The following is a 96,530-nucleotide window of genomic DNA, read 5'->3' as shown; positions in this document are numbered from 1 at the left end:
CGCCGGGATGGGTGGCGGGGGTGCCAGCGCCGGCGGCGGTGGAGCGGGCGAAGCTCAACGCGCGCGCCAAGCCCCACAGGCGATCATCAAGACCGGCCGCGTCCAGCTCGGGGTCGAGAACTTCAGCGCGGCCCAGCGGAACCTGACGCGGGCGACTCGGGCGGCCGGTGGCTACGTCAGCGCGTCGAGCGAGAGCACCTACGTCGAATCCAGCGAGAACGTCACCCGCGGCGAGCTCGTGCTCCGCGTTCCCAGTCGAAACTTCTCGGCGCTGTTCTCGCGGGTTAAGGCGGTCGGCTCAGTGGAGAACGCGAACAGCAACAGTACCGACGTCTCCGGAAAGCTAGTCGACCTCCGAGCCCGGCTCAACAACTCGCGCGCCCAGCGCGACCGGCTCCGCGCGCTCTACGACAACGCCAGCGACACCGAGGCGACCCTCGCGGTCCAGAAACGCCTCTCGACCGTGCAGTCGCGGATCGAACGGCTCGAAGGCCGGCTGGCCTCGCTCAACGACCGGGTCGCCTACTCGACGATCACGGTGACGTACGCCGAATCCAGCCCGAGCGCACCCCCAGAGCAGTGGTACGACGTCGGGGTGGTCAGCGCGCTTGTCTCGTCGATGGAGGGCGTGGTCACCGCGATCCGGGCGCTCGTCGTCGGGCTCGCGTACGCCGCGCCGTACCTCATGGTCTTCGGGGTCCCCATCGCCATCGTTGGCTACCTCGTTCACCGCCATCGAAGCGCACCCTGACCGGCGCGGATTTTTGCACCGGGACGGTCAACGGTGAGTATGAACTTCGACGTCGTCCAGGGTGACATCGCGGCCCAGCAGGCCGACGCGCTCGTCAACGCCGCCAACACGGGGCTGGCGATGGGGTCGGGCGTCGCGGGCGCGCTCCGGCGCGGGGCCGGTACGGGCATCGACGACGAGGCGGTTTCGAAAGGACCAGTGGATCTCGGCGGAGTAGCGGTCACCGACGCCTACGACCTCGACGCCGAGTGGGTGATCCACGCCGCCGCGATGCCGCAAGGCGGGCGCGCGACCGCCGAGAGCATCCGCGACGCGACCCGAAACAGCCTCGAACGCGCCGACGAACTCGGGTGTACCTCGCTCGTGCTCCCGGCGCTCGGCTGTGGGATCGCGGGCTTCGACCTCCGTGAAGGAGCGCGGATCATCGGCGAGGTGATCGCCGAGTACGAACCTACGTCGCTCGCCGACGTCCGACTGATCGGCTACGACGAGGACGAGGTCGCGACCATCCGCGAAGTCACGCACGAGAACTGACGAATCGGATCGGTGGCCGAGCGGAGCCGTGACCGGTCACTCGACCTCGACTGCGAGACCGTCGCGGGCGAACCGGACGTCGCCATCGTAGTGCGCCCCGATGGACTCCAACATCTCCTCGTGGCGGCCCTCGGTGTGGGGGTAGAGGTGGGTGAGGTAGAGCCGCCCGACCTCGACCCCCGATCCGGCGAGCGTCTCGCCCAGCTGGCTCGGCGTGGGGTGATTCGAGACGTCGACGTCGTCGGGGAACGAGCAGTCGTGGGCCAGCACGGCCGAGCCGTCGGCGAAGTTCGCCAGCCCCGCGAACGCCTCGCTGTCGGCGCTGAAGGTGAACGCCGGCCCGTCGTCGTGGGTGAAGCGGTAGGCGAGACAGTACATCGAGTGACGGGTCTCGCGGGCGTCGACGTCGAACCCCGCGAGCGAGAACGACTCCGCGACGACCTCGCGAACCCGGAGGTCGATCCGGCCGTCGAGGTACTCGTGGACGTCGAGGAGACCGTCGATCAGCTCCTTCGTGCCCTGCGGCCCGACGATTTCGAGATGCTCCGCACCCGCGAGCCACCGGGCCTTCACCAGCGGGAGGAGGTCCGCGACGTGGTCGAGGTGGTGGTGGGTCAGGAGGACCGTCGAGACGCCCTCGTACCCCGTCTCGGTTCGCGCGAGCGCGTTCAGCACGCCGCTGCCGCAGTCGACGAGGAGCGAATCGTCGTCGGCATCGAGGAGGAGTCCGGTCTGGGATCGCCGGCCGCTCGGCATCGCGGCTCCCGTCCCGAGAAAGGTTACGCGCATGACGAATCGGGGGACGGGGCGGGCAAAAGCGTTGCTCGCCGGCGTCGTGCTCAAGCCGAAGGCTCATGGGCCTCAGTCGTGCACAACGGGCAATGACAGCCGCCGAGAGCGAACGCCGGGGCTTCTTCGCGTACTACCGCGAGTACGCCAAATCGGGTGTTCACGCGGCGAGCGCGGCAGCGCTGACGGCACTGATCGGGATCGCGAGTTTCACGGGTGTTCGATGGTTCGTTCTGGTCGCGATCGCGGTCTACGTTCTCCCGCCGGTGTTCCTCTACTTCACCGGCGAGGGCGAGCGGGTGCCGTCGGTCGTCGGCGAAGGCGGTGAGTCCAACGATGGACGGGGTTCGGGACGTGGCGAGGGAGACCGACGAGACAACCGGAGTTCCGATGCCGCGGAATCCAGAGTCTCCCAGCGAGAACAGAGGCTGGACGGCGACGACCACGACCGGGAAACGAAAGCGGACGTCGGCTCCAACGACGTGGGATCGGCGGCGACGGCCGGACCGACGAACGAACGCGGATCCGAGACCACGGGAGCCGACGACGAGTCGGAATCGGAGTCGGAGGACGAGGACGAACCGACCGACGAAGACGAAACGGCTCCCGACGTCGAACCCGGCTGGAAGACGGCGAACGCACCGACCGAGGAGTCGTTGCTCGACGTGGTCGCGACCGCCGACGGCGCGTACGCGGTCGGGGAGAACGGGGTCGTCCTCGCTCGGGAGGACGACGGCTGGGCGATCGCGGTCGAGGGCGGTCCGACGGCGAACGGAAACCCGCTCCGGGGCGTCGATGCGACCGCCGACGGCGGAGCGGTCTGGTTCGCGGGCGACAGCGGCGTGCTCGGGCGCTACAGGGATGGCGAACTCACCGACCACTCCGCGCCGGAGGACCGGACGAGCACCTGGACCGACGTCGCGGTCACGGGGACGGCGGGCGACGAACGGGTCCACCTCGTGAACGGCTCCGGCGAACTTCTCCGGGGGCGATACGACGACGGCCGCGTCTCGTGGGGCGGGGTCGAAAAACCCGGCAGCGGGTCGAGCATCTCGGCCGTCTCGTTCGTGGACGACGACCGTGGCCACCTCTGTGATACCAGCCAAGGCGTCTACGGGACCACCGACGGCGGCGAAAGCTACGAACGGGTCGGCATCGACGACGCGAACGCCGCCTTCACCGGGGTCGACGCGGCCGGGTCGACGGTCGTCGTGTCGTGCGACGACGGTGCGGTGTTCCGGTACGACGGTTCGGTCTGGACGCGGTTGCACGCCGCCGAAACGGAGCTCTCGGCGATCGACCTCGCTGGCGAGTCGGGGCTCGCGGCGGGCGACGCCGGGACGGTCGTCGAACTCGTGGACGGAGGTTGGGAGACGGTCGAGGCTCCGGTCGATGCCGACCTGTCTGGGGTCACCATCGGGCAGAGCGGGTCGGACGGGTCGGATATCGCCGTCGGGACGGACGGGACGGTCATCGAACGGTAACGAGACGGTTCGGGGTCGGACGAGGAACTGTTCGGTCGTCACGCCGGAACGCGTACACCCTCGTGGGGAACCACCGACGCGAAAACGGCGAGGTCGTACCCTCTCCTTCGTTTCGGACGGTGTGCCGGGTCAGTTCTCGTCGGCGTCGCCCGACGTGGCGGAGCTGACGAACGGCCGAAGGAGCGCGTAGACCGAGTGGAGAGCGACGAGCACGGCGACGAGCGAGAGCACCGAAGCGACGACCACGACGACGGCTTCCTGCTCTTCGGCCGTCGCGATCCCCTGTGTGGCGAGCGCGATACCACCGGATCCGAGGAGGACGAGGAGCCGTTTGGCCGCCGAGAGCGCGCTGATCCACTGGCGGAGGTCGCGGACCGTCCCGAAGAGCTCGCTACGCATCCGTGCGGTCAGCTCCCCGGTGCTGCTCGACGAACCCGTCGGGTCTCGTGGTCGCCACCATCGCCGATAAGTCAGTCACTCGTAACTCCACGCCAGCAGTGTGCTCCCCGCGTTCGTCACGCGTTCCTCCGTGCCGAGGTGGGGGGCGCGAGTGGTCCACCCGTTCGAGCGAGAACACGGTCGTGTCGTCGCATGTCGAGCGTTCGTTTTCCGGCGGTCCGTTTAAACGTGATCCCGTCGGGGAGATCGTACGATAGTTACGCCGAGCCGGTCGGTCGTGCGCCCCGGTCGGGTCAGTCGGCCCACTCGACCATCCGGGCGTAGCGCTCGTCGGACGTGAGCGCCGTGCGGTCGCCGACGAGCACGAGCGCCTTCTTCGCCCGCGTGAGCGCGACGTTCACCCGGCGTGGGTCCTCGAAGACCGGCGAGTCCAGCGTGCCGGTCGCGACGAACGAGACGACGATGACCTCCTTCGCCGAGCCCTGAAATCGGTCGACGGTGTCCACGGTCACGTCGGGCACCCGCCGGCGGATCGCCGCGGCCTGGGCGCGGAACGGCGCGATGACGCCGATGTCGTCGGGCGCGAGCCCCGCCGCGACGAAATCATCGACCGTCTCGCCCACCGCCTCGACTTCCGTGGGATTGGTGTTGCCCCGCGCCGTCCCGCCGGGGTCGACGAACGCCACGCGGTCGCGGAGGTGGTCGGGGAGCGCGTCGCCGTCCACACCCGGCAGGTCCGTGAGGTGCTGAGCGGCCACGTCCGGCGAGGCGGGTCGGAGCGCGCCGTCGTAGAACTCGCTCGACGGGAAGGCCTGGATCCGCTGGGCCATCCGATACTGGGTGTCGAGCAGTACCGACGCGTCGGGATGGGCGTCGACCAGCCGCTCGAACAGCGACCGCGAGAGGTCGGCTGCATCGGTCATACCGCCGTCCGACCGCGCGGCGGCCGGGTCGGTCGTCGACTCGACCTCGACATCGCCTTCGTCGACTGCATCCGCCGCCTGGACCACGGGGGGAAGCTGCTGGTGGTCCCCGACGAGCACGAACCGGTCGGCGAGCGTGGTCGCCGCGAGCGTCGCGGGTTCGGTGAGCTGGCCCGCCTCGTCGACCAGCGCGACGTCGAACGACTCCTCGCGCATGACCCGCGAGCCACAGCTCGCGGTCGTCGCCGCTACCACGGGTGCGTCCTCCAGCTCCCGCGCTCGCGCCTCGGGGTCGCCGCGGGTTTCGAGTCTGAAGCCCTGCATGTCTGCACGGACGCCGTGTTCGGTTCCGACACGAACGAACTCCTCGAACCCCTGGTCGCGGAGCGCCTCCAGGGCGTTGTCGACCGCACGGTTCGTGAACCCCGAGAGGAGTACTCGGTCCCCGCGCTCGACCAGCGCCTGGATGGTGCGCGCGATGGTGTAGGTCTTGCCCGTGCCCGGCGGGCCATGGACCAGCGCACAGTCCTCCGCGCCGACCGCGAGCCGCACGGCCCGATCCTGGGAATTGTTGTTCGGGATGAACTCCTCGTCCACTTCCCGGAACTCGGGCTCGCGCCGCCCGAAGAGCACGTCCTTCCGGTCCGGGTCGCCGGCCAGCACCGCGTTGTGGAGCGCCGTCAGCATCCCGTCGACACCCATCTCCGAGGGGTAGACGTCGAGCCGCCGGAGGTCGACCGGTTCCTCGGTGTTCACCACGACCTCGTCGTCGAGTTCGAGCACCCGACCCATCTCGGCGGTGCCGTAGACCGGGTCGCCGTCGCTCGCGAGCACCACGTCGCCCTCGCGGATCTTCGAGACCGGGTCGTCACACCGCGCTCGGAGCTCCCAGCCGTCGTCGACCTCGGTTCTTCCGAGCGGTTCGAGATCGATGAGCGCGCGGTCGGCGTCGGCGCGCTCCTCGGGGGTCTGGGTCCAGAGCTTCGCGTACTCTCGATGGACGGCACGGCGCTCGGCCTCGATGGCGCGGTAAAACCGTGCGAAGTACGCGCGCTCCTCGGCGGGGAGCGCGCTCCCGATCTGCCCTGCCTTCGACTCCTGGTCGAGCCGGCCCGAGACCACCATGCAGGTGTCCTGCTCGAAGCAGTACTCACACCGCGCGTTGGCCTCGTAGCCCGTCGGCACAGTTTTTTCGAGCGCCATCGACACGAGCTGGTTGCGCTGGCGGACGACGTACCCGAGTAAACCGTCGTTGAGCGAGAAGTCCTTCGCCGGCGAGAGGTCGCCGTCCTCCTCGTTCCGGTCGAGTGCGGCGTTCTTCGTGTAGATGAGGGTGCCAGTATCGGGTGACGGACCGCGTTCACCCAATAGGAGCGCATAGCAAGCGACCTGGATCTTGTCCTGAAATCGGGGCTCGCTCTTGGTGTTCTTCCCCGTCTTGAGTTCGACCGGCGCGCCCCGGCGGACCGCGTCGGCTCGACCCTTCAGGCCGTACCGTTCACTGATGAGTGTCTGCTCGGAGCGCCACTCGTCCTCGTCGTCGAGCGTGCCCTGGCGGAGCCAGCCGTCGATCGCGCGGGCGTGGTCGGCGACGTCCGCGCGCACTTCCTCGGGGTCGCGCCCGAGGAGGCCGAGGTCGAGGCCCGCCTCCTCGACCCGGTCGTCGATCGAGGCCTCGACCTCGCTTCCCCGAAGCAGGTCGGAGAAGATCTCGTGGACGATGGTCCCCTTCACCACCGGGTAATTCAGGGGGATCCCCGACATCGAGTTGAGGTACTCCAACCTGGGACACTGGACCCACGAGCGAACGTCGGTGACGTTCACGAGGTAGTCGGGCTGGAGCACCACCCGCGAGTCGCCGGTCGTCGCGTACCCACCGTCGCCGTCGTAGTCGTTCTCCTCGACGTCGACGGCCAAAACGTCCATTCCGGGTCGGGCGTGGTCCGCGGTTTCGGCCCACTTCCCCCAGCAGGTCAGCGTCACGGGGTCGGCGCGACCCCCGTCCGGTCGGAGGGTGAGTTCGGCGAGGTCGCGCTCGCCGTACCGGGTTTCGACGGTGGTCCCGTCGCCGACCTCGACCAGTACGCCCCGGAGTTCGGTCACATCGGAGACGGGGTAGGGAGGCGAAAAACGCTATCGATCACCGACATCGCGAGCGGCTCAGCCACCGTAGATCGGAAAGAGACTGAAGAGAACGTACGAGGCGGCCGCCGACAGGGAGGGGGTGAGGATCCAGAGCATCACGACCCGGCCCGTCGCCGACGGGTCGAAGAGTTCCTGTGAGGTGAAGTCCGCGGGGTCCTCGTCGCCGATCCGCGGGACGTCGGGCTCCGGGACGTCACCGCCGTCGGGGGTACCGTCGGCGTCGATCGCTTCGGGCGAGTCGGCGGCGAGCGCGCCGGTGGTGAGGGTCGCGCTCTCCTCGCCGCGGTAGGCCGCCGACGCCGCGTCCGCGATGGTGGTCGTTCGGGTAGCCCGACCCCAGCCGAGGCCCACGATACACATCGTGGCGCTCACGGCCAGGCTCGCCGGGATCCCGAGCCGCGAGAGCACCGTGATGATGGTGGCGCTCACGCTCGCGACGATCAGCGAGGCCAGGAGGGGGAGGTCGGTGAGGTCGTTGCCGATGGTGTCGAGGGTCCGCCGGGCGATCGTGAACGCGCCGAGACCGATCGCGGCGGCCGCGAGCAGCACCCCTTGGTCGGCCGTGACCGTGCCGCCACCGACGAGGGGGGCGACCGCGTTGGCGACGTTCGACGCGCCCGCGGAGAACGCCATGTAGCAGCTGATCGCGAGCACGACGGCGCTCCAGAAGACTTCCTTCGGGGTCGTCCCCGGTGCGGGTCTCGGGACGGGAACCGGGCCGGTCCGGTCGATCGTCAGGAGGTCGCTGTCGGACTGGTCGAGCGCGAACCACGCGTCGAGGTAGGGGTAGAGGTAGCGACCGATCACCGCACACACCCAGAAGGCGACCACGGGGGCGACGAGCCACCACGAGACGATCCCGCCCATCACGCCCCAGTCGAGGGTGTGACTCGCGAGACCGAGCCCCGCGATCGCGCCGACCGCCGTCATCGAGGTCGAGGCGGGCACGCCGAAGAGGTTCGAGATGAGGAGCGCGAGCCCGACGAAGAACAGCACCGCGACGCTCGCCCCGAGGGTGAACTGGCTCGACGGGACGATATCGCCACCCATCGTCTTCACGACCTCTCGACCGTAGGTCCAGCCACCGATCAGCGCGAAGAGGGTGAACAGCGCCGCCGCGCCGTTCTTCGAGACCAGCCGGCTCCCCACCGCCGGGCCGAACGCGACGCCGGTCGAGGAACCACCGATGTTGAAACCGACGAAGACCGCGACGCCGACCCCAACGAGAAGGAGTATCGAAATCACATGTAACTTATACGAACGAGGTGGGTAAATCTATCGTTCCGCCCGACGTCGGCCGCTCGACGAGGTATCGGGCCGACTCGGCCCCGCCGAGGGTTTTTATTCGATGAGGAGGCCAGGCTCGCCAATGTCGGAGTCCGACGGTTCGTCCGCTCGCGATCCGCCCACGAACGCTGGCGTCGCGGCCCGTATCGCCGCCGCGGCCGGGATGGCCGGTGGGCTCGCCCGCGCCGTCGATGCCCGAACGGTGACGGTGGACGACGCGGTCGACGGGGACGACTTCTTCACGGCGGCCGACGGGCGGACCACGGTCGCGAACCGCTACGACCTCGAGAAGGCGGTACCGCTCGACCGAAAACCCTACTTTCGGGAGGTCGCGCGCTACTGTTCTCCTTAGAATACTATTCTTGTAGCACTAAGTTAGAATATCAACGGCTTATTCTATCTACTTGCTGCCCACTAATCAGGATAAACTGTCCCGATACTGGTTGAAGCACTGTTCACAAATTTCCACATCTTCTTGGATATCTTCTAAACTTCTGTTGTCCGAACTGAGAGTAAGATAGTAATGAGGTGGTCCTTCCGAAATTGACTCACCACAGAGGGGACAATCCATTGACCTCGGAATGGGAAGGTAGATTGTATATACCTTTCTTATAGATATTCAGATTTATATACGACTTTACGAGAGCTTGCTTCTGAAGTCTTCCCAACAGTCCCTACAAACTTGATTTTTCTTAGTAGCTTGACTGTCGCGGACTGTAGATAGACGACCCTTGTCTACAGCATGAAGTGCTATCCGATATTTAGGACGGTCATCGGTGAGTGGGGTGCCACAGAGAGGGCAGTTCATGCTACGATGCTATCGGAGTCAGTGTAAATAAATCATATTAAACAGAAATGTGATGAGTGAGGTATCTTGGTGCTACCATTAGATGAAGATGATTTGATGTGGCTTCACAATAACTATGTGGAAGGCATATGTACGTCTCGTACTGGTCAGTGGACCAGTCTGGGAAACTCGAAAGCAGGGTGATGCCACGCAACGGGGCTTCCGCTTTTTGCGAACCCTACTTCCAAGCACTGAGAGTAGGACACACTACGGTATGAGTCTTATGGTAGTAACTAACATAGTAGGAGTAACGGTTAGCTACACCGTTCGTTGATTTAGGGGAAAATTCTGATGCTCGGCTCAGAGAACTCATCAGAAGCTCACTATGGAGTGATAGTGACCTCTGACTTCTCATGGCCGAACGTTAATCACAAAGGGAGTGAGAGTGAAGGCGGTTTTGACTGGATCAGCGAGAGTCTCACTTCCCCGTGGAACGTTCATTGTCGTACATAATAAACGCCTCGAAGTAGTGTAAACGATTCTGGACTTAGAAAGGTGGTGCCGCGCAAGAACCACCTTAGGGAACGAGGTTCCCACCTCACCGCTTGTGGGTCACGCTAAATGCTTTGTGTAATAGCGTCACAACGATAGAGACAACTGATCATAAATAACAGGTCTGAGGGGCACAACTATGATATGCGTCGAGTTCTTCTCATGAAATGGGGAGCGAAATGATGCCAGGACAACTCTCCGTAGGGAACATTGACATTCCCTATTTGAGGACGAATGGCTTCTGGTAAGTGCTTTGTGGAGGGTTGTCATTAACAATTCAATCATAATCGACATGCAAGGACCATCATAACAAGCAATTGCCCAACCTACTCAGTCATAATACGGATGAACTTCGCTGCATCACGACACTCTTCTTTCGAGGATTTCGACCCAGAGAAGTGGTATGTGCGTCCATAGGTCTGCACTGTTAGCCTCTTGTGTATTAGACCCGTGTCGAAGTCAACTCCATTCACTGAGTCATATGGGACATTGCGCTCATCATCACCGAGAGTCTGAGGAATGTGAGCTACAATGCGCTTGTCAGTAAGGATAGTATGTACGTGGCCTTCAGTTCCATTCTTCCGACTACGATCATTACCCCAGTATCCTGTGCTGTCTCCACCGCCTTCGACGTCAATAGTACGCCCCTTTAGAATGTAATGTGGCTGCTCTCCATCATCGAGGAATTCTACTAAAAGATTATCCTTATTGTCGAATCTCATTCCTTCTAAGAGAGCTTCTCGCGTCACTGATTCCCCCATAGCGCTCTCTACAAGTTCATCAACATGCTCTTCGTGCTCTCTCCATTCCTTTGAACGACTTTTCGTAGAGACTCTCTCATTGTACGAATAATCATATCCACAGTCATCACACTTCATCTCACCAGCAATCATGCCTTTAGCAGACTGATTAGAGGAAGCACACTGGGGACACTCAAGATCTTCTTCTACGGCTTCTATCCATGCAGAACGGAATCTATCTGATAGTCCCATAGATATGTGTCTTGAATAGTAGTTGTTTTCATACTACAAATAAATTCCCCCACACAACACACTTTGGTATGTAAGAGATGGACAAGAAGACAGTTGGCTGAGACTATTGGGTTCGCACGAGAATCATATTCCCGTGGTCCAGTAGGATACAGCTACTGTGTCCGAGGTTCGATTAGGTCTTCGTGGATGCAATGCTTATCCTTCCCTTCCCAGTGAGCGCGGATAGTGTATTCCCAATGGTTCGGAAAGTGATCTATCGCCTCATCAAGCTCCATCGTTCGAAGTCTCATACAGTCTCGAAGCTTTATTTGGCTCTTTCCAAGATGGTCACAGTCACATCTGTGATTGAGGTGGAACATGACATCAAGCTCGTTAACCTCTGCATCTATCGATGAATCACTCTCTTTTCTACGCTCGTTGATTTCACTAACGACGTCTTCAGGATCGTCAGTGTCGTTCTTCATTCGCCAGCGTGCGAGGAAGCATTCATCGGCAGTGAGTGCCTCTTCACGTCGTTTCTCGTGAAGGGTGCTTATTCGCTCTACATTCTCAAAGAAGGCCGAGATGAGGTCGCCGTGAAGTATCATTCGCGAACCTCCGAAGCAGCCTGCAGTACTGCAGGTTTGTTCTCAACGGCAAGCATGTGCTTACACCCGTTATCAGGGTTGTTGTACTGCCACGAAGGACACGTACAGTCAAACGGGATCTCACTCTCTACGGAGACGACATAGACATGCTCATCGCTCTCTTCTCCATATGAGGTATTCTCGACACGAACACTCCCGTGAACAGGAACGCGGTACTCCATGCCTTCCCACTCTGCTCGCTTTGCAGCAGTGGTGTTCTCAGAGGTGACGCTCATAGACGGACCTCCGAGTGAGGACAGTCCTCGTCGTGAAGGATATGATTAGGACCACTAATTGACTCGACGCCACAGCCTTCACACCGAGCATAGGTCTCTCCACCGTATTCAGGTGCCTCAACGTGGCGAGTTATCTCAGGGAGGTCATCACCGTCGTCAGTACTCTCCAGCAGCTCGATAGCGTCATCCAACTCGTCAACGCGATCGTCGTACCAATGGAAGTTTTCTGCCCACTCCCCCTCCTGGTGGATCTTCCTCTTGGTGGACTGCAGTTGCTCAATTGCATTCTCGATACGTCCGTTCGTGGCGTCACCTTCATGTGACGCAGAGGCGTTGTATGCCATGTCGGTCTTGTCCGACACCGAGGTGAGTGCTCTAACACTCGCCTCACTTTCCTCGTGAGACAGTACCTCAGTGCTTACTTCATCCAAAGAGTGCATGCCACTTAACTCTTTGCTTCATAGCAAAGACTAAATGAGGTGGTACAGTACAGTCAGTATGAGCGACGGAAAACAGAGTCACCGTTATTCAGAAGAAGATATACTCAGCGCTATTCGGGAAGCCGATCCTGCGACGACAACCAATGTAGGGAATGAACTAGGATGTTCTCGACAGGCTGCTGATTTCCGACTCAGACGACTAAGCGAGGAAGAGATAGTTGACTCGCAGAAAATAGGGAACTCACTGATATGGTCAGTGTCTGAGTAAGCTGTCTGAGCGTGCATGCCCCAGTGGGATGAGAAGGTAGACAGATACTCTATCAGCATACAATGCCTCTGTCTTACTCAGGAATTGGAGTGAACAGTAGATAGGTGTCTTACCCCTCACAGTGTACTTCGGTGCTCAGCACTCAGAGATACAACCTCAATGGCGCCACCATATGTCTGTTCGCTAACACTCCCCCATCAAGATTAGAGCACTCAATAGGTTCCCTTCGCCTACATATTGGGGTGGATGCACGCCCCCTCCACACGGAACTTCGCTCTCTCAGTAGTATAGACCCCCTCCATCAAGATCTCTATACTATTTCGACGTCTATCTCAATTTGTAGATTTAGAATAATTTTGCGCTAAGAACATGGAATATTGCGCGGGAGGGAGAGTGCCTACGATTAATGGAGCAGTGTCACTAACAGAGAATAAGCTCTCATGGACAAGGATGATGAGGAGAAACTGAAGAAAGAACGGTTTCGGCAATTCAATCGGCTCGCAAGGGACCACATTTGGAGCGAAGAGGACTGGAATCTGCTACAAGGCCACTTATCTCTGAGCGATAAGCGCGATATACTTTCAAGAGATGACCTTCAGCAATTTCTGCAGACTAATCGACAAGAGATGAAGATTACTGCACCTTGGGGGCCAAAGCAACCCCAAGAGGACACAATAATTCGAAGGTATAGAACATTTGAGAGTCTTGAAACGATTCTTCAATCAGAGGAGTTCTGGTTCAGTACTGTTGAAGCATTTGACGATCGATTCGAGGGGATGTTTCCACAGCCGAATATCGATTATTTGGCGAAATTGAACCAACAACAGCAGGAAATTTTTGGTCAAGAAGCCGCTAAGGAAATGCATAAAGCTGAGCGAGAGGCAAGAGAAGACTTCATCAATTTTGTGAACAAGAAAGTATACATCAATTGCTGGCGTGAGGGTGAGTCCGAGTCAGCCGTTTTCTGGAATGCATATATTGGAGGTGATCTGGGTGTTGCAATTGAAACTACGGTTGGACAATTCAAGAAGAGTATTGAGAAGGATGTCTCCGATAACCTTCTTGAGAGCATTCTCAAGAGTGATAACGCGAAAGTGGATGCATTTTTGAATAGAGATAATCCTGACAGTGATGCTGTTCAGAATTATGAAGCTGCAGTGCAAGACATGAAGGCGGAACACGAGAAAATGCAGGTTGGTTCAGTTGAATATATCGATTTTCAGAATGAAGCAATGCCTCAGTCGCAATACGCTCGATTCTTCCACAAACGAGACGAGTTTAGCAGTGAAAGAGAGTTTAGAGCGGTATTTGAGGATCCAATGACAGGTACAGGATCAATAGAACAAACAAAGGAGGGTCAAGCAGTCCGATTCGACCCAAATGAGTTGATAAATAGAGTGATCCTCAGTCCAAACCCTCCAGATGGATACAAAGAGATAGTCGAAGATCTGCTTGATTACCACGAGATAGAGGCACCAGTAGTATATTCGGATCTGGACAGAAGCTATCCCGATTACGGGAGAACTCTATTCATGGGAAGAAGGTGGAGTGGCATATCGATAGACCCTGCTGACATATAGCCTCATTAGAGCAGATGTCAAAACGGCACACAATATCTGAGACGAGTTGCGTTTGAGTTGCCCTGACCGACAATTTATAAGTCAACTTGCTGGAGCCTGTCATAGAGGCCTATGCAAGGCTACGAGCATAATGTAGAGAGAAGGTCGCTATACAGGTCTCTGTGATCAAGAATGTCTGCAGAAGCACAAAGCGCAACAAGCACAGAACTCCCACAAGATAGACCATCGAGTTGGATAGAGTATCATAATCGTGAGAATGCGCTCGCGGTACTCAGGACACTTAGAGCAGATGATGATATTGAATGCCAATGCTCAGACTGTATCTTCGGTGGGAGAGAGCTATCACTTGATGAAGAGTCGTTAGACAGTGACGAATTAGGGAAAACTCGGGATCACCTGAAGGATACTACGGGTCACGAAGTGCCAATCGGCAAAAGAAGTGTACTCCAGCACCGAGAGTATCAGACTGAATGGCGAAAAAAGGATACCAGTCCTACAATTGCCATTGACCGTGCTCGATGGAGGTCAATGTGGCTCTTTCAGACGAATGCTATGGGGGAAGCACCTGTTGAAGGGAGAGGGGCATCCGATGAAGAATCTGCTCGTGAGACTGCGGACAAGCTCACTATCACCGAAATCATCTCTAAGCAGCTCGGGTGCATTCAGCCTCAACGTGAAGAAGCAAAGTCAATGATGAAGAAGATCGACGTAGATACTCTCGGAGCGCACTCAAATAATAAGAAAGCAGCTATCGCGGTATTGAGCCTTGTTACTAGGGAAGATCGAGCCTACGGTGAAATGGCACTGAGCGACCGTATGGAGAGAACAAATCTCCATCACAATCCTACTCTCATAGAGAACGATTCTCGGTTCAAAGATGTCTGTGAACAATTTGGCTTCGATCCAAGCTTTCTGAGTACGACACGGGATAGCATCAAAGAGCAACTATAACTTATGGATGCAAGTAAAGTGCATGTAATCGTCTTATTTATAAGGGAAATCGGCGTTGCGAGCACAGGACATACTCTATGAGAAGGAGAATGAAATAGGATGGCTCTTCATCAATAGTTTACTGAATGAGAGTGGTTTGTCAATAGAATCATTCAGACACGCAGCCTGCTCTCAGTGAATGATTGTGAGCCTAATACCTATTCATCCCGACAAGCGCCTGTCCCACAGCGAGAAGGGAGTCCTTGACTCCCATCGCAGAGAGGAGACAGGCGCGCATGCTGAAAATGAACTAGTCTTTGAATACATCGTCTCAGACGGTTTCGATAGAAGACTACTGCTTTAGAGATATGTCTATTGCTGCTAACAATACTGAATCAGTTGAATCGCTTACGAATAACGAAACTCCCTGGAGAGATAGGTCTCTACTCTCCGACCTGTACTGGAAGGACGAATTGACTCAGCGACAGATTGCTGATAGATTAGGGTGCGGTCGAACTACTATTGTGAGATGGATGGATCGTCTCGATGTTCCAACCACGCATGACATCGGAGTTTCACACAGCATCGAAAAGTGGAATGAGAGGCCTGAACGTGAGAAGTGGATGGAGAGCGGTTCGAGGACTTCAGTTCTGGTTCATCGGCTTCTCGCTGTTGCCGAATACGGATTTGACGCGGTTGCAGGCAACGAAGTGAATCATCGGAACAAACATCAATTTGATAACAGACCCGCAAATTTGGAACCTCTCTCGCAGTCGGATCACCATGCTCTACATACGAATGAAGTATGGGGTGAAGAAGACGGATTCCCTGTTTTGCTGAACTAAATGGCGGAAATTACTAATGAAAATGATAGCGATTAACGGATCTACTCAATCAGCGGTGAACGAGGCTCGTTTCCAACTACCCAATTGCTCGGCGGGAGCTACCTTTGAGGATACGCTTTTGTCGCTGATTGAATCGCACCAGAGTATAGACTTAGAAGACGACGAATCAGTTTACAACAATGAATAAACAAGAAGAGAACTACCGAGAGAATCTAGCTGATAGAGTTAGATCCCCTGAAACGCATAAAATCTACGTTCGAGACGATGAGGGGCCTGAAGGCTACGCGAAGGTGACTACCTCCAAGCCCTCTATCGTGGAGAGTTTACTGCTCCACGAGGAGTTCTACATCGAACGTACTCTCATCAAGTGTGAGGGAGATATGCCTCAATGGATAGATCTTCTTGACGACGGAAACGGAAATAGAAGTCTCCCGATGCAGTTTGATGATGCTGACATTTTTGCGGTAAGAGGCATTTTTGATGCAGACTCGCTTTCTGACCTGTTCTAGATTTTACTGTTTTTCGACATGGCGACTGAAGAATTAGACATAGTTATAGAGATTGTTGATGAGTTTTCTGACGAGCTAGACGAGCTTGCTGCTGATCTTGAGGGGATTGACACCCTCAAGGAAGACGTTGAAGACATTACCATTGATGTTGATGTCGATGGTGTCGATGAAGCGATTTCTCAGATAGAGTCTGTTCATGCTGTTGCAGAGGACTTTGAAGACACCTATACGGCAGATTTGGATGTTGATGAGAATGGAGAAGTTAGCTCTGCGCTAAGAGACATACGGGGAGACGTCGCTGAGTTTGAAGACGACTTTAGCGAAATGTCTCTTGATTTGGGAGACATAGATGCTGAACTGGTTGAATTTGCATCCCCTGAACTCGATGAGGATGCGCTACTTGGCGTTGAGCTTGAAGACATTCCTATCGAGAGTATAGACGACATCGATGAGCGAACCTCTACAGCACTCAACAGTGAGGGCTATAAGAGCCTCAGAGACATCCGAGAGGCTCCAGAATCTGAGCTAACGGACATAAATGGTATAGAGGATTCGAGAGCGCAGATACAGTCCCTAAAGGCTCTCGCAGAGAACTTCGAGGATACGTACACGGCTGAGCTACAGGTCGATGAGGACGGTAAGATTCACTCCGTTCTCAGAGACATGCGGTCGGAGGTCGCTGACTTTGAAACGGATGTCAACGACATCTCTCTCGATATTGGTGACATCGATAGTAATCTGAGCGAGATAGAGCCGCCTGAGTTCGGTGAGGATGCATTACTGGGTGTTGAGCTTGAGGATATACCTCTTGAAGAAGTCAAAGGCATTGGAGAGCACACTTCTACAGCACTCAATAACCAGGGGTATGAGAACCTCAGCGACATCCAGCAAGCAGAGGAATCCGACCTAACCAATGTCGATGGGGTCGGAGAGAAGCGTGCATCCCAGTTTAAGGAAGCAGCGAGAACTCTCCAAGTCACTGCTGAACTGGAGGACGATTCTCTCCCAATACGCACAGAGGGTGGTGTTGACGAATCGGGCTTTCTCGGAGACACTCTTGCAGACGTCGCTGAGATTCAGAACGAGCTTGCAGATTTAGACTTCGATGAGACCCTCTCTAACCTCGATGATCTTGATATCGGACAGGGAATCAGCGTCAATGAATCGCTCTCTGACGGCATTGATGTTGACCCTGAATCAGTACAAGACACCCTCACGGACCTTCGAGGGTCGATTGAGGGCGTTGATCGGTCTGAAGTTGATGAAGAGTTCGTCCGTGAGCAAGCTGGCAAAGCAACCTTAGCTGAGAGAGGGCTGACGGACCTTAGCACTAATCTGGATACCAGCGAGCTACGCTCTGAAATTCTCGATGTCCGTGAAGACATCTTAGGGTTGGCTGACGATGATCTACAAAGCGAAATTCGCTCTCAGTTGACTGCTACCGAGAATGAGTCTACAGTACTCACGGAGATACCCGAGCTACTCTCAGATAGGTCTGCTACACTGAATGCCGATGTAGATGTCTCTGAGGCGAGAGAGCAGTTGGATACCCTGGAGAGCAGACTTGACACTCTCCCCGACGAGACTGACGAATCTACAATACATGTTGTGCGTGAGCAGATTGAGCGTACTCGCACGGAACTGGATGAGGAAATAGACACTGCTGATCTGGATACGGATTCGCTTTCTCAGTCAGTGCGGTTGATGCGGAGTCAGCTATCTGAGTTGGACGAGAAGGCCGCTGAGACGGCCACGAATCTGGATGAAGCACTATTCGACAGGGAGGCTACTCTCCATGCAGACATCGACACAGAGCGGGCTATAGACGAGATAGATGCTCTTGAAAGCCGTCTTCGTTCACAAGAGACGTTCAGTGTTGAACCAGAGTTCGATAATGAGGCTCTGCTCAGTGACCTAGATGACCTGAGAACTCAACTGCAAATTGAGTCTTCTGATTCGAGTGACATACTGAACGAAGACCTCTCTGACCTTCGAGAATCGCTCTCTACGGTTGAATCACCCTCGGAAGGGGTTGAACAGGTGGAGCGATTTGAAGAGCGGGTAGAGCAGAGTGAGACACTCTTAGAGAGCAGTGGGCTGGATACAGACTCCATCTATCAAGATATCTCTGATTTGCGTAGAGCTATCGGAGAGGGAGATACAATCGACGTTGACCTCTCTTCAGACGTTGAGAGTGGTGAAATACAAGACACAATCGGCAGGCTCGAAGAGCAATTTGAGAGCGTAGATGAGACTTCACTCACACCAGAGTTCGACAACGTTCAGCATGAGCGACTGAATACGCTGATTGAGTCAGAGAGTGCTCTCCAGGCACCATTCTCTGAGTTAGATGCTGGCTTCCGCGAATTAGACAGGGACATCCTCAGCGGGATGAGTGGAGAAGACTTCGATGCAGATGCACTCCCTGAATTGAAGGGAGAGTTAGATTCACTCGAAGAAGCCTCTACTACGGCAGATACGGATACTGACCATGCATCTTCGAAGGTCACTGCCCTCCGTGAGAAACTCACTCAGTTGGATGAGTTGGTTGCAACTCCATCTATCGATGCAGAGGATAGGAGCAATGTAGCCAACCTATATACCGATATCAAGGGAGATTACTCTGAATTGCGGTCAGACGTCCAGAGTGATCTTTCCATCGGAAGTAGAGGGGTAGATACTGGTCTCGAAAGAGAGTCATTTGACGATAGCTTTTCTCTGAGAGAGCAGTTCAAGCAAGAATTGGCTAGGTTCTTCGGTTCAGGCTCTGATAGAGATGTAGACGTCCCTGATCGTGCAGAGGCATTTGGAGTCGATCCTCTTGATATGAGTCAGAATAGTCCGAAGAAGCCACTGAAGAAGACGAAGATGACGATGAGCGGCCTGTACGGTGTGGTCGCGTCACTCATCCCGATGCTGATGGTCTTCATTGGTGCTATCCCTGCAGCAGTAGCAGGCTTAGTCACGCTCGCTGGTGCTGCAGTAGGTGCAGCAGGGGCAATTGGTGGACTAACCCTTCTTGGTGGGTTGGGAGCAGCAGCCGAACGGGGAGGAGGATATGACACTGAGTCCTTACAACAAGGATTCTCATCGATCAAAGACGACTTGCGTGAAGACTTTTTGCAGGCGTTCGCACCAATCGCTGATGACCTCCAACCTCTCTTTGAAGACGGGGTTGAGGGTCTCGGATCACTCTTTGATCGGATTGCTGCTCGTGATGATGTCTTCTTGCAGCTAGAAGATGAAGCACGAGCATTCGGCGGCTTCGTCCTCAATTACGTCCCAGGACTATTGGCCTCACTCGCAGAACTCGGTGAGGCAATGTCACCTCTCTTCGCCATGTTTGGTGAGTGGCTTGAGGGGGCAGACATCATCGAAGGATTTGCTCACGTTGCTGCAGAAGTCTTGCCTGCTCTTCTCCCGTTGATAGATGCATTCCTTGAGATGTTGCCGACACTGCTTGCGCTCTCGACAGGCTTCATGCAGGTGAGTGCAATAGTATTCCAGTTTATCGCCGCTATCGGCAGTGTCATCGAGATACTAGGGCCATTTGGCGAATTCATCGGCATGGGTGTCGCAGCCCTCTTGATGCTCGTAACGGCCCTATCTCTCGCTACGACGGTTACAAGCGCGTTCTCTGGAACCTTAGTGGCAACAGGATTCGCCGCATTGATGACCTTTGTGCAGGGGTTAGCCGTCTCTGTTGGGGGTCTCTTAGGATTCAGTGAGGCAACTATCATGGCGAGCACTGGGGTTGGAGTCCTAACGACTGCGATTACAGCACTCTTAGCAGTCACTGGGATTGGAATCTTAGTGGCATTAGCAGGTGCAGTGGTCGGAGTTGGATCGGGATTTATGAGTGCTTCAAGTGACATTGACGAAGCAACAAAGTCTCTCAAGCGATTCAATGCGGAAGCAGATGGCTTCGACGGCCCGAATCCGTATGCTCCGATGTCTGTCGGTGAGAACGTCTCTCAGAAGGGCTCTGCTGAAGAGCAGGCAATTGAAGATGAGAACAAGCAGTCTTCGAGTTCGACTTCATCGACATCCTCAAAGAGTCTCTCTAGCTTGATGGGTGGTTCTGGTTCGAGCGGTGGAACGACCATCAATAACAATCAGACCATCAATGCGAAGGACACTGAGGATGCAGGCCGCGAACTCTCAAAGCAGGAGTGGCTCAATCGGAATCACTCTGATCGGCCTGTCTAATGTAGTATCCTATAGCTAACTTGTAAGAGACACGTTTCTTCTATTGTATGTAGTATCTCGGTTTCTCAATGGCTTCATCGCACTGTGAGATGAATACCTCTCGCTGAAGAGTGAGAAGGATACTGAGGGGAATGTTGGGGTTACATGCGGAGAGGAGTCGCTGAAGGTTGTTCTATGACAGGAAGCAATAGTTATGCTTCCTCTCTTCTTTCTACAATCTCTGGTTCGAGGATACCATACTCTTCTCTGAAGTCGCTACGTGCGGAACCCAAACTTTCCCTGAGATCCTTGTTCTTGGCTTTCAGTTGCTTACCAAGCGCGTAGATATCTTCGAACTGATCTGAATACTGCGGATCATCTTGTATAGTGAGAGATGCCTGTCTCACGGATTGCCAACTGTCTTCTATCCATATTTTAGACCCCTGATTCCTTCCAGAATACAATTCACGACCCCCGAAAGCACCATGCACAATCGACTCCGTCACATTTGACAGCACTAGAGGGGCTCTATGTTTGTTCGTGTCACCGTTTTCAGCGGCGACCTGGATTAGTGCGGAGCGTTGTTCCTCACTGAGACCGTCAGGAATCGCTTCAGTTAAGTTAGATTCCAGAAGATTTGATTTTCTAACATATTCTTCCCGTATCTCTTCATACTGCTCCACTTCACTAGTGATTTCTGGATAGTGTTGCTCAATATCGGATAGGATTCGGTCTGATGGTCGTTGGAATGTCTGTGCCAATTTAGGAAGGATAGCCTTGTTATTCTCTTTGGAAATTTCTTCCAGTATTTTTGCATCACTGCCGAATCGACCATTCAGATCATCAATTCCAGCGTCAATTAACTGTATGACTGCGTCTTTCTGCTGCTCTCTGAGTAGATCTCTGCTGACTTTACGTTCCTCGGAAGCATTTTTGATGAGCTGACTATTTTGAAATACCGTAGCTAACGTCACAACTACTAAGAAGAGCGTTCCGTATTCAACAATTGTGTCTGGAAGCCGATATCCGAGGATTGCAGAGACCCCCATTGCTGCCGCAGCAATGAGGAAGAATAGGGCAGACCAATAGGCACCAAGATACGTGCCTATGTCTTTAGCATTCATCTTCCACAGTTGTTATACAGCAGAAGGCTCTGCTCTCCCCTCTGAGTCAAAGTCAAGCAGATCCACATGGACATCAATCCTGTCGTACCATACGACAGGCTTCTTCGAACGACCATGTGACTCAAACTCGACTACCTTCAACTGCTCAAGTTCCTTGAGATTGCGATGAACCTCTTTCACATCCCGCTCGACAAGCCGCGCAGCTTCACGAATGCTTTCAGGTTCCTGCTTCGCAATTACCTGGAGCAGTTGGATATTCTTCTCAGAGAAGACTCTATCCAATTCCTTGAGATTTGAAAGACTAAGGGTGAATTTGTCTTCGATAGGCTCACCCTTTTCAATCTTTTTCAGATTTTCCAAACCTCTCTCGTGGAAATCCTCAGTAGACTCTACATACACGTTCAGTGTTTTCACTGTTTTATCCTTGCTTTCCTGTCCGCCGCCTCGTTTTTCGAATGGCATTTTGTTTTGCCTCCACGGATGACCATTTGCAGACAATACGAGGGCTACGTGCCCTCTATCTTGTTAGCGAACTGCTCGTACAGTTCGACTATACCTGGGTACTCAATTTTTTCAACACTGTCTCCGATGTGCTTCTCATGCTGTCCATGAGCATTGTCGTATCGCAGCAGCGTTTCACCGTCCAAAGTTCCGTGATGGAACTCATATTTCACTCCATCAGGGAACTTAGAGGACTCTGGAACTAGGATCACCTTCCGATGGATCACCCTATTGCCCTCTTTTCGGGTTTCATCGAGTACAGTATCGATGTCTGATTCTGCTTTTGTCATCCGCGACTGTTGGTATGCACCCCATCAATAAGTATGTTGGGCATGGACCCAACAACTGATTGCTCTGTATCGGAGCACCTACACCTGTGATCTCAGCATCATACTCTCCAAAGCTCCCTACGGGGCTGACCGTTGCTGCAGTAATTCTCTGCAGTTGTATGCCGTCAGCTAGATTTCTGAGTGGCTCTAACCATCATCAAAAGGTATTCATCCTATTCTGCTGCGGAACGTCTCACAGAGGAAGATGACACACTCAGTGCTATTGGCATACGCTCCGTGCATAGTGCGGTGAGCATGTCTCTGCTTCAACTACCATCGTATAACATTTTCTCGGGGATCAGAGCCCCGTCTAAGGTGCATGGAACGATACGGCCATGCTATGCGCGTGCGCACGAGTATGCCGAAAATTCACCAGAAGGGGTGGCATTTGAGTCTGCCATCCAAGAAAAATGCCTCACAGAGATCTATGCCTATTAGTTGGGATTCACTGGATTCGAGCTTTCTGATACAAAGTGGAATGCTTATCTAACGGTAATAAGGAAAGCACAGTCATTCAATGAAAGGGGGATTACCCCCACTTCACTCGAATGGACATGCCCCCAACACACCCCTCTTAACGAGCGGCAAGCGGGGGTGGGGTAGAACCCCACCCTCCGCAGCCGCTCTGCTGAATAAAACTTCCATTCATACCATCTAACCCACGTCTGAGCAGAAAGTTGATGATATAATGACTGAGTAATAGGATATGATACTATTGGCAGGAGTCCATCCTCATCCACCTGGAGGTTCGAATGTTGCTGAGTTTGTCTTCATTCTAATCGTTATCATTGTAGTCTACGATCTCTCAAAGGCAGCATACAACTAGATACAGAGCGACTGATAGCTCCTACTTGAGTGCTTTTTTAAGCGGATTAGAGGTATTCGCTATATAAGTGGCATTACGGTCGTGGTGAGTTTATAAACTATGCTGTGGATTTACACTGATTCGAATGGAGGTATCTGCAGTCGATAAGAGTATAATAGCACTCCATTCCTACGCAAAATCAGTGTGATGCGGGGGTTGAGGGCTACATTTTCGCTAATGATGAGATTTGTGGGCTTGAGCAGCTTCATCTATCAAATGTGATTCTGTACGTAGTAGGATGAAGAAAGTCTCAACCACTATTCCCGAAGATGCTACTGAACACATCAGTAGGATGATTGGCGACGATAGCATACCTGTGGAGAATATCTCAGAAGCGTTGCGCCTACTAATCGAGAATGGGATCGAATACCCTGAATTGAGAGAGCAAAATGAGCAACTACAGGAACAGATTCAGATGACAAATCATGCTATCGTGAAGATGCTGATGCGTACTTTGGATGAAGACGAGATCGAAGATCATTGACTCTACGGAGGGTGGTTTTCCTGCCTTGAATCAGGGGTATTTGTGGTTGGATGTCCGTTCAACGAGGCTGTATATCCTACCAATTAGACTGCTGATGCCGTGAGCTTTCTACACCCATTGGTTGCTGCCGTTTCCGAACTGATTGTTCATCAGGACTAGAATGCCGTCCACTGGATGTAGCTCTTTGATAGGCATTGAGAGCAACATCGTTCTTGATATTGAGATATACAGCAGTCGTCTTGAGTTCACTGTGACCCATTAGCTCCTGAAGAGAGCGAAGATCCATTTCGTAGTTAAAGAGCATATCAACGGCAAATGAGTGCCTGAGTACGTGGGCAGTTACCTTCGCCCGCTTGTTTCCACCGTGTTCTCTATAATGAGTAGCCTGTAATCCAGCAGCCTCGGCAGTTTGCTTCACAATCCGATTCACATACCGCTCATCGATCCTTTCGCTCCTATCAGACGGGAATAGGTATGGGGAGTCTTCTGCTGTTGGAAGCGAGGGCCTTCTAACGTCTATCCATTCTCTGAGAAGCAAATCAGTATTCGGTCGGTACATCACTGTTCTCGATCCACCCACCTTAGCATTCTCAACAGTTATCCGACGGCTCTGAAGATCGACAGCATCTAGCTTAATCGAACAGAACTCAGATCGTCTCAATCCAGTCTGGAACAGTAGTTTGATGATGAGTTCATTGCGAAGTGCAGAGCCGTGGGCTTCCTTCGCATGGTCATACATCTTACTGACCTCATCAGGTTCCAGATAGATGATTTCGCCATTGCTATTGGCTTTCTGTGCCTTCTTGGATCTGGTGGTTGCGAAGCTATAATTTCTGCTGGTCAGTTCAATCTCAGAGAGGGGATTGCTCTCTACAACGTCTTCTTCGATAAGGAACTCATACATCGAATTGACGGAGTAGTAGTTCCCTCTGACGGTGCTGAAGGCGTAATCCTCAGCATTCATCCAGAATAGATATTCCTCATATCCATCCTTATCAAGCTCCAGTGGGTCGTATTCCTGTTCATCAGCCCACCGTAGAAATCGTTTGATGTGAGTTACATCCCCGTCAGCAGTCACATCCTCCTTTCGCATGTATCGACGTCGAAGGTATTTCTCAGCATGTATCTCTATTCCCGTGCCAGTAGAGAGTTCCTCGAAGGGTCTTCGAGTAGATTTAGCAGTCCCCATCAGTCTTCTCTCCAGTATCGGAGTTCTCCTTCGATACTATCACTGTTAATGAGAGAGGTATCTTTCTGGAGCTGATTGAGTGCGCTCTCTACACGATCCTTCTGAGAGTGAACAGGGCTAGAACTCTCTCTGATTCGACCATCTTCATCGGGATAGGTGCGATATTCACGAGTCATGCCCAACTTTTCAGCTACTGCATCGACTGTCCCTTCCCAAGCGATAGTACTATCATCGTTAGTATGCTGCATCAAATCCCACTCCTCTGTATAGGGCTTCTCTGTCGGGAGAACGTGGAGAACTTGCGTTGAAAGCTCTGTTCTCTCAGGCGGGTTGGTTACTTCCTCTTCTACCACACTCAAGCGCTGCTGAACATCCTGTAATTGACCAGAGAGACCTCCTACAGCATCGAGTACCTGAGAGGTCTGTTCCTCGATTGCTTGGCCCTGAGCAGGCTGTGAGGGGGATGAGGTGGAGCGCTCTTCTTGTATGTAGCTCTCTGCTGCAGCACGAAGGAACTCAGACATCGAATTGACCTCATAAGATTCCTCGATGTAATCCTCCCATCGTCGTTTCTGTGCGCAATCTACGTAGGCGTGAATCTGACCCCGCTCTGAATCACTCATACTTCGGCCTACAGTGTCTTGTAGCATAAATGTAGTGGTTGCTGAACAGGTCGCGCGCTACTGGGTCAACGAACCCTACTCGTTCGTGGTCATCTTCCACTCGACGCGCGAAAACGAGGCGAAGTACTACCTCGTCGAGCCCCACCTCACCCGGATCGAAGCCGACCTGAAGGCGTTCCTGACCCGGAAGCTCAAGACCGGGATCACCTACTCGGACGACGAGGCCGTGGCCGATGGCGACGAATCCGAGCGCGCGGCCGTCATCGAGACCGAGACGAGCCGACTGCTCGAACGCTACGACCTCTACGAGGGTCCCACCGCGGACACGGGGCGTTCAGGCGTTCTCGGCAGGCTGAAAGGGATCGTTCGACGGAGATCGAGCGGGACGGCTGGAACGGCCGACGGACCGGGCGACTACGAGGGAGTCTCAACCCGGCCCGAACCCGCGGTGCTCGACGAGGACGCGGAGACGCTCTCGGCCTACCAGGTCGAGAAGCTCGGCTACTACCTCCGGCGAGACTTCATCGGCTACGAACGTATCGACGGCATCAAACACGACGTCAACGTCGAGGACGTCTCGTGTGACGGCTACGACTCCCCGGTGTTCGTCTACCACACCGACCGCGAACAGCTGATCACCAACGTCCGCCACGGCGAGAGCGACCTCGACGACTTCGTCGTGAAACTCGCCCAGCGCTCGGGGAAGGGGATCTCGAAACGCCAGCCTCAGGTCGACGCCACCCTCCCCGACGGCTCGCGCGCCCAGCTCACCCTCGGCCGCGAGGTCTCCGACCACGGCACCAACTACACCATCCGCCAGTTCAAAGACGTCCCCTACACCCCGGTCGACCTCATCAACTGGCACACGTTCAGCATCGAGGAGATGGCCTTCGTCTGGCTCTGCATCGAGAACGGTAGGTCGATGCTGTTCGCCGGCGGGACGGCCTCGGGCAAGACGACGAGCCTCAACGCGGTCTCGCTGTTCATCCCGAGCAACGCCAAGATCGTCTCGATCGAGGACACCAGGGAGCTCGAGATCCCGCAACGAAACTGGGTCGCCTCGGTGACGCGACCCTCCTTCAGCGCCGACGACGTCGGCGACGTCGACGAGTTCGCGCTCCTCGAAGCCGCGCTCCGCCAGCGCCCCGACTACATCGTGATGGGTGAGGTTCGGGGGGAGGAGGGTCGAACCCTCTTTCAGGTGATGAGCACAGGTCACACCTCACTCACGACCTTCCACGCCGACAACGTCGGCGAGGTCATCAAGCGGTTCACGACCGACCCGATCAACGTCTCGAAGACGCTGTTCACAGCGCTCGACCTCGTGAGCGTCCAGACCGCGACGCGGGTTCGCGGGAAGAAGGTCCGCCGAAATCGGGCGCTCACCGAGATCAACTACTACGACGCCGAGCACGACGAGATCAACGTCAAGGACGTCTACCAGTGGCAGGCCGAGACCGACGACTACCTCCGTCTCGGGAGCTCGAACACCCTCGAATCGATCCGTTTCGACCGGGGCTGGTCCGAAGACCGGCTCTCCGCGGAGCTCTTCAAGCGAAAGGTCGTGTTGGCCTACCTCGTCGACCGGGGGCTCAACACCTACACCCAGGCCGCCGCCACGCTCCAGGCGTTCATCAACGACCCCGAGACGATCCTCTCGCTGATCGCGACCGACCGGCTCGAAGCCAGCCTCGACGACCTGCGCGGGATGGAGAGCGTGCGGATCGACACCGATCCCGCGACGGAGGCGATGGTCCCCCGCCCCGACCCCTCCGACGAGCTGCGACGGCTCACCGGGTCGATACTCGAAACGGCCGAAGCCGAGCTCTTCGAGGCGTACGACGACCGGTCCACGCCGAGCGTCGCCGCCGCGATCGCCGACGGTGGCCGCGCGGACGACGGCTCGGAAGCACCGACGGGGGCGGAGGACGGGCCGTGAGCCACGAGACCGGCGGGGGCTACGTGGGTGGGAGGCGGACGTTCGGCGACCGGTTCTACGGCCTCTACCGACGGCTGTTCGACGACGACGGCGACTTCGTCGACGACATGGAACGGAAGCTGGCGGCGGCGCGGATGCCTGACACCGTCGAGATCTACCTCTCGCGTGCGATCGGCGTCGGGGTCACGGTCGGCGCGTTGCTGTGGGTGCTCACCACGGTCGTCGGCTTCCTCCTCGTCGAGCGCTTCGTGGACGGCGTCCCGAAACTTACCGACCTCCGGGTGCTCCACGGCGTGATACTGGAGCTCTTCGAGGCCGCGAAGCTCCCGCTGTTGGTCGGAGCGTCGGGGCTCGTCTGTGGGTTCGTGGGGTTCACGGTCGGGTTCGGCACGCTCGTCACGATCCCCTACGTCCGGGCGAACGCCAGGAAACGCGAGATAAACGTGCTGCTCGCGGACTCGGTCTCGTTCATGTACGCCCTCTCGATCGGCGGGCTGAACCAGCTCGAGATCGTCGAGGCGATGGCGGGGGCCGACGACACCTACGGCGCGGTCGCGAGGGAGTTCGAGTCGATCCACCTCGAAACCGAGTTCTTCGACACCGACTACCGGACCGCGATCCGGCGGCAGTCGATCCGAACCCCGAGCGAGGAGCTGAGCCAGTTCCTGACCGACATGCTCTCGGTCGTCGACTCCGGCGGGAGCATGACGGCGTTCCTCCGGGACAAGAAGGACAAGCACCTCCGCACCTCGAAACAGGAGCAGTCGCTGGTGCTCGAAACGCTCGAACTGTTCGGCGAGCTGTACATCACGCTCTCGGTGTTTCCCCTCCTCCTGGTCGTGGTCCTCGTCGTGATGAGCATGGTCGGCGGCCCGCAGACGTTGCTGCTCTATCTGACGGTCTACGGGCTGGTCCCCCTGATCGGTATCGGCTTCGCGGTGCTGGTCTCGACGGTGAAACAGGACGAGGTCGGCGACGGCTACCTCCGACCCGACGGGGTCGAGGGCGCACCGACCTCGACGACGGGTCGGTCTCGGCTCGCCGACCTCGGGCTAGTCGAGGAGTACACCGGTCGACACGCGGTGTTCGACCGGATCCGCGACCGCGAGGGGACCCATCGGACCGCGGAACTCCTCGCGCGACCACATCGCTTCTTCCGGGACCGACCGCTCGCCGTGCTCGCGCTCACGGTGCCCGCCTCGGTGGTGTTGCTGGCCTTCGCAGTAGCTTCGGGACGCGCCCCCACGTCGCTCAACGGGTTCGTCGATCGCTCGGTGGTCGGCACCTTCCTCTGGGTCTACGTGCCGTTGTACGTCAACGGGCTGCCGCTCGCGGTGTTCTACGAGTGGAACGTCAGGTCGCGCCGTCGGATAACGGGCAAGCTCTCGGAGACGCTCCGGAAGCTATCGAGCGCCAACAGTACGGGGCTGACCCTCCTCGAATCGCTCCGGGTCGTCGCCGAGACCTCCTCGGGACGGCTCGCGAGCGAGCTCCGGACGGTCGCCGCGAAGGTCGACTACGGGACGAACCTGACGAGGGCGCTCGTCGAGTTCAACAACGAGTATCACGTCCCGCGACTCGCACGGACGGTGAACGTCATCAGCGAGGCGCAGGAGGCCTCCTCGGAGATAACGGAGGTGCTCTCGACGGCGGCGCGCGCGAGCGAGAACCAGGACGCGGTCGAGCGTGAACAGCGCTCCCAGGCCAGAATGCAGGTCGTGATCGTCGTGATGACCTTCCTCACCCTGCTCGCGGTGATGGCGGTCCTGAAGGTGAACTTCCTCGATACGGTGGCCGGGCTCGACACCGGAACGAGCGGGGCGGCCGCGGCGGGACTCGGCGCGAGCATCGACGTCGACCTGATGGGGATGCTGTTCTTCCACGCCGTGACGATCCAGGCGGTCACGTCGGGGTTCATCGCGGGCTACATCCGGAGCGGCACCCTCCTCACCGGGACGAAGTTCGCGGTGGCACTCCCGACCGTCGCGCTCGCGGTCTTCGCGGTGATCTAAGCCATGAGACGATTCACACAGCGGCCGGGATCCGGCGACGACCGCGCGGTCTCGCCCGTGGTGGGGTTCGTCCTGATCTTCGCGTTGGTGATGATCGTCTTCACGATCTACCAATCGAGCGTCGTCCCCGCCCAGAACAGGGCGGTGGAGTTCGAACACAGCCGGACGGTCGAGAGCCAACTGGAGCAGTTGAGTGCGGCGGTGGTGAACACCGCGACCGCCCCGGCGGGAGCCAGCACGACTCGACGCACGACCGTGGAGTTGGGGGTTCGGTATCCGACTCGTCCGTTCGCGGTCGACCCCGGTACCCCGGTCGGGTCGCTCGAATCGACGGCACCACGGCCGGTCGTCATCTCGGGTCTCGACACCGAGCGGGGTGACGGGACGCAGACCTTCAACACGACGTTCGTCACCTACCGTCCGACCTACAACCAGCTCGGCGAGCGACGGGAGATCTCGCTCGAATACAGCATGTTGCTCGAACGGTACTCGGGGACCGACACCGTGCTGGCCGACACTACGGACGGTACGTTCGGCGACGACGCGGTTCGGCTGGTCCTCCTGAGCGGCGACCTCGACGAGCGGGCGGTCTCGACCACGGTCACGACCGAACGGACGGGTCACTGGAACACGACCGTGCCGTCCGGCGGCGCGACCGTCAGCCTCCCGACCAGGCTCCCACGCTCACAGTGGCAGGATCTCCTCGACGAGCGCGGCTACGCCCGGCTCCTCGACTACGACGACTCGCCGGGGACGAGCAGGGTCAGGGTCCACATCGACGGCGGGACCCGGCTCGCGGCGGCGAAGGTGTCCGTCGGCGAGGGGACCGACGACGGGTTCGATCTCGAACCGTCCCTCACGAACGTCACCTCGCACGCCCCGGCGGTGGATCCCGACGGCGAGCGGACCGTCGTCGTTCGGGCGGTCGACGAGTTCGGCGGGCCGCTCCGGGATGTCGGTCTCGAAGCGACCACCAACGGCTCCGGAACGCTGGAACCGGCCAGCACCGAATCCGGTGACGACGGGAAGGCGTCGTTCGTCTACACGCCGGGGGGCGACGACGACGGACGGACGGTCGGCGTGACGGTCGCGCTCGCGGACGAGCGAAACCGATCGGAGACGTTCGGCCTGAACTACCCCGCGGACGATGGTAATTCGACCAACGAGACGTCCGCGAACCGTGCGCCGCTCGATGCGAACCTGACGAGCACGGGCACGGTGAACCGGCTCGCGCTCGAGGTACGACCCCCCTCGCTCGCCGTCGCCGGGTTCTCGGTCGTCACGAAGGGCGACGCCGCCGCGCTGAACGGAACGAGCGGGCCGAATCGGTTTCGGATCGCCGACTCGACGGCCATCGAGGACGTCTCCGGCGACGGTCCGCTCCGGTACGCATCGCGGGAGCCGATCCGGTTCGACGGGCAGGCGTACGTCTTCGAGAACGGCCCCCGACGGGTCGACTCCTCGACCGTCTCCCTCTCGGCGTGGTCGACCACGAACGGCATCGAGGTGTCCGGAGTCGTCGATTCCTACGACGAGGCCGATATCGTCGTCTACCTCGTGCTCGCGGACGGCAGTAGACGGCCGGTGTACATCGATGCGACGGCACCCGAGAGGGCGACGGCCACGACCGAACCCCTCACTCCGGCACGTACCGCCAGACGGCCGTCCCGGGTCCGGGTGCCGAGACGCCCGGCAGCTCGCGAAGCAGGGGCGAGACCAGCGCCTCGTACCACTCGGTCGGCCCGAGTCCGGCGTCGCGTCGCGGGTGGACGTTCGCCACGAGGCCGAGCCGCGAGGCGGTCCGGTGGGTGATGAGGTGTTTGTAGGCCGCGAGGAGGGCGTCGTCGCGGGCGGGTGTGCGGTCGAGCGGGCTCGACTCGTAGGAGAGGGCTTCGACGACCGCCCGGGTGTTCGGCGTCCCGGCGGCGGAGGTGGACATAGTATCACGTATCGAGAGCCACAAGAAAAGGGTTCGTCAGACGGTCGTCCGACGGGTCTCAGCAGCGCTGCTCACAGATCCGGTCGATGATCCGACCGGTCGAGAGGAGTTCGTCGTCGTAGGAGGGGGTTCGACCCGCCGCGCGTGCGACCGAACAGTCGATGCCACGCTCGTCCAGCGCCCCCTCGATCGCGTGCTCGTCGTGGTGTTGGTCGTGGCCGAGCACGATCACGTCGGGGTCGATCCGCTCGATGGGTACGAAGATGTCCTCGCGGTCGCCGAGCACCGCGCTGTCGACGGGGTCGAGCGCGTCGACCATGTCGCGGCGTTGGCGGTCGGCGAGCACGGGCGTTCGTTTGTGGGAGACGTTCTCGCGACGTGCGATGATGACGTGGAGTTCGTCACCCATCGCCGCCGCCTCCTCCAGATACTGGAGGTGGCCCGGGTGGAGGATGTCGAAGGTCCCCTGGGCGACGACCGTCGTCATCGAAGCTCCTCGTCGATGTCGGCCTGAGTGAAGTCGAAGAACGCCTCGTCGTCGGGCAGCGAGACGTCGAGCACTTCTAGACTACGTGGTTCACCCTCGTTGTCGAACGCGCGCCAGTCGTCGGGTCCGTAGGGTGCGCCCAGGATGACGTGAGCCTGTCCGCGACCGAAGGTGGCGCGGTCGGCGGCGCTCGGGCGGAGCACGCCGTTCGGGTGAGAATGTATCGAGCCCGCGGCCCGCATGTCGTTCGGCACGAGGCTGGTCTTCACGGTGGCGCTCACGGGGTTCGATTTCGTGCCGGGGATGACGAGCACGTCGGTGATCACGATACCGGACTCGTCGAGACCGAGCTCGCTCGCGTCCTGACTTCTGAGGAGGCCCATGTACTCGTCAGGGTGGGTCTCGGCGGCCGCCGACCGCGCGAAATCCAGCGTCTCGGCGGCGATCCCGAGGAGAGTCGGTGAACCGAACAGCCCCATACGTGGGATCCGGCTGGCGTCCATCTAAGGGTTCCGAACGCCGGAGCACCGAAAGCCCGTTTGCCAAGCGTTAAAGTCGGCCGCGGCAAACGCCGCACAAGAATGTCTTCACCATCCGAATCTGCGGCCCCCGGTGATGCGGTCTACGACCTCGCGCCCGAGTGTACGACCGAGGACGTCGAGGTTGGCAAGCGCTACGTCGCCACCGTCAACGGTGTCGTGGAGTACGGCGTGTTCGTCGACCTCTCGGCCACCGTCTCCGGGCTGGTTCACGAATCGAACCTCGACGACGACTACGAAGTGGACGACGAGATCACCGTGCGTCTCATCGAGGTTCGCGAAAACGGCGACCTCGGGTTCGAGGCAGCCGACGGGAGCGGTGAAACGCTCCGGGTCGAGTACGAACCCGACATCACGGCGGCCGACGACCTCCGGAACCACGTTGGCGAGGAGGTCACGATCGACGGCGAGGTCGTCCAGATCAACCAGACCGGCGGCCCGACCGTGTTCACCCTCCGCGCCCCCACCGGGCTCGTGGCGTGTGCGGCCTTCGAGGCCGCGGGGGTCCGAGCCTACCCCGCAGTCGAGGTCGGCGATGCGGTACGGGTCGCTGGCGTCGTCGAGGAACGCGACGGTTCGCTCCAGATCGAGGTCGAGTCGCTCGACGCCCACGACGATCCTGAAGAACTCCACGAGGCGGTCGAGGCGGGGCTGGCGGAGCAGGCGACCGCCAACGAGATCGACCCGATGGTCGAGTGGCCGGCGCTCGCCGACCTCGTGCCCGACCTCGAAGGCGTCGCCACCCGCCTCCGGCGTGCGGTGCTCGAAAACCGCCCGATCCGCATCCGCCACCACGCCGACGGCGACGGGATGTGTGCGTCGATCCCCGTCGCGCTCGCGCTCGAACGCTTCGCCGAGGAGGTCCACGACGACCCCGACGCGGGTCGCCACCTCGTGAAGCGCCTCCCGAGCAAGGCACCCTACTACGAGATGGAGGACGTGACCCGTGATCTGAACTTCGCGCTCGGCGACCGCGAGCGCCACGGCCAGAAGCTCCCGCTCGTGGTGATGCTCGACAACGGCAGTACGGAGGAGGACGTGCCGGCCTACGAGGCGCTCGCCGAGTACGACATCCCCGTTCTCGTCGTCGACCACCACCACCCGGACCCCGAGGCGGTCGGGGACCTCCTCGCCGCCCACGTCAACCCCTACCTCCACGGCGAGGACTACCGGATCACGACCGGGATGCTCTGTGTCGAGCTCGCCCGGATGATCGACCCGTCGCTCACCGACGAGCTCGCCCACGTCCCCGCGGTCGCGGGTCTCACCGACCGCTCGGAGGCCGACGCGATGAACGACTACCTCGCACTCGCTCGGGAGAAGGGCTACGACGAGGCGGACCTCCAGGCGGTCGGCGACGCGCTGGATTACGCCGCCCACTGGCTCCGCTACAGCGCGGGCGAGTCGCTGCTCGCGGACGTCCTCGACGTCGGCACGGGCGCGGACTCACCGCACGCGGAGCTGGTCGAGTTCCTCGCCGAGCGCGCCGAGCACGAGACCGAAAAACAGCTCGACGCCGCCATGCCCCACGTCGAGGAGCGCGAGCTCGACAACGGAGCCCACCTCTACCGACTCGACGTCGAGCGTCACGCCCACCGCTTCACCTACCCCGCACCGGGCAAGACGACGGGCGCGATCCACGACGCGAAGGTCGAAGAAACCGGCGACCCCGTCATCACTGTGGGCTACGGCCCGGACTTCGCCGTCCTCCGAAGCGACGGCGTCCGGCTCGACATCCCACGGATGGTCGAGGAACTCGAAACGGAGGTCGACGGCGGCGGTGTGAGCGGCGGCGGCCACCTCGTCGTCGGTTCGATCAAGTTCGTGAAGGGGATGCGCGAGGCGGTCCTCGACGCGCTCGAGACCAAGATGGGCGAGGCCGAGATCGACGAGGAGCTCGGCAGCGCCAGTGTCGCTGGCTTCGAGGACTGAGAGCGGGCGTTCGGGGTTTACTCGAACTCGATACGGCGCGCGACGACGATTCCGAGGAGGAGTACTCCGACGACGGCAACGAGAACACCGATGGGAAGCGGCGAATCGAACCCGAGGTCGAGCCCCGACCCGCCGTCTTCCGTCCAGTCGGCCTCGAACACCCGACCGTAGTACGCACCCGCCGCCTCGCCGTCCAGCACCACCGTAACCTCCCGGTTCTCGTTGGCGGAGTTGTTATTCCAGTTCATGCTCCCAACGACCGCGGTGTCGTTGTCGATCACGACGCCCTTGGCGTGGATGTCCTCGAACGTCGACTCCGGGTCGACCACTTTGGCTTCGAGCGGCAGGTCCTCCGTCTCCCCCCGCGCGTTTATCCACTCGGCCATCGCCTCGTTCTCGTCCTCGGAGTACCACGCGTTGCTGAGGAGGACCCGGACCCGCACGCCGCGCCTGGCCGCGCGTATCGCCGCTTCGAGAAACGACTGGTGTCGGCTCCCGATGGCGGGCTGGATCACGTCGACGGATCGGGTGGCGTTGTCTATTCGAGCGATCAGCGCGCGCTCGGCGTTGTCGGGGGCGACGAGCACCTGCACCCCGTCGACGTCGACCGTCTTCGGCTCGAAGTTCGAGGAATAGGTCTCGTTCGCCACGTCGTCGGGTTCGAACGTGTGATTCGCCCGGTAGGAGCACCACGGGACGGTATCGCGCCAGCCGTCGTCGGCGCGGAAGACCGCGGCGAGCGCCTCGGCGGCCTCGCCCCCGACCACCGCACCCCAGCCCCGATTCGAGTGGCCACCGACCCCGGACGGCTTCCAGTTCTCGGTCGTGACGAGGGCGCGGTGGTCGACGACGGCGTACTTCGCGTGGTGGTAGTCGTACCGTGCCCAGTCCCCGCCGATGATGTCGACCGGGATCCCGGCCGCGACGAGTTCGTTCAGCGCCGCGGCCTGACGTTCGCTCATCCCACCGACCGGCGCGTCGTCGACGAGCACGCGAACTCGAACCCCTCGTTCTTTCGCCCGCTTCAGCGCCCGTGCGACCCGTTCCGAGCTGAAAGTGTAGCCCGCGAGCAGGACCCGCTGGTCGGCGGCCTCGATGGTCTCGACCGCCACCTCCGGGTCGTCGGGGAGCACGAACACCCGCGCGCTCGTGGTGTCGGTCCGTGCCGCCGCGAAGTCCGTCGCGCCGAGGTGTTCCCACCCCCAGCCGTCGGCGCTCCGGTTCCACACCTCGGCGTCGGGGGCGTCCTCGTAGGTCGTGTTGTCGACCTCGTGGCCGTCGTGAACCAGCGCCACCGCGTCGCCGGAGTTGGCGAGGCTCACCGAATCATCGAGCGCGAGCAACGGCGCGTCGGTCGCGTTGCGCGCCGCCTCCGGCTCCGCGGTGACCGCGACCCGTCCCGAGACGGTACCGTTCGAGAGCGAGACGTCACTCTCGCCGTCGGTCAGCGTCCAGGTCGAGAGGTTCGTCGGGCGGGGAAAGTCGAGGACCACGTACTCGCCGGCGTCCTCGTCGGCGAGCGGGTTCGGGTACACCGACTCGATGTGGGGGCCGGCAGTCGCCGACCCGTTCGTCGTCGATGTATCGCTCCCCGGTCCGGCCGCCGCCACCGGTCCCGCGACCAGTGCGACCGCGAGAACGGCGACGACCCAGACGAGACGAGCGGACACGCCCGTCGGTGGTCGTCTTCCAGTATGTAAACCCTCGCCCGCTCAGGCCGGCGTTTCGGCTCTGTCCTCGTCGGTCATCGCACCCTCGGCCTTCTCGGCCTCGGTCTGGACGAGGAACGAGCGGTCGTCGGCGTGCTCGCGGGCGGCATCGAGCGCCTCCGCCGTCCCGATCTGGTTCAGCGCCCACGCCGCACTCGCCCGCACGGGGTTGGAGTCGTCGTCGGCGAGCACGTCGGCGAGGGGGTCGATGGCGCGGGTGTCGCCGATCAGCCCGAGCGCACGCGCGGCGTTCGAGCGCACGGTGTCGTTCTCGGCGACCAACCTGTCCGCGACCGCCTGCGTCGAGTCGGTCGAACCGATCTCGCCGATCGCCTTGATCGTGACCGTCTGGAGTGCGGGGTCGCTGTCGCCCTCGATGTAGTCGTGGAGGGTGTCGAGCGCGCGCTCGTCGCCGATCTTCCCGAGCACCTCGATGGGTGGCTTGTTGCGCTTCTGGGCGCGCTGCTCCATCGCGTCGTAGGCCTCGGGCGAGCCCATTCGTTTCAGCGATTCGATACAGTGGCCCTGCATGTACTCGGAGCCGAACATCTCCAGCCCGTGGAGGATCGACTCGGGGTCGTTCTGTTTCTCGTAGACCTTGATCGCGTTCCACTCCGGCGGGAAGTCCTTCCGGTTCTCGGGGGTGAGCACGTCGTAGAACCCCTCGGCATCGAGCTTTTCGCGAACCGAGAGGTCGTCCCACTCCTCGGCGTCGGCGAGGTCGGCTTCGAGCTCGTCGGCCACCTCACACAGGTCGGCGACCGTCCCGGCGTCGTCGTCGGGGTCGAGGTCGCGCGCCTCGACCGTCTCGATCACGTCGTCGAGCGCCGCCGTGAGGTCCGCCATCGTCTCGCCGTCGGTGGAAAAGGACTCGTCGAGCACCTCGCCAACCGAGTCGAGGAACGACTCGACCGCCGCGACGACCTCGGGCTCGCCGTCCTCGGTCCAGCGGGTGTCCTCGATGGTCGCCTTCGCGCTCTCGATCGTCTCGACCGCGTCCTCGGCGTACGGCCCGCGCTCGGTCTCGATGGCGTCGCGGAGCCCCGTCACGGTGGTTTCGAGTTCGTCGCGCGGGTCCGCCACGTCCTCCTCGTCCTCTTCGTCCTCTTCGTCCTCGTCGGGTTCGGGGAGGTCCGCGGCCTCGATGTCCGCCTCGACCTCGTCGAGCTTCGCCTCCGCCTCGTCGAGGTCGGCCTCGGTCTCGGCCTCGTCGACCATCCCCTCGACCTCGTCGAGCCGCGAGTCCAGCGATTCGGGTGTCGTGTCCGGGAGGGACTCCGACTCGTCGTCCGCGTCGCCGTCCTCGTCCGTCTCACCGTTCTCGTCGGCGGTTTCGGTCTCCGTCTCCTGGTCCGCCTCCGTCCCCTTGCCGTCCTCCGCGTCCGCCTCTTCCTCCGTGTCCCCTTCGTCGTCCGAATCCGCCTTGTCTTCGGTCGCGTCCTCGTCAGCCGCATCCGCATCCGGGTCTCCCTCGTCTTCCGTCCCCTCGCCGTCGTCTTCGGCTGCTTCGCCCTCCGAGTCGGCCTCTGCATCCGCTTCGTCTTCGTCAGTCTCGTCGCTATCGTCGGGTTCCTCGCTCTCCACCGCGTCCTCCGGCTCCGCCTCCGTCGTTTCGTCCGCATCGCTCTCCTCGGTCGCTTCGTCCGCCGTTTCGGCCGACGTCTCCTCGTCGACCGGCTCGCCGTCGGTGCCCTCGGCGGGCGTGTCGGCGTCGTCGTCGGCCGGAGGCTCGTCACCGTCGCTCATGAATCCGATTTCGGGTGAATCGCCTAAGTGCGTTTCCCTTCCACGAGCAAGGGATAGTATCGCGGCCCGAGCACGAGGTACGCGAGCGCGAACCCACAGAGCAGGCGCGGGAAGACCCGGAAGAAGAGGGCCGGTGCGAGGATGGCACCCGCCTGGACGACCCCCATCGCGAGCGCGTCGCGCATCCGGAGGTCCGGGTAACCCACCGGTGCGACCATCAGCGCGACGAACGCCGCCAGGCCGAGGAGCACGACGACGGGGTCGCGAACCCCGGCGAGGAACGCCGCCGCGAGCACCGTCGCCGCGAGGGTGGTCGGGACTCCCTCGGTGGTTCCGCGGTCGATGTCGTAGGCGGTGTAGAGCCCGAGTCGAACCACCCCGACGACGACGAACGCGGCGGGAACGACGAGCGCGAGCGCGAGCGCCGGTGTCGGGGCGACGAAGGAGAGCTCCCACGCCCTCCGCATTACACCGAAGACGAGCAGCGCGGGCGCGACGGTGAAGGAGGCGACGTCGGCGAGCGAGTCGAGGAACTCCCCGAGCGGGGTGCCGCCGGTGTGTGCCGCGAGCACCCCGTCGAGGCCGTCGGCGACCGCCGCCAGAAGGATCAATCGCGCGGCGAGCGCGGGGGCGAACGGGGCGGCGGCCGCCGCGAGGAACCCGAGCCCGGCGTTCGTCGCCGTCACCGCGTCGGCGAGCCCGAGCCGAGCGACGAACCGGGGACGGGGCGGCATATGCCGGGGTTGCCGGCGGGCGATTTAGGTGTTCATACTCGTCGGCGACGGCCGGAACCCCGGCGCGTACCGCGGCGGCTATACCGCTCCGGACGGTACGTCGAACTATGGACCGTCGCGCGTTTCTGGCTGCGAGCACGGGCGTCGCCGTCGGCCTCGCGGGCTGTCTCGGGGCCGCGGAGGGGGAGTCCGACTACGACATCGGGATGGCCGCGAGCGCGTTCCTCCCGGAGGACGACTTCGAGCCGCGGGTCGGCGAGCCCGTCGTCTGGCGTAACACCGGCGCACGCGCGCACACCGTGACCGCCTACGGGTCGGGGATCCCCGACGGAGCGGATTTCTTCGCCTCCGGTGGGTTCGAGACCACGGCTGCGGCCCGCGAGGCGTGGAACCAGAACGGCGGCGGGGCTATCCACGGTGGCGAGGTGTACGAACACACCTTCGAGGTTCCAGGTACCTACAACTACTTCTGCATTCCACACGAGCCAGGCGGGATGGTCGGCTCGTTCGACGTCGTCGAGTAAAAGTAGTCTCTCGCGGGTGAGATTAAACTTCGACGTCGGATTCGTCGACGTCGACCGCGGTCTCTTCCTCTTCGGCGATCTCCTCGGGGTGGGCATCGAGGGCGAGCTTCGCGATCTCGACCCGGCGGAGCGGGTAGATGGTGCGTGCCTCGCCGTAGATCGCGCTCGACAGCCGGCCCTGGGTCACGCTGTCGACGAGCTCCTGGAAGCTCCGGTCGCGCGCGGCCTCGCGGACGAGTTCGACCATTCGGGCGCGGATGGCCTTCTCCTGGCTGTCGTTGGCCTTCTGGGTGGTGAACGCCACCGGCTGGATGCGAACCCGGTAGTTGTCGTTGGTTCGCACCGTGAGGTAGGCGTCGACCTTCGAGGCCCCGCGCCGCACGAGGCTGTTGAGGTAGTCCCGCGTGAGTTCGTGTTTCTCGAACTGGGTGTAGGCCGTGTCGCTCCCGACGTCGTTGATCCGGAAGGTGAGTTTGACGTTGTTGGCCCCGGCGTCGTCCGTGAGGTCGCCGAGGGTCGCTTCGATGGTGCGTTCGAGCACCGCGTTCGGTTCGTTCGCGGGAGTCGTGCCGAGTTCGGCCCGGTCGAATGACTCGGGCGCGACCACGGTGTACCACCGCTTCTGTCGCTGCTGTCGTGAAACTGATCGTTCGCTCATGAGTGTGTCTGGTTCGTGTCGTTCGTTCCGTCCTGTGCTGCTTGCACGACCCGCTCGGCGACCGAGAGGTTCACCGTGTAGTCGTCGAGCGTCGCGCGAAGCCCGCCGACCGTCTCGCGTTCGAGGGTCGTCGCGACCACCTCGCCATCGACCCCGGTGTGCATCTCCGGGGTGTTGTCGGGGACGAGCGCCGCCGCGACGGTCTCGGGCGCGACCGATCGCGTCCGGACGCGGGCGCGCTTCACGCGACCGCCTCCCGGAACGCGGTGACGAAGCCGTCCGCGTCCGAAAACCGCGCCCAAGCGCGTTGGTCGTCGCCCGCACCGTCGCCGCCCGCCGCGGTGGCCGCCTCGGCCATCCGCTCGCCGAGGTGCGCCTCGTGGTGGGCCGCTCCCGCCGCGCGTCCGTCGTCGACGACCACCGCGATCGACTCCGGCGACCGAAAGTCACACAGGAGTCGGGCGGCGGTCGGCAGCGACGCGCCCGCGTCGGTTCGGGCGACGAAGACGTTGCGATGGCGCTCGGTCGTCGCCTCCCGCAACGCGCGGTGGGCGCGGTCGGCGTGGCTCCGCCACGCGTCGAGCGCCGTCTCGCGGATGTCGTGGCCGAGCGCGAGCGCGAGCGCGATACCGGGCCGCTCGTGGGCGGCCGCACAGAGGACGTCCGCGAGGCCCCCGACCGTCTCGAACCGTCCGCTCACCGTGGTCGCCTCCCGTCCGCGCTCGGTGACCACGTAGGGGTTGAGCGCACAGCCGAGGGCCGACGCACCGCGCGGCGTCGCGTCGGCACACGTCGACAGCGCGACCATCGAGGCCGTCCGTCGACCATCGTCGTCGCAGCCGGCGAGTGCCGTCGCCGTCGCGTCGGGGTCACCCGAGAAGTCTGTGTGGACGAGCGTGCTGTGCGCGAGCCCGTCGTCGAGGTCGGCCACCGGAACCGCGACGCCGGGCCGTCGTTCGACCAGGTCGCGCTCGGTGGCCGTCTCGAAGGCGTCGCTTCCGTCGAGGTCGCCCGTCTCGTCGCCGACCACGAACCGCCCCGCGAGCGCGAGCAGCGGGTCGGGGTCGGCCTCGAGCGCACGTGCCGCCGCGAAGGCGGTCTCGCTCGCCGGCCGCTCGCTCGCGTCGAGCGAGCAGTCGGCGGATCCCTCGATACCGATCCGTATCGTCGTCGTGTCGTCGGCCGTCTCCACACCGGGGCGCTCGGCGTGGACGCTCGCCTGGAACGGCACGCCACGCTGGGCGAGCGCGTTCGCGAGCAGTCCGGCGGCCGCGAGTGCGTCGGCGTCGGCGGCCACGAGGAGTCGGGCGAACCCGGCCTCGCGGAGCGTCGACGCGACGCCCTCGGCCCCGGTGGAACGACCGGCGACGGCCATCTCAGACGAGGTCCCGTGCGTTCTGGTAGGTGTACTTGAAGTTCTCGTCGAGCGCGTCGCCGCGGTAGTAGTCGACGAGCCGGCGCACCTTCGCCTCCGTGTTCTGGAGGGCGCGTTTGTTCTGGGCGTCGTTCGGGTTCGCGGCCATGTGCTCGCGAAGCCGGACGGCCCGCTCCATCAGGTTCCGGAGGTCCTCCGGAAGCGTCGGTTCGGCGTCGTTGTCCGCGAGGATCTCGGTGATCTTCTTGTCGGTCGCGAGTTGGACGTTCGGGACCGCGGTGCCCTGGACGCCCTCGTCGCGGAGCTTGAGCCCGATCTCGCTCGGGCTGTGGCCCTGCTCTGCCAGTTCGACGACGCGGCTCTCGACCGCGTCCGCGTCGACGTCGCTCCACTCCGGTGGTTCGTCTGCCACGGGCTTGTCGGAATCCGACGAGCCGCGGCGTCGTGTATGCATCCGTGCCATTGTTGAGGATAGGAATCACACGAATCGCTACCGAACACTACCACGATCTCGGAGTCCACCGCCGGACGAGTCGGATTCGTGGCCGTGCTGTTCCCATCGACGGGAGCCGTGCGCGGGGTTAAACCGTTTCGACTTCGGGAGGGTTCGATGGGTTTAACCGAGGGACCGAACAAGTCGGGAATGCGGGCTCATAGATCAGTGGTAGATCGTTCCCTTGGCAGGGGAAAGGCCCCGGGTTCAAATCCCGGTGAGTCCAGTTCTGAACGACGTGAAGAACTGGCGAGCCGAGCGTTCGCGAAGCGAACGCGTGGGACCCCGTTTCGCGACGTCGCTTTTCGCCGTTGATTCGCGACGACCACGGAGTCGTGCCTCCGTTGGTATGTGACGTGAGGGCGCACAGACCGTTTGTAGAACTCGGAATCCGTCGATGGCCCATCGGACCGTTCGCGTCGCTCGCGGTCTCAGAGTATGCCGCCTCCCGAATTTGAACCATTATTTCAGACGCCGAAAGGGCTTCCAGCAAGTGGCCAAAGGGCTGTCGCTGTGATTCCATGGAACGACACAGATGACTGAGGAACTCAAACCTCTCTCGCCTACTCAAAGCAACGGAGATATTCATCGAACAACGGCGAAACGAAGTCGCAGAGATGACGTAGGTCTCTTTCGCGACTTTAAGGTTCCACTCGAATAACCCGAATACCCGATTGTTGGCTTGGCCTCTGGCCAGTATCCCAACCTGCTTCTGAATAGTGAAGATATTTGAAGCAGCGAAACACGAAATGTATCTGAATGGAGGCTTTTTAAGGATAGAAAAGAACAGATGGAGTAATGGCACGATATGACGCAAAGCAAGTCTGTCTAAACGGCCACCACATCACCGATAGGGCAAAGACGGGAAGTCGAGCTAAGAAACACTGCGACAAGTGCGGCGCAGAAACAATTACTGAATGTCCCAAATGTGGCGGGATGATGAAAGGAAAAAACTTGGATTCTAACGTTGCCGCTGTAGGGTTTGAACCCTCAATTCCTTCCCACTGCGAGTACTGTGGCGAGCCTTTCCCGTGGACCGGCGATGAAGATGACAAAACGGAGCAAGAAAACGTAACTTGGGACCTCGAAGCAGAGCAGGCAATTGACCGTATCTGTAACCGTTTCTCGAACGTTGCGTACCATCTGAATGACCGATATAACGGGCGTAACACTATCGAGATCGAGGACGAGTACGACGTACAAGATGTTCTAAATGCTCTCCTAAGGATACACTTCGATGATGTTAGGCCTGAGGAAGGAACACCAAGCCACGCAGGTTCGTCTTCACGCATCGACTTTCTCTTGAAGGAAGAGAAGATTGGAATCGAAGTCAAGAAAACTCGAGAGGGGCTGGATGAAGGAGAACTCGGCTCGGAACTCTCGACAGATAAAGAACGCTATGAGGCACATCCAGACTGTGACCGACTCATCTGCTTCATCTACGACCCTGAGCGCCGATTGCGGAATCCTCAGGTACTTAGCGACTTGGATGCAGAGGATGACGACTTCAGCGTAAAGGTAATCGTCACTCCGAAGCGGTAGTTCAGAGTAAAATTCTCACATGTCGAGAAGACATTAGTTTTCGATGGATAATATGGTAAAATTCGTTCTCAACAAGCGTTGGAGTTGGAATTTTTCCCACAAAAACACGATTCGCCTGACTCGGGCCATCTACTGATCGAATCTCGGCCTTGTAAAAGTCGTATTCTGCTCGCGCAAGATTCGACCATCACAGAACGGCAGACGGGGGCAGGTGCGTCAACTCGCCCATTGAAATCGAACAAGGAGAGTTCCAATCATAGGAGGGTACAGATACTCTCGATTGCAAAACATGTGGTAAAAGCATGCCGCCTCCCGGATTTGAACCGGGGACAGCTCGATCTTCAGTCGAGTGCTCTCCCAGTCTGAGCTAAGGCGGCCCGCTCGGACCGAGGCCGACCGACGGAAAAAGGATTTCGAAAGCCCGCGCCGCCGGGTCGGGTCGTCGTCGAGGCTCCAGCGGGACGGCGCGGCCGGGAAATCCACGTTTCTGGCTGGGTAACGCGGGTTTTTCCGCTTCGGACCCCCAGAAGCCCACATGACGACCGAGCAGCTCATGGGGATCCTCGCACTGATCGCGCTCCTCGTCTTCACCCTGACGTTCGTCGTCATCGCCCTCGCGAGCTAACGCGCTCGTCGGGTTCCGGTTCGCGGGCGGGACCACGACCACCGTTCGACCCGTCGGCAGCGGGGACGGTATCGGCGGTCGGGGTTACTGACGAGCGGTGGTCGGGAGGTCGTCTATCAGGACCACGGCTTCGCCGGCGATGATCACCTCGTCGTCCTCGTTGTGGAGCGTCGTCTCGATCCGGTAGCGGTCGCCCCCGAGGGCCTCGATGACCTCGCAGTTCCCGGTGACGGTCTCGCCGATCCGAACCGGGTGGCGGAACTCGAGCTCCTGGGAGAGGTAGATCGTCAACCCGGGCAGGCGCGCGAGCGCGGCGCTGATGAGGCCCGAGAGAAGCGTTCCGTGGGCGATCCGGCCCTCGAAACGGGTGTCCTCGGCGAACCCCTCGTCGAGGTGGAGCCGGCTCGTGTCGCCGCTGATCCGGGCGAACGCCCGGACCTCCTCGTCCGCGATCCGCTTCGTGAACCGAACCCAGTCGCCGACCGCGAGGTCGGCGGCCGAGTCGACCGACCGCTCGACCTCCCAGTCGGGCTCCCGATAGGCCACCTCGGGGACCGCCGGGTCGAGCCGTGGCGCGGCCGCCGTGCTCCGCTCGAACGCGCCGATGGCCGCACGGTTGGCTTCGAGCGTGGAGGTGAACAGGTCGGACCAGAGGCGAAACCACGCGTCGCTGACGGCGGGGAAGTTGGTACCCGATGCGGAGCCCATGATACACGAGGTAGGCCCGGCGAGGAGATAGCCCTTGCCACGAATCCGGGTGCAGCGGCGTCGTGACGCCTCAGACCGGGTCTTCGTCGGTGTCCCAGTCGTGGACCGTCGGTCCGTCCTCGTCGGCGAGTTCGTCGAGGCAGTCGTGGATCGTGTGCGTCAGTACGTCGTTCGACCACGGGGCGACACACCGAAGCTCGCCGTTCTCGCGGGTTGCGAGACACATGAGCGGGAACCCGATCACCCGCTGGCAATCGTCGCCGGCGATCGAGGTGCACTCGCGTTCCTCGAACGCCGACGGAAACCGGAGGTCGTTCGCCGACGCCCAGCGTGTGAACTCCTCGACCGCTTCGAGGATGGTTCGGCCGGGTTCGGTGCCGGCGAACGCCGACCCTGGGGCGATACCCCCGCCCCAGACGGTGACGGTCGAGGCGGCGATGCGTCCCGCTCGCTGGAGCCCCTCGATCCGGTCGACCACCCCCTCCTGCTCCGGCCGAGCGCCCGCCGGTGCCAACGAACGGACGAACAACTCGACGGTGTAGTCCCGCCGGTGCTCGTCGGTCGGTGCCTCGGCCGGTGTTCGTGTCACTGCCATCGTGTGTCACCCCGTCTCCGCGGGATACGCCTCCGTAGGGGGCTGACGGGATTGTAGTTATCGGCCGTTCGGCCGTGTCGGTGAACGGACAGCGAGGAGCCGGAACGACGACCGGGGTCAGCGGACGGCGGAGGCGTCGTCACGGGCGGTATCGTTATGCGGGTCGCCCCGTGGGTTTCGAACGATGACCACGACCGTTCCCGACCGGTTCGGTGGCGCGCTGTGTCCGACGATCACCCCGTTCACCGACGGCGAGGTGAGCACCTCCGGCCTCGAAACCCTCGTCGAGCACGTGATCGAGGGCGGCATCGACGGACTGGTTCCGTGCGGGACGACCGGTGAGTTCGCCAGCCTCTCGACGGCGGAGTACCGGACCGTGATCGAGACGACGGTCGACGTCGCGGACGGACGGGTCCCCGTGATGGCGGGGACGGCGGGGACGAGCGTCGCCGGGACGGTCGAGAACGTCGCGTTCGCCGCGGAGGCGGGGGCGGACGCGGCGCTGATCACGCTACCGTACTTCCACACCGCGAACGACGAGGCGGGCAACGAGGCCTTCCTCACCGCCGTCGCCGACGAAGCCGCCCTCCCCTGTTACCTCTACAACATCCCGTCGTGTACGGGCGCGCCGATCGCCCCCGAGACCGTCTCGACGGCCGCGGACCACGACTCGGTCGTCGGCCTGAAGGATTCGGGCGGCGACTTCACCTACTTCCAGGACGTCGTCGAGCGGACGCCGGGGGATTTTCAGGTCTATCCGGGCTCCGACAGCCTCCTCGAGTGGGGGCTGCTCGCGGGCGCTGCCGGCGGGGTCTGTGCGCTCTCGAACGTCGTCCCCGAGGCGTTCGCGGCGCTCGTCGCCGCCGTCGAGCGCGGCGACGTCGAGACGGCGACCGCCCTCCAGACGGGGATCACCTCGTTGTTTCAGGCCTGTGTCGCCCACGGGTTCGCCCCGACGGCGAAGGCCGGTCTCGTCGTTCGAGGGGTACTCCCCGAGGCGACCCTCCGACCGCCGCTCGTCGAACTCGACGCGGACGCACGCGAGGCCGTCGAGACCGCGGTCGACGACGTTCTCGCGACCGTCGAAGCGAGCACCTGAGCGAGTTCCCGAACGTTCCCGCAGTCACGATCGTACTTCGAATTCCGTGTCGGACGGTCCTGTGTGACCGAACCCCAACGCTTCGGGGACGCGTGTCGACCCACAGTCACGTCTCGAACCGTTCGGCGCGGGCAGTCCGTCGAACGGACGGGCCAACCGACCCGAACGGCCCGTAGCTGCAAGCAGTTCCCTTTCCCCCGTCGGGAGCCGAGGGAGTGAGACGATGACCGGTGTCACACCCGAGACGAAGGTGCTCGCGGTCAGCGACGAGACCGTGGGACCGAAGCCGGTCGGTAGGGGAGCGATGTCGTCGCCATGAGTGATACCGGCCCCGCGACCACCATGCGCGAGCGGACCGGTAACAATCGCGTTCGCCTCTGGGTGTTGCTCACCGCGAACCGAGCCCTCGTCGCGGGGTTGTTGACGGTCGGTCTCTTCGTCGTGCTGGTCGCCGTCGGCGTCGTCAACGTCTACCCGATACGAACCACGGTCCGCAACGGGACCCACATCGAGCGCCTCTTCCAGGCGTTCATCATGTCGATCATCACCGGGATCACGCTCGTCGTCACGCTCAATCAGCTCGTGCTCTCGCGCGAGCTGGGGCCGCTCGGCGAGAAACGCGACGAGATGGCCGACGCGACGGAGTTCCGCCAGCACATCGAGGAGCTCACCGGGTCGGTCGCCCCGCCCGAACCCGCTTCGTTCATGCGGACGTTCATGCAGCTGAGCACGGACCGGGCGGACGACCTCAAGCAGGCGGTGGCGGACGATGGCGACGCGGAGCTCCGTGACAGCGTGAACGCGCTCGGCGAACGGATCCGAACCCAGGCGGACGACATCGAGGGGCAGCTCTCCGAGGCGGAGTTCGGCGATTTCGAGGTCATCCCGGCGGTGCTGAACTACGACTACTCCTGGAAGATATACACCGCACGGCGGCTTCGGTCCGAGCACAGCGAGTCGCTCTCCGAGGACCAACGAACCGCCTTCGACGGTCTGATCCAGGCGCTGAGCCTCTTCGCGCCCGCTCGCGAACACTTCAAAACCCTCTATTTCCGGCGGGAACTGGTCGACTTCTCCCGGAAGATGCTCTACGCCGGCGTCCCGGCGCTCGCGATATCGATCCTCGGGCTGGTCTATCTCGACCCCAACTCGTTCGTGGGGTCGACCCTGGGGATGGCGAACCTCGTCTTCGCCATCAGTGCGGCGGTGGCCATCGCGTCGATGCCGTTCTTCGTGCTCGTGTCGTACATCCTCCGTCTCGGAACGATCGCCCAGCGAACCCTCGCGGTCGGCCCGTTCATCCTCCGGGACTCACAGCGCTCCGACGACATCGGGGCGGGGGAGGACCAGTGACCCGCCCACCCGAGACCGAGTCACGCCGATTCAGCCGACGGCAGGTCCTCGCTCTCCTCGGTGCGAGCGGGTCGGTCGGGCTCGCCGGCTGTGGATCCGGGAGCGGGGACGTCCGATACGGCGACGAGCGGGACGTCGACCTCCCGACGACCGCCGACACGAACGCGTCGAACGCGAGCGCGGCGAGCGCCGCGGCGGCGCGCGCCCAACTCGAGGGCGACACCTACGCCGTGCGGCTCGACGCGCTGGCCCTCCGGGATCACGGGATGGTCGTCCGGGACGACTACCGGGGCGCGGTAGTCCGGGGAAGCATCGAGAACACGGGCCGCCAACGGATCGAGTTGGTCGAAGTCCGGGCACGGGTCTACAACAGCGATGGCGAGCAATTGGGCCGGTACCTCGACAGCACTCACGACCTCGCCGCGGGGTCGACGTGGAGCTTCGAGGCCGTGGTTCTCGAAGACCCGGCGGACATCGCCTCGTACGACGTGGCGGTGCTCGGCTCGTTGGGGTGACTTTCGAGGATGCTGTCGAACGCGGGAACGACGAAGGAGGCATCTACCAGTCAACTGTCATTCCGTCGTCGCATCCGACGATGCTCGCGAGGCAATACAACTCTCGACCGGACGGAGAGGAATATATCGATGGGTTGGGTTTCGTGTTCAGCAAGCGAGTTGGCTCGCGAGAGCTGCCGTGTCTGGAAGGCACTTCGCTCCGTGTCGGATAGGATCACCGTAGCTGTTCGATCTGCTCGGAGAGATACTGCTGGAGATCTGTGACAGTTTCCGTCGAGACGGTCGACGCGCCGAAATCGCTTCGGTAACCGTGCTTGAGCTCCTCGCTCTCTACGATCTCTATCCCGTGTTCGAGCTGTGTCCGGAGCTCATCCTTCTCCCCTCGGTGTAGGTGAGGCGTTACTGTGTCCAAGTCGATCTCTTCTGCAATCGCCAGAACGTCCCGGAGGTCGGTTTCACGTCCACTGTGAAGCTTCGCCGCCACGAGGACTGCACCATCGATAACTCTCGCGTTCGCCGCTGTCGTTGCACCACCCACCGCTCGTTCATGGCTGTGGTCGTACAGATAGTCGAACGACCACTGGGCTTCGGTTTGGCGACAGCCGAGCCCATTTACCAACAGATCGAACCCGATCGGTTGTTGTGGTGCGAGTCGTTTCTCGTACTCAATGACAGCCGTATCGTAGAACCATTCCTTGGCGTGGCTGTCCGTTTGTTCGAACCCGTGGGCTTCGAGGAATTCGGCGAATTCGTCTTCGGCATCCGGTGCAACCACGATATCGAGATCGGTCGAAAAGCGTGTGTTGAATGCCGAGACGGCGTAGCCACCGACGAGGACGTACTGGTGACCGTTCTCGGAAAGCTCTCCGAGGAGTTCGATGAGTGCGTCGCTTCGGTCGTTGAAGCTCATGGACTGACTCGCTCGTCTTCCCGATAGTCAACACCGAGGTCAAGGTCATCGTACATCCGATCGAGCATCGCAAGTGCTGACTGGAACTGTGCGTAATGCTCACGCATATACTCGATCGTCTGTACACGGGGAATCACCGGATATCCCTCTACATCGTCGATCTCAAGCGAAGGCTGAGGATCGAGAACGACCTGCAGTGGTCCAGCATGCTCTTCGCTAGGTTGACGTTCGAAGGCAGTGGGAAGGCCGAATGCGTCAAAGAATCGTTCCCAGGCGTCGACGTCCTGCTCACGGACGGCGAGAAACAACGGATAATCCGTGGCATCGCGACTGATCCGATAGCCTCCCTGAGTCCAGATATAGACGGCGTCGATACGAGTAAACGCGAAGGGCCAATCACCGAACTGTGGGATGACGTATGCTTCCTCTATCGATGGTGGACTGACGTTGGCACTTGCAGCCACCAGCTCGCGTGCTGCGTCCCGGACGCGATCATCAACGACGGAGAGGCCGTCTTCATATTGGAGGTATCCCGCCCCTTCAAGTCGGTTGACGGCCTGTCTGACTGTCTCGTAGGGTGTCTGGAGATGCTGGGCGACACGACGGATCGAGTCACCGCTCTCGGTGACGAGAATGACTCGTGCTGCCGTGTCGTCAAGCACCTCGTACATGTGGTAATTACCAATAATCGGGTAACGGCTAAAGGCTTACTGGAGCACACGAGTGGTGGCCACGAGCACTCGGCTCGGTACCGTGTTGGCCAGATCGGGTCCCTCCCGGTCGCAGAGATCGGTTTAGATCGTCCTCTAGAGCTTCTATCGGGCGTCGAAGAAGTAGAGATGGGCCCTGTCGGGGACCGTTCCCGGTGGTCACGGCCCTTTCCGCCCCGCCACAGCACGCAGATTCATCAACTGACGTTCACCGATGAGTATGACAGCGTGGATTCTCATTGCCCTCCAGAGGCGTCACATGGCACTCTCCAACAGCAGTTCAAAGTCATGTCAGACAGTAGTCTCACCCCGGTAGATCCACAAACAGCCGTGGAACTCTACCTTGAAAGTCGCTCAGAAGCATCGGAAAACACCCTGCGTTCGCACAAATACCGTCTTCGCCATTTCATTCGGTGGTGTGAGGACGGTGATGAAGGCAACATTCAGAACCTCAATTCTCTGACTGGCAGGGATCTCCACGAATATCGTGTCTGGAGAAAGCAAGAAGGTGATTTGAACGTCGTTTCGGTGAAGACCCAACTCAGCACCATCAGGGTCTTCATGAAGTTCTGTGAGTCGATTGACGGCGTTGAGGACGGCCTCTCAGAGAAGATGCTGGTCCCAACCATCCATGGGGGTGAAGGTAGCCGTGACGCTCTCATGGAAGTTCCACACGCCGAGACGCTACTGGAACACCTACGGAAATACGACTATGCCAGCCGACGCCACATCACTATCCTCTTGCTCTGGCACACTGGGATGCGAATTGGAGCCCTTCATTCACTTGATGTGAAAGACTTCGATGAAGAGGACGAACGTCTATCGCTCAACCATCGACCTGAGACAGGCACCCGACTGAAGAACAAATCCAATGGTGAACGGTATGTGGCTCTCTCGGAGAACGTCTGTGAAGTCCTCAAAGACTACCTGAGTGAAGTCAGACCGCCCACAGAAGACGATAGTGGCCGACAGCCCTTACTCACAAGCCAAAAAGGCCGTCCCAGTAGAGGCACACTTAGAGGCGTCATCTACCGGGCGACACAACCCTGTGTGATAGGGGAGTGTCCGTTGGGCAACGAGCAAGATGCCTGTGAATACTACGGCAGTGGGTCGCCAAAGTGTCCTGAAAGCGTCTCACCCCATAGTATTCGCCGTGGGAGCATCACCCACTTTCTCTCCAAAGACGTTCCTGAAAAGGTGGTGTCAGATAGGATGAACGTCGATCAAAAGACGCTCTCAAAGCATTACGATAGACGGACGGAAGAACAACAGGCTGAGCAACGTCGTCAGTACCTTGGGAACGTGGAGTAGTCTGATGGACGACAGCAAACGAACTAACGGCGACAAGGAACGTGTCCCAGAGGAACCTGGATACGATGTTAGCGAAGAACAGTTAGAATCACTCCGATTCCTTCGTGATGAGACTGACCACGACATTTCAGAAGTTGCTCGGGCACTGCTTGAAGTGATTAACGATGAGTGACGAAAACCCTGACATCGAAGAAAAATGGGCTAACGTGGTGGCCAAATATGATTGCACACCTGAACAAATGGAGAAGATTGAACAGTTGGCACAGACAGATACGAAATCCGGTGAATACGCTCGACAATTGCTTAGGGCCATCCGGTAGGTCAGTAGTTCGCTAACATAGCGATACGGACCTTCACCGTCCCCACTTAGGATAGTGGGAGAGACATGGGGGCTTAGGCCCGTGATTCATGTGACCATCGGCTAACACTATTCTAATGCCAGCAAAGAGAACCTACCATCCACGCCAGTTTGAAGACAATCTTGCTGTGAGTGTGAACGGGGATTTGGAGCGGCGAAAGAACGTCTACTTTACCGACCAGTCTCCCACGTTTGAGATCGTCATTGAGAATACGGGAGAGGTATCTGTCGAAGTAGATACCTTCATTCGACTGAGTTTCGAGGAGTCCAGAAACAAATCAGAGTGGACAGATACGGTTGATGTGAACACGACAGTAGATCCTGGCGATACTGAAACGTACCAGATGAACCCAGAAATGTTGCCCTATCAAGGAAGTGGGGCCGTTTCACTGGAGAGTCTATCCCTCTATCAAAGTGACAGTGGGAGGATAGGATGTCGCCGCTCAAGTTCTAAACGACCGTTCCGACTCTATACGTTCATGGTCTACGACAGGGATTACTACCGGGTTGAATATCTTCGTCCACGTTTATCCCAGTATGCTTCCATGGTTCTCTCAATTCTCATTGTGGCTCTGGCAGTCATCCAGTTGTGGCTCGCTTAGTAACGTGAATCACTGAGACATTTCCGAGTATGCTTACGTCTATTATTCAAACGGCATCGGCCTTACCGTCTTACCAAACATTGGAAGCAATTCGTCTAACGAGCGTTGGTAAGAATCACTTAGGAAACTGACCATACCTTCGCCGCCCCCACCTTCATCGAAGACACCCTACCTTCGTCTTCTAAGAGATTGAGACGGTAGAGAGCTGCCTGTGACGTGCATCCAACAGTTCTGGCGATATCGCCCGTCGTTGGGTTCTCAGCCTCTTGAATGGCCTCTAAGAACTCTTGGTCCCCATACTTCCGTCGTCCATCCTCATGATCTTCAGGCATTGCCACTCACATCGCTAATTCTATTTCTACCACTGTGAGTCTGTTGCTTTTTAGATAACCAAAGCAATTAAGTAGTTCCTGATTCAACATGGTGGTAAGCACTGAGGGCATTGGCCTTTCATCGGAAGGAAAGGTGGGTGGTCATAAGCACCCACCCCAGTGCTGCCGGAAAGCAGCAATGACAGATATAGAGACAGGCAACATAGAAGTTGCCCATGACAGCGGAAGCATAGTCGTTCGATCAAACATCAGTAGCGACAGCGTTCAGGATTCTCACAGCCCCATAGAGGTCGCTCGATGATCCCTGACTGGTTGGTTCAGGGATTCGATGGCCCTGTCTACGATGAAGATGAGCTGGAAGACAGTGACCTGTTCGATGACGACACCCCACTGACTCCGCCCGAAGACCTCTCGCCAGAGGCATACCATGCTACGATGAGTCGATGGGACTCAAGGGGAGAGGAACGGGTTTCAGTCGGTGACGGTCTGTTCACAGGACTCTGCTGTGAGTATTGGAATGGTCCTCGCCAAGGCGCAGAACACTTCATCGAAGTTCGGTGTGTCGAAGAAGACACTTCGGGCGTTCGGACCTACCTGCTGTGTCTCACGAGATGGGTAGCGAACGACCACGGTATTGTCGATGACACTGGTTGGCAACAGTACTTCATGGTCCGAACGGAGGACGTTCGTGACCTACTTAGAGACTTGTTCCTGTCGTTCGGGGAGGTGAAGCCGTATGAGCATCCAGCTCAGTAGAGGTCCGAAGAAGATAGAGGAGTTACCGGGCAACCGTCTGTTCGACACCGTAGAGGATCGTGTGGACCCCAGGGGTTTGGACGACACCGAAGAACGGTGGGCGATCTGTCAATGGGATGGTGGGCCGACCAGCCCCACCACCATGAACTTCGAAAACCCCCTGACCTACTACGAAGTTGATGTTGAACGACTCTCAGAGAATAGCGACGAGAGTTCTGATTACGAAGTAACGCTTGTCTCACTCAACGCTCCGAAAGACGGTCATCGGGACGGGAAGCTCACAGTGGACTGGAAGCGAAGACAGCGGGTTCGTCTATGGTTAGACGTAGATGGGTTGTTGGCAGAGTTGCTAATCCGTCTTAGTGACATAGCGAACTGACTACTGTCTCAAACCCCTCTCTCGTCGCCACTCAAGATTCACACCAGCCATGAAAATGAATGGAGGGCATAACATTTATACTCTGAATCTCTTAGAATAAGATAGCTGTGGACAAGAATTCTAATCCCGATGATGAGACTGAATCCGAATCAGATGAAGAAGGTAACTCTACCACCTACGCAGGGCCGTAGATCGGGAGATGATAGGATCCCTTAGAACCACCTCAAACCCTTGTGTTTGCTCAGAGTGATTTATGACGGCTGACGTTCCTTAAAATGCAAAACAAGACCAAATAATCATTGTTTCTTACTCTTCAGATAGAGTCCATAAAACTCATGATGAGGCATTACATACCTCTGGTTGCTCGGAAATAGGTTCGCAAAAAGGGGAGAACCCGTTGCGCTGGCATCACCCTGCTTTCGAGTTTCCCAGACTGATCCGTTGACCAGTATCAACGACAGTAGAGCCACTTTTATAGGCCTTGTGAAACGGCACCTAATTGTCCTATTCTAACAGACCATCTTGGCAGTAGAGATTATCGTTGGTCATTTCGGAGAGTAAGGGTACTCTCCGGGCCGAAAGGCCATATTGACATCTGTGCAGGTAGGATCGTCAAATTTCACACACTCATGGATGAACGTTTACAATAGCACTATAAATAATCGCCATGATTGTCAAGGTGGGTGATGGCAGTGAAGGGAAACTATGGGGCCGGTCAGAATGGAAGTATGGAAACGTGTCAGCGTTGTGGGAAGGGTATGTCAGATCCATATATTGACAATGGAACCTGCTATCACTGTCGTATAGACGGCTGGTAGCCACAGCTCTCTGTGAGTTAAAACGGGTGGGGAGGTGGACCATGTGGGGAAGTGTTACAAGGTGATGCCGGGCAACGGAGTCCCCTTCTGGTCCTATCAAAACCTCCCTGCCATCTTGTAATAAGCTTTGTGTGGGGAGGCAAATTTGACGTTTAGCAGAGCCACAACTTGCTGATGCTTGCTCAACTATGTTGCTGACAGAAGTCAAACAACAGTGTGCGATGGCACGAGATTTCACTGACGACGACAGGAGAAGTGGTGTGTTCGATAATGCCGGTAATCGGGTTGGGACCGTCAACGACGTTCGGGATGGTAACGCCTACGTCGATACCAGTAGTAGCGATACGGATTCTGGTATCTTGGACAGCATCATGTCGGCGCTTGGCTGGAACGATAGTGATGATACCCACGAGCTTCGGAACGACGATGTGGATCACTACGATGACGATGGTGTCCACCTTCGCCAGCTCTAAGTCGGTTCCAACTTACGCCGTTTCTTTCAGAAAGAGAGTCGCTCATGGTGACTTACGTGTACGTCTCAGAACGCCGTGAAAGTCGCATATACGACGCTCAGTGTGGTTCACCTACTGACGAGACTCATACTACTCATGAACATTCCACGCTACTCTCACGTCCATCTGATGGACATACGTCACCAAAGGATTCTACTTCTCAGTAACGGCAGTCGGGACAGAGATCATCCATCATATCCATTGTCGCCTCACCACAGACTTTGCAGAAGCCGATAACACCATTAGAACTACTTTTACCTTCCACAGGTAAGTATCGTCACACTAATACTTATAGATATACTTTTTCTATTGTGATAACAGATATTAGTAATGACACTCCGGATAGGAGGTTTGAGGAAGTTCCAACTGCCGTGACCAACGGAAGGAGGTTCCTGCTTTCCCCTTTCTCACGCTTGTGAGAGAACGCTACTACTCAGTGTCGTCTATCCGATTTCGATAGGCGTAGACTAAATCATCAACAGTCGCCTCTCTGTGTTCATCATCGATGTCTGCCTCAACCAGGGCTATTGCCATTTCGTCGGCAGAAATAGATGTGCCATACTCATCACCGTCAACTAATTCATCTACCAGCTTACTCTCTTGTTCGCTCAGCGTAACGTTAGCCCTGTCGATTAGGGGCACATAGTCTTTCTCCGAAGGATCAGCATCATCATCCGTCATAACTTGAGTCGTAAGGGCTTGCTCGGTAGGAACCTTACGGCCATTCGTAGCTATGTGGTTCAGGTCCGTTTCATCCCATAGAAGACAAACCGTGCAAAATAATTTGACAGAAGAACTCTTGTCTCCGTTTAGACATGGATATTGTTTCAGTAGTAGGAGTCGTCGGAACTGGCGTCGGTATCCTTGGATTGGCAGGTACTCTTTACCAGATTCATAGACGACGAGAATCCGAACAAGAGGCTGAGCAACGTCGAGAGGAAATGCGAGAGCGACTTGATCGAAAAGAAGAATTGGAGGGACTTTCCGATGAACTTCGGAGTCTCAATACCCGTATCCAATCGCTTACTCACACGGTACTCAATCCGAGAGCACACGAAGATATGGAACTCTTTCTACACAGTATGGGAAGGGATATGCTTGCCTACCATCATGCTACTGGTCAAAATCCAACTGTAAAAGTACTGGAAGTAGGTACTGGAATAGACGAATCAACCACGGTGTTCAACACCTCTTCAGAGATGGTTGAATATTATCGTCAGACAGACAACTCGGCTCGTGTTCGAGCAACCACATGGGTTAGGGATGACGAAAAGGTCCTTGAACACGTTCGACGTAGCGATATAGCGCAGGCACTCAACGGAGTTACTTGGGTCCGTCTCTATATTGAGGATATTCGTAGCGACTATGGTGATCTCCTTCACCAATTTGATGGCTCAATTTTAGATGAGATAGATGGGACCCTTGATAGGCTCGTTGACGCCTGCTATAGCGAAATATTTGAGCACGCCGAAGGAGTCGAGTTCATTCCCGACGAATATGGGAATCCAGTAGAGATGGAAGATGCTGTCTATGAGACGTTCATGCTATCAGATGAGGTCCGTGGGATAGTTAAGGATCTTGAGAAATTGGGTGAGCGAGTTAGCGACACACAGACCGATGTCGTTCAGACCAGCTTCTCATGAGAAGTCATCAGGGGCTTCAGCAGCAACAGAGAGATACTGGATAGGTTTAGAGAGAGACACCTCTCCAGAAGATATAGGCCTGTTGCCAATTAATGGCGTTTATGCCGTGTTCAGAATGTGGCTCTCTCTATGTGGTTCACTATGAATCAAAAGAACTATTCTGTCCACATTGTTCGGATAATCACTGTGTTGAGGATGCAGATATAATTGATCTGAAAACAGAGTGGCTACTGGAAGATTGGTTCACAAACGCAAATATTCTCCGTGAGGTGAAGAAGTACGACAAGGGGGATCTGGTGTTAGCATTCGCCAGCAAACTGAACAACCGAGCCAACTACTTTTTCGAACATAATGGAATACCAATCCCTGACTTTGGATACCTTCCCTACTTGGTCAAGATAGTTCAAGATGGGTTTGGATTTCGTGACGAACGGATTGATGACCCTTCTGAGCGAGAGAAAGTTGTTGAAGAGTTGCGAGACGGATATGCGGTGGTAATCAAGAGAGTAGAAGAGATCAGGAGCGGGATGGTCGTGTGCTTGAAGGAGGGGGATGTAAGTCCGAATCCCCGAAACTGGATTGAAGACTATAAACAAGCTGACACAGAATATCGTTTGTGCTTTGACAGATGTGCCAAAAGTATGATTATTGCGGAAAAAGAGAATTTAGGTGATTTTGATTATATAGACCGCAACTTTCGTGACTTTGGCTTCATTGACGGTGATAACGCAGACACTCTTACCGGATATGCGAAGAAGTACTATAAGATAATGATCCCACTCAGCTTTGTTGCTTCATTGGACAGAAAAATAGGCGACCCCTATACGACACATCTCCCAAAAAATATCTCTGTTTTTCAGCTTCAGGAATTCATTGATACACTTCACTTACTCGTTAAAGAGATCGCAAATGACGGGGCAGAGATTGATCCATATTTGTTCGCTATCGAAGAAGAAATCGTAGATGAGTGTGGGAAGGAGATATTCAAAGAACAGTGGGGAGAAATCAAACGAAATATCGTTGTTTCAGAGGATAGTGTGGATGCTCATCCCTTTCTCTTTCAAACAGAGGTCACCGAAGAACGAATGATGAGGGGTGGTCGGACTCCGAGAAAACTCTCACGTTCTGTTATACTGTTCCCTAAGCAGTATGATCGTCTACTTCTCTTTCAGATATTCCCGCTCCTCCAGAACGGCGATGAGCCGGCAGGCGGTAGAATCTTAGAGAGTATTAACTCAGACATTGGACCGATGTTTGAGAGGGGGATATACGAATATCTGGATGAGAAAGGCATAGAAGCCTATCACAGCGCCACGCTCACCAAAAACGAACCCACTGAAATAGATGTCATCTACGTCCACAATAACACGCTTTGGTTTGTCGAAATCAAATGGACCCTTCCCCCGTTGCGAATGAATTCAGTAGAGGGAATAGAGAAATTGGATGATAAATTCGACAATAAAATATTCAAAACACACTCTGGGGAACTCCAAGACGAATCTGGGAAGCCCTTTCCTGAGAAGGTAGACAAGTGGCTGTCACTCCCAACAGGGAGTTCATTTTCCTCCCAAGAAGGCACAGACAGCTCTGAGCAAAGTGAGAACACAGTTAAAGACGAATGGGACGATATGGACGTTCAAAAGTTGGTTGTCTCCAATCTTGCTCCTTCGTATGTCGAGAAAGAGAGTGTCCGGTTTCTCACCGACTTAGAGTTCTATCAGATGATAGAACACGGCGAAGACCCGTTCTATCGGATTGATTCTGAGCCATCTGATTAGGGTCGAGACGGCAAAACCGAGTTGCTGTCGGGCATAGCCACATCCACACATAATCAGTAAAATTTCGAGAAACAGGTCGAATCTGGCTTATACGACCCTTTCTCAGCGACCAGATTCATCGTCTTCACCAGCATCCTCATCGTCTCTCGTCACAGGAACCTGAGCCGAGTCCAAGTCGTTGAACGATTCCGGCTGAACCTCATCTGAGGACAGTGGGTCATCGACCAGCCCCATATCGATCTCCACTACGGAGTCTACTTCTTCAACGTCGTCGGTCGCCCCCCACGAAACTCCTCCACGCTTAAGGAGATGTTTTTGCTCCCCGATCAAACGGTGGTACGGCAAGCAAAGGTGATGTTCTACCTCCTCAGTTACCGTCTTCCATTCAGGTTCATCCAAATCGTTGTTTGGTGAAGGCTTTAGCAACCTGCTGCCCACCACTTTTTCTTTTGTGAGGTTGTTGACAGCAATCTCGACATTGATCTCAGTCATAATCACGTCGTTCACTGCTGCCCGCCACAATGGCATGGCCCTGATTCGATGGTTCGATGGTGCTCTCACATCCAAGACGAGCTTCCCATCGTCGTCAGCAACGTCGGGTATTTCATCGTCGTAATCGTCCCTGGAGAAGTCAATCGTCTTCTCTGTCATTGTGTTGTCAAAATCGTAGATAGAACTCTGAAGATATTCTCCCCAGAGGACCAGCACCCTCACCTGTTGGTCCGGGGTAAGGTTGTCGTAGGCATGGAGAATCGTCTTAGAGTAAAGTCCGTGCTCAGTGTTGTTCTTTAGATTGTCACGACCTTTGTGCGTTTTACACCTATCAGATTTCTCACTGTTGAAGTAGCTCAGTGGTAATTGTGCGCAATAACGTCGTTCACCGTATCGACTACGCCAATGGCGAAGCACCGCACCACACCGATCGTCTTGTGGCTCAGCTGTGCCAGCGTCAAGTTCGTATTCGCCCCATTCGTCTTCCGCCGTTTCGCCATCAATGTCTTTCATATTGAAAACTCTGTTACTTTGACCGCATATTCAGAAATCTATGCTACTGAACCGCCGACGAAAATCTCAAGCCAAAACGATAGTATTCGGGGGTGTGTTAGTGTCAGTTAATTTACTCCAGAGCGAATGTCCCGTAATAGGGTACTCTATTACGATGCGTTCGTTCTGATTATTAGAATTTGACATAAACTCCTGCCCAACCCCGAACGCTCATGATTGGCATGAGATTTGGGGGTGGTAGCCAATTTACTCTGCTATGGTCAGCACTTCCGAGCGAAGTTTCGTTTCGCCAGTTGGCTCGATAATGCCCATGTCGATGAGAGAGGATACCCAGTTCTCAACGGTTCGCCCACCGACTTCGCTCCGATCCTTCAGGTCGTTACGTGTAAATGTCTCACTGGGATCCAACGACTCCACCAAATCCTTTGCTCCATCTGGGACATCCAGTTGAGTGACCGTCTCACTACGGCCCTTTGCTTGTCCGACCAGAGTATCCAACTCACTCACCTCATCAACAGGGAGATCGGTGACGACGTTCGTGAGTAGATAGACATCGATAGGGGTGTCCGATGTGATTGGCCGGGTTCGGTGAACAAGTTGCTCTAACTCGTTCTCACGCTTTTCGTAGAACAAATCTCCAACCAGCCCAGAGAACTCTTTGACCGGAAACTCCAGTCCACGTTCGTCGTCATCAACGTACTGGAGTCGTCGGTAGGTCGGTGGGTTGGCAACCAATTCACCATTCTCCCGCCGGAGAGAGTATTCGACACCCCCAACTTCTAACCCGTTATCAATGGCTATGCCACCAGAGAGTAGTTCGGCGTCTCGTTCAAGATCATCGATGTGCCAATGGGGTGCGCCCAAAGCGATTACGACATCACAATCATCGTGATTTAGGCCACGGAGTCCACCATAGTGCTCAGTGACGGCGTTGTCAGCGAACTCAAAGCGTTTCAGTATATCCTTCTTCGCTCCGAATAGCGGGTTGTCATATTCTTTACAAACCCAGTCAATGAACGTCTGGAATCGCTTGATGAGGTTCGGGTTATCGAAGGCACTTCCATGATATGCCCCATCAGTGATTTGCGTCACTCTCATATTCATCTGGACGTTGTGATCGTCGCCAACGACAGTGGGTTCACGACCATATAACCCCTCAACCTTCTTCGGGGTGGCTGTGGCATCCAAGATGAGTGGGCTATTGGGGAGATCACTGAGGTTCGGAATCGTGATGACAGCGGCTTCGGACTGTCCACTCACCCCATTCCGTTTGATGGCGATGAAACGTGCTTTCTCAGCATCAGGAGGGAGGTAGGTATCAGTACCTTCAACCCACCCACAGTCCTCGTTGACGCAGACTCGTCTTCCGTTCTGGTTGGAGAGACGTGAGTCACACCAGGGACATGAGCCAAGTGCTTTTGCGCCACCCAGTGCTTTCGCACAGGCGTCAGTATCCAATCCACATTGGGCGGCGAATCCTATGATCACGTCGATAACCCCCGGTTTGACGGGCGAATCATGCCCCTTCTCAACTTGGCTACGGAGGTGTTCGTTGAACTTGATTCGAATTGCCGCCAACGTCTCTGCTTTCATCACGTCAGTTTCGCTGGTCCATTCAATCGATGGTGGTTCTACGTCGGACCCATCACCGACTCGGATGCCTTCGGCTAATCGGCGTGCGAAGGTCGCCAGTTCACCGTAGTTTCGATCAACTCCGTTGATAGCCTCAAGCACATCTGCGCCATTCAGAAGTTCTTCAACAGAAGCACCCTCTTTGTGCTTCATCAGACGACTGCTTTCGTCAATCAAGATGTCTCTGTCTTCACGGAGTTTTTTGAGAGTTTGATGTTCTTGAACACAAGCAACATGAGTTTGTGAAGCCAGTTCATCAAATTGTGTGGACCACTCGCACTGTTCACCGTTGTGTGGGTCAAAATGATAGTGCGCTGAAACAGCTCCATATATCTCCTTCAGCCGCTCAAACTCTTGCCGGAGCGGGTCATCAGCATCCCGTTCAAAAAGCGAACACATCAATGGACACTGCTCATCACCGTGCTCGGGACACTGACGGTTGTTGGCCTTTGCCTCCAGGCAAGTGAGATTCTTGGGCCACGTTGGTCCTTTCAGGTGAAAGATGTCATCAGGTGTGTTCGGGTCCGTAATGGATTCGTGAGCTTTCTTGTGGGTGGGAAAGGCTGTTCCTGCTCGTCGGTCACGTTTGTCAGCGCCACGGATACTGCTCGTCGTTTTCCCCCATCCACAGGGTTGTGTCCACACAACAGGACCAGTGGCGTCAATGAACGCCCCATATTCTTCGTCTTCTAACTGCTGACGTTCCTTCTCGGCGTCGAAGGGAACACGCTCTTTCAGTTCTGGTGGGTCACACTGACGTGGTTCGGGAATAGGATTTGTGCTGTCGTCACCGCCGTCAGGAAAATCTACCAACTCTGGGATTTCGAAGCCGAGATCACGAAGGTGGTCAACGCCTTTGAACCACAGACTACCACGGACTTCCGACTGAGTGATGTTCTTCGGGTCGACTTCCCCCATATCGAGAAGTGCCATCGTGACGGCACCACCGTAGCTTCGCCCGCCAGTATAGTCCCATCCAGTATCAGTAATGATGTTCGCCGTTCCGTTGTTGTTTGGACTCCAAGTGGGGTGAAACGCTCTCGCTCCTTCTGAGGTCGAAGCACTGTCGTTCCACGAATCGACAATCGTTCTCTCGGCAACGTGCTGGTAGTTCAGTTGATTAACAGCCGCAAACACGTCGTGAATATCGTCGGTTTCACCACTCCCAGCAACGTCCGGTTCATAGTCATCAACGTCGAAATCATCGTATTTCTCGGAGGGAGTCGAAACGGTGTCTGGGAACTGATCATGATCTTCTAAAAGCTCACGAAGACCACTGTCATCCCATGAACGGACTGCTGCTGGTGTGCCACGAACGTGTTCGCCGGTGACAAGCAATTGTCGCTTCCCATCATAGATTTCTATTGAGGGAAGATCATCGTTCGCACCAAAGGGTTCGTCATCCAGATCCCATTCAGCTTGTTTGACCCCATCTGGTAGCACGCCGTAGTAAGAGGCATGAATCCCATTTCCTGATTGGGAGACTTCTACGAATGTGAATCCTAACTGGTTCAAAATCTTCGAGACAGCAGGGTGAGTCTCACCAATCTCCGGGTCAACAACATCATCAAAGTCAACGTGAGCGTGGGGATCATCTTCCTGCTGAATGAACGCCAGATCCTGAATTTCAGAGGATCGTTCTAATTCGTCTTCGACTTTCGTTCCACTAACGTAGTTGTCACTAATCCCCCACTGGAATCGAGAATCGGTATCATCGTCGCCATCGGGGTGATCACGGTCGCCCCACGGAGCAAACGGTAGTTTGTGGCCATCATCACCCACTATAGCACCCATCCACTGCTGTCGCTCGCTTAGTGAGCTTGGTATCCGACCACCAGCAGTTTTCGACCAGTCAATATCTTCGTGGCTGTCTGCTACTGGAATTGCCGTAGCGTCACGACATTCTTTACAGCGGCCATCACTCACATACTTGTTCGAACACCCAATCGTCGAACAGCGATCGGAGGTTGATTCTGAAGTCGGTGCTGCTACCGAAGATAGGTCAATATCAGTACTGGTTGTGACACTCATTTATCAATTATTCATGGTTCTGATTGTCTCTACTAATATCGGTCCCACAATGGGGACACAGGCCGCTATCTCGCAAGTTTTCTTCAAAGGTGATTTGGACCGTTGTCATGTCCATCAATTCTGAGCTGAGTTACATAAAGCTCGAAATATTGTCAAACGCACAAAGCGCACCGAGCCAACTGGCTCTGGAAAGAACTGTTTGGCTACCGTTCTGAAGGTGACTATCGTTGAACGATTCTCCTTCCAATCAGGGAGAAGTTCGTCCCTACTCCGTATCAGACTTGCTTACGTTACCACTGAGTGTCCCACCAACGTCTTCGTCGGCGGGTAGCGTCGTGAAGCCCTTCGATGGATCATCTTCGGCTCCAATATCCTTGAAGCGGAACGTGCCTGAGAGTTCGAAGATGCAGTTCGAATCCAGTGGGATCACCCGATTGCAGAGGTTAGCAATTTCGTCGGCAGTAAACGGGCTTTGCTCAATAAGAGTTCCATCTACCCGAATTCTCACCAACGGTTCGTGCTCTACGGGGCGGAGTGTGACGTTAGTCACATCTGTGTCCAAAACGTAGGCTGTGAAGCGTGCTACTTCGTCAAAGGTTGCTCCCGACAGTGACGCCCATACGGTTGCGATAATGCGGATACGATACTTCTCATCGGGCTCATTCGTCTTCCGATGGACGTTCGCCAGATAACCGATGTTATCCAGGGAACTTCCGTCAGCCTCCACAACGTTCGTCTGTGTTTTCAGATAGGCAGCTCGCTGGTCGAAGTAATCTAAGGCTGTTCCGATGGACCGCAACAGCCTCTTGATGTTGCTATCGGCGTCTAACGGGACTCCATCGTTCGACCACTGATTCTGAAGTCGGTAGATGTTGGTCTGATCGATGAAATCCAACGTACCATAGGGGCCTTCGTTATATGGATTCTCTGAGTATTCGTATGAAGTAGCTGACATTGGGCTGTTAATCACCCGCCTCTGCGAACGCAGTCACAACATATGCGCTAATATCGAAGGTCGCTTCGTCTTCCACGTCTCTCATCTGTTGATAGCATTGTTTGGCGTACTGTTCGTTCGAAATGTCGTTAGTGTCGTCGCTCATAGTAGGTAAGTAGGTTCTAAAAGCCGCTATTCAATCGCTATTCAACTGTCAGAGGCAAGTAGGCACGAAGTGGGAAGCGGTGTTAGGCTACTCTGACTGGATCAGGCCACTTCCCAAATAAAGAACCATGTACGAACATCATAGTTCTTCTGGCTCTTGGCCATATTGACAATCAATCTCACAAAATGATAAAGCGGGTATGGATAGACAATTGTTTTGGCTGGATCAGCCACTTCCGCTTACCCGCTTATAGCCGCCCAACAACCCAATGTGCTTCTTAGCGTACTCCCGTCCAAGAGGGTGCTTGAGGAACCCCCATCGAACGAGAATACGGTGGAGACGAAGGGTGAACTTCACTGTCGTACGAAACTGATAGTAGTATAGATTGATAAACATCATTACTATCCATTTAGATTACACTCTCCACATTCCCGAATGACGCTTCGCCATAGGAACCACTGTCAAATTTCGTATCGGATTCGTCGTTAGAGTCGTTAGGATCGTCAGTTGTCGTAGACATCTTCGAAAAGAGGTCGTTCAATAGTCTTTCCAGTCCTTTCCCCAACGGTCATCTTCTGCCGTCCGTGTTTCAGCATATCCACTTTGGTCCATGAGAACAATATGCTCAACACCATCGTCATCTTCCAGAATCCCGGCGTGTTCGACTATTGTTGGTCGCTCGTGACTATTCTGTTTGGTCGCAACGTCGTTAGTGTCGTCTGTCATCATATTGATATAGGTCGCTCGAAATCCGTTTGGTTGAAAACTATTCAGTCGCCAGCAGTAGCGTACTTCGTCACATCACCGTATTCAGGCATCTGAAGTTCAGGAAACCCGTCTTCGTTCGTTTCCCAGACCCCATTGTTATGAAGTTGGGAGTGCTCCGAGTAGGTCAGCGTCTCAAAGTTCTCGGGTCGATTGTCACACTTCGCTCCTGATTGGTGGTGGACCACATTCCCATCACCAAACACATCCTCTACGGAGTTCTCAACCAAGGCACCGATTTGGTGTTCGTAAAGGAAAATGGAATCGCCGTTAGTGAGTCGAAAATACTGTTCGTCGCCAAGCTCGCCAAAATGAAAGTCAGCCATTTGCAAAAGTCGAAAATCGATAGCCGCAGTGAGATTCAGACAATCTCAAAACAGTCAGTCGTCGTCCGATTCATCAGAAAACGTAGCCGTCAATAAGATTCAGTTCTCTATATCAGTATCACCAGTTGGAGAAAGTTGCTCGGATACGTCGATGTCAGTTGCTTCAGAGATAAGTTGCTGAATGGCGATTCCGTATGGTAATTTGGTCGTGTGAAATCGCAGCTCCGAATACTCATCAAGTAGATCCTGTTCGCCTTGGCTCACCGCTATAGAATTTTCTCGTCTCATTGTTTACTCACTTCGCTCGCTGCACAATTTCAGCACGACTGTCGCCAGCACCGCATAAGATAGCCACTGCTACACAGTGCTTTCCACTGCTCCTATCTATACACTATTATTACCGGGATATTTATAAATGGCCATTCAGAACCAGTCTGCTTTGCGTGTTCGACATAATTATGAGATTTATATCTATAGCAATTCCATAAGAAATCGAACGGACACAGAAACAAAACTATGAGCGATAACAATCCCTCCCCGACGACAATTCAGATCTATCCGGGTACGAAAGGTTCCTTGGACGACGTGAAAAGCCGTTCTACTGAGAGCTACGATGTTACGGTACGCCGGTTGGTAGAGTTCTATAAAACAAACACCGATTCGTGAGCTATCGATGAGTGCTGCTGGATACGACGTTTCTGATAGGTCAGGCGAGAATCCTCATGCGTCACCGGATTTGGAGGTCGGGCCAACACCATCGGTTGCTGTTGAAAGCCATGACAATTTGAGCCGTGGCGAAACAGATGGGTCACTAACCAGTGAGGAGCACTTTAATCGGCGGGATCGTGAATATCGCTCGACTGAGCGCAATCCCGATCGGAGAACGTGGTTCAACCCACGTTGGTCCCCTGACAACGGTGAAGTTCCATACGTTCGTCGGCATGAAGGGAGACAACGAAAGTGGGACTATCTCAACCAACTTGATAGTGGCCGCTATGACCGTGATTACCGACGTTACCACCAGATGCACGGCCAGCAAAGCGATATTGAAACCTTTGGGAATATCCTCGGCTGTTCGGATTACCAAATTGAACGAGCCAAATGGATGTGGAAGCAGGTAGACGGAGTTTCACTATCAGGAAACTTCTCTATCGAAGAAATCGCTTTGGCGTTTCTCTCATTAGCACAAGGAACCGACGTTCACCCACGGTTTCCAGAGAATCCATCCGACGATATTTTGAAAGAGATGGCCGATGTTCGGCAACAAGAGATCTGGGATGAGCTAATCGAAGTCAACGATATTGATACCGAGGGTGCGAAGCCGATCCGGAAGCTCAGAGGCAAATACCACGGCATGGTGTAAGTTCTGTTTGGCTGATGGCTGTGGTCGTCATTGTCCTTTGAAGGCGCTCACAGTGGCATAGTGGTGACTCAAAGAGTTGTGAGTGGTAAGATCGTATTCAGGCCACAATCGAGTGTGAGGCATTTGATGGGTTTCTATACGGACGTGAGTTACCACCATCCTATCATTTTTGTTCTGATGGTATATCAGATTCTTGTTCCATCTCCGAACGCACCTTCCCCACCGTAGGGTCACTTACGTCAGTGCGTTCGGCAATAGTGACGTTCGACGCATCAGGATCGTCTTCGATAGCCTGACGAACGTCGTCACGCTTACTGGAATTGTCTCTAAATTCCGCACCAATGCGGTTCTTAGAGTTTAGTGAATGTCTTGTGTCACGTACCCACGTTTCACCAACCCCAAGAAATTCAGCTATCTCAGAGTCGGTTTGATGTTCACCACGTCCGTCCAATATCAAGAAGCGTTCTTCGATGAGGTCACGCTTACGGGATTCACCCATATTCCTCCGATGAGTGTTCTCGGTAAACTGCCAATCCTCCTTCTCAGCGTCGGAGAGGTCTGAATACCGTTTGATGGATATTTCATCGAACCCCAGTTCCTTCGCTGCTTGAAGTCGGTGGTGGCCGTCAAGGACAGTGGTGGGAATCACAGCCATTTGTGGGCGTTCACAGGCCCATGACAGTGACTCAAAGAGCTATGGATGGTACCGAGTCCTCTTCTCTTGGAGACTGTCGTGAAGCGATTGTGGACGCTCTAAAAGAATTGATAAGTTCATGAATACGCACTCATAGATATGGTTCGGCCAACTATGCTGGATTGAGTATTTTTAATAACATTAAGGTCATACGTACCTGACTGACTGGTTAATACCGCTCACAAACTATGCCTCCTGAATGTCCAATCTGTGGCGACACGGTAGCTGACCCACAACCGGCCCGTCATAGAATGATCCTCCAAGACGAAGGCGGAAGTGAATCGAACAAGCGAACTGAAGCCCAGCTATGTGGGTCATGTTGGACAACGCTCCACAGGAACCCATCATCGGTCCATGTTCCATAGAAGCAGATACCTCGATTAAATTTCTATCTCCGTCTGATGGATTTCAGATTCAACCGATGAGTGTAACCACAGGGACTATTTCCGTGTAGAATAGTTATTATTGTTTGTTGAAGTCCAATGGACACCAGTGAGAGAAACCCTTTGACCGATGAACAGCATCGATTCCTTCGGACAGCTCTGGAAGAGGGGTACTTCAGAGTTCCAAGGGAAACCACCCTGGTAGCGTTGGGCGAAGAGCATGGGATCTCAAGCCAAGAAGCATCCGAGTTGGTTCGGGAGGGAATAGAGGTCGTACTGAGAAATCAGTTTGATGACCAACCGCCCTAAGAGGACAATCTGAATCAGCCACAATAATGATTAGTTAGGTTTATTGAAATAGCTACGTATGGTATCTCATGACCTGCCCAATCTGCGATAAACCCATTTCAGCCGAACGTCCTCGATACTATGTTGATCTCCGTATTGTGGATAAGAAACGTTCGTCAGCAGCTCTTGACATTCAAGCGAATGATAAAACTCAATTATGTAACGACTGTTGGGAAGATATTAAACAACGATTGTCGTAGTGTCGTTATGACATTTAGGAACAACAGAAAGTACATGAAACTCCTTTCACATTCATCGAACAATGCGCTGTTCACTCTGTGGAGATTCACTTTCTGATAATCCACCACACTACTATCTGGCACTTGGCGTAGAAGGCAACACCACTGATGCTCAAGAAGAAGAGTCACAGGTCTGTGAACAATGTTGGGAGCAGTATCGGAACGAATTGGTGTGATATTACTGTCAATGGCGGCCAATAATCTGGTGTCAAATCCAAATTTTATATAAATTTGAAAATAGGGGTTGATGGGATTCCATATACTAATGTTTTGGAGGGAGGGGGTTCCCACCATTGTCTGAAATATATAATCTACACGCACATCCCTTTCATCCACCCCCAGTTAGATTTCCTTGGGACTCCTAACTATTCTGATATATTTCGACGCCCATCTTCGCCATTACTCAGGTCAGAGGGATCAGGATCGTCGTCAGCCATCAATGAGATCTCCGTGGCTACCACCAAAGTATTTTGCTTTGTTATACGACCAAACAACTAAGTAGATGCGAGTACTACCCTGAGGTAGCGACTGGATGCTCATTCTTCGAAGGAATGGGCGAGGTGTTCAAGCACCTCACCCGGTCGCTGGAGCAAACCAGCATGGAAGCCAACGAAAGTCATAGTGAAAGCAGTGTCGCCTTAGAAACAACCGTCTGCGCCAACGGCGTCATCAACGTTCGTCGGCCCGGCCACGACGCTCATAGTGTGTTCGTAGATGGTGGTGAGCCGGTCAGATGTTCCTGTCTCGGATTCAAGCATCATAGCCACTGTGTCCACGTCGATAGGCTTCAGGATAGACCGCTGGTCCTCTCAGCGGCCTCTGCGATAGCTCAGAGCAACGTGGCAACTGACGGTGGGACGAAGGTCACTGATACGACCGACGAGAGTCTCCCCGAAATCACTCACCACGTTGAGGCACCTGAGTACGGTGGTGAGACGTACGCACGATGTTCGTTCTGTGAAGTAGAGTCGATCGGTGGGGCGGGACACATTCTTCACGACGACGATTGTCCTCACGCCGATTCATACGATTCTGAGTCCGAAGACGATGGTCGAACGCCCAAGGACTATTCGGATGTGGAAGATCGTGGCCGTACGGAACGGGCCGACTTTGGTGGGGGTGAGGGTGGTATTGACGAACTATAAGGTGAAACGAGTGTGAATCGAAGAGAATCTTTTATTATTATTGACCATCATGTAATGAGTATGGCTGATGGAGAGGTAACAGGCGATCTACGAGAACTTGTTTACTTAGACGACAACAGCGTGAATGGATATCTCTCCTCATTAGGCGAGGGTCTGGAAGTAGAACGGGGCGAATCAGAAGATACGAGTGACCAAGTTCGTGGCCGTACTTTTGGTGGGTTTACGCTCCCAGGAATGTTCGGAGGTGGTGAAGTGGAAGCAAGCGAAATGAGTACGGAAAGCCTTGAAAAACAGGTTGAGATTACTATGCCCTACCGACTCCAAACACTCCGTGAGGTGATTCGAGAGAGTGGTAGGGAAATCAAGGACCCATCAGATAATAATGTAAGCCTATCGGGAGGTGATATTATAGAAGTGAGAGGTGTGGTTGAGCCGATGTCGTTTTTCCGTTTCGAATTGGCTCAGTCAGTTCCAATAACCATCAACAAAGCCAATGAGAAGTTAATGAGAGTAGCAGATGAGGTGAGTAATGATGATTCGAATGATATCGATCTGAATCTTGGTCAAAATATAGATGATACCACTGACACACGAATAAATGAAGCATTTGTCGAAGTTTCTAAGATTCTAAACAATGATAGGGTTCCGGTCAAACTTGAATCAGATGAAACTGGGACATACGGTGCTCTCCTCGACAGAGATCAGATACTGATTCCTGAATCTCGTGCGTTTTCTCAACCACGGAAATATCGTTTATTTGGTCGGATTGATTATATTGTGTCTATGAATTCGGCGTGGGAACCCACAGATACCCTCCGTCTTGCAAAAAGCTATTCTATATCTGATAACGAGATCGAGGAACTTTCGAATATACTCCTGAAGGTAGCAAATGAGAACAATATGGACATGAGCGATGAGCATATGCGGATCAAAGGACCGACAAAAGTCATTCACCCTATCGCAATGTACTGGTAACTCCGAACTCACAAGACCCCTGACCAGAGAAGGGTAATTGATAGTCAAAAGTAACTAAATCATAAATAGAGCTACGACTGTTGCTCTAAGAAGTCATGTTTCGCACCACACTCTGGACACCTCTTGTAACCTTTTGTCCAGGGATCGAAAGATTCACCACACGATTGACATTTATATCGTGTGATTTTGAATCCGGAAGAACCTCCTTTATCTGGCATATACTCTCTCCGAGCATGGTGCGAGGGGAGTCTTTTTGTGGGCTTTTTCCCAGAATATTCTTCATACGTCCTACCAAGTTCTTTTTCTAATATTTTCGACAAGGCATAGATTCCTCTTGGGTAGGCTTCCTTCACTGACTCAGAAATGTCATCTTCAATATATACACGCCATTCATGAGCATAGTTACACCGAACGTCCCACACATCCTGAAGACAGTGATAAACCTCACTGTCGAATAGCTTTTCGCCCCGATAAGCACATTTGAGAGACTGCCACCAGCCGAGCTTTTCAACCCATTTCCCACTTTGAATACCCGTTTTCATTCTAAAATACGTATGAGATAGTGCTATCTGACGAATGAGCGCCGTAGCGTAGTTTCCATCCTTGTTTAATCTTCTTTGGATCAATCGCTCATACCGGAACATGGGTATATATGGGCCACCAACTACGTCGCTGTGTTCTGAGAGAATCACAAAAGCCGCATAATCCATCTTTAGCGACTTATCCAATGAGTAATGATTAGTAGCACCTCCTGGTGGGTACTTTTGGATCTCAATTCTGTTTTCAGGAGTGAGTGAGATATTACCGATTGCCGACCTCATCATCAACTCTATGGCTCTATCCTTTTCCTCCGAAGTCGGTTTTCGGCAGCCAATAGAGATTTCAAATAACTCTCTGCATCTATCCACAAGTTCATCTATGTTACCGATTTCGCTTTCAATCGAGCAGGATAGGTATTGATCGGGGTGCTTCTCATGTTGTGAGTCTCATATCATTTGTGAACGGATCGATCTACTTTAATCACGTAGGACGTGCTCTATAATGATATCCAACTCTTGTAGCAGTTCTACCTCCTCAAACCAATTAGAAACATAAAACCCAGACTATCTCTGCTTACAGATACCAGAATTGACAAGTACCGAAGTGAGATTGAGAGATACTGTGGGGAGGCAATTAAGGATGGGAAGGAGAAGCCTGTCGTGTTCTCCCACTCACGTCAGTGGTCTATGAACGCAAAACCCCAATTTGAGACGCCAGATTAGTGTTCGAACCGAATACCGTCAGAACACAAAGCACTTGCCGACACACACAAGCCGCTGTTAGCGGGGAAACCAGTTCCCCCAAAGGGAGACTCCTGGCATCACTCACGACTCCCTTTGAGAGACGAACGTTCTCGGTCCCGCATCATGGTAGTCGGACTCATGACAGAAGATAGTTGGGAGTCAGACAGAATTGATCAGGGACGAACACATGGTTCCAGTAGAAACCATACCCTTTCACCTCATCTCATTTTCGTGATGTCGTGCGATTTTGTTGGTTAGTCCACCAAACATTCATATCTTCATGAGTGTTCGGCAATCATAGAGTGCCATACGACGCCCAGGGCAGTGCGAAAACAACTGGACTCTCCGTCAGTAGTACCATATCAGAAATGGTAGTATCCCGTTTTGTGGCGGTAACAGCCCTGAGAATTGTGGAGCGGTGTGGCCACGGAGTGCCAACGGAGTGGATGGGCCCTGTCGGATTCGAACCAACGACCACTCGGTTATGAGCCGAGCGCTCTCACCACTGAGCTAAGGGCCCGTTCACGAACCACTCGTCAGTGAATCCATAAAATCGCTTCTGTTGTGGCGCGCCACGCTCCGCTGGCCGTCGTGTTCGCTGGAGAAAGCGCCGCCGCCAGGGCTCGAACCTGGGACAACCTGGGTAACAACCAGGTGCTCTACCAGCTGAGCTACGGCGGCCCTGTTTGTGGGAAGCGGGAGTTCGTTCATAGCCGTTTCGCTTTCGACCGACACGTTTTCGCCCGCGGGTGGGGTAGCCGGGCCATGAGCGACGCCCTCGACGCCGTGCTCGCGCGGGTTCGCGACCGCGTCACGCCCGACGACGACGAGCGCGCGCGTCTCGACGGGGCCGTCGCCCGGCTCACCGAACACACCGCTGCGGCGCTCGACGGTCTCCCCGTCGCGGCCGACCCCCTCCACGTCGGTTCCACGGCCCGAGGAACCTGGCTCCCCGGCGACCGCGATATCGACCTGTTCGTTCGATTCCCGCCCGACCTCCCGCGGACGGACCTCGAACGCTACGGGCTCGCGGTGGGTCACGAGGTCCTCCCCGACGCCCACGAGGAGTACGCCGAGCACCCCTACGTCGTCGGCGAGTTCGACGGGTTCGCGGTCGACCTCGTGCCCTGCTACCGCGTCGAACGCGCGAGTGATATCCGGTCGGCGGTCGACCGCACGCCGTTTCACACCCGCTACCTCGAAGCGCGTCTCGACGACGCGCTCGCCGGCGAGGTCAGGCTCGCGAAGCGCTTCCTCGACGCCATCGGCGTCTACGGGAGCGACCTCCGCACGCGGGGGTTCTCGGGCTACCTCACGGAGCTCCTCGTCGTCGAGCACGGCGATTTCCGCTCGCTGGTGACCGCCGCGGCCGACTGGCACCCGCCCCTCGAGTTCGACCCCGAATCCCACGGGAGCCGTTCGTTCGCCGACCCGTTGACGATGGTCGACCCCACCGACCCCGGGCGCAACGTCGCGGCGGTGCTCTCGGCCACGAACCTCGCACGTTTCCAGCACTACGCCCGCGACCTCCTGGCCGACCCGCGTGAGGCGCTCTTCACGGCCGAATCACCAGTTCCGCTCTCGGCCGACGGCGTGCAGCGGGCGGTCGAGCGCCGCGGCACCACCCCGCTCGCGGTGCGGTTCGACGCACCCGACATCGTCGACGACCAGCTCTACCCCCAGCTCGAAAAGTCGGTGTCGGGCATCGTGACCGCGCTGGACGGGCAGGGGTTCGACGTGCTCCGGAGGGCCGCGTTCGCCGACGACACGGCGGTGCTGTTCCTCGAACTCGCCGTCGCCCGCCGACCCGCGATCGAACGCCACGAGGGCCCGCCGGTGGCCGCACGCGAGCACGCCGCGCGGTTCTACGAGACCTACGCCGACCGGGACTGCGACGGCCCGTTCGTCGACGGCGAGCGGTACGTCGTCGAGCGCGAGCGCGAGTATCGCACCGCCCGCGCGTTCCTCGACGCCGGGGTGTTCGAGGACGTCGCGCTCGGAGCGGACATCGAGACCGCGCTCGGCGAGGGTTACGAAGTTCTGGAGGGTGACGAGATCGGCGCGCTGGCCGAGGAGTTCGGAACGGAGCTCGCGGCCTACTTCTCGCCGAGTCCGTGAGCCGCGCGGGCGTCGTCGATCACGCTCTGGGCCTCGTCGTCGACCTCGTCGTCGGGCTCGACCGGTTCGTAGCCGTCGAAGACCTCGTTGGTCATCTCGACACCGTCGGCGATCGTTTCGAGACCGTAGCCGCCTTCGAGCACGAACCCAAGCGCAGCATCGAGCCGGTCGGCGAGCGAGCGGGCGCGCGCCGCCAGCACGCCGTAGCCCTCCGTCGAGACCGACATCCGCGAGATCGGGTCGTTCACGTGGGCGTCGAAGCCCGCGCTGATGAGGAGCAGGTCGGGGTCGAAGCCCGCGAGCACGGGCGCGAACGCGGTTTCGATCGCTTCGACGTAGGCCGCGTCGCCGCTACCCGCCCGGAAGGGGATGTTGACCGTCGTGCCCGTCCCCTCGCCGGTCCCGGTCTCGTCGACGGTGCCGGTGCCGGGGTAGAGGCCGTGTTCGTGGATCGAACAGTAACAGACGTCGTCACGGTCGTAGAAGATGTCCTGGGTGCCGTTGCCGTGGTGGACGTCCCAGTCGATCACCGCGACGCGGTCGAGGCCGTCGTCGAGGACGGCCTGAGCGGCGACCGCGGCGTTGTTGAAGAAGCAAAAGCCCATCGCGTCGTCGGCGACGGCGTGGTGGCCCGGCGGGCGACCGAGCGAGAACGGCGTGTCACGTCCCGTCGCGCCCGCTACGGCTTCCTCGGCGGCCCACACCGCGAGGCCAGCGCTCTTGCATGCCGCCTCCCAGGTCGCCTCGACCGCGACGGTGTCGGGGTCCCACTGGCCACCGCCCGAGTCGCAGAACTCCCTGAACTCCTGGACGTAGTCGTCGTCGTGGACTCGACGGGCGGTCTCGGGGGTGATCGGGTCGGCGTCGATGTACTCGACGCCGTGGCGGTGCGCGAGGCCGCGCCGGATCGCCCGGAGCCGGTCGGGGCTCTCGGGGTGGCGCGGGCCGGGGTCGTGTCGGAGGCAGTCGGTGGAGTAGCCGAATCTCATCCGGTGTGGTGGGGGGTGTAGTACGGTTCGAGTTCGAAGTAGGTCTCGACGTCGGCGAGCGTGATGGTGCGCCGGCCGGCGTGGTGTGCGAGCACCGCCGCCGCGGCCGCGACCCGCTCGGCGTACCGTTCGAGGAGCGCCGCGAGGACGACCCGGGCGTCCATCGAGACGCGATAGCGGTCGTCGATATCGAGACGGGCGATGCGGTCGACCGGTGCGACCGGGAGTTCGGGGTCGTCCTCGGGCGGTTCGGCGTCGAAGTCGTCGGTTCGTAGCGTCTTGCGCCCGTCCGCAGTCGCCCGGTCGGCGGCCTCGCGGGCGAGCCCCGCGCCGTGGCGCTGGATCCGGCGGGCGAGGGCTTCGGTGGCCTCGCTGCTGACCCGAAGCGAGCCCGCCCGTCGCCGGATCACGGCATCGACGGGCGCGAACGGGAGCTCGACGCTCATAGCAGTACGGGCGACTGTTTCACTCATAAGCGTTCCGTGACGCTACACGATATCGTCGGCATCGAGCCGACCGTCCGACGCCGGCCCGCGAGCGGTGACCTCCTCGCCGAGGTGGACGTCGACGCTGGTCTCGACCCGCATCGTCTCCGTGCCGTTGTCGAGCACCACGGGGTCGCCGGCCTGGACGACGGTCCCCGTGAACTCGATCGGTTCACCCGGTGCGGCGTCGTCGGCGGGCTGGTCGTCGGTGGCCGCCGGTTCGTCGCCTTCGGACGAGGGGTCCCCGTCCCCCGAGAACGCGTCGAGGCCCGTGCTCCCCGACGCCTCCGCCGCGTCGGTCTCGGCCGTGCGGGTCGTCGACTCGGAGCCGAGCGCGATGATGCTCGCCTGCCAGCCCGCCGAGGCTTCGAGGTCGTCCTGCCAGCCGTCCTGGATCTCGACGTCGGTGAACTGGACCTCGTCACCGGGGCCGAGATCCCGGTCGGCCTTCTCGCCCCAGAGCGCGACCCGGATGTCGCCGGAGTCGTCCTGTATCCGGAGGTTTCTGACCTGCCCCTCGGAGCCGTCGTCCCGGTCGAAGGTCCGCTTCGGGTCCGCCGAGCGAACCACGCCGCCGATGTCGGCGGTGGTGTCGATCTCCAGCGCCGCGATCGGGATCGTCTCGGCGACGTACTCGACGTCGGCCTCGACCTCGTCGAGCGAACTCCGGTCGTTCAGGTGGAGTTCGAGGTCGCCGTTTCGCTCCCTGACGTAGGCGTCGACGAGTTCGACGGTGGTACCGGGCGAGAGCTCCTCGACCAGTTCGGTTTGGTCGTCCCAGAGCGTGACCCGGACGCGCCCGGTCTCGTCGCCGAGCGTGAGATTCGAGACCCGGCCCTCCGAGCCGTCGTCCCGGTCGAACGTGCGGACGGAGTCGGTGTCGAGCACGATGCCGGTGAGCGAGACGTCCGATTGGCCGAGCGAGAGCCCGCCGATCGAGTCGGCCTCGTCGAGGTCGACGTCGATATCGATGTCGGCGGGCTGGGCGTCCGACGCGCTGACCTCGAGCCCGTTGTAGCCCTCGCGGGGCTGGCCCGCGATCTTGAGGACGTCGCCGGCTTCGAGCTCCTCGACGGCGGCCTCGGCGTGGTCGTCCCAGAACGCCACCCGGATGTGGCCCGTCTCGTCGGCGACGTCGAGATTGACCACTCGGCCCTCCCGGTCCTCGTCGTCGCGCTCGAACGTACGGAGTTCGCCGATCCGGAGGACCTTCGCCGCGAAGGCCGCCTCCTCCATGCCGGGTTCGATGTCGGCGACGCCCTCGATCTCGTCGTCCGAGAGCTCGTGAGCGATCAACATCGCGGCGGTCTCCTCGTCGGCGAGGCCCCCCATCTCCTCGACCTTCCGCTCGACGGCCTCCCGGAACTCGGGTTCGGGCACGTCGGCATCGAGATCCGCGTAGATATCCTCTATCGCACCCATTGGCGAATCCAGAGCCGGTGTGCGCTTAAGCGTTGTCGTCACCGCCGAGACCGCCTCCCTCCGGCGGTTTCGCGGTGTCGTCGGATCCCCGTCCGGGCCGGGTTTCGGGGCCCGAACGGATCAGCCGGTCCGGTCGGTCGTCGCGACGGTCCGTCGGTCGCCAGCGCCGTCGTGGACCACTCGCACCGAGTCGGGCAGGTCGTCGGGGGTGACGGCGAACCGGTACTCGACGGGCGTGAGCGCCTGGGTGCACATCACGTCCGTGCCGGCATCGCGCTCGGTACCCACCGAGACCACGAGGGTCCCGCCGTCCGACTGGACCGAGTCGAGCACCGCCCGCCGGCAGCCGTCCTGGGCCATGATCGTCCCGGTGACGACGACCCGTGACCCACCCTCCTCGAAGGTGATGGCTGCCCCCTCTCCCAACTGGGTCGATTGTGGATCGGGAGGCGGTGTCGCCGTCCCATCGCTCCCGGTCGTCACGGTCGCCGACGCGTCGGTGGTCTCGGGCTGGGTGGTCGCAGATGTGGTCGTCGCGGGTTCGGTCGTTGGCTCACCGTCGGTCGTGACGGGTCGGCCGGTCCCCGTCGATTCGCGGGCCGACGTTTCGCTCCCGCTCGTCGCCCCGGTCGTGGGTCGGGCGCTCGTGCCGTCCGGTCCGTCGGTTCCGGTCGAGCCAGCCGTCGCTTCGGAGCCGTTCGCACCCGTCCCGTCGTCGCCGCTACAGCCGCCGAGGATCCCGAGGAGGGCGACGCCCGCGCTCGCGAGCACGCGTCGACGGTTCATGCCCTCGGGTTGGGTGGTGGGGGCATGGCTCTTGTGGCGGGTGGATCGTAACGCGTTTAACCGGAACTCCTGTAGTGAGGGTGAGTCCTGGTTGGGTAGTGGACTATCCTACTGGCCTGCGGAGCCGGTGACCGGAGTTCAAATCTCCGCCAGGACGTTCACTCACTTCGTTCGTTCACGACCTGGCGTGCCCTGCGCTCACTCCGTTCGCGCAGGACTCCGCCAGGACGTTTTCGTGCCACAACTCGGTGAGCAGGGCGAGCTATTTGCGTGGAAAAGAATTCACAGATATAGCGATTCATCGCCGTACGGCTCGTTACGCACGTTGACGACGCCGTTTCGGCACACGGTGGACGCGAAGGTCTCACATCGTGTGCGCTTCTCTACCGAGCTTATAGTGCCATCGCTGCTGTGTAGTTCCATGGGCTTTCAGTTCCATGAGAAAGCCGCGTTCGGGCGGTGCAACGCCCGGACTTTTCAGCGTCTATGACTTTCTCGTGTATAGATATACAAAGCAGGAATATATAGATTTCTAGTCATGAATTCGCGGGTTATCATGTGTTTTCACCCACATCCTCCCCATCGTCGATAGCTCTGTTTCCAGTCGGTTTCCGACCCACTCACGATCCACATATCCCTTTTCGTCAAGCTTTGATACGTTGTACTGCACTCGGCTCCGGAATGATTCGTTGTATTCCTCGTTGAGAACCTGCGCTAGTTCTTCAGCAAGCGCCGATGTTGATGCGACTGTATCCCCTTCAAACAGGAAATCCAAAATGGTTCTCTCGAAATCATCTACGCTACTGCGCGGGGACGAGGGAAACTCAACATACATCTGACCGTTTAGGCTTCGGGCACCTTCGGTGACTCCTCTCTTATTGATTCGGTCAAGAAGCTGTTGAATATCACTAATTATGTTGTGTGCGCGCAAATCCTCATACTGTTTTAGAAATTCGCTAGTGTCCTCGAGAACTTCCATCATTTCTTGGACCAGATAGTTTTCCGGGGAAACATAGTAGGTGTGTAATGAATCCCGAATCTCCTCGATCTCCTCTTGATACTCGGTAATAATGGAATCTGCTGCAGTAGCGAATGCGAAGGCGACCGTTCTTGGCATAGATGAGATATTGACAAAGACCTCGTTCCCCCGCTCTAGTTCGTCAAGTATGTACTCGTATGCCATTGGATAGAGCGTCTCATACTCAAACATCTTATCGGTCTCGATAGGTTTCTGTTCAACTTCGACATCTATCAGTTCGAATGACTCTTCTAAGCGCTGGGTCATATTGCCCGCAAGCTTCGCAGCCTCGTTCAGTTCCTCATCTAGGTCACCAGCGTTCGTAATGAGGACAACCCGATCGGCCTCCATCTGTCCCTTTGAGATCGGGAAGATGAGCCGCTCAAAGTCAAATCCAACTGGAATGAAATGAACTCGTTCGGTCATAGTTTCTCTTTCTCGATTTGGGCTAAAGTCCTTCGTTATATGCGTCACTTAGCACACCACTTATGCTTGCCACCCCTTCTTGTGCACAGAAATCGGCTCCCCACGCTAGTTGTTGGACGCACTTTGAACAAGGCTTTAGTTCGTAGAGACACTTAGTGGTAACCAGGTGCCTTCGAGACAAAACCGCACCTGAAAACAGAACCATGCCGAAACTCTACCCACCACGCCAGTTCGTCGCGAAAGTCGACCCGTTCAACCCTAATGAGCGCGAGCTCTTTTGTGGTCACGAGTCCGTCCCGTTTCTCCAGGTGAAGGTTGGCGATTCACACTGGCTACTGGACAACCCTGTAGACGATCTCGTTGGACCCAATCAACAGCTCATCTTGGTCGATTGGGAGGACGGGGAAAAACTCAAAGACCGAGATCCGGGCGACGTACTCCAGCGATGCCTTGAGTTGGAGCCGTACATCGATTACGCGTTTCTCGGTGATAGGTGGACGTACGAGGAGAAAATGACACCTCGTGAGAATCGGCGACAGATCAACATCTCGGTCGGTCTCCAGCGATTCTACGGGGAGGGCTTTGGGAGGTACAACGTTGACATCGAGTACAACCCGATGGTACTCGGGTGGGAACCCTGGCACTTTCAGAGATTCGACGAACTGCTGAACGACTTTGGTCGAACCCTGGTTGGCTTCGATGCTACCGGATATCGGTCGAGATATCGGATGAGGGAAGACATGAACTCCGCACTGAGCACCTCAAACATTCAGGGAATATACGTGAACGGGCGTATCGGTCCGACTCACTTAGCATACCTACCCAACGAGGCCAAGGCGTTCTCCGGGAAGAGCGAGCTCCTCAAAGAGATACGAGTTGGTCAAGGCGAGTTTAGCCGAGCTCTCTTGTCCCCCAACATTAACCGGCGAAACGATGCTTTCGAGAACCCTCAAGCAGAGCTCGGAGAATTCGGCAGCGTAACATCATAACAATGACACCACGCAAAGGAGGCGGTGGGCAAAGCCCACCTGACGACGAAGGAGGAATCGTTCAAACGGCGGGCGACGAACCAATCAACGCCTCATTAGATCGGTCTGTAGAATACGAAGAGGGCGAATTTCAGTTCATCTATGGCGACATCGTTCACAAGGAGGGAGAAGAGAACCCCGGAAATCTAGTGGTTGTAAATCTCCCCGATGTTGTTGCCAGTCGCTGGCAGGCTAACGGCGGGACTTGGTCTACAGAGGATCCTACATACCGCCCGGAGGACCAAGTGGTCATCGTAGTTCCGTTACCAGAACTGGATTCGTACATACCGGATTGGGATGAACGAGAGGAGGAAATACCACGTGATCAGTTAGAGGATGACGGGATCACGGCGTTCATCTATCCTGGTGGGAAATTAGACCTGATTGAACCGTCGCATCTCCGAGACAGCTAGCGAACAGCAGTATCTTTGAGCTGGTCTTGGCCAACAGCCAATGACGCGCGTCTTTATCAAGAGTCGTCTCGTCGAATTGCACCGTGAGGACAGAAGCGCATCCTATCCGGGTGTCTAACACTGAATGCCCCCGGCGCTCTACGTGGACTATTCTACTGGCCTCCAGAGCCAGTGATCGGGAAATGCGCACGTAGACTCCGTTACCTCGGGTTGGAGTATAAGTCCATGACAGCCCATCCCCGAGCATGGATTTGTCGGGAACCGTCGCGGTCGTGACGGGTGCGAGCCGCGGGATCGGGCGGTCGATAGTCGAGCGATACGCCGAGGAAGGAGCCAACGTCGTCGCCACCGCACGGAGCGCCGACCAGCTGGAAACGCTGGTCGACGCCCACCCGGAATCGGTCGTGGCCGAACCCGCGGACATCCGGCGGGCGGCGGAAGTCGAAGCCGTGATCGACACGGCGCTCGAGCGGTTCGGCGGGGTCGACGTGCTCGTGAACAACGCGGCGGTCGGGCTGTTGAGCCTCCAGAGCGAGCTCAAGCCCGTCCACCGGATCGAACCCGAGGAGTGGGCCACGGTGCTCGAAACCAACCTCACCGGCGCGTTTCTCTGTCTGCGCTACGCGCTCCCGAGCATGATCGAGCGCGATTCGGGGGACGTCGTCAACGTCTCCTCGGCCTACGGAAAGCACGGCGAAGCCGGCTGGGGACCCTACGTGAGCTCGAAACACGGGCTCGAAGGGCTCACCGAGACCGTCGCGCTCGAACACGCCGACGACGGGATCAACGCGAACGCGATCACCCCCGCTGGCAGCACGAACACCGGGTTCTGGGACACCGACGAGAAGCGGTCACATCTCCCGCCGGCGGAGCGCGAGGCGGTTCAGGACCCCGACGTCATGGACGAGGCGGCCGTCCTGCTCGCCGCGCAGGGACCGGACGGCGTCTCCGGGGAGTCGATGAGCGCGCCCGAGTGGGAGGCCCGGCTCCGGTGAGTCGAAACGAGCAGGGACGAGGAAAGTACGGACGCGCAAGCAGAGCCGTATTCGGTTCGAGCCGAGGGGTCAGTCCTTGACTTCGGCCCCGAGCGCGTTGGTCTTGAGTGCCGTGAGGAGCTCCTCGGCGGCCTCGCGTGAGTCGTAGCCCGAGGGGCTGACGGCGAGGGTGCGGCCGTCGTCGTGCATCAGCCGCCAGCGCCAGTTACCGCCGCCGTCCTCGTAGAGTTCGAACGTCGCCGCGGTCTCGGTCAGCGAGACGTCGATCGACCGCCCGCCGGGACCGGGCACCTCGATGGTCTCGGGTGGCTCGACCGAGTCGGTGGGGACCTCGACGTCCGCCGACCCGCGGAGGGTCTCGACGCGGTTGCGGAGTCGCTGGCCGTAGCCCTTCGCGGCGTCGACACCCCGGCGGACCCGGTCGTCGTCGAAGCCACGGTCGAACGCGCGCTCGATGGCGCGCGAGGCCTCGCCGTTGTCGCCGAGCAGGGTGTGGCCGTCGCGAGCCAGCGCGATCTCGTAGCCGTGCCAGTCGACCCCGCTGGCCGCGTCGTCGTGGTCCAGACCGTCGCGGCCGTACTCGAAGGCGAGCACCAGTCGTTCGAGCCCCTCGCGGTCGGCGTTGTACGCAACTCGGAGGTGGGCGTTCGGCCGCACGGTGAGGGTGTACTCGTGGTCGCTCATATCACCTACTCGCTCGCCGTATGCTTATGAATGTTCATCACGCGCTCGCAACCATCCGGCGGTCGGTGCCCCCGTGCGGGCATGGGCCGGATATGCAGCGCAGAACCGCGGCCGGTCTCGCCGTCGTGGCGCTCGGCCTCGCGGTCGTGGTCGGCGTGGCCGTGCTCGGACCGACGGCGACGTGTCACTCGACGAGCGGCGAGATCGCTGGTGTCAGCCCCATCGAATACCGAGGGGTCGCCGACGGCGAACTCCAGTACAGCCGCGACGGTGGCGCGAGCGTCCGTTCGATCCCGCTCACGGTGCTCGGGGTTCCGGCAGGGTTTCTCACCACCGGGCTCGGGCTGTTCGTCCTCGAGTCTTAGGTCAGGCCGCGTCGCGCCGCTCGTAGAGCGAGAGTCCGACCATCGACAGCACCACCTCGTCGTCCTGGTTCAGCGTCGTGGTTCGACTCCGAACGAGCCCGAGGCTGTCGTTCCAGTCTTCGGTCGCCTCGACCTCGGTGTGGACCGAGAGGGTGTCGCCGGGTCTGACGGGGTTCGGCCACCGGAGTTCGTCGACACCGACCGCGCCGGTCGCCGCCGAGTCCTCGAAGACGTTCTCGACCAACATTCGCATCGTCATCGAGGCGGTGTGCCAACCGCTCGCGATCAGCCCCCCGAACAGCGACTCGCTCGCCGCCGCCTCGTCGGTGTGGAACGACTGCGGGTCGTAGCGCTCGGCGAACTCGAGTATCTCCTCGCGGGTCACGTCGCGGCTCCCAAACGACTGCTCGTCGCCCACCTCGATGTCCTCGAAGCACTCTCGCATGTCCCCCGTGGTCCCCGGTCGGGTATAGCCCTTCGCGTGCCCCGATCGGAGGTCCGATGGACAGGTCGACGGACGACGCGTTCGGTCGGCAGGTGCTGGCGGTGCATCTATCCGTTTGGGAGGACAGGGAAGCGTATGGCTGACGACCTCGACCTCGACGACCTCGACCGTGCCGAGCGCGCCGCGCTCAAACGCACGCGTGCCGCCGCGACCTTCCTCGACGAGGCGTTTCGCGTCCCCGGAACCAACTACCGGGTCGGTGCCGACCCGATCCTCAGTATCGTGCCGGTCTCGGGCGACGTCGCGGGGGCGATACTCTCGATGTACATCGTCGGCGAGGCCGCCCGGATCGGGGTTCCAGGGAAGACGCTGGCCCAGATGGTCGTGAACATCTCGATCGACACGGCGAGCGGCTCGATACCCGTCCTCGGGACCGTCGCCGACGCCGCGTTCAAGGCCAACCGGCGAAACGTCGATCTGATCGAAGAACACCTCGCCAGCGGGTGAGCCCGTGACCCGCCCCGCGAGCACCGACGACCCCGCTGCCGACCCGGTCGTCCCCGCGCTCCGGGCCGGGATCGCCGTCTACAACTCGGGCCGATACCACGCCGCCCACGACGCCTGGGAGGAGTGCTGGCTCGACCGAACGGGCGACGACGAGCGGCTGCTCCACGGCCTCATCCAACTCACCGCGGCGGTCCACCACGCGACCCAGGGGAACCAGGCGGGCGCGACGGGGCTCGCAGAGAACGCTCGCGAGTACCTCGAAGCACTCCCCGAGGACTACCGCGACGTCAACGTCGACGATGTTCGAGGGTTCCTCGTGCGGTTCGCTGCCGACCCGGACATCGAGCACACCCCGCCGGTCGAGCTGACCCATCGAGGGACCGCGCTCCACGTCGCGGCCCTCGACTTCGAGGCGAGCGCGGTCGTCGCCAGGGCGCTCGCCGAGGCCGACGGGTTCGACGTCGAGCAACTCGACCGCGCCATCGACTACGCCAAAGCGGATCTAGAGGATGGCCAGGCGACCAGCCCGTTCGTGACCCTCGTCTACGACCTCGCGCGCGAGGAGAATCGAGGGATCGTCTACCAGCGCCTCGCGGAACATACCCGTCGACGGCGTGCACGCGACGAGAGCGTCGACGGCCTGTTCGAGCAGCGTTGAGGGAAAGATTGTTATCGTTCTCGTGTGACCTTTCTTTAATGGTCACCAGCACGTCACCACTGACGACGCGACACCGGTGGCACGAACGGATCGAGCACTACACACCGGACGGTGCTGCCGGTCGACTCCTCCTCGGGGTCTTGGCCGGCCCGCTCGGTGCATTTACCCTCCTCTGGTCTGTCGGTATCGTCGTGAGTTTAGGAGTCCTCTGGACGCCCATCGCTCTCGTGCTCGCCACGGTCGGCTCCGGGGCCGTCCTTCTCTCGGTCATGATGCTCTGGCCGGTCTACCTCTCACTCATCGGGAACCTCGAATCGACGAGGGCGTACTCGAAAACGAATACGACATCGACGTCAGGGATGGACCAGGACGACCCCCTCATCGTCGTGAAACGGCAGTACGCGGCCGGAACCATCTCCGAGGCGGAGTTCGAGCGGCGGGTCGGAACACTCCTCGATACCGATGCACGGATGGACACGATAGCCGATTCGAACGACACGAAGAATCTTCTACGGGAAATCGACTGACTCGCCACGGCGCACCGAGCATCGTCGGAAGGAGATCGACGTCGCGACCAGCGATACACACAAGCTCGCGCGGTTTCCGTGGCGGAAACGGTGATCAGTCGTCGTCGTGCTCGGCGGAGTTGTCCTGCGGGTCGTAGCCCAGCACCTCGCGGGCGCGGTCGATCGAGTAGTACTTCCGGTCGTTGTCGGAGATCCCGTAGACGATCTCGAAACCGTAGTCGGCGTCGAGACATCGCTCGAAGAGGTGGGCGCAGTCGCGGTAGGAGAGCCACATCGCCTGGCCACGTTCGTAGTCCTCCGGCGGGTGGGATTCGGTGAGGTTGCCGATCCGAACGCAGACGACCCCCATTTCGGATTCGTCGTGGTAGTACCGACAGAGGGTCTCGCCGGCGGCCTTACTCACGCCGTAGAGGTTGCCGGGTCGCGGGAGTTCGGTGCCGTCGAGCCGGAACTCGTCGGGCGGACGGTAGAGTTCGGGCACCCGGTCTTCGGTTTCGTAGCCCCCGACGGCGTGGTTCGAGGAGGCGAAGACGAACCGTTCGACCCCGGCCTCGACGGCGGCTTCGAGGACGGTCCTGGTCCCGTCGATGTTGTTAGCGAGCACGCTGTCCCACGGTGCTTCGGGGCGCGGGTCGCCCGCGAGGTGGACCACCGCGTCGATGCCGACCATCGCCTCGGCCATCGCCTCCTCGTCGGTGATATCCGCCACCACGAACTCGTGGTCGAACTCGCGGGTCGGTCGGTCCCGGTCGAGGCATCGCCAGTCGTAGGCGTCGCCGAGCCGGCCGAGGATCGCGCGGCCGACTCGTCCGGACGCGCCGGTAAGCAGTACGCTCGACTCCCGTACCCTCTCCCCCATTCGAGTGGGCTTCGGATAGGGGGCGATAAGAAACGTGCGGTTCGGGTTCCGTCTCAGGCGAGCCGCGCGAACGCCAGCGTCCCGCTGATGTTCTCGATGTAGATCTCGACCACGTCGCCCTCCTGTGCACCGGGGACGAAGATGGTGTACTCGCCGCGTTCGGCCACGCCGTCGCCCTTCCGGCCCGTGCCGGTGATCTCGACCTCGTAGGTTCGACCCTCCTCGACGTCGGGGCGCTGGCGGGTCTGCTGGGAGCCGGTGTTCTTCTCGACGGGACGGAAGGCCCCACAGGCCTCACACCGGAGCATCTGGGTCCGGCCCTCGGTTTCGAGGTGGGTGTCGGGCAGGCCGCACTCCGAGCAGATCACGAACTCCTCGGTGTAGCTCCGGATGGCCTCGTCGAAGTCGTCGCTCGAAAAGGTGCCGTTGAACCGCGAGCGGCCGGCGTCGAACTGGCCGTTGGTCCCGAGTTCGCGCTGGATCACGCTGTGGATGTGTTCGGGGTCGCGCGAGAGCGCGTCGGCGATACGGCCGAGGTTGGTGAGGCGGGTGAAGGCACCGTCCTTCTGGGCCTCGGCGCTTGGGACATCGAGGCGCGAGTCGCCGGTGTCGAGGTCGGGGACCGAATCCATCGCGCGGTCGAGACTTGCTTCGTAATCCATGCCCGAACTGACGGCTCACGACCTAAAGGAATTCCGTGAGAGACCGGAACAGGGTTCCTCGCCCCGTCTCACCGGATATTTCGTGAGAGACGCGACCGATATCCACGAGCCGCAATTCGAGGTCCACACGGATCAGCCGCGGTGGCGCGCGCTTGCGGTTGGTGCGAGCGATAGCGAGCACCAACCGGAGACATCGTGCGAGGGATGAGCGGAGTGAGCGAACGCGAATGGAGCGAATCGGCTGGGGAGGCGTGTGGCCGTCGCGGGGCGGGCGGTCGCGGCTCTCACTTGCGTCAGGAGTCGTGGTCAGCGAATAAGCCGTCGGTGTGAAAGATCGCCGGCAACGAGTCGGTCACTGGAACGAAATCGGGTCACGAAACGAAGCTCCAAACGAAACCCATTGAACAGTCTATTTGCCCGCTCGACACGAAACCGAAGCCATGAGCGACGACGCGGTCACCGAATCCGACACCACCGACAGCACTGCCACCACCGAACCCTCAACCGCCGAACGCGCCTGCTTCGAGACCGGCATCAAGTTCGGCTCGCTCTACCACCAGTTCGCCGGCACGCCGGTGAGCCCCGAGAGCGCCACGAGCCTCGCGCGCGCCATCGAGGAGTCCATCGAGAACCAGCCCCACTGCGAGTCCGTCGCGGTCGAGATCCTCGACGACGAACTCGCTGCCGCCATCGACCACGGCTACACCGAGTTGAGTGGGAAGTTCATGGAGGTCGAGATCGTCGTCGAGTGCGACGGTCAGCGCGTCACGGCGGGGATGGCGATGGAGGACGGTTACCCGCTGATGGCGGTCGAGTCGGTCGAAGAAATCGAGTGATTCACTTCCCGGACGACGCGCCCCCCGTCTCGTCGAGCCGGGTCTCGTACTTTCCGAGCGCCTCGTCGAGGGCGTCGTCGGCGTCGACGTCGAGCGAATCCGCGAGCGCGAGCACCGAGAACAGCACGTCGCCGACCTCGTCGGGGCTCACCGAGAAGTTCTCCGGATCGGCCCCGTAGGCCGACGATTCCGTCGCGTCGGCCGCGATCTCGCCGACCTCGGCGGCGAGGTCGAGGATCCGGTACTCGGGCGGGGCGTCGAGGTCGTGGTCGGCGACGAACGCCGCGACTCGTCGTTGTGGCTCCATGACGAGGTGGGAAAAGCGAGGCGGGGTTTCACTTTCGCTTTCGGGCGCGCTTTTAAACCCTGCGGCAGCGAAGCCCACGCATGAGTCAGTCGACGTTCGAGGACGACGACCTCTTCGACGAGGCGGCCGACGACATCCGAAGCGACGTCGAGGAGCGCCTCGACGCGGTGGCGAACGCGCTCCCGGACGGCGACGCGATCTGGTCCGTCGAGGCCGACAACACCCTCGGGGTGCTCAACTCGTTGCGCTCGGCGCTCGACGTCGACGACGCCGCCGAGGACCTCCGGGAGGCGAAGAAGTGGTACGCGATGGGCAAACGCGCCGAGGTCTTCGAGGACAGCGACGACCTCGAAGCCCGGATCGAGACCCTCGACAGCGTCCTCACGGACGTCGAGGAGGCCCACGAACAGGCGTCGGGCCTGGCGAGCACGGTGCCCGAACTCCGCGGCGCGCTCGACGAGGCGAGCGACGCCGGTGAGACGGACGACTCGGAGGCAAGCGAGTCGGACGAGGAGTCAGACGAAGCCGACGCGGACGAGGGTGAGGCCGAAGCCGCCGAGTAACCCCAATCTCGCTCCTCACCCGTCCGTCGAGCCGTCCACGTCGCGTTCGGCAATGGCGTCGAGCAGGTCCACGAGCGACGCGGTCGACCGTTCGAGGAGGTCCTCGCCGCGGTCGATAGAGCCCTCCGCCGGATCACCGACGACGCCGTTCTCGGTGAACTCGGCCGAATCGACTGCAAGATTGGTTCCCGAAACCCACTCGCCCCAGCGCTCGCTCGCGTCCTCGCGGGCCGTCTCGATCCGGTCGTCGCGAACGAGGTCCGGGTGGGTGGCCCGCAGGAGGGCGGTCTCGACCGGGCCACCGTGGCCCATCCCCTCCGCGCCGATCGCGTCGAACCAGGTGAACGGCACGGCGTAGGCCGCGTCGTGGCGGGTGATGGCCGCCGAGACCTCTCGGAGCGCGTCGACGTTGCCGCCGTGGCCGTTCACGAGCACCACCCGATCGAACCCATGAAAAGCGAGGCTCGCGACGACCTCGCGGACGTAGCGCCGGAAGGTGTCGGGCGTGACCCAGAGCGTGCCCGAAAATCCGCGATGCTCCTCGGCGATCCCGACGGGAACCGTCGGCGCGAGAGCGACCGCTTGGTCGTTTGTCTCCTCGTAGACCTCGACGGCACCCTCGGCGACCGCGCGTGCGGTGAGGCGGTCGGTTCCGAGAGGGGCGTGCGGGCCGTGCTGTTCGGTGCTTCCGACGGGCACGACCGCGAGGTCGGTCTCGGCGTCCGCAACGTCGGTCCAGGTCGCCGCGGTGAGGTCCATACGGGGGGCGAACGGGGCCAGCGGCTTAAGCAGGCATAACCCATTTGAGTACGCCCGTCGTCGGGCGACTCGATGAGTGATACCGACGAAACCCGACAGCAGGGCATCGAGTTCGGCGCGTTCGAGGAGACGATGGAGTCGCTCGACTATCCGGTCGAGCACTCGGACCTCGTCGCCGACCACGGCGACGCCGAACTCGAACTTCCGAACGGCGACGCGACGCTCGAAGAGGTGCTCGGAACCCTCCAAGACGAAGAACAGACCTACCAGGACAAGGAAGAACTCGAAACCATGATCATGAACATGGTCGGCGACGACGCGATCGGTCGGGAGAACTACTCCGACCGTGACTCGGCGGGTATCGGCGAGGAACCCGACGAGGGTGAGGACGGGGACGACGAAGAACAGTCGCTCTGATCAGTCGTCGCCGCTTTCGGCGGTCTGAGCCTGGCGCTGGGTCGCACGCTCGATGAACTCCTCGGGGAGCTCGTCGATCTCGCCGGCCTGGACCGCCCAGAGGTTCGCGTACAACCCGCTTTCGTCGATGAGTTCTTCGTGGGACCCGTGTTCGCGGACCCGACCGTTCTCCAGCACCACGATCTGGTCGGCGTCCTTGATCGTCGAGAGCCGGTGGGCGATCGAGAAGGTGGTTCGCTCCTCGGTGAGGCGGTCGAGCGAGCGCTGGATCAGCATCTCGGTCTCGGTATCCACATCGGAAGTCGCCTCGTCGAGGATCATGATCTCGGGGTCGCTCAGGATGGCGCGCGCGATGGTGATGCGCTGGCGCTGGCCCCCCGAGAGTTTCACACCCCGCTCGCCCGCCATCGTCTCGTAGCCCTCCGGGAGGTTGGTGATGAACTCGTGGGCTTCGGCGGCTTTGGCGGCCTCGACTATCTCCTCGTCGCTCGCTTCGAAGGTCCCGTAGGCGATGTTCTCCTTGATCGTCCCGTAGAAGAGATACGACTCCTGAGAGACGTAGCCGATCGCGCGCCGGAGGCTCGACAGCGTGACCTCGTCGATGTCGGTGCCGTCGACCCGTATCTCGCCCTCGTCGACGTCGTACATCCTGAGCAGGAGTTTCAATACTGTTGATTTCCCCGCGCCCGTTGGTCCGACGAGCGCGATCGTCTCGCCGCCGTGGACGTCGAAGGAGACGTCCTCGACCGTGGGCCCGCCGTCGCCGCGTTCCGCCTCGTAGCCGAAGGTCACGTCGTCGTACTCGACGCGGCCCTCGGTCACGGTGAGGTCGGTTGCGTCGGGGTCCTGGGCGAGCCGGCTGGGTTCGTTCATCAGCCCGAAGATCCGCTCGGCGGAGGCGCGGGCGCGCTGGTACATGTTGATGATCTCGCCGAACTGCGCCATCGGCCAGATGAATCGTTGTGTATAGAGGATGAACGTGGTGAACGTCCCAACCGTGAGAGTTCCGGTGAACGGACCGGGCGCGACGCCAGTAAGTACCCAGTAGCCGCCGACGAGGAAGGTGAGCACGAAGCCGATCCCGGAGATGACCTGGAGCATCGGGAAGAACTTGATCCGGATTCGGATGGCACCCCAGTTGGCGTCGTAGTAGGCCTGTGAGACGTCGTCAACCCGGTCTGACTCGTAATCCTCGGTGCTGGTAGACTTGATGACTTGGATCCCACCGAGGTTGTTTTCGAGCCGGGAGTTGACCTGCCCCACCGAGGAGCGAACCTCCGCGTATTTGGGCTGGATGCGCTTGATGAAGTAGTAGGTGAACACCGCTACCAGCGGGACCGGAATCAGCGATACCAGCGCGAGCTGCCAGTTGAGTTTGAGCATGATCGCGGCGATTCCCACGACCATCGCCGAGAGTCTGAACAGCGAGTTCAGCCCGCCGTTGAGGAACTGTTCGAGTCTGTTGACGTCGTTCGAGAGGATCGACATCATCTCGCCGGTCTGCTTGTCGGCGAAGAAGTCCATGTTGAGCCGCTGCATCTTGTCGTAGGTGTCGGTTCGAACGGCGTGCTGGATGTTCTGCGAGAAGGCGTTCCAGCCCCAGTTACGACCGTAGTGGAAGATCGCACCACCGAAAAAGGAGACACAGATCAGCCCGACGAGCAGCCAGAACTGGCCCGTTCGCGTCGTCGGAAGCGACGACTGGGCGACCGGTATCGGGTCGAGGGTGAACGCCCGGTTACCGCGGAAGACCGCGTCGATCCCGATACCGAGGAGCAGCGGCGGCAGGAGGTCGAGCATCCGGGCGACGAGACTCGTGAGTGTCCCCACGGCGAAGGAAAACCAGTTCTCGCGACCGTAGACCGCGAAGAGCTGGCGCATCGCGTTGTCCGTTCCCTCCCGTTGTTCTTCAAAAGGGTCGTCCTCATCGAAAGAAAAACTCATTGGACGATCGAAACGGGTACTCGCTTAAAACACTTCTCAACGGACAGAACCGCTCTCCGGCGAAAATCCCCGGGTTTCGGTGTCCACGGGGACGAACTCCTCAGTCGGAGTTCTCGATCGTGACTCGGTGGCCGACGTGGATCCCGTGGCTCCGCATCCACCCGCGCGGGACTTCGAGGATGTACTTCCCTTCCCCGGTCCGTTCGATCGACTCGCCGTTCTCGTTCGGTCCGGGTGCCGGCGCTTCCCGGATCGCGTTGATCCGGCCGTCGGCCCCGATGAAGACGATGTCGAGCGGGTAGTCCATCTCGCGCATCACGTAGGTGTGCTCGGAGGACTCCTCGTAGGTGAACAGCATCCCGGAGCCGTTCGCGAGCGAGGGGGTGTCGGAGAGCCCGGTGTACTTCTTCTGGTAGGTGTCGGCGATCCGGACGTCGACCGTCCCGAGGGTCCGAGAGCAGTTGTTCGTGATCGTGACCTCGGCACGGTCGTACTCCTGGGGGGTGCCCATCAGCGACATCGGCGAGGGGACCACGCCGGCGACCACCGCCGAGGTCACCACCAGCGCGACCACCGAAAGCCCGAAGACGATGTTCACGATGCGCTGGAGCGACATATCCGAGGCTGGTCGCGTGGAGCCTAAACCGTTCCGACGACCGACGGAAAGGGTTATTTTCCGTGCCCCGGTTCGCCCATACGGGGCTCGTGGTCTAGTTGGTTATGACGCGGCCTTTACAAGGCCGAGATCGGTGGTTCGAATCCGCCTGAGCCCATGAATTCCCGCGAGCGACAGCGAGCAGTGAATTCTGGATGAGAGGGCGGATGCGAATGAGAGAACGGGCGAGCGGAGCGAGCGACGTTCGCGTAGTTCGAAGCCCCTCGATCCCACTCGATCGAATCGGTGGTCCCCACAGCCGTCGGTCGCCGATTCGGTGCGTACGATGGATGAACGGCCCGTGAAGGATGGCACGGACCGTTCCGAAAGCAAGTCTTGCAAGCGATGGCAGCCCTTGGTAGCTGACTGCGGTCGTGTCGAGATGGGGATGGGGATTGAAACTACGGTCCGTACTCTCGGGAGGGGAAGGTTTCACACACCAACGAGCTGCCGCCGTCTGTCGGTCCGAGGGGCATAACGAGGCACTGCGCGGCGCTATCGACGGACGCTCACCGCGGATCAGGGCACCGACCGACGCGTCGTCGCGTGGTAAGTGAGGGCATAGGCCGGCTTGCGACCGATGTGAATGATTTCATATAGCGGCCGGTCATGAGGGCCCGCATGGCGACCGAGGGTAAAGCCCGACCCGGTCCCCGGGACGACTACCCCTTCGCGCCGGACGAGGTTCCAGTGGTGGAGTGGAGCGGCGAGGTCGAGCACGACGACGGGTCGGAGGAGGCGTTGTTCGCGGCGACCGAGCGACGGCTGGTCTGCGTGACGCGGACGGGCGAGGAGATCGTGGACTACACCCGGATCGCCGGGGTCGAAACGCGGTCCGAGACCGGCTCGTCGGCCGGGGGGAGCTACCGTGACCTCACGGCCGGCGGGGTGGTGTTCACCGCCGCCGGGCTCGGGACGTTGGTGATCGCCGACCGGATCATCGGGATGTCGGTCGGTGTCGTGGTCGTCCTCATCGGTGTACTGTTGCTCCTCGACGTGCTCCGGAACCTCCGGAGCGGGAGCGGGATGATGACGATCGAGGCGACGGTCGAACATATTCGACTCGACCGGGTCGATGCCGCACCGCTCCAGATCACCGCCACGGAGCGGGTCGCGACGAGGCTCTGCGACCTCATCGCCGACGCACGCGACGAGCAGTGAGTTACTGAACGGCTGGAAAACGTCTCGGTTCGACGGGTTCAGCGCCGACGCACGAGGAACGCGACCCCGAGCAACGCGATGACGGCGACCACGGGTCCGAAGCCGGGCCCGCTCCCGCCACTGCCACCGCTCTCGTTCCCGGCGCTCCCGTTCGCCTCGCCGCTCGTTCCGGCCCCGCCGTCGCTCGCGGCGGTCGTTTCGGCACCGCCCGAGTCGGCCTGGGTGGCGGCGCTCGTCGCGTCGCCCTCACCGCTGGTGGCGGTGCCGGAGCTGTCCTGGACCGTGACGTCCGCGATGTCGACGACCCGGCGGTCGGAGTCGCCCTGATAGACCGGCTCGTCGGCGTCGGCGTCGAACGCACCGTTGCCGTTGGAGTCAGCGTAGAGCACCGCGGTCAGGGACTCCGAACCGTTCAGCGGGCGGTTGAGCTCGATACGGATGTTGTCGGCGATCCCGCCGTTGAGGAGGTACGACGACCCGATGACCCGTTCCTCCCCGCCGCTGGTACCGTTGATGACGATGAAGCCGTTGGTGGGGAGCGTCGCCGAGTCGACGAGGATCGTCTCACCGCTCGACTCCTGGTCGTTGAACGTGATGCTCGGCCCGTCCGACGCGCCGGCGGTGCCCGTGCTCCCGTCGGCGGTCGCCGCCTCGGTGGCCGAGTCACTCGCCGTGGTCGTGCTCTCCGCCGTCGTGGTGTTCCCGGTATCGGTCGTCGACTGCTGCGGATGGAGGGGGCCCGTGGCCGCGAGCGCACCGCCAGCGCCGGCACCCGCTATCAGCAGGGCCGACACGAGGGCGACAACGAGGGTATTCGTTCGCATGTTGGATACCGGTAGAAAGCCATGAACCATAAAAGTAGACATCCGCGCTCGCACCGGCGGCCCGAACACGGGGACGACGGCCGTGTCGATCGCATGACCATCCATGGTCGGCGCGGTCGAACCGAGCCCCAGTGACCGCCGAAGCGGGAGTCACCCGCGGGCTTATTCCGCCGGGCGCGTAGGTTCGGTATGAGCGGTCTCAGTCTCGACGGCACCCAGCTCGACCGGTACTCGCGTCACATCATCATGGACGGCGTGGGACCCGCGGGCCAGTCGGCGCTGCTCGATTCGCGCGTCCTCGTCGTCGGTGCCGGCGGGCTCGGCTCGCCCGTCATCGAATATCTCGCGGCCGCGGGCGTCGGAACCCTCGGGATCGCCGACGACGACATCGTCGAACGGAGCAACCTCCAGCGCCAGGTAATCCACGGCGACGACGACGTGGGCCGAAAGAAGATCGAGAGCGCGGCCGCGTTCGTCGCGGACCTGAACCCCGACGTCGTGGTCGAACCCCACGACGTCCGCGTCGGACCCGACACCGTCGCCGACCTCGTCGCCGACTACGACTTCGTGGTCGACGGGGCCGACAACTTTCGGACGCGGTACCTCGTCAACGACGCGTGCACGCTCGCGGGGATCCCCTTCTCCCACGGCGCGATCTACCGCTTCGAGGGCCAGATCACGACCTTCGCCGAGGGATCGCCGTGCTATCGGTGTCTGTTCGCCGAAGCCCCGCCCGCCGGCACGGTCCCCGACTGCGCGACCACGGGCGTGCTCGGCGTGCTGCCGGGGGTCGTGGGCTCGATACAGGCCACCGAGACCGTCAAACACCTCGTCGGGATCGGCGAGAGCCTCGACGGCCGACTGCTCCACTACGACGCGCTCGGGATGAACTTCGAGGAGCTCCCGATCAAATCGGATCCGGACTGTCCGGTCTGTGGCGAGAACGGTATCGAGTCGGTCGACGAGGTCGAGTACGTCGGGTCGTGTGCGGTCGCGGAATAAGGGCTAGAGTTCGGCGCGCGCCGGCCGAAGCGGTCGGGCGACGTCCGACGGCGGCGCGTCGAACAGTTCGGGCTGGACCAGCCCCGCGAGGTGTTCGAGCGAGTCGACGAGCCGCGGCCCGGGGCGGTTCATGAACCGGTGGCCGTCGAGCGCGTAGGCGCGGCCCTCCCGGACGGCGGTGAGATCGTGCCAGCCCTCGCGCTCGGTGAGATCGGCGAGGTTCTCGGCGGTCTGGTGGAGGTCGAAGCCACAGGGGGCGACCACGAGCACCTCGGGGTCGTACTCGCGGGTCGCGTCCCACTCGCGCGGGCGCGAGGCACCACCGGGTTCGGTGAAGCCCTCGGAGCCACCCGCGAGGTCGACCATCTCGGGAACCCAATGACCGGCGGTCATCACGGGGTCGATCCAGTCGAGCACCGCCACACGCGGACGGCGCTCGACGGATCCCGTCGTCGCCTCGACCGCCGCGACGCGGGCTTCGAGGGATTCGACGAGGTCGTCGGCTCGCTCCTCTCGGTCCACGGCTCGCCCGACCCGGCGGATGTCGGAGAACACGTCCCCGAGGGAGTGCGGGTCGGTCGTGAGTACCTCGCAGTCGAGGTCCAACCGGTCGATGGCCTCCCGCACGAGCACCGAATCCACGGCACAGACGTCACAGATCCCCTGAGAGACCACGAGGTCGGGGTCAAGCCGGTCGAGGGTCGCGAGGTCGATGTCGTAGACGCCTTCGCCCTCCTCGGCTTCGAGGACTTGTCGATCTATCTCGGCGCTCGACGCTTCGGCGTCCACCCGCGAGCGGTTGACGGCGGGTTTCTCGGTCGCCGCAGGTGGATAGTCGCACTCGTGGGAGACCCCGACGGGTTCGACCCCGAGCGCGAAGACGATCTCGGTCGCCGACGGGAGCAGCGAAACGACGCGCATGGGTCGAGATGGGGCGGCGAAGCCAAAGCCTTCGTGGTCGAACGGGTTTTCACCGCGACGGCGCAAGACCGACCATGCAGACGACCGCCGGGACCTACCGCGTCCTCCGGAGCCCGCGCGACCCCGACGAACTCCTCCTGCTCGACGTCGAGAGCCAGGACCCGATGTACGTCCCCTCGACCGGCTACGAGGGCGACCTCGCGGACCGGGTGGCGGAACTCGAACCCGGGAACCGGGTGGCAGCCGAGATCGCCTGGGTGGACGGCCCGCGGTTCGCGGCCGTCGAGGTCGAGACCGAAACCACCGTCGAGTTCGTCGACGGCGCGACGGGGATCTTCGAGGCCGCACGCGAGACGTGGAACGAGGCCGAGCGTGAGGGGCAGGCAATGAACTCCCGGGTGACCAGGGACACCGACGGCGAGCCGAACGGTGTCGTCTACACCTTCGCGAAGCAGTCGGGCGAACGCGACCTCTTCGCCGAGTTCCGGGACGGCGTCACCCCGCTCGAACCGCTCATCGACCGGCTCGCGGAGGGCGCGGAGCCGCCGTTCGCGGGCTTCGTCATCCGACCGGCGGACGAACCGTTCGTCCTCGTCGCGCTCGCGATCGACCAGGCGGGGCCGCTTGCCGAGACCATCCGCGAGACCTACGCCGGGGCCGCCCGAACGACGCACGGTTTATAGGACGGGCCGGTGAAGGGCGCGGTATGCTCGACGAGGCAGACCGCACGGACCTGGAGAACGTTCGGCTGCGGCTCCGCGTGCTGAGCGGGATGCACAAGCTCGACGCGATCGAACACGCCGACGACCTCACCGACCGCGAGGCGGCCGAACGGGAGGGGAAAAGCGTCGCCTACGGCAAGGCCGCCGACCACATCGCGGCGGTGCTCGACGGCGAGTACGAGCAGACCGGGATCAACGACCTCGTCTCCGAACTCCCCGCCGACTGGAGCCTCAACCTCCTCCGGTACGCCGCCTACAGCGAACGCACGGACGAGTGAGAGCGGGGCGGACCGCGGTCGGAAAATTCGTGGCGGAAATGGATAGCGTTGTGTGAAGTTTGGGTGTGGAAATTTCCATGGGTGCGATCTCCGCGGTTTCGAGCGCCGGTGCGGCAGTGCGTCGGAATCCTATCATCTTCGCGGCGATGGTCGTCGTCATGGGAATCAGTCTGCTCTCGACCGTCGTCCAGCTCCTCCCCATCGCAAACGACCCCCTCGTTTCCAGCCTACTCACCTCGGCCGTCTCGCTCGTCGTCACGGTCTTCGTCTACCCGTTCATCGAGGGCGGGATCATCGGGATGGCGCACGAAGGCGTGGTCGGCCACACGGGCTTCGGGACGTTCCTCAGCGAAGGCCGGGAGAACTACGTCGGACTCCTGCTCGCGAACCTCCTCCTGTTCGTGATCATCATCGCAGCCATCATCGTCTATCTCATCGTCTCGCTCCTGATC

General features: G+C 59.0%; 93 protein-coding genes, 6 tRNA genes and 2 pseudogenes. 48 read left to right on the top strand and 53 right to left on the bottom strand.

What is annotated here, in order from left to right; genetic code table 11:
* Both D3261_RS10725 and D3261_RS10720 read left to right on the top strand, forming a co-directional pair.
* On the top strand, nucleotides 1–751 hold a 751-nt coding region (locus tag D3261_RS10725; protein WP_147464967.1), incomplete at its 5' end, for a DUF4349 domain-containing protein.
* A 39-nt stretch (nucleotides 752–790) separates the two neighbouring features.
* A complete protein-coding gene (locus D3261_RS10720) occupies nucleotides 791–1,285 on the top strand; it encodes a macro domain-containing protein (RefSeq protein WP_120072215.1) in 495 nt (164 codons plus the stop codon).
* A 36-nt stretch (nucleotides 1,286–1,321) separates the two neighbouring features.
* Here D3261_RS10720 and D3261_RS10715 read toward each other — a convergent pair whose 3' ends face one another.
* Nucleotides 1,322–2,074, bottom strand: a complete 753-nt coding sequence (locus tag D3261_RS10715) for an MBL fold metallo-hydrolase (RefSeq protein ID WP_120072213.1) — start codon at nucleotides 2,072–2,074, stop codon at nucleotides 1,322–1,324.
* A 92-nt stretch (nucleotides 2,075–2,166) separates the two neighbouring features.
* On the opposite strand from D3261_RS10715, the gene D3261_RS10710 reads away from it, so the two are divergent.
* Nucleotides 2,167–3,558 carry a hypothetical protein gene (locus tag D3261_RS10710; protein ID WP_120072212.1) on the top strand — a complete coding sequence of 464 codons (1,392 nt, stop codon included), beginning with the start codon at nucleotides 2,167–2,169 and terminating at the stop codon, nucleotides 3,556–3,558.
* Nucleotides 3,559–3,687: 129 nt separating this feature from the next.
* Here the strand turns inward: D3261_RS10710 and D3261_RS10705 are convergent, their stop codons facing one another.
* The 3 genes from D3261_RS10705 to D3261_RS10695 all read right to left on the bottom strand — a co-directional run bounded on the left by D3261_RS10705 (nucleotide 3,688) and on the right by D3261_RS10695 (nucleotide 8,270).
* A complete protein-coding gene (locus D3261_RS10705) occupies nucleotides 3,688–3,957 on the bottom strand; it encodes a hypothetical protein (protein WP_120072210.1) in 270 nt (89 codons plus the stop codon).
* 293 nt (nucleotides 3,958–4,250) lie between these two features.
* On the bottom strand, nucleotides 4,251–6,983 hold the full coding sequence (locus tag D3261_RS10700) for an AAA domain-containing protein (RefSeq protein ID WP_120072209.1): 2,733 nt from the start codon (nucleotides 6,981–6,983) through the stop codon (nucleotides 4,251–4,253).
* A gap of 57 nt (nucleotides 6,984–7,040) precedes the next feature.
* On the bottom strand, nucleotides 7,041–8,270 hold the full coding sequence (locus tag D3261_RS10695) for an inorganic phosphate transporter (protein ID WP_120072207.1): 1,230 nt from the start codon (nucleotides 8,268–8,270) through the stop codon (nucleotides 7,041–7,043).
* A 124-nt stretch (nucleotides 8,271–8,394) separates the two neighbouring features.
* On the opposite strand from D3261_RS10695, the gene D3261_RS10690 reads away from it, so the two are divergent.
* The gene (locus D3261_RS10690; RefSeq protein WP_233553967.1) at nucleotides 8,395–8,664 is read left to right on the top strand and encodes a hypothetical protein; all 270 of its coding nucleotides are present in this window, start codon (nucleotides 8,395–8,397) and stop codon (nucleotides 8,662–8,664) included.
* Between the two features lie 1,313 nt (nucleotides 8,665–9,977).
* Here D3261_RS10690 and D3261_RS10685 read toward each other — a convergent pair.
* The 4 genes from D3261_RS10685 to D3261_RS10670 all read right to left on the bottom strand — a co-directional run bounded on the left by D3261_RS10685 (nucleotide 9,978) and on the right by D3261_RS10670 (nucleotide 11,849).
* Nucleotides 9,978–10,643 (bottom strand): PH domain-containing protein, encoded by a 666-nt coding sequence (locus tag D3261_RS10685; protein ID WP_120072205.1) that lies wholly within the window; start codon nucleotides 10,641–10,643, stop codon nucleotides 9,978–9,980.
* Nucleotides 10,644–10,795: 152 nt separating this feature from the next.
* On the bottom strand, nucleotides 10,796–11,230 hold the full coding sequence (locus D3261_RS10680) for a hypothetical protein (RefSeq protein ID WP_120072203.1): 435 nt from the start codon (nucleotides 11,228–11,230) through the stop codon (nucleotides 10,796–10,798).
* Nucleotides 11,227–11,505: an SWIM zinc finger family protein gene (locus D3261_RS10675; RefSeq protein WP_233553966.1), complete on the bottom strand. Its 279-nt coding sequence runs from the start codon at nucleotides 11,503–11,505 to the stop codon at nucleotides 11,227–11,229. Before D3261_RS10675 ends, D3261_RS10680 begins: the two co-directional genes overlap by 4 nt.
* Entirely contained in the window at nucleotides 11,502–11,849 is a 348-nt protein-coding gene (locus D3261_RS10670) for a hypothetical protein (RefSeq protein WP_120072201.1), read from the bottom strand. The genes D3261_RS10675 and D3261_RS10670 overlap by 4 nt, the downstream gene beginning before the upstream one ends.
* Before the next feature lie 804 nt (nucleotides 11,850–12,653).
* Here D3261_RS10670 and D3261_RS10660 point away from each other — a divergent pair.
* From D3261_RS10660 to D3261_RS10645, 4 genes are all read left to right on the top strand, one after another.
* Nucleotides 12,654–13,793, top strand: coding sequence for a hypothetical protein (locus D3261_RS10660; protein WP_120072199.1), 1,140 nt, complete (start codon nucleotides 12,654–12,656; stop codon nucleotides 13,791–13,793).
* Between the two features lie 171 nt (nucleotides 13,794–13,964).
* A complete protein-coding gene (locus tag D3261_RS19770) occupies nucleotides 13,965–14,744 on the top strand; it encodes a hypothetical protein (RefSeq protein WP_147464966.1) in 780 nt (259 codons plus the stop codon).
* A 1,003-nt stretch (nucleotides 14,745–15,747) separates the two neighbouring features.
* A complete protein-coding gene (locus tag D3261_RS10650) occupies nucleotides 15,748–16,077 on the top strand; it encodes a hypothetical protein (RefSeq protein ID WP_120072195.1) in 330 nt (109 codons plus the stop codon).
* An 18-nt stretch (nucleotides 16,078–16,095) separates the two neighbouring features.
* On the top strand, nucleotides 16,096–20,286 hold the full coding sequence (locus tag D3261_RS10645; RefSeq protein WP_120072193.1) for a helix-hairpin-helix domain-containing protein: 4,191 nt from the start codon (nucleotides 16,096–16,098) through the stop codon (nucleotides 20,284–20,286).
* A 191-nt stretch (nucleotides 20,287–20,477) separates the two neighbouring features.
* Here the strand turns inward: D3261_RS10645 and D3261_RS19765 are convergent, their stop codons facing one another.
* Genes D3261_RS19765 through D3261_RS10635 form a run of 3 tightly spaced genes read right to left on the bottom strand, consistent with a single transcriptional unit; the run spans nucleotide 20,478 to nucleotide 22,180 of the window.
* On the bottom strand, nucleotides 20,478–21,389 hold the full coding sequence (locus D3261_RS19765) for a hypothetical protein (protein ID WP_147464965.1): 912 nt from the start codon (nucleotides 21,387–21,389) through the stop codon (nucleotides 20,478–20,480).
* Nucleotides 21,390–21,401: 12 nt separating this feature from the next.
* Complete coding sequence (locus D3261_RS10640) at nucleotides 21,402–21,851, bottom strand: hypothetical protein (protein ID WP_233553965.1); 450 nt, start codon at nucleotides 21,849–21,851, stop codon at nucleotides 21,402–21,404.
* Between the two features lie 44 nt (nucleotides 21,852–21,895).
* Nucleotides 21,896–22,180 (bottom strand): DUF6516 family protein, encoded by a 285-nt coding sequence (locus tag D3261_RS10635; RefSeq protein WP_199693988.1) that lies wholly within the window; start codon nucleotides 22,178–22,180, stop codon nucleotides 21,896–21,898.
* A 1,142-nt stretch (nucleotides 22,181–23,322) separates the two neighbouring features.
* Between D3261_RS10635 and D3261_RS10630 the strand changes: the two genes are divergently transcribed.
* Nucleotides 23,323–23,568: a hypothetical protein gene (locus D3261_RS10630; protein ID WP_120072189.1), complete on the top strand. Its 246-nt coding sequence runs from the start codon at nucleotides 23,323–23,325 to the stop codon at nucleotides 23,566–23,568.
* Nucleotides 23,569–23,644: 76 nt separating this feature from the next.
* On the opposite strand, the gene D3261_RS10625 is transcribed toward D3261_RS10630, so the two are convergent.
* Together D3261_RS10625 and D3261_RS19760 are read right to left on the bottom strand one after the other, a co-directional pair.
* A complete protein-coding gene (locus D3261_RS10625) occupies nucleotides 23,645–24,661 on the bottom strand; it encodes a tyrosine-type recombinase/integrase (protein WP_158589382.1) in 1,017 nt (338 codons plus the stop codon).
* 95 nt (nucleotides 24,662–24,756) lie between these two features.
* Nucleotides 24,757–25,380 (bottom strand): hypothetical protein, encoded by a 624-nt coding sequence (locus tag D3261_RS19760; protein WP_147464964.1) that lies wholly within the window; start codon nucleotides 25,378–25,380, stop codon nucleotides 24,757–24,759.
* A gap of 46 nt (nucleotides 25,381–25,426) precedes the next feature.
* On the opposite strand from D3261_RS19760, the pseudogene D3261_RS10620 reads away from it, so the two are divergent.
* The 3 genes and pseudogenes from D3261_RS10620 to D3261_RS10610 form a co-directional block, all read left to right on the top strand.
* Nucleotides 25,427–27,319, top strand: a pseudogene (locus D3261_RS10620) (type II/IV secretion system ATPase subunit); the annotation flags it as partial.
* Entirely contained in the window at nucleotides 27,316–29,331 is a 2,016-nt protein-coding gene (locus D3261_RS10615) for a type II secretion system F family protein (protein WP_120072186.1), read from the top strand. The pseudogene D3261_RS10620 and the gene D3261_RS10615, both read left to right, overlap by 4 nt.
* 3 nt (nucleotides 29,332–29,334) lie before the next feature.
* On the top strand, nucleotides 29,335–31,143 hold the full coding sequence (locus D3261_RS10610; protein WP_120072184.1) for a hypothetical protein: 1,809 nt from the start codon (nucleotides 29,335–29,337) through the stop codon (nucleotides 31,141–31,143).
* Nucleotides 31,144–31,328: 185 nt separating this feature from the next.
* Here D3261_RS10610 and D3261_RS10605 read toward each other — a convergent pair whose 3' ends face one another.
* Nucleotides 31,329–31,757, bottom strand: coding sequence for an adenylyltransferase/cytidyltransferase family protein (locus tag D3261_RS10605; protein WP_120072182.1), 429 nt, complete (start codon nucleotides 31,755–31,757; stop codon nucleotides 31,329–31,331).
* Nucleotides 31,754–32,236 (bottom strand): Mov34/MPN/PAD-1 family protein, encoded by a 483-nt coding sequence (locus D3261_RS10600; protein WP_120072180.1) that lies wholly within the window; start codon nucleotides 32,234–32,236, stop codon nucleotides 31,754–31,756. The genes D3261_RS10605 and D3261_RS10600 overlap by 4 nt, the downstream gene beginning before the upstream one ends.
* 102 nt (nucleotides 32,237–32,338) lie before the next feature.
* Between D3261_RS10600 and D3261_RS10595 the strand changes: the two genes are divergently transcribed.
* A complete protein-coding gene (locus D3261_RS10595) occupies nucleotides 32,339–34,228 on the top strand; it encodes a DHH family phosphoesterase (protein WP_120072178.1) in 1,890 nt (629 codons plus the stop codon).
* A 17-nt stretch (nucleotides 34,229–34,245) separates the two neighbouring features.
* On the opposite strand, the gene D3261_RS10590 is transcribed toward D3261_RS10595, so the two are convergent.
* From D3261_RS10590 to D3261_RS10580, 3 genes are all read right to left on the bottom strand, one after another.
* Nucleotides 34,246–35,898 carry a phospholipase D-like domain-containing protein gene (locus D3261_RS10590; RefSeq protein WP_120072177.1) on the bottom strand — a complete coding sequence of 551 codons (1,653 nt, stop codon included), beginning with the start codon at nucleotides 35,896–35,898 and terminating at the stop codon, nucleotides 34,246–34,248.
* Between the two features lie 42 nt (nucleotides 35,899–35,940).
* A complete protein-coding gene (locus tag D3261_RS10585; RefSeq protein WP_233553968.1) occupies nucleotides 35,941–37,155 on the bottom strand; it encodes a HEAT repeat domain-containing protein in 1,215 nt (404 codons plus the stop codon).
* 551 nt (nucleotides 37,156–37,706) lie between these two features.
* On the bottom strand, nucleotides 37,707–38,417 hold the full coding sequence (locus D3261_RS10580; RefSeq protein WP_120072173.1) for a protein sorting system archaetidylserine synthase: 711 nt from the start codon (nucleotides 38,415–38,417) through the stop codon (nucleotides 37,707–37,709).
* Nucleotides 38,418–38,524: 107 nt separating this feature from the next.
* Between D3261_RS10580 and D3261_RS10575 the strand changes: the two genes are divergently transcribed.
* Nucleotides 38,525–38,941 carry a plastocyanin/azurin family copper-binding protein gene (locus D3261_RS10575; RefSeq protein ID WP_120072171.1) on the top strand — a complete coding sequence of 139 codons (417 nt, stop codon included), beginning with the start codon at nucleotides 38,525–38,527 and terminating at the stop codon, nucleotides 38,939–38,941.
* A 22-nt stretch (nucleotides 38,942–38,963) separates the two neighbouring features.
* Here the strand turns inward: D3261_RS10575 and D3261_RS10570 are convergent, their stop codons facing one another.
* Genes D3261_RS10570 through D3261_RS10555 form a run of 4 tightly spaced genes read right to left on the bottom strand, consistent with a single transcriptional unit; the run spans nucleotide 38,964 to nucleotide 41,437 of the window.
* Nucleotides 38,964–39,599 (bottom strand): 30S ribosomal protein S3ae, encoded by a 636-nt coding sequence (locus D3261_RS10570; protein WP_120072169.1) that lies wholly within the window; start codon nucleotides 39,597–39,599, stop codon nucleotides 38,964–38,966.
* On the bottom strand, nucleotides 39,596–39,844 hold the full coding sequence (locus tag D3261_RS10565; protein WP_120072167.1) for a KEOPS complex subunit Pcc1: 249 nt from the start codon (nucleotides 39,842–39,844) through the stop codon (nucleotides 39,596–39,598). The genes D3261_RS10570 and D3261_RS10565 overlap by 4 nt, the downstream gene beginning before the upstream one ends.
* Nucleotides 39,841–40,974, bottom strand: a complete 1,134-nt coding sequence (locus tag D3261_RS10560; protein WP_120072165.1) for an exonuclease RecJ — start codon at nucleotides 40,972–40,974, stop codon at nucleotides 39,841–39,843. The genes D3261_RS10565 and D3261_RS10560 overlap by 4 nt, the downstream gene beginning before the upstream one ends.
* Before the next feature lies 1 nt (nucleotide 40,975).
* The gene (locus D3261_RS10555; protein ID WP_120072163.1) at nucleotides 40,976–41,437 is read right to left on the bottom strand and encodes a 30S ribosomal protein S15; all 462 of its coding nucleotides are present in this window, start codon (nucleotides 41,435–41,437) and stop codon (nucleotides 40,976–40,978) included.
* 184 nt (nucleotides 41,438–41,621) lie between these two features.
* On the opposite strand from D3261_RS10555, the gene D3261_RS10550 reads away from it, so the two are divergent.
* Nucleotides 41,622–41,693: transfer RNA gene (locus tag D3261_RS10550), tRNA-Ala, on the top strand.
* Nucleotides 41,694–42,265: 572 nt separating this feature from the next.
* Nucleotides 42,266–43,009, top strand: a complete 744-nt coding sequence (locus tag D3261_RS10545) for a DUF2321 domain-containing protein (protein WP_120072161.1) — start codon at nucleotides 42,266–42,268, stop codon at nucleotides 43,007–43,009.
* Between the two features lie 303 nt (nucleotides 43,010–43,312).
* Here D3261_RS10545 and D3261_RS10540 read toward each other — a convergent pair.
* From D3261_RS10540 to D3261_RS10530, 3 genes are all read right to left on the bottom strand, one after another.
* Nucleotides 43,313–43,386, bottom strand: a tRNA-Phe gene (locus tag D3261_RS10540).
* Nucleotides 43,387–43,718: 332 nt separating this feature from the next.
* Complete coding sequence (locus D3261_RS10535) at nucleotides 43,719–44,342, bottom strand: MaoC family dehydratase (RefSeq protein ID WP_120072159.1); 624 nt, start codon at nucleotides 44,340–44,342, stop codon at nucleotides 43,719–43,721.
* Between the two features lie 70 nt (nucleotides 44,343–44,412).
* Nucleotides 44,413–44,937, bottom strand: a complete 525-nt coding sequence (locus tag D3261_RS10530) for an HTH domain-containing protein (protein WP_120072157.1) — start codon at nucleotides 44,935–44,937, stop codon at nucleotides 44,413–44,415.
* 184 nt (nucleotides 44,938–45,121) lie between these two features.
* Between D3261_RS10530 and dapA the strand changes: the two genes are divergently transcribed.
* The 3 genes from dapA to D3261_RS10515 all read left to right on the top strand — a co-directional run bounded on the left by dapA (nucleotide 45,122) and on the right by D3261_RS10515 (nucleotide 47,904).
* Nucleotides 45,122–46,036 (top strand): 4-hydroxy-tetrahydrodipicolinate synthase, encoded by a 915-nt coding sequence (dapA, locus tag D3261_RS10525; protein ID WP_120072155.1) that lies wholly within the window; start codon nucleotides 45,122–45,124, stop codon nucleotides 46,034–46,036.
* 315 nt (nucleotides 46,037–46,351) lie between these two features.
* Entirely contained in the window at nucleotides 46,352–47,389 is a 1,038-nt protein-coding gene (locus D3261_RS10520; RefSeq protein ID WP_120072153.1) for a hypothetical protein, read from the top strand.
* On the top strand, nucleotides 47,386–47,904 hold the full coding sequence (locus D3261_RS10515; RefSeq protein ID WP_120072151.1) for an FxLYD domain-containing protein: 519 nt from the start codon (nucleotides 47,386–47,388) through the stop codon (nucleotides 47,902–47,904). Before D3261_RS10520 ends, D3261_RS10515 begins: the two co-directional genes overlap by 4 nt.
* A 214-nt stretch (nucleotides 47,905–48,118) precedes the next feature.
* Here D3261_RS10515 and D3261_RS10510 read toward each other — a convergent pair whose 3' ends face one another.
* A complete protein-coding gene (locus D3261_RS10510) occupies nucleotides 48,119–48,814 on the bottom strand; it encodes a nucleotidyltransferase domain-containing protein (RefSeq protein ID WP_120072149.1) in 696 nt (231 codons plus the stop codon).
* Nucleotides 48,811–49,485, bottom strand: a complete 675-nt coding sequence (locus D3261_RS10505) for an RNA polymerase subunit sigma-70 (protein ID WP_120072147.1) — start codon at nucleotides 49,483–49,485, stop codon at nucleotides 48,811–48,813. Before D3261_RS10505 ends, D3261_RS10510 begins: the two co-directional genes overlap by 4 nt.
* Nucleotides 49,486–49,854: 369 nt before the next feature.
* Between D3261_RS10505 and D3261_RS10500 the strand changes: the two genes are divergently transcribed.
* The 5 genes from D3261_RS10500 (at nucleotide 49,855) to D3261_RS10490 (ending at nucleotide 53,262) form a co-directional block, all read left to right on the top strand.
* A complete protein-coding gene (locus D3261_RS10500) occupies nucleotides 49,855–50,835 on the top strand; it encodes a site-specific integrase (RefSeq protein WP_233553963.1) in 981 nt (326 codons plus the stop codon).
* A 4-nt stretch (nucleotides 50,836–50,839) separates the two neighbouring features.
* Nucleotides 50,840–51,007, top strand: a complete 168-nt coding sequence (locus tag D3261_RS20030) for a hypothetical protein (protein ID WP_158589381.1) — start codon at nucleotides 50,840–50,842, stop codon at nucleotides 51,005–51,007.
* Nucleotides 51,000–51,155, top strand: a complete 156-nt coding sequence (locus D3261_RS20025) for a hypothetical protein (RefSeq protein ID WP_158589380.1) — start codon at nucleotides 51,000–51,002, stop codon at nucleotides 51,153–51,155. The genes D3261_RS20030 and D3261_RS20025 overlap by 8 nt, the downstream gene beginning before the upstream one ends.
* Nucleotides 51,156–51,270: 115 nt before the next feature.
* A complete protein-coding gene (locus tag D3261_RS19755; RefSeq protein ID WP_147464963.1) occupies nucleotides 51,271–51,795 on the top strand; it encodes a hypothetical protein in 525 nt (174 codons plus the stop codon).
* A 1,068-nt stretch (nucleotides 51,796–52,863) separates the two neighbouring features.
* The gene (locus D3261_RS10490; RefSeq protein ID WP_120072143.1) at nucleotides 52,864–53,262 is read left to right on the top strand and encodes a hypothetical protein; all 399 of its coding nucleotides are present in this window, start codon (nucleotides 52,864–52,866) and stop codon (nucleotides 53,260–53,262) included.
* A 1,000-nt stretch (nucleotides 53,263–54,262) separates the two neighbouring features.
* On the opposite strand, the gene D3261_RS20020 is transcribed toward D3261_RS10490, so the two are convergent.
* Both D3261_RS20020 and D3261_RS10480 read right to left on the bottom strand, forming a co-directional pair.
* Nucleotides 54,263–54,538 (bottom strand): hypothetical protein, encoded by a 276-nt coding sequence (locus D3261_RS20020; protein ID WP_158589379.1) that lies wholly within the window; start codon nucleotides 54,536–54,538, stop codon nucleotides 54,263–54,265.
* Nucleotides 54,539–55,021: 483 nt separating this feature from the next.
* Nucleotides 55,022–55,273, bottom strand: coding sequence for a hypothetical protein (locus tag D3261_RS10480; protein ID WP_120072141.1), 252 nt, complete (start codon nucleotides 55,271–55,273; stop codon nucleotides 55,022–55,024).
* Between the two features lie 134 nt (nucleotides 55,274–55,407).
* Between D3261_RS10480 and D3261_RS19750 the strand changes: the two genes are divergently transcribed.
* Together D3261_RS19750 and D3261_RS10465 are read left to right on the top strand one after the other, a co-directional pair.
* Nucleotides 55,408–56,235, top strand: coding sequence for a hypothetical protein (locus D3261_RS19750; RefSeq protein ID WP_147464962.1), 828 nt, complete (start codon nucleotides 55,408–55,410; stop codon nucleotides 56,233–56,235).
* Between the two features lie 101 nt (nucleotides 56,236–56,336).
* The gene (locus D3261_RS10465) at nucleotides 56,337–58,013 is read left to right on the top strand and encodes a hypothetical protein (RefSeq protein WP_147464961.1); all 1,677 of its coding nucleotides are present in this window, start codon (nucleotides 56,337–56,339) and stop codon (nucleotides 58,011–58,013) included.
* 102 nt (nucleotides 58,014–58,115) lie between these two features.
* Here the strand turns inward: D3261_RS10465 and D3261_RS10460 are convergent, their stop codons facing one another.
* From D3261_RS10460 to D3261_RS10445, 5 genes are all read right to left on the bottom strand, one after another.
* Nucleotides 58,116–59,018: a hypothetical protein gene (locus D3261_RS10460; RefSeq protein ID WP_147464960.1), complete on the bottom strand. Its 903-nt coding sequence runs from the start codon at nucleotides 59,016–59,018 to the stop codon at nucleotides 58,116–58,118.
* Between the two features lie 246 nt (nucleotides 59,019–59,264).
* Nucleotides 59,265–62,576, bottom strand: a complete 3,312-nt coding sequence (locus D3261_RS19745; RefSeq protein ID WP_147464959.1) for a hypothetical protein — start codon at nucleotides 62,574–62,576, stop codon at nucleotides 59,265–59,267.
* 370 nt (nucleotides 62,577–62,946) lie between these two features.
* Nucleotides 62,947–63,636 carry a hypothetical protein gene (locus tag D3261_RS10450; protein ID WP_147464958.1) on the bottom strand — a complete coding sequence of 230 codons (690 nt, stop codon included), beginning with the start codon at nucleotides 63,634–63,636 and terminating at the stop codon, nucleotides 62,947–62,949.
* Between the two features lie 682 nt (nucleotides 63,637–64,318).
* Nucleotides 64,319–64,510 carry a hypothetical protein gene (locus tag D3261_RS19740; protein WP_147464957.1) on the bottom strand — a complete coding sequence of 64 codons (192 nt, stop codon included), beginning with the start codon at nucleotides 64,508–64,510 and terminating at the stop codon, nucleotides 64,319–64,321.
* A 41-nt stretch (nucleotides 64,511–64,551) separates the two neighbouring features.
* Nucleotides 64,552–64,872, bottom strand: coding sequence for a hypothetical protein (locus D3261_RS10445; RefSeq protein WP_120072128.1), 321 nt, complete (start codon nucleotides 64,870–64,872; stop codon nucleotides 64,552–64,554).
* Between the two features lie 673 nt (nucleotides 64,873–65,545).
* Here D3261_RS10445 and D3261_RS19735 point away from each other — a divergent pair.
* Entirely contained in the window at nucleotides 65,546–66,235 is a 690-nt protein-coding gene (locus D3261_RS19735; RefSeq protein ID WP_147464956.1) for a hypothetical protein, read from the top strand.
* 163 nt (nucleotides 66,236–66,398) lie between these two features.
* On the opposite strand, the gene D3261_RS19730 is transcribed toward D3261_RS19735, so the two are convergent.
* Nucleotides 66,399–66,890 carry a ParB/RepB/Spo0J family partition protein gene (locus D3261_RS19730; RefSeq protein ID WP_147464955.1) on the bottom strand — a complete coding sequence of 164 codons (492 nt, stop codon included), beginning with the start codon at nucleotides 66,888–66,890 and terminating at the stop codon, nucleotides 66,399–66,401.
* A gap of 521 nt (nucleotides 66,891–67,411) precedes the next feature.
* Here D3261_RS19730 and D3261_RS21050 point away from each other — a divergent pair.
* The 3 genes from D3261_RS21050 (at nucleotide 67,412) to D3261_RS19720 (ending at nucleotide 70,019) form a co-directional block, all read left to right on the top strand.
* Nucleotides 67,412–67,621 carry a helix-turn-helix domain-containing protein gene (locus D3261_RS21050; protein ID WP_120072124.1) on the top strand — a complete coding sequence of 70 codons (210 nt, stop codon included), beginning with the start codon at nucleotides 67,412–67,414 and terminating at the stop codon, nucleotides 67,619–67,621.
* An 877-nt stretch (nucleotides 67,622–68,498) separates the two neighbouring features.
* Nucleotides 68,499–69,044 (top strand): hypothetical protein, encoded by a 546-nt coding sequence (locus D3261_RS19725; protein ID WP_147464954.1) that lies wholly within the window; start codon nucleotides 68,499–68,501, stop codon nucleotides 69,042–69,044.
* A gap of 60 nt (nucleotides 69,045–69,104) precedes the next feature.
* Nucleotides 69,105–70,019, top strand: coding sequence for a hypothetical protein (locus D3261_RS19720; RefSeq protein ID WP_147464953.1), 915 nt, complete (start codon nucleotides 69,105–69,107; stop codon nucleotides 70,017–70,019).
* A gap of 71 nt (nucleotides 70,020–70,090) precedes the next feature.
* Here D3261_RS19720 and D3261_RS19715 read toward each other — a convergent pair whose 3' ends face one another.
* The 3 genes from D3261_RS19715 to D3261_RS10415 form a co-directional block, all read right to left on the bottom strand.
* Nucleotides 70,091–70,843, bottom strand: coding sequence for a zinc ribbon domain-containing protein (locus D3261_RS19715; RefSeq protein ID WP_147464952.1), 753 nt, complete (start codon nucleotides 70,841–70,843; stop codon nucleotides 70,091–70,093).
* 906 nt (nucleotides 70,844–71,749) lie between these two features.
* A tRNA-Ile gene (locus tag D3261_RS10420) sits at nucleotides 71,750–71,822 on the bottom strand.
* Between the two features lie 88 nt (nucleotides 71,823–71,910).
* Nucleotides 71,911–71,983: transfer RNA gene (locus tag D3261_RS10415), tRNA-Asn, on the bottom strand.
* An 84-nt stretch (nucleotides 71,984–72,067) separates the two neighbouring features.
* Here D3261_RS10415 and cca point away from each other — a divergent pair.
* Nucleotides 72,068–73,420: a CCA tRNA nucleotidyltransferase gene (gene cca / locus D3261_RS10410; RefSeq protein ID WP_120072118.1), complete on the top strand. Its 1,353-nt coding sequence runs from the start codon at nucleotides 72,068–72,070 to the stop codon at nucleotides 73,418–73,420.
* On the opposite strand, the gene D3261_RS10405 is transcribed toward cca, so the two are convergent.
* From D3261_RS10405 to D3261_RS10390, 4 genes are all read right to left on the bottom strand, one after another.
* Nucleotides 73,399–74,409: a histone deacetylase gene (locus D3261_RS10405; protein ID WP_120072116.1), complete on the bottom strand. Its 1,011-nt coding sequence runs from the start codon at nucleotides 74,407–74,409 to the stop codon at nucleotides 73,399–73,401. The two genes, cca and D3261_RS10405, sit on opposite strands and share 22 nt — an antisense overlap.
* A complete protein-coding gene (locus D3261_RS10400) occupies nucleotides 74,406–74,855 on the bottom strand; it encodes a histone (RefSeq protein WP_120072114.1) in 450 nt (149 codons plus the stop codon). Before D3261_RS10400 ends, D3261_RS10405 begins: the two co-directional genes overlap by 4 nt.
* 42 nt (nucleotides 74,856–74,897) lie before the next feature.
* Nucleotides 74,898–76,316, bottom strand: a complete 1,419-nt coding sequence (locus D3261_RS10395; RefSeq protein ID WP_120072112.1) for a single-stranded DNA binding protein — start codon at nucleotides 76,314–76,316, stop codon at nucleotides 74,898–74,900.
* Between the two features lie 120 nt (nucleotides 76,317–76,436).
* Nucleotides 76,437–77,102: a hypothetical protein gene (locus D3261_RS10390; protein ID WP_120072110.1), complete on the bottom strand. Its 666-nt coding sequence runs from the start codon at nucleotides 77,100–77,102 to the stop codon at nucleotides 76,437–76,439.
* Between the two features lie 84 nt (nucleotides 77,103–77,186).
* On the opposite strand from D3261_RS10390, the gene D3261_RS10385 reads away from it, so the two are divergent.
* Nucleotides 77,187–77,259 (top strand) — tRNA-Arg (locus tag D3261_RS10385).
* Between the two features lie 375 nt (nucleotides 77,260–77,634).
* On the opposite strand, the gene D3261_RS10380 is transcribed toward D3261_RS10385, so the two are convergent.
* Nucleotides 77,635–78,546 carry a DUF6293 family protein gene (locus D3261_RS10380; protein ID WP_120072108.1) on the bottom strand — a complete coding sequence of 304 codons (912 nt, stop codon included), beginning with the start codon at nucleotides 78,544–78,546 and terminating at the stop codon, nucleotides 77,635–77,637.
* A gap of 203 nt (nucleotides 78,547–78,749) precedes the next feature.
* On the opposite strand from D3261_RS10380, the gene D3261_RS10375 reads away from it, so the two are divergent.
* The 3 genes from D3261_RS10375 to D3261_RS10365 all read left to right on the top strand — a co-directional run bounded on the left by D3261_RS10375 (nucleotide 78,750) and on the right by D3261_RS10365 (nucleotide 80,982).
* Nucleotides 78,750–79,535, top strand: coding sequence for a hypothetical protein (locus D3261_RS10375; protein WP_120072106.1), 786 nt, complete (start codon nucleotides 78,750–78,752; stop codon nucleotides 79,533–79,535).
* A 2-nt stretch (nucleotides 79,536–79,537) separates the two neighbouring features.
* Entirely contained in the window at nucleotides 79,538–79,987 is a 450-nt protein-coding gene (locus D3261_RS10370; RefSeq protein ID WP_120072104.1) for a hypothetical protein, read from the top strand.
* 245 nt (nucleotides 79,988–80,232) lie between these two features.
* Nucleotides 80,233–80,982: an SDR family oxidoreductase gene (locus tag D3261_RS10365; protein ID WP_120072102.1), complete on the top strand. Its 750-nt coding sequence runs from the start codon at nucleotides 80,233–80,235 to the stop codon at nucleotides 80,980–80,982.
* 69 nt (nucleotides 80,983–81,051) lie between these two features.
* Here D3261_RS10365 and D3261_RS10360 read toward each other — a convergent pair whose 3' ends face one another.
* Complete coding sequence (locus tag D3261_RS10360; protein WP_120072100.1) at nucleotides 81,052–81,666, bottom strand: DUF1508 domain-containing protein; 615 nt, start codon at nucleotides 81,664–81,666, stop codon at nucleotides 81,052–81,054.
* Between the two features lie 92 nt (nucleotides 81,667–81,758).
* Here D3261_RS10360 and D3261_RS10355 point away from each other — a divergent pair, with 92 nt between their 5' ends.
* Entirely contained in the window at nucleotides 81,759–82,031 is a 273-nt protein-coding gene (locus tag D3261_RS10355; RefSeq protein ID WP_120072098.1) for a hypothetical protein, read from the top strand.
* 1 nt (nucleotide 82,032) lies between these two features.
* Here D3261_RS10355 and D3261_RS10350 read toward each other — a convergent pair whose 3' ends face one another.
* Nucleotides 82,033–82,476 carry a MaoC family dehydratase gene (locus D3261_RS10350; RefSeq protein ID WP_120072096.1) on the bottom strand — a complete coding sequence of 148 codons (444 nt, stop codon included), beginning with the start codon at nucleotides 82,474–82,476 and terminating at the stop codon, nucleotides 82,033–82,035.
* A 135-nt stretch (nucleotides 82,477–82,611) separates the two neighbouring features.
* Between D3261_RS10350 and D3261_RS10345 the strand changes: the two genes are divergently transcribed.
* From D3261_RS10345 to D3261_RS10335, 3 genes are read left to right on the top strand one after another with little or no spacing between them, the layout of a single operon-like run.
* The gene (locus D3261_RS10345; protein WP_120072094.1) at nucleotides 82,612–82,983 is read left to right on the top strand and encodes a DUF4112 domain-containing protein; all 372 of its coding nucleotides are present in this window, start codon (nucleotides 82,612–82,614) and stop codon (nucleotides 82,981–82,983) included.
* Nucleotides 82,984–82,987: 4 nt separating this feature from the next.
* The gene (locus tag D3261_RS10340; protein WP_120072092.1) at nucleotides 82,988–83,641 is read left to right on the top strand and encodes a DUF309 domain-containing protein; all 654 of its coding nucleotides are present in this window, start codon (nucleotides 82,988–82,990) and stop codon (nucleotides 83,639–83,641) included.
* 38 nt (nucleotides 83,642–83,679) lie between these two features.
* Nucleotides 83,680–84,168: an SHOCT domain-containing protein gene (locus D3261_RS10335; protein WP_120072090.1), complete on the top strand. Its 489-nt coding sequence runs from the start codon at nucleotides 83,680–83,682 to the stop codon at nucleotides 84,166–84,168.
* A gap of 94 nt (nucleotides 84,169–84,262) precedes the next feature.
* Here D3261_RS10335 and azf read toward each other — a convergent pair whose 3' ends face one another.
* Both azf and D3261_RS10325 read right to left on the bottom strand, forming a co-directional pair.
* Nucleotides 84,263–85,027, bottom strand: a complete 765-nt coding sequence (azf, locus tag D3261_RS10330) for an NAD-dependent glucose-6-phosphate dehydrogenase Azf (RefSeq protein WP_120072088.1) — start codon at nucleotides 85,025–85,027, stop codon at nucleotides 84,263–84,265.
* Between the two features lie 53 nt (nucleotides 85,028–85,080).
* Nucleotides 85,081–85,689, bottom strand: a complete 609-nt coding sequence (locus tag D3261_RS10325) for a translation initiation factor IF-2 subunit beta (RefSeq protein WP_120072086.1) — start codon at nucleotides 85,687–85,689, stop codon at nucleotides 85,081–85,083.
* 440 nt (nucleotides 85,690–86,129) lie between these two features.
* Here D3261_RS10325 and D3261_RS10315 point away from each other — a divergent pair, with 440 nt between their 5' ends.
* Entirely contained in the window at nucleotides 86,130–86,525 is a 396-nt protein-coding gene (locus tag D3261_RS10315; RefSeq protein ID WP_120072082.1) for a dihydroneopterin aldolase family protein, read from the top strand.
* A 1-nt stretch (nucleotide 86,526) separates the two neighbouring features.
* On the opposite strand, the gene D3261_RS10310 is transcribed toward D3261_RS10315, so the two are convergent.
* A complete protein-coding gene (locus tag D3261_RS10310) occupies nucleotides 86,527–86,832 on the bottom strand; it encodes a MazG-like family protein (RefSeq protein WP_120072080.1) in 306 nt (101 codons plus the stop codon).
* 80 nt (nucleotides 86,833–86,912) lie between these two features.
* Between D3261_RS10310 and D3261_RS10305 the strand changes: the two genes are divergently transcribed.
* A complete protein-coding gene (locus D3261_RS10305; RefSeq protein ID WP_120072078.1) occupies nucleotides 86,913–87,395 on the top strand; it encodes a DUF5790 family protein in 483 nt (160 codons plus the stop codon).
* A gap of 15 nt (nucleotides 87,396–87,410) precedes the next feature.
* Here the strand turns inward: D3261_RS10305 and D3261_RS10300 are convergent, their stop codons facing one another.
* The gene (locus D3261_RS10300) at nucleotides 87,411–88,154 is read right to left on the bottom strand and encodes a creatininase family protein (protein WP_120072076.1); all 744 of its coding nucleotides are present in this window, start codon (nucleotides 88,152–88,154) and stop codon (nucleotides 87,411–87,413) included.
* Between the two features lie 72 nt (nucleotides 88,155–88,226).
* On the opposite strand from D3261_RS10300, the gene D3261_RS10295 reads away from it, so the two are divergent.
* Nucleotides 88,227–88,571 carry a DUF5789 family protein gene (locus tag D3261_RS10295; RefSeq protein ID WP_120072074.1) on the top strand — a complete coding sequence of 115 codons (345 nt, stop codon included), beginning with the start codon at nucleotides 88,227–88,229 and terminating at the stop codon, nucleotides 88,569–88,571.
* Here D3261_RS10295 and D3261_RS10290 read toward each other — a convergent pair whose 3' ends face one another.
* Complete coding sequence (locus D3261_RS10290) at nucleotides 88,572–90,515, bottom strand: ABC transporter ATP-binding protein (protein WP_120072072.1); 1,944 nt, start codon at nucleotides 90,513–90,515, stop codon at nucleotides 88,572–88,574.
* 100 nt (nucleotides 90,516–90,615) lie between these two features.
* Complete coding sequence (locus D3261_RS10285; protein WP_120072070.1) at nucleotides 90,616–91,131, bottom strand: DUF192 domain-containing protein; 516 nt, start codon at nucleotides 91,129–91,131, stop codon at nucleotides 90,616–90,618.
* Nucleotides 91,132–91,214: 83 nt separating this feature from the next.
* Here D3261_RS10285 and D3261_RS10280 point away from each other — a divergent pair.
* Together D3261_RS10280 and D3261_RS10275 are read left to right on the top strand one after the other, a co-directional pair.
* Nucleotides 91,215–91,288 (top strand) — tRNA-Val (locus D3261_RS10280).
* 503 nt (nucleotides 91,289–91,791) lie between these two features.
* Nucleotides 91,792–92,331, top strand: a complete 540-nt coding sequence (locus D3261_RS10275; protein WP_120072068.1) for a hypothetical protein — start codon at nucleotides 91,792–91,794, stop codon at nucleotides 92,329–92,331.
* A 38-nt stretch (nucleotides 92,332–92,369) separates the two neighbouring features.
* Here D3261_RS10275 and D3261_RS10270 read toward each other — a convergent pair whose 3' ends face one another.
* The gene (locus D3261_RS10270; RefSeq protein ID WP_120072066.1) at nucleotides 92,370–93,155 is read right to left on the bottom strand and encodes a PGF-CTERM sorting domain-containing protein; all 786 of its coding nucleotides are present in this window, start codon (nucleotides 93,153–93,155) and stop codon (nucleotides 92,370–92,372) included.
* 189 nt (nucleotides 93,156–93,344) lie between these two features.
* Between D3261_RS10270 and D3261_RS10265 the strand changes: the two genes are divergently transcribed.
* Nucleotides 93,345–94,157: a molybdopterin-synthase adenylyltransferase MoeB gene (locus tag D3261_RS10265; protein WP_120072064.1), complete on the top strand. Its 813-nt coding sequence runs from the start codon at nucleotides 93,345–93,347 to the stop codon at nucleotides 94,155–94,157.
* A gap of 3 nt (nucleotides 94,158–94,160) precedes the next feature.
* Here the strand turns inward: D3261_RS10265 and D3261_RS10260 are convergent, their stop codons facing one another.
* Nucleotides 94,161–95,078 carry a cobalamin-binding protein gene (locus D3261_RS10260; RefSeq protein WP_120072062.1) on the bottom strand — a complete coding sequence of 306 codons (918 nt, stop codon included), beginning with the start codon at nucleotides 95,076–95,078 and terminating at the stop codon, nucleotides 94,161–94,163.
* A gap of 74 nt (nucleotides 95,079–95,152) precedes the next feature.
* Here D3261_RS10260 and D3261_RS10255 point away from each other — a divergent pair, with 74 nt between their 5' ends.
* The 3 genes and pseudogenes from D3261_RS10255 to D3261_RS10245 all read left to right on the top strand — a co-directional run.
* The gene (locus D3261_RS10255; RefSeq protein WP_120072060.1) at nucleotides 95,153–95,761 is read left to right on the top strand and encodes a DUF6663 family protein; all 609 of its coding nucleotides are present in this window, start codon (nucleotides 95,153–95,155) and stop codon (nucleotides 95,759–95,761) included.
* Between the two features lie 23 nt (nucleotides 95,762–95,784).
* Nucleotides 95,785–96,078, top strand: coding sequence for a hypothetical protein (locus D3261_RS10250; RefSeq protein WP_120072058.1), 294 nt, complete (start codon nucleotides 95,785–95,787; stop codon nucleotides 96,076–96,078).
* 77 nt (nucleotides 96,079–96,155) lie between these two features.
* Nucleotides 96,156–96,530: pseudogene (locus D3261_RS10245) on the top strand (hypothetical protein); the annotation flags it as partial.

The organism is Halococcus sp. IIIV-5B (genome assembly GCF_003602035.1).
Classification (GTDB): domain Archaea; phylum Halobacteriota; class Halobacteria; order Halobacteriales; family Halococcaceae; genus Halococcus; species Halococcus salsus.
Note: the sequence above shows the minus strand (reverse complement) of the source record. Positions and strands in the feature narration are given on the sequence as shown.

Bases quoted from the DNA above. Each gene is read 5' to 3' on its own strand.
- D3261_RS10720 (WP_120072215.1), top strand. From the start codon at position 791: ATGAACTTCGACGTCGTCCAGGGTGACATCGCGGCCCAGCAGGCCGAC.
- D3261_RS10715 (WP_120072213.1), bottom strand. From the start codon at position 2,074: ATGCGCGTAACCTTTCTCGGGACGGGAGCCGCGATGCCGAGCGGCCGG.
- D3261_RS10710 (WP_120072212.1), top strand. From the start codon at position 2,167: ATGACAGCCGCCGAGAGCGAACGCCGGGGCTTCTTCGCGTACTACCGC.
- D3261_RS10705 (WP_120072210.1), bottom strand. From the start codon at position 3,957: ATGCGTAGCGAGCTCTTCGGGACGGTCCGCGACCTCCGCCAGTGGATC.
- D3261_RS10690 (WP_233553967.1), top strand. From the start codon at position 8,395: ATGTCGGAGTCCGACGGTTCGTCCGCTCGCGATCCGCCCACGAACGCT.
- D3261_RS10685 (WP_120072205.1), bottom strand. From the start codon at position 10,643: ATGGGACTATCAGATAGATTCCGTTCTGCATGGATAGAAGCCGTAGAA.
- D3261_RS10680 (WP_120072203.1), bottom strand. From the start codon at position 11,230: ATGATACTTCACGGCGACCTCATCTCGGCCTTCTTTGAGAATGTAGAG.
- D3261_RS10675 (WP_233553966.1), bottom strand. From the start codon at position 11,505: ATGAGCGTCACCTCTGAGAACACCACTGCTGCAAAGCGAGCAGAGTGG.
- D3261_RS10670 (WP_120072201.1), bottom strand. From the start codon at position 11,849: ATGGCATACAACGCCTCTGCGTCACATGAAGGTGACGCCACGAACGGA.
- D3261_RS10660 (WP_120072199.1), top strand. From the start codon at position 12,654: ATGGACAAGGATGATGAGGAGAAACTGAAGAAAGAACGGTTTCGGCAA.
- D3261_RS19770 (WP_147464966.1), top strand. From the start codon at position 13,965: ATGTCTGCAGAAGCACAAAGCGCAACAAGCACAGAACTCCCACAAGAT.
- D3261_RS10650 (WP_120072195.1), top strand. From the start codon at position 15,748: ATGAATAAACAAGAAGAGAACTACCGAGAGAATCTAGCTGATAGAGTT.
- D3261_RS10645 (WP_120072193.1), top strand. From the start codon at position 16,096: ATGGCGACTGAAGAATTAGACATAGTTATAGAGATTGTTGATGAGTTT.
- D3261_RS19765 (WP_147464965.1), bottom strand. From the start codon at position 21,389: ATGAATGCTAAAGACATAGGCACGTATCTTGGTGCCTATTGGTCTGCC.
- D3261_RS10640 (WP_233553965.1), bottom strand. From the start codon at position 21,851: ATGCCATTCGAAAAACGAGGCGGCGGACAGGAAAGCAAGGATAAAACA.
- D3261_RS10635 (WP_199693988.1), bottom strand. From the start codon at position 22,180: ATGACAAAAGCAGAATCAGACATCGATACTGTACTCGATGAAACCCGA.
- D3261_RS10630 (WP_120072189.1), top strand. From the start codon at position 23,323: ATGAAGAAAGTCTCAACCACTATTCCCGAAGATGCTACTGAACACATC.
- D3261_RS10625 (WP_158589382.1), bottom strand. From the start codon at position 24,661: ATGCGAAAGGAGGATGTGACTGCTGACGGGGATGTAACTCACATCAAA.
- D3261_RS19760 (WP_147464964.1), bottom strand. From the start codon at position 25,380: ATGAGTGATTCAGAGCGGGGTCAGATTCACGCCTACGTAGATTGCGCA.
- D3261_RS10610 (WP_120072184.1), top strand. From the start codon at position 29,335: ATGAGACGATTCACACAGCGGCCGGGATCCGGCGACGACCGCGCGGTC.
- D3261_RS10605 (WP_120072182.1), bottom strand. From the start codon at position 31,757: ATGACGACGGTCGTCGCCCAGGGGACCTTCGACATCCTCCACCCGGGC.
- D3261_RS10600 (WP_120072180.1), bottom strand. From the start codon at position 32,236: ATGGGGCTGTTCGGTTCACCGACTCTCCTCGGGATCGCCGCCGAGACG.
- D3261_RS10595 (WP_120072178.1), top strand. From the start codon at position 32,339: ATGTCTTCACCATCCGAATCTGCGGCCCCCGGTGATGCGGTCTACGAC.
- D3261_RS10585 (WP_233553968.1), bottom strand. From the start codon at position 37,155: ATGGTCGACGAGGCCGAGACCGAGGCCGACCTCGACGAGGCGGAGGCG.
- D3261_RS10580 (WP_120072173.1), bottom strand. From the start codon at position 38,417: ATGCCGCCCCGTCCCCGGTTCGTCGCTCGGCTCGGGCTCGCCGACGCG.
- D3261_RS10575 (WP_120072171.1), top strand. From the start codon at position 38,525: ATGGACCGTCGCGCGTTTCTGGCTGCGAGCACGGGCGTCGCCGTCGGC.
- D3261_RS10570 (WP_120072169.1), bottom strand. From the start codon at position 39,599: ATGAGCGAACGATCAGTTTCACGACAGCAGCGACAGAAGCGGTGGTAC.
- D3261_RS10560 (WP_120072165.1), bottom strand. From the start codon at position 40,974: ATGGCCGTCGCCGGTCGTTCCACCGGGGCCGAGGGCGTCGCGTCGACG.
- D3261_RS10555 (WP_120072163.1), bottom strand. From the start codon at position 41,437: ATGGCACGGATGCATACACGACGCCGCGGCTCGTCGGATTCCGACAAG.
- D3261_RS10545 (WP_120072161.1), top strand. From the start codon at position 42,266: ATGGCACGATATGACGCAAAGCAAGTCTGTCTAAACGGCCACCACATC.
- D3261_RS10535 (WP_120072159.1), bottom strand. From the start codon at position 44,342: ATGGGCTCCGCATCGGGTACCAACTTCCCCGCCGTCAGCGACGCGTGG.
- D3261_RS10530 (WP_120072157.1), bottom strand. From the start codon at position 44,937: ATGGCAGTGACACGAACACCGGCCGAGGCACCGACCGACGAGCACCGG.
- dapA (WP_120072155.1), top strand. From the start codon at position 45,122: ATGACCACGACCGTTCCCGACCGGTTCGGTGGCGCGCTGTGTCCGACG.
- D3261_RS10520 (WP_120072153.1), top strand. From the start codon at position 46,352: ATGAGTGATACCGGCCCCGCGACCACCATGCGCGAGCGGACCGGTAAC.
- D3261_RS10510 (WP_120072149.1), bottom strand. From the start codon at position 48,814: ATGAGCTTCAACGACCGAAGCGACGCACTCATCGAACTCCTCGGAGAG.
- D3261_RS10505 (WP_120072147.1), bottom strand. From the start codon at position 49,485: ATGTACGAGGTGCTTGACGACACGGCAGCACGAGTCATTCTCGTCACC.
- D3261_RS20030 (WP_158589381.1), top strand. From the start codon at position 50,840: ATGGACGACAGCAAACGAACTAACGGCGACAAGGAACGTGTCCCAGAG.
- D3261_RS20025 (WP_158589380.1), top strand. From the start codon at position 51,000: ATGAGTGACGAAAACCCTGACATCGAAGAAAAATGGGCTAACGTGGTG.
- D3261_RS19755 (WP_147464963.1), top strand. From the start codon at position 51,271: ATGCCAGCAAAGAGAACCTACCATCCACGCCAGTTTGAAGACAATCTT.
- D3261_RS10490 (WP_120072143.1), top strand. From the start codon at position 52,864: ATGAGCATCCAGCTCAGTAGAGGTCCGAAGAAGATAGAGGAGTTACCG.
- D3261_RS10480 (WP_120072141.1), bottom strand. From the start codon at position 55,273: ATGACGGATGATGATGCTGATCCTTCGGAGAAAGACTATGTGCCCCTA.
- D3261_RS19750 (WP_147464962.1), top strand. From the start codon at position 55,408: ATGGATATTGTTTCAGTAGTAGGAGTCGTCGGAACTGGCGTCGGTATC.
- D3261_RS10465 (WP_147464961.1), top strand. From the start codon at position 56,337: ATGCCGTGTTCAGAATGTGGCTCTCTCTATGTGGTTCACTATGAATCA.
- D3261_RS10460 (WP_147464960.1), bottom strand. From the start codon at position 59,018: ATGAAAGACATTGATGGCGAAACGGCGGAAGACGAATGGGGCGAATAC.
- D3261_RS10450 (WP_147464958.1), bottom strand. From the start codon at position 63,636: ATGTCAGCTACTTCATACGAATACTCAGAGAATCCATATAACGAAGGC.
- D3261_RS19740 (WP_147464957.1), bottom strand. From the start codon at position 64,510: ATGATGACAGACGACACTAACGACGTTGCGACCAAACAGAATAGTCAC.
- D3261_RS10445 (WP_120072128.1), bottom strand. From the start codon at position 64,872: ATGGCTGACTTTCATTTTGGCGAGCTTGGCGACGAACAGTATTTTCGA.
- D3261_RS19735 (WP_147464956.1), top strand. From the start codon at position 65,546: ATGAGTGCTGCTGGATACGACGTTTCTGATAGGTCAGGCGAGAATCCT.
- D3261_RS19730 (WP_147464955.1), bottom strand. From the start codon at position 66,890: ATGGCTGTGATTCCCACCACTGTCCTTGACGGCCACCACCGACTTCAA.
- D3261_RS21050 (WP_120072124.1), top strand. From the start codon at position 67,412: ATGGACACCAGTGAGAGAAACCCTTTGACCGATGAACAGCATCGATTC.
- D3261_RS19725 (WP_147464954.1), top strand. From the start codon at position 68,499: ATGGAAGCCAACGAAAGTCATAGTGAAAGCAGTGTCGCCTTAGAAACA.
- D3261_RS19720 (WP_147464953.1), top strand. From the start codon at position 69,105: ATGGCTGATGGAGAGGTAACAGGCGATCTACGAGAACTTGTTTACTTA.
- D3261_RS19715 (WP_147464952.1), bottom strand. From the start codon at position 70,843: ATGATGAGGTCGGCAATCGGTAATATCTCACTCACTCCTGAAAACAGA.
- cca (WP_120072118.1), top strand. From the start codon at position 72,068: ATGAGCGACGCCCTCGACGCCGTGCTCGCGCGGGTTCGCGACCGCGTC.
- D3261_RS10405 (WP_120072116.1), bottom strand. From the start codon at position 74,409: ATGAGATTCGGCTACTCCACCGACTGCCTCCGACACGACCCCGGCCCG.
- D3261_RS10400 (WP_120072114.1), bottom strand. From the start codon at position 74,855: ATGAGCGTCGAGCTCCCGTTCGCGCCCGTCGATGCCGTGATCCGGCGA.
- D3261_RS10395 (WP_120072112.1), bottom strand. From the start codon at position 76,316: ATGGGTGCGATAGAGGATATCTACGCGGATCTCGATGCCGACGTGCCC.
- D3261_RS10390 (WP_120072110.1), bottom strand. From the start codon at position 77,102: ATGAACCGTCGACGCGTGCTCGCGAGCGCGGGCGTCGCCCTCCTCGGG.
- D3261_RS10380 (WP_120072108.1), bottom strand. From the start codon at position 78,546: ATGACCGAACGAGTTCATTTCATTCCAGTTGGATTTGACTTTGAGCGG.
- D3261_RS10375 (WP_120072106.1), top strand. From the start codon at position 78,750: ATGCCGAAACTCTACCCACCACGCCAGTTCGTCGCGAAAGTCGACCCG.
- D3261_RS10370 (WP_120072104.1), top strand. From the start codon at position 79,538: ATGACACCACGCAAAGGAGGCGGTGGGCAAAGCCCACCTGACGACGAA.
- D3261_RS10365 (WP_120072102.1), top strand. From the start codon at position 80,233: ATGGATTTGTCGGGAACCGTCGCGGTCGTGACGGGTGCGAGCCGCGGG.
- D3261_RS10360 (WP_120072100.1), bottom strand. From the start codon at position 81,666: ATGAGCGACCACGAGTACACCCTCACCGTGCGGCCGAACGCCCACCTC.
- D3261_RS10355 (WP_120072098.1), top strand. From the start codon at position 81,759: ATGCAGCGCAGAACCGCGGCCGGTCTCGCCGTCGTGGCGCTCGGCCTC.
- D3261_RS10350 (WP_120072096.1), bottom strand. From the start codon at position 82,476: ATGCGAGAGTGCTTCGAGGACATCGAGGTGGGCGACGAGCAGTCGTTT.
- D3261_RS10345 (WP_120072094.1), top strand. From the start codon at position 82,612: ATGGCTGACGACCTCGACCTCGACGACCTCGACCGTGCCGAGCGCGCC.
- D3261_RS10335 (WP_120072090.1), top strand. From the start codon at position 83,680: ATGGTCACCAGCACGTCACCACTGACGACGCGACACCGGTGGCACGAA.
- azf (WP_120072088.1), bottom strand. From the start codon at position 85,027: ATGGGGGAGAGGGTACGGGAGTCGAGCGTACTGCTTACCGGCGCGTCC.
- D3261_RS10325 (WP_120072086.1), bottom strand. From the start codon at position 85,689: ATGGATTACGAAGCAAGTCTCGACCGCGCGATGGATTCGGTCCCCGAC.
- D3261_RS10315 (WP_120072082.1), top strand. From the start codon at position 86,130: ATGAGCGACGACGCGGTCACCGAATCCGACACCACCGACAGCACTGCC.
- D3261_RS10310 (WP_120072080.1), bottom strand. From the start codon at position 86,832: ATGGAGCCACAACGACGAGTCGCGGCGTTCGTCGCCGACCACGACCTC.
- D3261_RS10305 (WP_120072078.1), top strand. From the start codon at position 86,913: ATGAGTCAGTCGACGTTCGAGGACGACGACCTCTTCGACGAGGCGGCC.
- D3261_RS10300 (WP_120072076.1), bottom strand. From the start codon at position 88,154: ATGGACCTCACCGCGGCGACCTGGACCGACGTTGCGGACGCCGAGACC.
- D3261_RS10295 (WP_120072074.1), top strand. From the start codon at position 88,227: ATGAGTGATACCGACGAAACCCGACAGCAGGGCATCGAGTTCGGCGCG.
- D3261_RS10290 (WP_120072072.1), bottom strand. From the start codon at position 90,515: ATGAGTTTTTCTTTCGATGAGGACGACCCTTTTGAAGAACAACGGGAG.
- D3261_RS10285 (WP_120072070.1), bottom strand. From the start codon at position 91,131: ATGTCGCTCCAGCGCATCGTGAACATCGTCTTCGGGCTTTCGGTGGTC.
- D3261_RS10275 (WP_120072068.1), top strand. From the start codon at position 91,792: ATGGCGACCGAGGGTAAAGCCCGACCCGGTCCCCGGGACGACTACCCC.
- D3261_RS10270 (WP_120072066.1), bottom strand. From the start codon at position 93,155: ATGCGAACGAATACCCTCGTTGTCGCCCTCGTGTCGGCCCTGCTGATA.
- D3261_RS10265 (WP_120072064.1), top strand. From the start codon at position 93,345: ATGAGCGGTCTCAGTCTCGACGGCACCCAGCTCGACCGGTACTCGCGT.
- D3261_RS10260 (WP_120072062.1), bottom strand. From the start codon at position 95,078: ATGCGCGTCGTTTCGCTGCTCCCGTCGGCGACCGAGATCGTCTTCGCG.
- D3261_RS10255 (WP_120072060.1), top strand. From the start codon at position 95,153: ATGCAGACGACCGCCGGGACCTACCGCGTCCTCCGGAGCCCGCGCGAC.
- D3261_RS10250 (WP_120072058.1), top strand. From the start codon at position 95,785: ATGCTCGACGAGGCAGACCGCACGGACCTGGAGAACGTTCGGCTGCGG.